Source organism: Pseudomonas sp. GM79, from assembly GCF_000282495.1.
Classification (GTDB): domain Bacteria; phylum Pseudomonadota; class Gammaproteobacteria; order Pseudomonadales; family Pseudomonadaceae; genus Aquipseudomonas.
Genome location: NZ_AKJE01000025.1, coordinates 113,826 through 210,499 on the forward strand (window position 1 = coordinate 113,826; position 96,674 = coordinate 210,499).

The 96,674-nt window shown below is 59.4% G+C and carries 92 protein-coding genes, 2 tRNA genes and 1 pseudogene (1 of these 95 only partly in view); 52 read left to right on the forward strand and 43 right to left on the reverse strand.

The window, feature by feature from the left end; genetic code table 11:
* The 3 genes in view from PMI36_RS23885 to PMI36_RS23875 are tightly spaced (each overlapping or abutting the next) and all read left to right on the forward strand, a layout consistent with a single transcriptional unit that may run on beyond the window.
* Positions 1-361, forward strand: partial view of a GNAT family N-acetyltransferase gene (locus tag PMI36_RS23885; protein WP_177319480.1) — the 3' portion only. It extends 53 nt beyond the left edge of the window; the window shows 361 of its 414 coding nt (coding positions 54-414); the start codon falls outside the window, past its left edge; it ends in the stop codon at positions 359-361.
* Positions 358-1,074: an AzlC family ABC transporter permease gene (locus PMI36_RS23880; RefSeq protein WP_008068738.1), complete on the forward strand. Its 717-nt coding sequence runs from the start codon at positions 358-360 to the stop codon at positions 1,072-1,074. The genes PMI36_RS23885 and PMI36_RS23880 overlap by 4 nt, the downstream gene beginning before the upstream one ends.
* Positions 1,053-1,370 (forward strand): AzlD domain-containing protein, encoded by a 318-nt coding sequence (locus PMI36_RS23875; protein ID WP_008068739.1) that lies wholly within the window; start codon positions 1,053-1,055, stop codon positions 1,368-1,370. Before PMI36_RS23880 ends, PMI36_RS23875 begins: the two co-directional genes overlap by 22 nt.
* Here PMI36_RS23875 and PMI36_RS23870 read toward each other — a convergent pair.
* Entirely contained in the window at positions 1,287-2,213 is a 927-nt protein-coding gene (locus tag PMI36_RS23870) for a LysR family transcriptional regulator (RefSeq protein ID WP_008068740.1), read from the reverse strand. The two genes, PMI36_RS23875 and PMI36_RS23870, sit on opposite strands and share 84 nt — an antisense overlap.
* A gap of 692 nt (positions 2,214-2,905) precedes the next feature.
* On the opposite strand from PMI36_RS23870, the gene PMI36_RS23865 reads away from it, so the two are divergent.
* The 6 genes from PMI36_RS23865 to PMI36_RS0129385 all read left to right on the forward strand — a co-directional run bounded on the left by PMI36_RS23865 (position 2,906) and on the right by PMI36_RS0129385 (position 6,386).
* Complete coding sequence (locus PMI36_RS23865) at positions 2,906-3,127, forward strand: tautomerase family protein (RefSeq protein ID WP_007897514.1); 222 nt, start codon at positions 2,906-2,908, stop codon at positions 3,125-3,127.
* Complete coding sequence (locus PMI36_RS23860) at positions 3,124-3,780, forward strand: DsbA family oxidoreductase (RefSeq protein WP_008068741.1); 657 nt, start codon at positions 3,124-3,126, stop codon at positions 3,778-3,780. Before PMI36_RS23865 ends, PMI36_RS23860 begins: the two co-directional genes overlap by 4 nt.
* Before the next feature lie 42 nt (positions 3,781-3,822).
* A complete protein-coding gene (locus PMI36_RS23855) occupies positions 3,823-4,533 on the forward strand; it encodes an SDR family NAD(P)-dependent oxidoreductase (RefSeq protein WP_008068742.1) in 711 nt (236 codons plus the stop codon).
* Positions 4,534-4,666: 133 nt separating this feature from the next.
* Positions 4,667-5,416 (forward strand): hydroxypyruvate isomerase family protein, encoded by a 750-nt coding sequence (locus PMI36_RS23850; RefSeq protein WP_008068743.1) that lies wholly within the window; start codon positions 4,667-4,669, stop codon positions 5,414-5,416.
* Positions 5,417-5,665: 249 nt separating this feature from the next.
* Complete coding sequence (locus PMI36_RS23845) at positions 5,666-6,064, forward strand: carboxymuconolactone decarboxylase family protein (RefSeq protein WP_007939479.1); 399 nt, start codon at positions 5,666-5,668, stop codon at positions 6,062-6,064.
* Positions 6,030-6,386 (forward strand): hypothetical protein, encoded by a 357-nt coding sequence (locus PMI36_RS0129385; RefSeq protein WP_008068744.1) that lies wholly within the window; start codon positions 6,030-6,032, stop codon positions 6,384-6,386. The genes PMI36_RS23845 and PMI36_RS0129385 overlap by 35 nt, the downstream gene beginning before the upstream one ends.
* Positions 6,387-6,677: 291 nt before the next feature.
* Here the strand turns inward: PMI36_RS0129385 and PMI36_RS23840 are convergent.
* From PMI36_RS23840 to PMI36_RS23810, 7 genes are all read right to left on the reverse strand, one after another.
* Positions 6,678-6,753: transfer RNA gene (locus PMI36_RS23840), tRNA-Thr, on the reverse strand.
* 78 nt (positions 6,754-6,831) lie between these two features.
* Positions 6,832-7,656: an FkbM family methyltransferase gene (locus tag PMI36_RS23835; protein ID WP_008068745.1), complete on the reverse strand. Its 825-nt coding sequence runs from the start codon at positions 7,654-7,656 to the stop codon at positions 6,832-6,834.
* Between the two features lie 343 nt (positions 7,657-7,999).
* Positions 8,000-9,229 carry a methyltransferase gene (locus PMI36_RS23830; protein WP_008068746.1) on the reverse strand — a complete coding sequence of 410 codons (1,230 nt, stop codon included), beginning with the start codon at positions 9,227-9,229 and terminating at the stop codon, positions 8,000-8,002.
* On the reverse strand, positions 9,210-9,899 hold the full coding sequence (locus PMI36_RS23825) for an ABC transporter permease (protein ID WP_008068747.1): 690 nt from the start codon (positions 9,897-9,899) through the stop codon (positions 9,210-9,212). Before PMI36_RS23825 ends, PMI36_RS23830 begins: the two co-directional genes overlap by 20 nt.
* A complete protein-coding gene (locus PMI36_RS23820; protein WP_008068748.1) occupies positions 9,896-10,591 on the reverse strand; it encodes an ABC transporter permease in 696 nt (231 codons plus the stop codon). The genes PMI36_RS23825 and PMI36_RS23820 overlap by 4 nt, the downstream gene beginning before the upstream one ends.
* A gap of 78 nt (positions 10,592-10,669) precedes the next feature.
* Entirely contained in the window at positions 10,670-11,416 is a 747-nt protein-coding gene (locus PMI36_RS23815; protein ID WP_008068761.1) for an ABC transporter substrate-binding protein, read from the reverse strand.
* A 13-nt stretch (positions 11,417-11,429) separates the two neighbouring features.
* Positions 11,430-12,203, reverse strand: a complete 774-nt coding sequence (locus tag PMI36_RS23810; RefSeq protein WP_008068763.1) for an ABC transporter ATP-binding protein — start codon at positions 12,201-12,203, stop codon at positions 11,430-11,432.
* 552 nt (positions 12,204-12,755) lie between these two features.
* Between PMI36_RS23810 and gabP the strand changes: the two genes are divergently transcribed.
* Positions 12,756-14,150, forward strand: a complete 1,395-nt coding sequence (gene gabP / locus PMI36_RS23805) for a GABA permease (protein WP_008068764.1) — start codon at positions 12,756-12,758, stop codon at positions 14,148-14,150.
* A 70-nt stretch (positions 14,151-14,220) separates the two neighbouring features.
* Here gabP and PMI36_RS23800 read toward each other — a convergent pair whose 3' ends face one another.
* The 4 genes from PMI36_RS23800 to PMI36_RS23785 all read right to left on the reverse strand — a co-directional run bounded on the left by PMI36_RS23800 (position 14,221) and on the right by PMI36_RS23785 (position 17,236).
* Positions 14,221-14,673, reverse strand: a complete 453-nt coding sequence (locus PMI36_RS23800; protein ID WP_008068765.1) for a hypothetical protein — start codon at positions 14,671-14,673, stop codon at positions 14,221-14,223.
* 6 nt (positions 14,674-14,679) lie between these two features.
* Positions 14,680-15,096 carry a hypothetical protein gene (locus tag PMI36_RS23795; RefSeq protein WP_008068766.1) on the reverse strand — a complete coding sequence of 139 codons (417 nt, stop codon included), beginning with the start codon at positions 15,094-15,096 and terminating at the stop codon, positions 14,680-14,682.
* A gap of 37 nt (positions 15,097-15,133) precedes the next feature.
* Positions 15,134-16,108 (reverse strand): alpha/beta hydrolase family protein, encoded by a 975-nt coding sequence (locus PMI36_RS23790; protein ID WP_008068767.1) that lies wholly within the window; start codon positions 16,106-16,108, stop codon positions 15,134-15,136.
* Positions 16,109-16,177: 69 nt separating this feature from the next.
* Positions 16,178-17,236 (reverse strand): PDDEXK nuclease domain-containing protein, encoded by a 1,059-nt coding sequence (locus PMI36_RS23785; protein WP_008068768.1) that lies wholly within the window; start codon positions 17,234-17,236, stop codon positions 16,178-16,180.
* A gap of 262 nt (positions 17,237-17,498) precedes the next feature.
* Here PMI36_RS23785 and PMI36_RS23780 point away from each other — a divergent pair, with 262 nt between their 5' ends.
* Entirely contained in the window at positions 17,499-17,948 is a 450-nt protein-coding gene (locus PMI36_RS23780) for a hypothetical protein (protein ID WP_008068769.1), read from the forward strand.
* 84 nt (positions 17,949-18,032) lie between these two features.
* Here the strand turns inward: PMI36_RS23780 and PMI36_RS23775 are convergent.
* The 5 genes from PMI36_RS23775 to PMI36_RS23755 form a co-directional block, all read right to left on the reverse strand.
* Positions 18,033-18,108, reverse strand: a tRNA-Phe gene (locus tag PMI36_RS23775).
* A gap of 103 nt (positions 18,109-18,211) precedes the next feature.
* On the reverse strand, positions 18,212-18,484 hold the full coding sequence (locus PMI36_RS23770) for an oxidative damage protection protein (protein WP_007897448.1): 273 nt from the start codon (positions 18,482-18,484) through the stop codon (positions 18,212-18,214).
* Complete coding sequence (gene mutY, locus PMI36_RS23765; RefSeq protein WP_008068770.1) at positions 18,481-19,548, reverse strand: A/G-specific adenine glycosylase; 1,068 nt, start codon at positions 19,546-19,548, stop codon at positions 18,481-18,483. The genes PMI36_RS23770 and mutY overlap by 4 nt, the downstream gene beginning before the upstream one ends.
* Positions 19,545-21,779 (reverse strand): AsmA family protein, encoded by a 2,235-nt coding sequence (locus PMI36_RS23760; protein WP_008068771.1) that lies wholly within the window; start codon positions 21,777-21,779, stop codon positions 19,545-19,547. The genes mutY and PMI36_RS23760 overlap by 4 nt, the downstream gene beginning before the upstream one ends.
* 77 nt (positions 21,780-21,856) lie before the next feature.
* Positions 21,857-22,261, reverse strand: coding sequence for an acetyl-CoA sensor PanZ family protein (locus tag PMI36_RS23755; RefSeq protein WP_008068772.1), 405 nt, complete (start codon positions 22,259-22,261; stop codon positions 21,857-21,859).
* Positions 22,262-22,520: 259 nt separating this feature from the next.
* Between PMI36_RS23755 and PMI36_RS23750 the strand changes: the two genes are divergently transcribed.
* The 7 genes from PMI36_RS23750 (at position 22,521) to PMI36_RS23720 (ending at position 28,390) form a co-directional block, all read left to right on the forward strand.
* Positions 22,521-24,185 (forward strand): OFA family MFS transporter, encoded by a 1,665-nt coding sequence (locus PMI36_RS23750; RefSeq protein ID WP_008068773.1) that lies wholly within the window; start codon positions 22,521-22,523, stop codon positions 24,183-24,185.
* A 271-nt stretch (positions 24,186-24,456) separates the two neighbouring features.
* Positions 24,457-25,050: an imidazoleglycerol-phosphate dehydratase HisB gene (gene hisB / locus PMI36_RS23745; RefSeq protein ID WP_007939452.1), complete on the forward strand. Its 594-nt coding sequence runs from the start codon at positions 24,457-24,459 to the stop codon at positions 25,048-25,050.
* Positions 25,050-25,688: an imidazole glycerol phosphate synthase subunit HisH gene (gene hisH / locus PMI36_RS23740; protein ID WP_008068774.1), complete on the forward strand. Its 639-nt coding sequence runs from the start codon at positions 25,050-25,052 to the stop codon at positions 25,686-25,688. Before hisB ends, hisH begins: the two co-directional genes overlap by 1 nt.
* Positions 25,689-25,949, forward strand: coding sequence for a DUF2164 domain-containing protein (locus PMI36_RS23735; RefSeq protein ID WP_008068775.1), 261 nt, complete (start codon positions 25,689-25,691; stop codon positions 25,947-25,949).
* A 99-nt stretch (positions 25,950-26,048) separates the two neighbouring features.
* Entirely contained in the window at positions 26,049-26,786 is a 738-nt protein-coding gene (gene hisA / locus PMI36_RS23730; RefSeq protein WP_008068776.1) for a 1-(5-phosphoribosyl)-5-[(5-phosphoribosylamino)methylideneamino]imidazole-4-carboxamide isomerase, read from the forward strand.
* Between the two features lie 9 nt (positions 26,787-26,795).
* Complete coding sequence (hisF, locus tag PMI36_RS23725) at positions 26,796-27,566, forward strand: imidazole glycerol phosphate synthase subunit HisF (protein ID WP_007897430.1); 771 nt, start codon at positions 26,796-26,798, stop codon at positions 27,564-27,566.
* A gap of 68 nt (positions 27,567-27,634) precedes the next feature.
* Positions 27,635-28,390: a substrate-binding periplasmic protein gene (locus tag PMI36_RS23720; protein ID WP_008068777.1), complete on the forward strand. Its 756-nt coding sequence runs from the start codon at positions 27,635-27,637 to the stop codon at positions 28,388-28,390.
* 3 nt (positions 28,391-28,393) lie between these two features.
* On the opposite strand, the gene PMI36_RS23715 is transcribed toward PMI36_RS23720, so the two are convergent.
* The 5 genes from PMI36_RS23715 to gpmI all read right to left on the reverse strand — a co-directional run bounded on the left by PMI36_RS23715 (position 28,394) and on the right by gpmI (position 34,942).
* Positions 28,394-29,632, reverse strand: coding sequence for a trypsin-like serine peptidase (locus PMI36_RS23715; protein ID WP_008068778.1), 1,239 nt, complete (start codon positions 29,630-29,632; stop codon positions 28,394-28,396).
* 104 nt (positions 29,633-29,736) lie between these two features.
* Complete coding sequence (locus PMI36_RS23710) at positions 29,737-30,534, reverse strand: divergent polysaccharide deacetylase family protein (protein ID WP_008068779.1); 798 nt, start codon at positions 30,532-30,534, stop codon at positions 29,737-29,739.
* A 1-nt stretch (position 30,535) separates the two neighbouring features.
* Positions 30,536-31,855, reverse strand: coding sequence for a S41 family peptidase (locus PMI36_RS23705; protein WP_008068780.1), 1,320 nt, complete (start codon positions 31,853-31,855; stop codon positions 30,536-30,538).
* A 34-nt stretch (positions 31,856-31,889) separates the two neighbouring features.
* Positions 31,890-33,182 (reverse strand): murein hydrolase activator EnvC family protein, encoded by a 1,293-nt coding sequence (locus PMI36_RS23700; RefSeq protein WP_008068781.1) that lies wholly within the window; start codon positions 33,180-33,182, stop codon positions 31,890-31,892.
* A gap of 230 nt (positions 33,183-33,412) precedes the next feature.
* Positions 33,413-34,942, reverse strand: coding sequence for a 2,3-bisphosphoglycerate-independent phosphoglycerate mutase (gene gpmI, locus PMI36_RS23695; protein WP_008068782.1), 1,530 nt, complete (start codon positions 34,940-34,942; stop codon positions 33,413-33,415).
* Between the two features lie 154 nt (positions 34,943-35,096).
* Between gpmI and PMI36_RS23690 the strand changes: the two genes are divergently transcribed.
* The 3 genes from PMI36_RS23690 to secB are packed head-to-tail and all read left to right on the forward strand — an operon-like array spanning position 35,097 to position 36,307.
* On the forward strand, positions 35,097-35,510 hold the full coding sequence (locus PMI36_RS23690; protein ID WP_008005327.1) for a rhodanese-like domain-containing protein: 414 nt from the start codon (positions 35,097-35,099) through the stop codon (positions 35,508-35,510).
* 1 nt (position 35,511) lies between these two features.
* Positions 35,512-35,766 carry a glutaredoxin 3 gene (gene grxC / locus PMI36_RS23685; protein WP_007939440.1) on the forward strand — a complete coding sequence of 85 codons (255 nt, stop codon included), beginning with the start codon at positions 35,512-35,514 and terminating at the stop codon, positions 35,764-35,766.
* A gap of 55 nt (positions 35,767-35,821) precedes the next feature.
* Positions 35,822-36,307 (forward strand): protein-export chaperone SecB, encoded by a 486-nt coding sequence (gene secB / locus PMI36_RS23680; RefSeq protein WP_007897410.1) that lies wholly within the window; start codon positions 35,822-35,824, stop codon positions 36,305-36,307.
* Positions 36,308-36,438: 131 nt separating this feature from the next.
* Here secB and PMI36_RS23675 read toward each other — a convergent pair whose 3' ends face one another.
* Positions 36,439-36,894: a tRNA (cytidine(34)-2'-O)-methyltransferase gene (locus PMI36_RS23675; RefSeq protein ID WP_008068783.1), complete on the reverse strand. Its 456-nt coding sequence runs from the start codon at positions 36,892-36,894 to the stop codon at positions 36,439-36,441.
* Between PMI36_RS23675 and PMI36_RS23670 the strand changes: the two genes are divergently transcribed.
* The gene (locus tag PMI36_RS23670) at positions 36,893-37,333 is read left to right on the forward strand and encodes a hypothetical protein (RefSeq protein ID WP_081235249.1); all 441 of its coding nucleotides are present in this window, start codon (positions 36,893-36,895) and stop codon (positions 37,331-37,333) included. The genes PMI36_RS23675 and PMI36_RS23670 overlap by 2 nt on opposite strands.
* Positions 37,334-37,939: 606 nt before the next feature.
* Here PMI36_RS23670 and ntrC read toward each other — a convergent pair.
* From ntrC to glnA, 6 genes are all read right to left on the reverse strand, one after another.
* Positions 37,940-39,376, reverse strand: coding sequence for a nitrogen regulation protein NR(I) (ntrC, locus tag PMI36_RS23665; protein WP_007897405.1), 1,437 nt, complete (start codon positions 39,374-39,376; stop codon positions 37,940-37,942).
* Positions 39,373-40,458 carry a nitrogen regulation protein NR(II) gene (gene glnL / locus PMI36_RS23660; RefSeq protein WP_008068785.1) on the reverse strand — a complete coding sequence of 362 codons (1,086 nt, stop codon included), beginning with the start codon at positions 40,456-40,458 and terminating at the stop codon, positions 39,373-39,375. The genes ntrC and glnL overlap by 4 nt, the downstream gene beginning before the upstream one ends.
* 367 nt (positions 40,459-40,825) lie before the next feature.
* Positions 40,826-41,431 (reverse strand): DUF4124 domain-containing protein, encoded by a 606-nt coding sequence (locus PMI36_RS23655; RefSeq protein ID WP_032830127.1) that lies wholly within the window; start codon positions 41,429-41,431, stop codon positions 40,826-40,828.
* Positions 41,428-41,943, reverse strand: coding sequence for a DUF4124 domain-containing protein (locus PMI36_RS23650; protein WP_008068787.1), 516 nt, complete (start codon positions 41,941-41,943; stop codon positions 41,428-41,430). The genes PMI36_RS23655 and PMI36_RS23650 overlap by 4 nt, the downstream gene beginning before the upstream one ends.
* Before the next feature lie 101 nt (positions 41,944-42,044).
* Positions 42,045-42,593 carry a chorismate mutase gene (locus PMI36_RS23645; protein ID WP_008068788.1) on the reverse strand — a complete coding sequence of 183 codons (549 nt, stop codon included), beginning with the start codon at positions 42,591-42,593 and terminating at the stop codon, positions 42,045-42,047.
* 134 nt (positions 42,594-42,727) lie between these two features.
* Positions 42,728-44,134 (reverse strand): glutamate--ammonia ligase, encoded by a 1,407-nt coding sequence (glnA, locus tag PMI36_RS23640; protein WP_007907861.1) that lies wholly within the window; start codon positions 44,132-44,134, stop codon positions 42,728-42,730.
* 330 nt (positions 44,135-44,464) lie between these two features.
* Between glnA and thiI the strand changes: the two genes are divergently transcribed.
* Both thiI and typA read left to right on the forward strand, forming a co-directional pair.
* Positions 44,465-45,919, forward strand: coding sequence for a tRNA uracil 4-sulfurtransferase ThiI (gene thiI, locus PMI36_RS23635; RefSeq protein WP_008068789.1), 1,455 nt, complete (start codon positions 44,465-44,467; stop codon positions 45,917-45,919).
* A gap of 139 nt (positions 45,920-46,058) precedes the next feature.
* Positions 46,059-47,879, forward strand: a complete 1,821-nt coding sequence (gene typA / locus PMI36_RS23630; protein WP_008068790.1) for a translational GTPase TypA — start codon at positions 46,059-46,061, stop codon at positions 47,877-47,879.
* Between the two features lie 218 nt (positions 47,880-48,097).
* On the opposite strand, the gene PMI36_RS23625 is transcribed toward typA, so the two are convergent.
* Positions 48,098-48,535, reverse strand: a complete 438-nt coding sequence (locus PMI36_RS23625) for a YkgJ family cysteine cluster protein (protein WP_008005123.1) — start codon at positions 48,533-48,535, stop codon at positions 48,098-48,100.
* Between the two features lie 256 nt (positions 48,536-48,791).
* On the opposite strand from PMI36_RS23625, the gene PMI36_RS23620 reads away from it, so the two are divergent.
* The 5 genes from PMI36_RS23620 (at position 48,792) to PMI36_RS23600 (ending at position 58,415) form a co-directional block, all read left to right on the forward strand.
* Positions 48,792-51,242: a glycogen/starch/alpha-glucan phosphorylase gene (locus PMI36_RS23620; RefSeq protein WP_008068792.1), complete on the forward strand. Its 2,451-nt coding sequence runs from the start codon at positions 48,792-48,794 to the stop codon at positions 51,240-51,242.
* A gap of 304 nt (positions 51,243-51,546) precedes the next feature.
* Positions 51,547-55,131, forward strand: coding sequence for a DUF2339 domain-containing protein (locus PMI36_RS23615; RefSeq protein ID WP_008068795.1), 3,585 nt, complete (start codon positions 51,547-51,549; stop codon positions 55,129-55,131).
* Positions 55,128-56,495 carry a DUF3999 domain-containing protein gene (locus tag PMI36_RS23610; protein ID WP_008068797.1) on the forward strand — a complete coding sequence of 456 codons (1,368 nt, stop codon included), beginning with the start codon at positions 55,128-55,130 and terminating at the stop codon, positions 56,493-56,495. The genes PMI36_RS23615 and PMI36_RS23610 overlap by 4 nt, the downstream gene beginning before the upstream one ends.
* Before the next feature lie 303 nt (positions 56,496-56,798).
* Complete coding sequence (locus PMI36_RS23605) at positions 56,799-57,809, forward strand: class 1 fructose-bisphosphatase (RefSeq protein ID WP_008068799.1); 1,011 nt, start codon at positions 56,799-56,801, stop codon at positions 57,807-57,809.
* Positions 57,810-57,812: 3 nt separating this feature from the next.
* The gene (locus PMI36_RS23600; protein ID WP_008068801.1) at positions 57,813-58,415 is read left to right on the forward strand and encodes a DUF924 family protein; all 603 of its coding nucleotides are present in this window, start codon (positions 57,813-57,815) and stop codon (positions 58,413-58,415) included.
* A gap of 133 nt (positions 58,416-58,548) precedes the next feature.
* Here PMI36_RS23600 and PMI36_RS32365 read toward each other — a convergent pair whose 3' ends face one another.
* Both PMI36_RS32365 and PMI36_RS32370 read right to left on the reverse strand, forming a co-directional pair.
* Complete coding sequence (locus PMI36_RS32365; RefSeq protein WP_370694726.1) at positions 58,549-59,313, reverse strand: methyl-accepting chemotaxis protein; 765 nt, start codon at positions 59,311-59,313, stop codon at positions 58,549-58,551.
* A 93-nt stretch (positions 59,314-59,406) separates the two neighbouring features.
* A pseudogene (locus PMI36_RS32370) lies at positions 59,407-60,441 on the reverse strand (HAMP domain-containing protein); the annotation flags it as partial.
* 279 nt (positions 60,442-60,720) lie between these two features.
* On the opposite strand from PMI36_RS32370, the gene PMI36_RS23590 reads away from it, so the two are divergent.
* Positions 60,721-60,975, forward strand: coding sequence for a hypothetical protein (locus PMI36_RS23590; protein WP_008068804.1), 255 nt, complete (start codon positions 60,721-60,723; stop codon positions 60,973-60,975).
* A gap of 33 nt (positions 60,976-61,008) precedes the next feature.
* Complete coding sequence (locus tag PMI36_RS23585; protein WP_008068806.1) at positions 61,009-61,578, forward strand: lipocalin family protein; 570 nt, start codon at positions 61,009-61,011, stop codon at positions 61,576-61,578.
* Positions 61,579-61,696: 118 nt separating this feature from the next.
* Here PMI36_RS23585 and PMI36_RS23580 read toward each other — a convergent pair whose 3' ends face one another.
* The gene (locus PMI36_RS23580) at positions 61,697-63,061 is read right to left on the reverse strand and encodes a formimidoylglutamate deiminase (protein WP_008068807.1); all 1,365 of its coding nucleotides are present in this window, start codon (positions 63,059-63,061) and stop codon (positions 61,697-61,699) included.
* A 200-nt stretch (positions 63,062-63,261) separates the two neighbouring features.
* Here PMI36_RS23580 and hutC point away from each other — a divergent pair, with 200 nt between their 5' ends.
* From hutC to mdoH, 18 genes are all read left to right on the forward strand, one after another.
* Complete coding sequence (gene hutC, locus PMI36_RS23575; protein ID WP_231669701.1) at positions 63,262-63,930, forward strand: histidine utilization repressor; 669 nt, start codon at positions 63,262-63,264, stop codon at positions 63,928-63,930.
* A 10-nt stretch (positions 63,931-63,940) separates the two neighbouring features.
* On the forward strand, positions 63,941-64,510 hold the full coding sequence (locus tag PMI36_RS23570) for a HutD/Ves family protein (protein ID WP_008068814.1): 570 nt from the start codon (positions 63,941-63,943) through the stop codon (positions 64,508-64,510).
* A 470-nt stretch (positions 64,511-64,980) separates the two neighbouring features.
* Complete coding sequence (gene hutU / locus PMI36_RS23565; protein ID WP_008068815.1) at positions 64,981-66,663, forward strand: urocanate hydratase; 1,683 nt, start codon at positions 64,981-64,983, stop codon at positions 66,661-66,663.
* Positions 66,664-66,827: 164 nt separating this feature from the next.
* Entirely contained in the window at positions 66,828-68,300 is a 1,473-nt protein-coding gene (locus PMI36_RS23560) for a purine-cytosine permease family protein (RefSeq protein WP_008068816.1), read from the forward strand.
* Between the two features lie 68 nt (positions 68,301-68,368).
* Positions 68,369-69,337, forward strand: coding sequence for an ABC transporter substrate-binding protein (locus PMI36_RS23555; RefSeq protein WP_007907828.1), 969 nt, complete (start codon positions 68,369-68,371; stop codon positions 69,335-69,337).
* Positions 69,338-69,408: 71 nt separating this feature from the next.
* Positions 69,409-70,260, forward strand: coding sequence for an ABC transporter permease (locus tag PMI36_RS23550; RefSeq protein WP_007907826.1), 852 nt, complete (start codon positions 69,409-69,411; stop codon positions 70,258-70,260).
* The gene (locus PMI36_RS23545; protein ID WP_007907824.1) at positions 70,257-71,087 is read left to right on the forward strand and encodes a quaternary amine ABC transporter ATP-binding protein; all 831 of its coding nucleotides are present in this window, start codon (positions 70,257-70,259) and stop codon (positions 71,085-71,087) included. The genes PMI36_RS23550 and PMI36_RS23545 overlap by 4 nt, the downstream gene beginning before the upstream one ends.
* A 164-nt stretch (positions 71,088-71,251) precedes the next feature.
* Entirely contained in the window at positions 71,252-72,775 is a 1,524-nt protein-coding gene (gene hutH, locus PMI36_RS23540) for a histidine ammonia-lyase (protein WP_008068817.1), read from the forward strand.
* 116 nt (positions 72,776-72,891) lie between these two features.
* Positions 72,892-74,424 carry a histidine ammonia-lyase gene (hutH, locus tag PMI36_RS23535; RefSeq protein ID WP_008068818.1) on the forward strand — a complete coding sequence of 511 codons (1,533 nt, stop codon included), beginning with the start codon at positions 72,892-72,894 and terminating at the stop codon, positions 74,422-74,424.
* Between the two features lie 110 nt (positions 74,425-74,534).
* Positions 74,535-75,944 (forward strand): amino acid permease, encoded by a 1,410-nt coding sequence (locus PMI36_RS23530; protein WP_008068819.1) that lies wholly within the window; start codon positions 74,535-74,537, stop codon positions 75,942-75,944.
* A gap of 17 nt (positions 75,945-75,961) precedes the next feature.
* A complete protein-coding gene (hutI, locus tag PMI36_RS23525) occupies positions 75,962-77,167 on the forward strand; it encodes an imidazolonepropionase (RefSeq protein ID WP_008068820.1) in 1,206 nt (401 codons plus the stop codon).
* A 10-nt stretch (positions 77,168-77,177) separates the two neighbouring features.
* Complete coding sequence (gene hutG, locus PMI36_RS23520) at positions 77,178-77,981, forward strand: N-formylglutamate deformylase (RefSeq protein WP_008068821.1); 804 nt, start codon at positions 77,178-77,180, stop codon at positions 77,979-77,981.
* Positions 77,982-78,303: 322 nt separating this feature from the next.
* Positions 78,304-79,251: a choline ABC transporter substrate-binding protein gene (locus PMI36_RS23515; protein WP_032830136.1), complete on the forward strand. Its 948-nt coding sequence runs from the start codon at positions 78,304-78,306 to the stop codon at positions 79,249-79,251.
* A 185-nt stretch (positions 79,252-79,436) separates the two neighbouring features.
* Positions 79,437-80,366, forward strand: coding sequence for an alpha/beta hydrolase (locus PMI36_RS23510; RefSeq protein WP_008068823.1), 930 nt, complete (start codon positions 79,437-79,439; stop codon positions 80,364-80,366).
* 105 nt (positions 80,367-80,471) lie between these two features.
* Positions 80,472-81,443, forward strand: coding sequence for a prolyl aminopeptidase (gene pip / locus PMI36_RS23505; RefSeq protein ID WP_008068824.1), 972 nt, complete (start codon positions 80,472-80,474; stop codon positions 81,441-81,443).
* Positions 81,440-81,877 carry a D-aminoacyl-tRNA deacylase gene (gene dtd, locus PMI36_RS23500; RefSeq protein ID WP_008068825.1) on the forward strand — a complete coding sequence of 146 codons (438 nt, stop codon included), beginning with the start codon at positions 81,440-81,442 and terminating at the stop codon, positions 81,875-81,877. The genes pip and dtd overlap by 4 nt, the downstream gene beginning before the upstream one ends.
* Before the next feature lie 321 nt (positions 81,878-82,198).
* Positions 82,199-84,004, forward strand: coding sequence for a glucan biosynthesis protein G (locus PMI36_RS23495; RefSeq protein ID WP_008068827.1), 1,806 nt, complete (start codon positions 82,199-82,201; stop codon positions 84,002-84,004).
* On the forward strand, positions 83,997-86,567 hold the full coding sequence (mdoH, locus tag PMI36_RS23490; protein ID WP_008068829.1) for a glucans biosynthesis glucosyltransferase MdoH: 2,571 nt from the start codon (positions 83,997-83,999) through the stop codon (positions 86,565-86,567). The genes PMI36_RS23495 and mdoH overlap by 8 nt, the downstream gene beginning before the upstream one ends.
* A 142-nt stretch (positions 86,568-86,709) precedes the next feature.
* On the opposite strand, the gene PMI36_RS23485 is transcribed toward mdoH, so the two are convergent.
* The 10 genes from PMI36_RS23485 to ubiE form a co-directional block, all read right to left on the reverse strand.
* Positions 86,710-88,626, reverse strand: coding sequence for a methyl-accepting chemotaxis protein (locus PMI36_RS23485; protein WP_008068831.1), 1,917 nt, complete (start codon positions 88,624-88,626; stop codon positions 86,710-86,712).
* A 219-nt stretch (positions 88,627-88,845) separates the two neighbouring features.
* Entirely contained in the window at positions 88,846-89,553 is a 708-nt protein-coding gene (locus tag PMI36_RS23480; protein WP_008068832.1) for a 16S rRNA (uracil(1498)-N(3))-methyltransferase, read from the reverse strand.
* The gene (gene tatC, locus PMI36_RS23475; protein WP_007899282.1) at positions 89,550-90,344 is read right to left on the reverse strand and encodes a twin-arginine translocase subunit TatC; all 795 of its coding nucleotides are present in this window, start codon (positions 90,342-90,344) and stop codon (positions 89,550-89,552) included. The genes PMI36_RS23480 and tatC overlap by 4 nt, the downstream gene beginning before the upstream one ends.
* Positions 90,341-90,766, reverse strand: coding sequence for a Sec-independent protein translocase protein TatB (gene tatB / locus PMI36_RS23470; protein ID WP_008068833.1), 426 nt, complete (start codon positions 90,764-90,766; stop codon positions 90,341-90,343). Before tatB ends, tatC begins: the two co-directional genes overlap by 4 nt.
* Before the next feature lie 10 nt (positions 90,767-90,776).
* Complete coding sequence (locus PMI36_RS23465) at positions 90,777-91,055, reverse strand: twin-arginine translocase TatA/TatE family subunit (RefSeq protein ID WP_007899280.1); 279 nt, start codon at positions 91,053-91,055, stop codon at positions 90,777-90,779.
* A gap of 24 nt (positions 91,056-91,079) precedes the next feature.
* Positions 91,080-91,412 (reverse strand): phosphoribosyl-ATP diphosphatase, encoded by a 333-nt coding sequence (locus PMI36_RS23460; RefSeq protein WP_007899279.1) that lies wholly within the window; start codon positions 91,410-91,412, stop codon positions 91,080-91,082.
* Positions 91,405-91,806, reverse strand: coding sequence for a phosphoribosyl-AMP cyclohydrolase (gene hisI / locus PMI36_RS23455; protein WP_007899278.1), 402 nt, complete (start codon positions 91,804-91,806; stop codon positions 91,405-91,407). The genes PMI36_RS23460 and hisI overlap by 8 nt, the downstream gene beginning before the upstream one ends.
* A 79-nt stretch (positions 91,807-91,885) precedes the next feature.
* Positions 91,886-93,490 (reverse strand): ubiquinone biosynthesis regulatory protein kinase UbiB, encoded by a 1,605-nt coding sequence (ubiB, locus tag PMI36_RS23450; RefSeq protein ID WP_008068834.1) that lies wholly within the window; start codon positions 93,488-93,490, stop codon positions 91,886-91,888.
* Entirely contained in the window at positions 93,487-94,110 is a 624-nt protein-coding gene (locus PMI36_RS23445; RefSeq protein WP_008068835.1) for a ubiquinone biosynthesis accessory factor UbiJ, read from the reverse strand. The genes ubiB and PMI36_RS23445 overlap by 4 nt, the downstream gene beginning before the upstream one ends.
* The gene (gene ubiE / locus PMI36_RS23440; protein WP_008005057.1) at positions 94,110-94,880 is read right to left on the reverse strand and encodes a bifunctional demethylmenaquinone methyltransferase/2-methoxy-6-polyprenyl-1,4-benzoquinol methylase UbiE; all 771 of its coding nucleotides are present in this window, start codon (positions 94,878-94,880) and stop codon (positions 94,110-94,112) included. Before ubiE ends, PMI36_RS23445 begins: the two co-directional genes overlap by 1 nt.
* 155 nt (positions 94,881-95,035) lie before the next feature.
* Here ubiE and PMI36_RS23435 point away from each other — a divergent pair, with 155 nt between their 5' ends.
* The 3 genes from PMI36_RS23435 to PMI36_RS23425 all read left to right on the forward strand — a co-directional run.
* Positions 95,036-95,311, forward strand: a complete 276-nt coding sequence (locus PMI36_RS23435; RefSeq protein ID WP_007899268.1) for a polyhydroxyalkanoic acid system family protein — start codon at positions 95,036-95,038, stop codon at positions 95,309-95,311.
* A gap of 243 nt (positions 95,312-95,554) precedes the next feature.
* Entirely contained in the window at positions 95,555-95,977 is a 423-nt protein-coding gene (locus PMI36_RS23430; RefSeq protein WP_007899266.1) for a phasin family protein, read from the forward strand.
* 10 nt (positions 95,978-95,987) lie between these two features.
* A partial coding sequence (locus PMI36_RS23425) for a phasin family protein (RefSeq protein WP_008068836.1) occupies positions 95,988-96,674 on the forward strand: 687 nt, incomplete at its 3' end.

Here is a 96,674-nt window from a genome sequence, read left to right on the forward strand (position 1 = left end):
GCAATTCGAAGAAGTGTCGTTCTGTGAATGGCAGGACGCCAAATGCCTGCGCGGTGTGTTGGTGCAAAAAACCACTGCTGCGTTCCTCGCGCTCGATATCCGTGGCGAAGTAGTCGGCGCGGTGTTGGGCGGCATGCTCGGCAGCCGTGGCACCATCAATCACTTGGCGGTGAGCCCGGTGTATCGCAGCCAGGGCGTCGGTCAGCGCCTGGTGGAAGCGGCGTCGGCAGACATGAAACGGGTCGGTGTGCTGCGGATGTTCCTGTTCGTCGACGATGCTAACCTTGCCGGCAAACGTTTTTGGAGTGCCCAGGGCTTTTGCGAGCCGCGTGGCGAAACTACCTTTGAGAGGGACCTATGAATGAGACGTCCAGCAGCCAGCCGCTGATGGTCGAGCCCCAGCCCTCGCGCACGTTTGCTGAAGCCAGCCCGGTGATTGCGGGCTACTTCACAGTGTCGTTTGTGTTCGGTTTGATGGCCGTCAATGCCGGATTGCCCGTGTGGCTGCCGGTCGCGATGTGCCTGTTCGTCTATGCCGGTGCCTCGCAGTTCGCCGCCCTGGCGCTGATCTCCAGCGGCGCGTCGCTGACCACCATCATCCTCACTACGTTTCTGATCAATGCGCGGCACATGCTGATGTCGGTCTACATGGCCAAGGCCTTGCAGGCGATGGGGCTCAGTCGTCTCGAGCGCTGGTGTTATGCCGGCGGGCTGACCGATGAATCGTTCGCCTTCCACAGCGTCAAACTGGGCAAGGGCACGCCGGTCAATGTGCGTTATCTGATTGGCTTCAATCTGTATTGCCACACGTCGTGGGTACTGGGTGGTTTGCTGGGAGCAATCTGCGCGCAGTACGCGGCGCACCTGATCAAATATCAGCTCGACTATGCGCTGACCGCGATGATGCTCTACGTCCTGGTATCGCTGTGCAACACCCGCAATAAACTGATCGCCGCACTGGCCGCGGTCGCCTGCATGGGTGTCCTGAGCCTGATCGGCAGCTCACCCTTCAACGTATTTATCGCCACATTCGTGGGCTGCGGGGTGGGTGTATGCCTGACCAAACGTTCCTGATTCTGGTCGTCGTGCTAATGATGGCCGTGACGTTCCTGCCGCGTGCGTTGCCGCTGCAAGTGAACACCGACCATTGGCCGCCCTTCGTCGCCAGGGCGCTGGAATACCTGCCGGTGGCGATCGTCGCTGCAATCAGCCTTACGCCGCTGTTGATCAAGGATCAGCAGGTGCAGCTCGATCGCCCGGAATTCTATGCAGCGATTCCGACGTTGTTATGTGCGTATTTCAGCAAAAACCTCTTTCTCAGTGTGGCGGTTGGGACGGCTGCGTACATTGCGCTCGGGTCGTTCATGTAGCGACAGAGCGACCACGTCGTTCAAGGCCTGACCTGACAACTCGGGATTATTGACCGCCAACCGCACTTCGAGGGAGTCCTCGAAACCCGGGAAAATGGTCAGGCCGTTACGCAGCGCCGCTTCACGGGAAACCATGCCAAGGCCGTCCATTTGTGTGATCAACGACAGGGTCAGGGTCTCGCTGCAGGAATAGATCATTCGCTTGCCTGACTCGTAATGACCAAGGCCGGCGTCGAGAAAGCGCAAGAAGCTGTGGGAATACGGACAATCATCGGCAGGACGAACCTGAAACTTATTGCCGAGCAGCATCAGCGGATCGTTTTCCTGACCGCAATGGGCACCGACCACCTGCACCTGTACATGGGGCAGGGCAATGCTGGGTAACCCCGGTTGTTGCGGGCCGATCAGCACGGCCAGGTCGAAATCCTCATTCTTCAACTTGCTGAGGTTTTCCATCGACTCGGCGTAGCTGAATTCCAGTTGATAATCAGGAAACACCTCAATGAGGCGCCCGATCATTCGCCGGTTGAAGTCGGCCGAGAGCGTGGTGTTAAGTGCAACCTTGAGCGTGCGTTGCCCAGGCACTTTGAGCGCGGCGACTTTTTCTTCCAGTAGCCGCGTGGCGACCAACACTTTGTCCATGTAGGGCGTGAGCTCCGTGCCCTGCGTTGTCAGAGTCAGCCCCTTGTTGGAGCGACGAAACAACCGAAAACCGAACTGCTCTTCAACCTTGTTCAACTGCGCGGCCAATGCCTGCACGGTCAAACAGGAATGCTCTGCCGCTGCCGACAATGAGCCGGTCTGCACAATGCGCATGAGGTTACGTAAGGTTCTGCTATCCATTTGGGTAATGCCCTCTAAAGTGGGCTGGCTATTGTTGTGTACCTGGCCGCCGGGTGGGCGTCGGTCGCGTGCTGGCTATGATCCTGCACCTGAGCATGCTTGTCCCGAGTTTAGTAGCGAAATGATTCCGCGTCCGATGGTTTGAGGCTTACAGAGGATCGGGGTTTTGGTGGCGGGTAGGTGATCAGGGTCAAAGAAAAGGCCCGGATGGAGAGGTGTGGGCGTTTTTTGGAAGCAGCTAAACCTTTTTCCAGGGCAAAAAAAAAGCAGCCTGATCAGGCTGCTTTGATGAATAGGTGCTTGATATTGTGCTCCCTCAAGCAGGGGAGGAGAGGTTTACCCGAGCGCTGATTTTCAGGTCATCAACGGGGCTCCTACATCGACTATCGCCACCTGAAGGCAGTCGGTTTCGCGCTCTCGATTAAATTTTCTTCCCGTGTGACGCGGGTGTCAACGGGTGTATTTGACCGTGTGTCGGCGTCTTTCCGGGCCGGTTTTTTCTTGGTCGGCATACCGCCTCGCAATGACGGTGAAGACTTTCGCAGCGAAAGAAAAGGTTCAGGGGCATAAACTCGTTACACCACGTCACTAATGATGTTCCCGTCCCCACCTTTATCCCCCTGACCCCACCTCATACAGTCCTCTCCAACGCCTCCCCATCATTCCGATGAGAAGGTCACTGGAGATTCATCATGCCTTTCGTAAGCGTACGCATTACCCGCGATGGCGTTACCTCAGAGCAGAAAGCTCAGGTGATTGCCGAAATCACTGAAACCCTGGAACGCGTCCTCAACAAACGCCCGGACCTGACCCACATCGTGATCGAAGAAGTCGACACCGATAACTGGGGCTATGCCGGGATCACCACTACCCAGTACCGAAAACAACTGGCTGAGGCGCAGGGCCAGTCATGACTACGTCCGTCGCCATCGATTTTGTCTCCGATGTGGTGTGTCCGTGGTGCGCCTTGGGCGCGACGGCGCTGGAGCGAGCGATCGAGAACGTGGCCGGCGAAGTCTCGGTCCAGCTGACTTACAAGCCCTTCGAGTTGAACCCGGACATGCCGGCGGGAGGCGAGAACGCGATCGAGCACTTGATGCGCAAGTACGGGCGCAGCGCCGATGAAGTTGCCGCTGGCAAAGCGATGCAGATCGCTCGCGGTGAGGCCATTGGCTTGCGCTTCGATCTGGAGAAACGCAGCCATTTCTACAACACATTCGATGCTCACCGGCTGTTGTTGTGGGCGTTGCAGAAAGGGCGACAGGTCGAACTCAAGAAAGCCTTGCTGCGCGCCTATTTCAGCGACGGCCAGAACCCGAGTGATCACCAGACGCTGGTTCGTCTGGCGGCGGAAGTGGGGCTGGATACAACGGCTGCGCGTGAGGTGCTGGCATCCGGAGCGTTTGCCAAGGAAGTGCGTGAGCTTGAGGCGTTTTATCGCGAGCGCGGCATTAATTCGGTCCCGGCCATGGTGCTTAACGGGCGTCACCTGGTGTCCGGTTCGCAGTCGGTTGAGTACTACGAACAGATGCTGAGGCAAATGGCGCAAACACCTGCCGAAGCCTGATTGATCACTTTTCAAACCATCATTTATCAGTTGAGGTTCATCATGAGCAATTCGAAAAAAGTCATCGTCATTACAGGCGCCTCCCAAGGTCTCGGCGCAGGTATGGTCAAGGCGTTTCGTGAACTCGATTACCGGGTGGTCGCCACTTCGCGTTCGATCCAGCCGTCCACCGACCCGGACATTCACACCGTGGCAGGCGACATCGGCGACCCGGCGGTCGCCCAGCGCGTCATCCGTGAAGCGATCGAACGTTTCGGCCGTATCGATACCCTGGTCAACAACGCCGGGATCTTCGTCGCCAAGCCGTTTACTGCCTACACCCACGAAGACTACGCCGCAGTCTTGTCGGTGAACCTGAATGGTTTCTTCTACATCACCCAACTCGCCATCACCGAGATGGAAAAACAAGGCAGCGGTCACGTCGTCAACATCACCACCAGCCTGGTGGATCACGCTATAGACGGTGTGCCGTCAGTACTGGCGTCGTTGACCAAAGGTGGCTTGAATGCGGCGACCAAATCCCTGGCCATCGAGTACGCCAAGCGTGGGATTCGGGTGAACGCGGTCAGCCCCGGCATCATCAAGACGCCGATGCATGGCGAAGAAACCCATGAAGCGCTGGGGAGTTTGCATCCGGTTGGGCGCATGGGGGAGATCAGCGACATTGCTCAGGCTGTGGTGTATCTGGACAGCGCCAACTTTGTCACCGGGGAGATTCTGCATGTTGATGGCGGGCAGAGTGCGGGTCACTGAGACCTGATTTACACCCCAGAAGCAACAAAGCCCTCGCATTGCTGCGAGGGCTTTGTTTTGATGCAGTGCTGGAGCAGCGAAGGATGCTCCAGGCTGATGATTTCATTTCTTCCCAAGGATGGATATTTACCCAATGCTCAAGTTCAACGCTCATCTCGGTTTCCAATTCAATGAATTGCCTTTTCTGCAACGCATCGAAGCCGCCGCCGCAGCGGGTTTTCGGGCGGTGGAGTTCCCGTCGCCCTATGAATTCGACGCGAGCCTCCTGGCAGACCACCTGGCGCAATACAGTCTGCCGTTGATTCAGTTCGCCGCACCGGCGGGCGTTACCAAAGGCATCGCTGCCTTGCAGGGCAAGGAAGAAGAGTTTCGCCACGGTTTGCTCCAGGCCGCCCGCTATGCAAAGGCGCTGGCATGTTCGGATGTCCACATCATGTCTGGCGTTACGACGCAGGATGACGCAGGACCTATCTTCGGAGGCAACCTGGAGTATGCCGTCAAGTACTTCGAGGATCAGGGATTGCGGCCGCTTATCGAAGTAATTTGTACGCAAGAGATGCCGGGCTATTACATGTCTGACTTCAGCAAGGCGCAACAGGTGCTGGAGACCTTCCCGAGTGTCGGGCTGATTCTCGATCTTTACCATGCTCAGCTTTTGACCGGAGATGCGGTAGATGTTCTGGCTCGGTTTTATGACAGAACAGTCCATGTGCAAATAGCCGACTGCCCGGGGCGTCACGAACCGGGAACAGGGAACATCAACTTCGCAGTTTTGTTCGCCGCGCTGGAGCAGCGTGGCTACACAGGATGGATCGGGTGTGAATACCGTCCTTCCGGTTCCACTGTTGCGAGCCTTGACTGGATTAAACAGCTAAGTGCTTAGCGCTTGCGATGCGGACGGGATTCGCATTTCACATACGAGCGTTCAGAGCTAATCCACCAAGTTCTATAACTTCAGGTACTTAGTGGTACGTCATTGCGCCCAAAAAAACTAAATCCATCCTGTTGTTTCTACGATGTTTAAGAATTCATTGCTGGAGTCGTGCTGCTGCCGGCTCTGGCATGGCCGCCAGCGAACTAAACTAGTTGTATCTCTGTAGCAGATGTCTCTCCAGAGGTAAGGAGGTGTCAAATGGCTATTCGTGATACCTATCAGGAAATTGAGCAGACCCTGGGTCTGGTACCGGAGTGGATCAAGCAGATGCCGGAAGGCGGAGCGATCGGATTCTGGGGCGTGGCCCGGGACTTCTGGCTGGCGGATACCAAGATTCCAAATAAGTACAAGGAGTTGATAGGTCTGGCGGTGTCCGGGGCGACCCGTTGCAAGTATTGCGCCCTGTTTCATACCGAAGCCGCGCGCTTGTTTGGCGCGAGCGATGAGGAAATTTCCGAAGCCAGCTTTATGGGCTCGCTGACCATGATGGGCAGCACCTTTATTAACGCCCAGCAGATCGATTACGAGCAGTTCCGGCAGGAAACGCTGAGTATCGTCCGGTATGTCAAAGATCACTCGCAACCCAAAGCCGCTTAAGCCGTTGCGCGAACCTGCCCTTCGCCAGCTGACGAAGGATAAGTTGATTGCAATCACCAGCGATGGTCCCAGGACCACCGCTCGGTGGCAAGCGGCTGTGCTGCGAGCCATCAGCGAACTAATGCAATACAGCGATACCGCCCGCGAAGAAAACCAAGACCTGCGCATCCCCTTCGCCAAAGCACTCCATGACCTCTATGCCGGACAGAAGTCCGACGCCGAGTTGACGGAAATGGTGCTGCTGATGCTGGAAGTGGAAACCGCCCCCTTGCTCGGCAAAGGGCCTCACGCAGGAACGGCATCCGGGAACAACAACCTCTGAGAAGTGGAAAAGGGACAACTTTATTTTCCCAGATGGAAATCGTCGTATCCCTGGTTTGAGCAAAAAAGACCCGCACGATTTGAGCATGCTGACAACGTCAACCTAGGCTTGGCGGGTGTATTGGTGTGCATTTGAGGTAGGTGCAGTCGCTCGTCAACGTCATGCTGAAGCGAATGTGTAACGGCAGGCACGCAGGTGAATTTGGTGGGGCTATCAAGGTCGGGTGGAAGCAGATTCTCCAACCCCAGAAACAACAAAGCCCTCGCATTGCTGCGAGGGCTTTGTTTTGTATGGTGCCGGCACCAGGAGTCGAACCCGGGACCTACTGATTACAAGTCAGTTGCTCTACCAACTGAGCTATACCGGCGTGTTAGGGCGACGATTATAGCGATTGGGTTGGTTCTGTAAACCCCTGAATTCAGACTATTTTTACGCCGGCGTTCGGTCAGGCGCGAACCAGCACTTTCTTGAGCTTCTGCAGGGCACGCCAGGCTCGGCTGTTTTGCATCGCCCGCAGCTGCGCTTCGGCGTGTTCGGCGCGTTGCAGGGCGGCGGCGAGGTGGTTTTCGGCGTCAGTGACGGGGTGGCTGAAGTTGTGGCCGCGGCAGAACTGGAATTCGTCCAGGTTGCATGGCGGAATGTCGAAGGCGGGTTTGAGGGCCAGGTGTTCTTCGGCGAGGTAGTAGGTGTTGATGCCGTCGAACAGGATGGGCTGGTAGCCGGCGCCGGTGACGAGGTTTTCCCAGGTCTGGTCGCGTTCCCATGGGGTTTCGATGAGGATGATCCATGGACGCCATCGGGTGAAGTCCATGCCGCGCAGGACGGTTTCTTCGTGGCCTTCGACGTCGATTTTCAGGAAGTGGATCGTGCGGTTCCCGGCGTGTTGTTCACAGATGGAGGCCAGGGTGCGGGATTTGACGGTTTGGCTGCGCACGTCCATGCCGGCATCTTTGTGTTGCTGGGCCAGGGCCGGGTCGAGGGTCGACAGGCCGGTGCCGGCGATGCCGTAGAAGGTCAGGTCGTCGGCGCTTTCGCCGGCCACGCATTGCAGGTTGATGTCGTTGGGGCGTTGTTCGCACAGGGCGTCGTAATAATTTGGCATGGGTTCGACGTTGATGCCGGTCCAGCCGCGGTCATAAAAGGCCTTGGTGACGGAGTCCTGGGTGGGGTGGTTGGCCCCGATGTCGATGTAAAAGCCATTTTCGACGTATTTGAGGGCGCGCCACAGGCGGATGTCTTCGAAATTCTGGGCGTAAGAAATGAACGTCACGGTCGCATCCTGTCGGTCAGATTTTTCTTGTTCATGGCCGCACTGTCGGCGTCCTTGTATGCGTGTATAGCAAGGGACGTTGCAAGGCGCAATTTTGCGCTATGGATGTCCGGTGTTCGGCGGTTATGTCGTTTTGATTAAATGCTTATGCACAATGGAGCAGGGGCGATGGCCTGTTCATTACGATTTTGTGAACTCGTTCTCATTTGTCTGCAAATGCCTGTTTTACCGGTTTTTTATAATGGTGAACAAAAAATGACCAGCAGTGTTTAAGGCGTAAAACGGCGCGGATATTGGATCCACGATAATTCCATCAACAGAGTTATCCACAGGCTGTGGCTATTTAAGGACGTTCTGCCAGGAGTAGGAAATTACGCGGCGTGAGTGGAGTTTTACAGAAGGTGCCGAGACGAACGGCGTAACCCTGTTCAATGAGGAAAAGTGCCCGATCAAGTACCAGCCACAGCTCCAGCGGCCGTCGGAAAAGGCCTCGTAGCAGCTCCAGATTGCGGACTTCAGCCAATCGCTGCCAACCGGCGGTTTCGAGTGTAGTCCAATCTGGGGCACCAACTGTGGATAAGTCTTTGAGTGTTGCCAGATCGCGGCAGTAATCGGCGAAAGACTTGTCCAGCCAGGCGCTGGGCAGGGAAGGGGTTGGCAGGTATTCGTCGACGCCGCGCAGTTGCCGTTGCAGCAAGTCGAACGCCAGGCGCCGGGCCATGGAGGTGTCGCGCTGGCGTCGGACGCGAGCGCCGGCGGTGACGGTTTCGCTCATCGGCAGCGCAAGATCATCAACGGAGAGACGTAGGTCGGAGCGCTCAGCCGCGCGGGAAAGCGGCTGATAGGTGTTCGGACTGATCCGGTTGTAGCAGCACGGTGCGATGGCCAGTTGTTTGCAACCGGCGGCGCTGGCGAGCTGGATCAGTCGCACATGCAGATCACCGCAGGCGTGCAGCGCTACGGGCGTGTGTTCGGCGTTCAATAAGGAGGCTGCGCCTGGCGCGAGCACATCCTGCTCGACGTGCAACGCATGCAACTGATGACGCTGGCTGAGTGCCTGGCCGCTGGCGACCAGCGCCGGGTCGAACTCCAGGCACGTCAGTTGTTGCCCGGTTTGCAGCAGACGCCGCCCCAAATGGCCCTTGCCCGAACACCAATCCAGCCAATGCGTCGGTGCATGAGCAAACTGCAGGCGACCGGCGAACGCTTCAATCTGCTGCCATTTGCGCCCCGGCACATCCACATTCAATCGATGACTTGCCGCTTCAAGTGTACGAGCTGGTAATTCACCCACCGTGCTCAGGTCAGCAGACATCGCGGCCAATGAGGCAAATGGCTCCGGCGCATCAAGCAAACAAGGTTGGTTATGACTGCTTTCCGCATCCTCCAGTGACCGTCCGCGTAGCCAAAGCGCCAACTCCGGGTAGGACGCTTCCCAAGACAGCTGCAGGTGGGTAAACGGTCGAGGTTTCCATAGCGCTTGATGCTCGATCAGGAAAGCATCCAGCGCGGTGAAACGGGCGAGAAGGGCCTCGCCCGTCAGCACGCAGGAATCAACGCCCTTGGCAGGCATCGACGCGCAGCCAGCGCTCCAGCAGCTTGAAGCCGCGAACCAGCACGTAAGCCATCAGCAGATAGAACATGCCCGCGGCGAAGAAAATCTCCACTGGCAGGTAGGTGCGGGCAATGATGGTGCGAGCCATGCCGGTCAATTCCAGCAAGGTCACGGTGCTGGCCAGGGCGCTGGCCTTGAGCATCAGGATCACTTCGTTGCTGTAGGCCGGCAGGCCGATGCGCGCCGCACGCGGCAGCATGATGTAGAACAGGGCTTTGGTCCGGGACATGCCCAGCGCCCGCGCCGCTTCAATCTCGCCCGGTGGAATGGCCTGGATCGCGCCGCGCAGGATCTCGGCGATGTAGGCCGCGGTGTGCAGGGTCATGGTCGCGGTGGCGCACCAGAACGGACTGCGCAGGTAGGGCCACATCGAGCTGTTACGCACCGCGTCGAACTGCGCCAGGCCGTAGTAGACCAGGAACAGCTGAACCAGCAGCGGTGTACCACGGAAAAAGAAGATGTAGCCGTAGGGGAATGCCCGCACGTACCAGAGTCGTGACGAGCGAGCGATGCCCAGCGGAATCGCCAGCAGCAACCCGGCGATCACGGCGATGGCCACCAGCTCCAGGGTCAGCGTCGCGCCCTGAGCCAGTTTTGGCAGCCACTTGATGATGACTTCCCAGTTCATTGGGTGCTCCTGGCGAAGCCGCGAGCGGCACGTCGTTCCATAAAGTGCATGCCGGTCATGGCCAGAATGGTCAGACCCAGATACATGAAGGCGGCCACCATATAAAAGGTGAACGGTTGCTTGGATATCGTCACGCCGATTTGTGTGTGACGCATGATTTCTTCCAGGCCGATGACGGAAACCAGCGCAGTGTCTTTCATCAGGATCATGAACAGGTTGCCCAGGCCGGGAAGGGCGATTCGCCACATCTGCGGCATGATCAGTCGGGTAAAGATGCGAAATTTCGACAGGCCCAAGGCCACGCCGGCTTCACGGTGACCCTTGGGGATCGCCAGAATCGCACCGCGAAACACTTCCGTGGCGTAGGCGCCGAAGCACAGTCCCAGCGCAATCACGCCGGCGGCGAAGGCATTGAGTTCGAGGTCGGGGTTGCCGAAGAACTCGCCCAAGGCACGCATCAAGTTGACTGTGCCGAAGTAGATCAACAGCACCCAGAGCAATTCCGGGATGCCGCGAACCAGCGTGGAATAAGTGCCGCCAAGCCATTGCAGCGGCTTGTACGGGGAAGTCTTGGCCAAGGCGCCGAGCAGACCGAGCACCAGCCCCAGGCACAAGGCCGAGAGTGCCAGTTTCACAGTCATCAGCGCACCAGCGGCGAGCGCCGGGCCGAATCCGTAGAGGTCGATAATCATGGATTTCTATTCAAATCGCGGCAGGCAATGCGAAGGACCGGCACCGTCAGAGAACGGCGCCGGCCAGGCAGCTCAGAATCAGTAGATGCTGAACGGGAAGTACTTGTCGTTGATCTTTTTATAGGTGCCGTCAGCGACGATTTCTTTCAGCGCAGCGTCCAGCTTCTCGCGGATCGGGTCGTTCTTGCGCACAGCGATACCGATCTTGTCGCTTTCTTCCACCGGGTCGCCCTTGAATTCGTAAGCACGGCCGGCGTCGCTTTTCAGCCACTCGTAGTTGACGTATTTGTCGGCCAGGATGGCGTCCAGACGACCCGAAGTCAGGTCCAGGTAGGCGTTTTCCTGGGTGTCGTAGAGTTTGATTTCGACGCCTTCCATGTTGTCTTCCAGCCAGGTGCCGGCCAGGGTCGCGCGTTGAGCGCCGATAACCTTGCCTTGCAACGAAGCCTTGTCGGTCTTGAAGTCGACGTTTTTCGGTGCGATGAACTGCAGCTTGTTGGAGTAGTACGGGGCGGTGAAGTCCACTGCTTGCTTACGCTCGTCAGTGATCGACATCGAGGAGATCAGGAAGTCGAACTTCTTGGCGTTCAGCGCCGGGATGATGCCGTCCCAGTCGGACGTAACCACGGTGCACTCGACTTTCATCTTGGCGCACAGGGCATCGCCGATATCTTTGTCGAAGCCGACGACATTGCCACTGGCATCTTTGTTGTTGAACGGCGGGTAGGCCGCTTCGATGCCCATCTTCAAGGTCTCGGCGGCGACACCGGCACTGAAGGCCAGGGTGACGGCAGCGGCCAGGAAGATTTTTTTGTAGTTCTGCATGCGAGTAGCTCCGTTAGCGGTTGCTGGACATGAATTGTTTGCAGCGCGCCGAAAGCGGGTTTTCGAACACCTGCTGTGGCGATCCTTGTTCTTCGACCAGGCCTTGGTGGAGGAACACCACTTCGCTGGACACCTGACGGGCAAAGCTCATTTCGTGGGTCACGAGCAGCATGGTGCGGCCTTCTTCGGCCAATGCGCGGATGACATTAAGTACTTCCTGGACCATTTCCGGGTCAAGGGCGGAGGTGGGTTCGTCGAACAGAATGACCTTGGGCTGCATCGCCAGGGTGCGGGCGATGGCCGCGCGTTGCTGCTGGCCGCCGGAGAGTTGCGCCGGGTAGGCGTGACGCTTGTCAGCGATGCCGACCTTGGCCAGCAAGGCTTCGGCGACTTCAATGGCTTCGGCCTTACTTTGGCCGAGTACGCGGCGTGGGGCTTCGATGATGTTGTCGAGCACGCTCATGTGCGGCCAGAGATTAAAGTTTTGAAATACAAAACCGATCTCGCTGCGCAGGCGATTGATCTGCTTGCCGTCGGCAGCGACCAATTCGCCGTTCTTGGCGGCTTTGAGCTTGAGTTCTTCGCCGGCTACCAGGATCTGGCCCTGATGCGGGTTTTCCAGCAGGTTGATGCAGCGCAGGAACGTGGACTTGCCGGAACCGGAGGAACCCAGGATCGAGATCACATCACCGTCGCGGGCGGTCAGCGAGATGCCTTTGAGCACCTCAAGCTGTCCGTAGCGTTTGTGCAAGTTGCGGATTTCAAGCGCGGGCGTGGCCTCAGCCATGTGCGTTCCTCATAGTGTTTTGCGCTCCTGCTATTGGCGGCCTTCCTGGCGAGGCGGCCAAGCTAGCATAGCGTTCGAATGGCAGCCAACAGCGCTACGGACGGTAAACGGGTGGCATGTGGCAGGTTGTCGCATCGGCACAGCAGACTGTCGCCCCATCAACAACCGAACAGCCGTTTGAACACGCTTGGACGTGGCTGTCGCGTAAAAAAAGGCGCGATGTTGCCAGCTTTGGCGGGGTGTTGGAAGCGCTAACCGGACAAACGTTCCTGATCTGCACTTTTATTGTGCGCACCTGTATTTCTTGATGTGTTTTTGGTGCGCAGATTCGTTACTGAAGTGGGTGGCAGGGTAACGCTCTGGCGAAATGCCATTAATCTCAATGACTTGCGATAACTGCTCGATCTGCGTGCAGGCCCCGTGTAACGGGCGAGTGAAACATTTTGGCGCACTTATTGCGTGCAGAATAAGAAACGCCCTGTTGGATTCTTTTTACGAGAAGGAATGTCAGACCGGGCCGACGTCATCGCTTTACTTGCAAAGGTAGTTTTAATGAGCAGTAGCCAAAGCTCCTCCAATGGTCTCGAACAGGGGCTAAAACCGCGTCATGTGACCATGCTGTCGATCGCCGGAGTAATCGGCGCCGGCCTGTTCGTCGGCTCCGGCCACGCCATTGCCGCTGCCGGCCCGGCTGTGCTGTTGGCTTATGCGGCCGCCGGTGCCCTAGTGGTTCTGGTCATGCGAATGCTCGGCGAGATGGCCGTTGCATCGCCAGACACGGGGTCCTTCTCGACATACGCCGATCGCGCGATCGGTCACTGGGCCGGTTTCACCATCGGCTGGCTCTACTGGTGGTTCTGGGTTCTGGTCATCCCGCTGGAGGCTAACGCTGCCGCGACCATTCTGCATGCCTGGTTCCCGAACGTGGCGATCTGGGCCTTCACCTTGGTTATCACCTTGCTGCTGACGGCGACCAACCTGTTCAGCGTGAAGAACTACGGAGAATTCGAGTTCTGGTTCGCCCTGGTCAAAGTCGTAGCGATCATCGGCTTTATCGGTCTTGGCATTCTGGCAATCTTCGGCTTCCTGCCGACCAGCCAGGTCAGCGGCGTGTCGCATTTGTTTGACACTCAAGGCTTCCTGCCAAACGGCATGGGCGCGGTGCTGGGTGCCATCCTGACCACTATGTTTTCCTTCATGGGCACTGAGATCGTGACCATTGCGGCCGCGGAATCGAAGAACCCTGGCCAGCAGATTTCCAAGGCTACCAACTCGGTGATCTGGCGGATTGGCTTGTTCTACCTCGTCTCCATCTTCATCGTTGTGGCCTTGGTGCCATGGAATGACCCGATTCTGGCCAGTGTCGGTTCCTACCAGACCGTGCTGGAGCGCATGGGTATCCCGAATGCCAAGCTGATCGTCGATATTGTGGTTCTGGTTGCGGTAACCAGCTGCCTGAACTCGGCGCTCTACACTGCTTCGCGCATGATGTTCTCGTTGGGCAAACGCGGCGATGCGCCGGCCGTTTCCCAGCGCACCAACAGCAGCGGCACACCTTACTGGGCTGTGATGCTGTCGACCGCTGCTGCGTTTCTTGCAGTGTTCGCTAACTACGTGGCCCCGGCCGCTGTATTCGAATTCCTGCTGGCCAGCTCGGGCGCCATCGCGTTGCTGGTGTACCTGGTGATCGCGTTTTCGCAACTGCGTATGCGCAAACAGCGTATGGCTCGCGGTGAAAAAATCGCCTTCAGCATGTGGCTGTTCCCGGGCCTGACCTACGCAGTGATCGTATTCATTGTCGCGGCGCTGACCATCATGCTGTTCCAGGAAGCCCATCGCGTGGAGATTCTCGCGACCGGTTTGCTGAGCCTTTTGGTAGTGGCTGCCGGGTTGTTTGTGGCTCGCCGTCGCAAGCTGGAGCGGCGTGGAGCGGTGGTGTTGAATTGATTCGCACTGCGTAACGCAAAACGGCCGCTGTCAGTGATGACAAGCGGCCGTTTTTACTTGCGGGGAGGCGTTACTCCGCCTTTTCGACCGGCAGGTCCAGCGACTGGCGATAACTGTCCAGCGCATCGCCAAAGTCGGTGATGAATTGCGGGTCGGTCAGCCAGGCCTGGGCGGCATCGCGGTCCATGCCATCAGCCCACATGCGGTAGTCGATCAGCATGTCGGCGGCCAAGTGCGTGGCGGCCATGGCTTCGTTGTCGGCGTTTTCCATGTCCAGCAGTTCTGGATGATCGCTGATGATTTCGGCGAGGTTCGACAGCAGGGTCAGCAGCATGTCGTTGCGGCTGGTGGCTTCTGCATCGCGCATTTTGCTGAACATCGCCAGGGTGTATTCCGGGATCGGCTCACCGATGTCGCCCAGATCATCGTCCAGCGCGGCGGGTTTTCTGCCGTGGATATTGATTTGCTTGGCTTTGATCTTGGCGCGTTTGGCGCGTTTCTGTTGCTTGTTCAGGGATGCCATGGGAACTCAGTCTGGTTTCTGTTGGGTTTGGGCTGCGATAGCGTCGGACGCCGCCACGTAGTCAGCCTGGAAGGCCGCAGATTCGATCCACGCCAGGGCGCCGGCTTCGTCGGTCTCGGTGGACCATTGGCGGTATTCGATCAGTGCCGCGAGGATGAAGTCCATTGCGCCTTCTTCGCCTTCCTGCTCGTACACCAGTTCCAGCAGCGGGTCTTCGAGGAAGGCTGCGCACATCGCTCGCTGACTGATTTTTTCGGCGTCGATCATTTTCTTGAACAGTTCGGTCAGGTCCACCGATTCGAAGTCGATGCGATCGTCGTTCGGGTCCAGCTCGACCGGCGCAGCGGCCCGCTGGGTGCGGTTCTGCTTGGCCTTGGCTTTGGCGCGGGAGGCGCGTTTGTTCTGCTTGTTGGCGGAGGCCATGGGCGTCGTTCCGTAATTCGTTGAGGGGGCGCATCCATCAACTGCGTGGCACTCGCCGCCCGGGTGTATCGGGGGCCAGCTCGCCGGTTCGCAGCCAGGACAATGCAATGGGCCATAGTGTGGCTTGGTATGCGCTACGAAAAAAGGCGAAATGTCCGACTTCTTCTTCGCCGATATCTTCAGGGGTGATTCGCAGGTGGGTGTTTGTACTGCCAGTGAAGTAGCCGAGCAGGCGTTCGATGGCCGCAATGGTGCCATAGGGATCGTCGCTGAGGCTGATCGCCAGGGTTTGGGCGGTGACATTGGCGAAGGGGAGCTGACCGTTTTTGGTGTGGATGACACGACCGCTGGGGCGTTTCTCGTATCGGGCGGTGGGCATGCTCCAGTCGCGGACTACACCGGCCGGGGTGTCTTCGAGCCAGCCGAGGCGTTTGCCGGGAAAATAGCCATAAAGCAGGGTCATCAATGGCATCGTCACATGCCACTTCCCAAACATTCGCCAGCGATGGGCAGGGGCATAGTCGCGCCAGTAAGCGAACTGCGCACCCACTGTCACCAGGCGTCGGATCACATGCCCCGAGGCGCCCAACCCTGCCGCACAGCCACCGAAGCTGTGGCCGACGACATCGATGGGTTGCTGTGGAAATTCGCGTTGCGCTCTTTGCAGCATTGCCTCGAAATCCAGCGCGCCCCAGTCGGACCAAGAAGCCTCAAGCCCCTTCAGCGACGCAGGGCGCGACTCGCCGATGCCGCGGTAGTCATAGGTGATCACGTCGAAGCCGTTGGCGAACAGGTAATCGGCAAAGCGCGAGTAGTGTCGGCAACGGACTGAAGTAGCGGCGTTGATGATCACCACTGGACGGGTTGGGACTTGATTCGCATGCCGCCAGGTGAAGCCGCCAAGGATGAAGCCGTCGGCGGCGGGTTCCTTGAAAGAGTCACCAGGTGTGCCGGTGGGTAACGGCAATTCAAGTTGCGTCGGGGCCAGTGAGGGCATGTCCTGCAAATTCATCGGCTTTGAACCTTTGCGGTTAGCCAACCACCATAGTCTTCACGCCGTTTATGAACAATCCACTCGTGCTTATCGGGACCTCTGCTTGAGTAACCGCTCCTCAAGCACCGCCCATTCCCGATCCAGTTCTGTGCGAAGTTCCTCCTCGCTCGGCAGCACCAGTCTGTAGGTACTGGCGAACAGTTGTTCATTGCCTTGCAGCACTGAATAGCGCACCACCGATTCATCTTTTTGCGCGCAGAGAATAAGGCCGACGGTGGGGCCATCCTCCTGTCCGCGCTTGAGGTCGTCGTACATGCGCACGTACATGTCCATCTGGCCGACATCCTGGTGGGTCAGTACGCCGCGCTTGATGTCGAAGATGACGAAGCACTTGAGCAGGTAGTTGTAGAACACCAGGTCGATGTAGAAGTCTTTGCTCTCGGTACTGATGCGTTGCTGGCGAGCGATGAAGGCGAAGCCTTTGCCCAGTTCGAGCAGGAAGCCCTGGAGTTGATTGATCAAGGCTTGTTCAAGTTCGCTTTCCTGGATCAAGCCCGCATTGGGCAGGCCGAGAAACTCCAGTAGCACGGGGTCCCGGAGGAATTCCCGAGGGCTGGCGTTCATTTGTTGGATGTTGGTGTCGGCTTCCTGTTTGACGGCGGACCGGTCGCGACTCGCCAGCAGGCGTTCGTAATAGAGGGTATTGATCTGGCGCTCGAGGGCGCGACTTGACCAGTTCTGCAGAGCAGATTCGTTCATGTACCAGTGGCGAGCGTTGTCGTTGTCGACTCGTAGCAGTCTGCGGTAGTGGGTCCAGCTCAATTCGTGACGCAGTGCGTCACGAATTGGGAATGCTTGATAGAACTGGCGCATGTAGCGAAGGTTGGAAGCGTCGAAGCCTTTCCCAAACTCCGACGTCAGTACTTTCGCCAGCGTCGATAGCAGTTGCTTGCCATAAACCGCCCGTCGAGCGCCTTCCTGCTCGAACTCCACAATATGTCGTCCGATTTGCCAACAGGTTTGCACCTGAACGGTATCGACCGCTCGCAGCACCTTCTGACGCGCTTCACGGATCAACTCGCCAAGATTGCCGAGCAGTGAAGTGATCTGTGGATCTTGAGTGTTACCAGGTTTGAGGGAGTTCATGAGATTTTCCGCGGCTGAAGGAAACGAGCGGAAGAGGATGGCAAGAGAGTGATAGTCCGCGATGCCGGGCGTTGCTGGTAAATCGGAAGGAAAGGCGAATTTGCATTGCAGGACCGGGCCGACGGAACCCCATGCATGAGGAGCACATCACGTAGTCCGATTCGCAGTGAGCCCAAGTGCTAATCGATCTAAAACTTGAACATTCGGTAACAAATCTAAAAAGAGTAACGATTGGGTTCTGAGTAACCCGGGAGTCGCCATCATGAAGAACGTCCATTCATTCATGCTGCCCATCGCCGCCGTCGGCGTACTGATGTTTCCAGTCGTGCTTAACGCCGCCAGTCTTGAACCGATCGATCCCTCAGGCGTGCAAGTCCAGCAGCAACAGCAAAACGGGATTACCTACCTGTCCGGCGGTATCGGAGAGGATGAGGCTAAAGCTATCCAGCAAACGCAGGGCTACAACCTGCACATGACCTTCTCCACCGGACCGAAGGACGAATATGTTCCAGATGTGAATCTGGTCATTCAGAAAAACCCGGGGCAGCCTGTGCTGACACTGAGTGAGGCCGGCCCGCTGGTTTACGTACAGCTGCCACCTGGCAAGTACACCGTCGTCGCGACACGCAATGGTGAGGAGCGGCGTGATACGGCGGAGGTAGGAAGCGGCGCTGCTCGCAATTTGGTCTTCCACTGGGGGACTGAAAACTAGCCGAAGAGAGACGCTCGCACGATGCCTGATCAAATCGCGGGCATAAAAAAACCCTGAATCTTGCGATTCAGGGTTTTCGGTATTTGGTGCCCAGAGACGGAATCGAACCGCCGACACGGGGATTTTCAATCCCCTGCTCTACCGACTGAGCTATCTGGGCAACGGGGCGCATTAAACTGGTTTTTCAGGGGGTCGTCAAGAAAGTTTTCAAAAAAATTTTAATTATTACCGTCGCTTACGATCCACCCCCCGAAAAAGCGGGGTTATTCAGCCGGCGGAACGTAGCCTTCGGCCTTGGCGTATTCCTCGCCGGAAAAGAACTTGTCCATCTCGCCTTGAAGATATTTGCGATCTTCGGCGTTCATCATGTTCAGGCGCTTTTCGTTGATCAGCAGGGTCTGGTGTTTCTGCCAGTCGGCCCACGCCTTGGCCGAGACGTGGTCAAAAATGTCCTGGCCTTTTGCGCCTGGGAACGGGGCGCGCTCCAGGGCGGGCAATTCTTCTTTGTACTTGCGGCACATGATGGTGCGGGTCATGACGACTCTCCTGCGTTCAATACGACGGCCGCGCGTTCGAGCAAGGTTTTGACCGGGGCGGCAAGGCCCAGGCGCGGCGGGGTGGCGAGGTTATACCAGAGCCAGTCGGCCTCGGCCACGTGATGGCTGGCCTCCTGGACCTGAACCAGCCAGGGTTCGATGGATAACTGAAAGTGGCTGAAGGTGTGCACCAGGCTCGGCAGTGCCTGTTGGCGGCCCAGTTCCAGCGAGTGCTGCGAAGCCAGATGTTGCAGGTCGTCGAGGTCGTCGAGTTCCGGCAAGCTCCAGAGACCGCCCCACAGGCCCGTGGAAGGGCGACGGTAAAGCAGAATCGCCCCTTCGCCGTTGGCGAGCATCGGCATCAGTGTGCGCTTCTGTGGCACGGCTTTGCGCGGCTTGGGGATCGGGTAGCGGGTTTCCAGGCCAAGCATGTGCGCCTCGCAGCCCTTTTCCAGCGGGCAGAGCAGGCAGCTCGGTTTGCTGCGGGTGCAGAGCGTGGCGCCCAGGTCCATCATCGCCTGGGTGTAGGCGTTGACCCGATCATATGGCGTAAAGCGCTCAGCGTTGGCCCACAGCTGTTTGGCAACCTTGGGCTCGCCCGGATAACCCTCTTGCGCGGTAAAACGCGCCAGCACCCGTTTGACGTTGCCATCGAGGATCGGCGCCCGCAGGCCCATGCTCAGGCTGGCAATTGCGCCGGCCGTGGACAGGCCGATACCCGGCAGATCTGTGAGCTTTTCCACATCACGGGGAAACTCGCCACCATATTTGGCAACGACAATCTTCGCGGTCTTCTGCAAATTGCGCGCGCGGGTGTAATAACCGAGGCCGGTCCACAGGTGCAGCACTTCGTCTTCCGGCGCGGCGGCCAGGGCTTCGACCGTCGGCAGCGAGGCCATGAAACGGTCGAAGTAGTTCAGCACAGTGCTGACCTGGGTTTGCTGCAACATGATTTCCGAGACCCACACCCGGTAAGGGGTGATGCCCTGCTGCCAAGGCAAATCGTGGCGGCCGTGGCGGTCGTACCAATCCAGTACCGCCGTTGAAAACTGCTCGGCTCTCATCGCTTGAACAGCCCCTTGAGCGCGTCTTTCAACTCCGGGCTGACTTTATCGCCAAGCTTCTCGTCGATTTTTTCGCTGATCCGCTCGCCAGCCAGTTTGCTTGCGACTTGTCCCATGCGTTCGTTGTCGAGACGGCAAGCCTTGGCACCCAGTTCCAGCGGACCACGGCAGCGCAGTGGCCACTCGATGCCGACGAAGCGCTCGCTGACCTGGCAGGCCGGGTCCGGCATATCGCTCTTGTCGCCTTCGACGATCACGCCGACGCGGTAATCCATGCCCAGCACCCGCAGGTCGATGTCGCCGTTACCGTTGACGGTCATGCCCGGGATGCGCACTTTCAGGTCCTGGTTACTGGCCACGCCGTTGCGGAAGGTCAGGTTGCCCTTGAGCTCTTCGAACGGTGTGTCCTTGCCTCGTGGCTCGCCGGTGAGGGTTTTGCGATTCAGGGTGGCGATGCCTTTGCACAGTTGCTGCTCAAGATTGGCATTGAGCAGTACGCCATTGTTGATAACGAAACTGGCATTGCCGTTGAGGTTATCGATCAGCACGCTCTGGCTATTGCCGCTGCTGGTCAGCGCGCTATCGAGCGTAACCAGGCCTTGAACCGGGGGATTTTTCCCCTGGCTTTCGAGGATTTTTTCTACAGGCACTTTGCTGATGCGCGTCTGCATGTTCAGCGCCGGCACTTGCTGGCGCACGTCCAGGGTACCTTTGGCTTCGAAGTTGCCGTCGTACAGGTCGCCGCGCAGGTTCTCCAGCGTCAGCAGGCCGCCAAGGCCTGTGGCCTTGAGGGCAGCATTCTGAATCGGCAGTTTGTCGAGGGTCAGCTGGCCGAAGGTCAGGTCGGCGTTCACGTCGAGTTTGCTCAGACGCTCCACCGGCAACAGACGCTCGGTACTCCACGGGCCTTTGGTCGGCGAGGGTGGCAGCGGTGAGCTGCCTGCGCCGGCCATGGCCTCGTTCTCGGTGTTGGCTACTTCGGCCTGACGCACCTGCTTCGCGCTGTCGGCTTCGGCGGATTTTGGCGGCAAGTAACGATCGACGTTGAAGGTGTCAGCCTTCAGGTTCAGTCGCAGCGATTGCTTGGCGAAGTCCTCGACAGCGATGCGGCCGCTGAAAGTGCTGTCGTCGAGTTTCAGGTTGAGGTTGTCGAGGGACAAACTGGTCGGCGTGCCGGCAACCTGGCTGGCCAGCTCGACTTTGCTCAGGCTGCCTTCAGCCATCGCCGGGAGTTTCTGGCCGATGCTGTCGACGAATTTCGCCAGATCGAACTGGGCAATCGACAGGCCACCGCTGATTTGCGGGGTCTTGTCGAGGTCGTTGGCCTTCAGTTCACCCAAGGCGCGCAGCTGGTTGGCGGAGATTTTGATGCCGGTCCATTCGGCGACGTTGGCGGCCTTATCCAGCAGCAACTGACCCTGAGCGGCGAAGGTCATGGTCTTGCCTTGCAGTGGATCGCCAGCGACTTCACCAGAGAGTTTCATGTCTTCGAATTTGTAGCGCTGCAGCGCTCGCTCGAAACGCAACTCGCCGGCCAGCTCAGTCCGCACCCGCAGAACCGGTTGGTTGGTACCGAGGAACGCGGTGAGTTTGACCGGGATGTTGGTCGAGTCATGAACCGGGCCTGTGCTCAGCTGGATGCTTTCGGCGCTGAACTGCTTGCCGGTTCTCTCGTCGCTGTATTCAACGCGGGCGTTGTTGACGGTCAGGCTGTCGATGTCCAGGCGGATCGGCTGGGCCGGTTTTTCTGCCTGAGCGGTAGTCGCTGGCGCAGGTTCGCCGGTGGCGGCGGGCGGCTTGGCCGAGGTACTCGGGGTGGCAGGCGCCGGGGCCTTGCCGATGTCTTCCCAATTGCCGTGGCCATCCTTGTCGCGATTCAGGCGCAGGTTCAGGCCTTCGACGCGCACATCGCTCATCTGCACTTCGCGGCGCAGCAGCGGAATCACGCGGACTGACAGGCCGAGCATCTGCAAGTCGGCGAACGGTTCGGTAGGCTTGGCCAGGGTCGCAACACTGGCTTCGTGCAATTCCAGGCCCAGCCAGGGAAACAGGCTCCAGCCGATATCGCCATTGAGCGTCAGCTCGATGTGGGCCTTGTCGCGGGCAATCTGGCGAATCTCGTCTTTATAGTCGTTGGGATCGAAGAGGTGGGTCAGGGCAAAGCCCAGCGCCACAATGATCAGCAACAGCCCGAGAAGTACCAGACCCAGGATTTTGCCGAACGCTTTCATGGGCGAGTCCTTGTATTAGTCGAATTCGAAATTTAGCCGGGGAGTATAGCGCTCCGAAGTGGCTGACCGGTCAGCGATCACGTCGGGAGCTCATCCAGCGGCACCTTCAGCTTAGCCGCCAGCGCTTGAGCTTCGAGGTGCCCGGCGGGCGCCAACAGCCGCAATGTCGCGCCCGATTGCGACGCCATTTTCTGCGCCTCGCTCACCAGGCGTTCTGCAACCCCACGACGACGAGTGATTTTTCGTACGCATAAATGGGACAAATGCCAGACGTCCTGGTGCTGTTGCAAACGTGCCGCACCCAACAGCCGATCATTGAAGCGGCCAGCGATCAGCGAGCCGTCCAGCAGGCAGCCTTCGATCAGCTGCAAATCCCCGGCGAATGGGGCAAACAGCCACTCCGGTGCGTCGCGGTAGATCTTCTGCAGATCTTGCTGATCCTGGTAAGTGGCTTGGTTCAGCGGCTCGACAATGATCGGCATGGCGCTTCCTTTGAAAAGTTAATCCGCGTGAAAATATATTTTTTTGCGGTTGTACGAGAACAGACGACATACAAAAAGGTGATATCAGTTTGGTTTTTCTGTCACCTGCAAATGGTAACCTCTGCCCGTTCGTCCGTCCCTTCTGCGACGTGATGTCGCACCCGAATGGAGCTTCACCTAAAAAAAGTCATGCCTGCGTGCATTAAGGCTGGGGGTGAAGAACGGCTGGCGAACCATACTAATAATTGGGGGAAACACCATGACTACGAGCATCACGGCGGACGGCATCAAAGCCGACCAGCCCGCGTTCCTGTCCAAGGAGCGCATCATCGCCAGGCCCGGTTTCAACCGTTGGCTGGTACCACCGGCCGCTCTGGCCATCCACCTGTGCATCGGCATGGCCTATGGCTTTTCGGTGTTCTGGTTGCCGTTGTCCAAAGCCCTGGGCGTCACCAAGGCCGTGACTTGCGCGCCGGACATGAGCTTCATCGCACAGGTCTTTTCGTCTCAATGCGACTGGCCGATCTCGATGCTCGGCTGGATCTACACCCTGTTCTTCATCTTCCTTGGCTGCTCGGCAGCGATCTGGGGCGGCTGGCTGGAACACGCAGGTCCTCGCAAGGCCGGTGTGGTGTCGGCACTGTGCTGGTGTGGCGGTCTGCTGATTTCAGCGCTGGGGGTCTATACCCACCAGATCTGGCTGATGTGGATTGGCTCCGGGGTCATTGGCGGTATTGGCCTGGGCCTGGGTTACATCTCGCCGGTCTCGACCCTGATCAAGTGGTTCCCGGACAAGCGTGGCATGGCAACAGGCATGGCGATCATGGGCTTCGGCGGAGGCGCGATGGTGGGTGCTCCACTGGCTGCAGCGCTGATGGGGCACTTCGCTTCGCCAACCAGCGTGGGCGTATGGCAGAGCTTCCTGGTAATGGCCGCGATCTACTTCGTGTTCATGATCGGTGGCGCGCTGTCCTACCGCGTTCCGCCAACCGGCTGGAAGCCTGAAGGCTGGACTGCTCCGGCAAAAAAAGCCTCGAACGCGATGATCACTCACCGTCACGTGCACGTGAATGTGGCGTGGAAGACCCCGCAATTCCGTCTGGTGTGGCTGGTGTTGTGCCTGAACGTTTCTGCGGGTATCGGCATCCTCGGCATGGCTTCGCCGCTGTTGCAGGAAGTTTTCGCCGGTAAATTGCTCGGCACCGATCAGACGTTTGGTCAGCTGGATGCCGGGCAACTGGCCTCGATCGCAGCGATTGCGGCCGGTTTCACCGGTTTGCTGAGCCTGTTCAACATTGGTGGCCGGTTCTTCTGGGCTTCGTTCTCGGATTACCTGGGTCGCAAGAACACCTACTTTGTATTCTTCGCCCTGGGTTTCGCGCTGTACGCGCTGATCCCGAACCTCGGTCACCTGGGCAACGTCGCGCTGTTCGTGGCGGCGTTCTGCATCATCCTGTCGATGTACGGCGGTGGTTTTGCGACGGTGCCGGCGTATCTGGCTGACCTGTTCGGTACGCAAATGGTCGGTGCGATCCACGGTCGTTTGCTGACGGCGTGGGCGGCGGCGGGTGTGTTGGGGCCGGTGTTGGTGAACTACCTGCGTGAATATCAGCTGAGCATCGGCGTGGAACGCGCTGCGGCATACGACATCACCCTGTACATCCTCGCGGGCCTGTTGGTGCTGGGTTTCATCTGCAACTTGCTGGTGCGTCCGGTGGCCGACAAGTACTTCATGACCGAGGCCGAACTGGCCGCCGAACAAGCGCTGGGCCACGACAAAGGTGCTGACGCCAGCACCGTGCTGGAGTGGAAAGCGGATGCGGGTACCAAGCCTTTGGCGGTGGCTGCGTGGCTGGTGGTAGGTATTCCATTGGCGTGGGGTGTGTGGGTGACGCTGCAGAAAACTGCGGTGTTGTTCCACTAACGCAAAACCCCTGTGGGAGCGGGCTTGCTCGCGAAGAGGGCGTGTCAGTCGACATCAATGTTGCCTGACACACCGCTTTCGCGAGCAAGCCCGCTCCCACATTTGCTCTCCGTGGACACAGATTTTGTGTTTGGCGGCTTGTACTGACATGTCTATCCCCGACGGCAGGGGAGTCAGTCCGTCAGTGATATCACCTCTCGTGTTTCTGTTTAGCGCCCGCGACCCTATAATGGCTGCCTTTTTCGCCCCAATGATTTTTGCGGAGCTGGTGATGGCCGAACGTATGGCGTCTGTCGAGCGCGACACTCTGGAAACCCAGATCAAAGCCTCGATCAACCTGGATGGCACCGGAAAGGCCCGATTTGATATCGGTGTACCTTTTCTTGAGCACATGCTGGACCAGATCGCCCGTCACGGGCTGATCGACCTGGATATTGTCAGCAAGGGCGACCTGCATATCGACGACCACCACACGGTGGAAGACGTCGGTATCACCCTGGGTCAAGCCTTCACCAAAGCCATCGGCGACAAGAAAGGCATTCGTCGCTACGGCCACGCCTACGTGCCGCTCGATGAAGCGCTGTCGCGTGTGGTGATCGACTTCTCCGGCCGTCCTGGCCTGCAGATGCATGTTCCTTATACCCGCGCGACCGTCGGCGGTTTCGACGTTGACCTGTTCCAGGAATTTTTCCAGGGCTTCGTCAACCACGCCAACGTCACCCTGCACATCGACAATCTGCGTGGGCACAACACCCACCACCAGATCGAAACCGTGTTCAAGGCTTTCGGCCGCGCCCTGCGCATGGCTGTGGAGCTGGATGACCGCATGGCCGGTCAAATGCCGTCGACCAAAGGCGTTCTGTAATGCAGACGGTCGCGGTTATCGATTACGGCATGGGCAACCTGCACTCGGTGGCCAAGGCCCTCGAGCACGTCGGTGCCGGCAAGGTGCTGATCACCAGCGATGCCGATGTGATTCGCGAAGCCGATCGCGTGGTATTTCCCGGCGTCGGTGCGATTCGCGATTGCATGGCGGAGATCCGTCGCCTGGGCTTCGACTCGCTGGTGCGTGAAGTCAGCCAGGACCGTCCGTTCCTCGGCATCTGCGTGGGCATGCAAGCCTTGCTCGACAGCAGCGAAGAGAACAACGGCGTGGACTGCATTGGCCTGTTCCCGGGTCAGGTGAAGTTTTTCGGCAAGGATTTGCACGAAGACGGCGAACACTTGAAAGTGCCGCACATGGGCTGGAACGAAGTGAAACAGACGGTAGAACACCCGCTGTGGCACAACATTCCGGACCTGGCGCGTTTCTACTTCGTGCACAGCTACTACATCGCTGCCGGCAATGCGCGGCAGGTGGTGGGTAGCGGTCACTACGGGGTCGATTTCGCCGCTGCGCTGGCCGACGGCTCGCGTTTCGCCGTGCAGTTCCACCCGGAGAAAAGCCATACCCATGGCCTGCAATTGCTGCAGAACTTCGCTGCGTGGGATGGTCGCTGGTAAATGGCCGTCAAGAAGGGCAAGCCGCCGATCCTGAGCCTCACTCCCGAGCAGGAGAACGAGGCCAATCACAAGATCAAACGCTTCATGGAGGATCGCTTCGAGCTGGACCTGGGGTCGTTCGAAGCGGCTGAAATCCTTGAGCTGTTTACCCGCGAAATTGCTCCGCACTATTACAACAGGGCGATTTTCGATGTGCAGACGCACCTCAAAGAGAGGTTCGAAAGCATCGAAAGCGACCTGTGGGCGCTCGAGAAAGAATAGGGGCAGCTTCAAGCCGCAAGCTTCAAGCTGCAAGAATTGGTACACCGCTCGCTTGCAGCTTGTAGCTTGCAGCTTGCCGCTCTTTGACGAAGGAAAAGCATGCTAATTATTCCCGCTATCGATCTTAAAGACGGTGCCTGTGTTCGTCTGCGCCAGGGCCGCATGGAAGATTCCACGGTGTTCTCCGATGACCCGGTGAGCATGGCTGCCAAGTGGGTGGAAGGCGGTTGCCGCCGTCTGCATCTGGTCGACCTGAACGGTGCTTTCGAAGGCCAGCCGGTCAACGGCGAAGTAGTCACCGCCATCGCCAAGCGCTACCCGAACCTGCCGATTCAGATCGGCGGCGGTATCCGCTCCCTGGAAACCATTGAACACTACGTGAAAGCGGGCGTGAGCTACGTGATCATCGGCACCAAAGCCGTGAAAGATCCGGCTTTCGTTGCTGAAGCCTGCCGCGCGTTTCCGGGCAAAGTGATCGTCGGTCTGGATGCCAAAGACGGTTTCGTCGCCACTGACGGCTGGGCTGAAATCAGCACCATTCAGGTGATCGACCTGGCCAGGCAATTCGAGGCCGACGGCGTGTCCGCGATCGTTTATACCGACATCGCCAAAGACGGCATGATGCAGGGCTGCAACGTTTCGTACACCGCCGCTTTGGCCGCGGCGACGAAGATTCCGGTGATCGCTTCCGGCGGTATCCACAATCTGGGTGACATCAAGTCGCTGCTCGACGCCAAGGCGCCAGGCATCATCGGCGCCATCACCGGCCGGGCGATTTACGAAGGCACCCTCAATGTCGCTGAAGCGCAAGCTTTCTGCGATTCGTACAAAGGCTGAGGACTCACCATGGCGCTGGCCAAACGCATCATCCCTTGCCTGGACGTGGATAACGGCCGGGTGGTCAAGGGCGTCAAGTTCGAGAATATTCGCGACGCCGGCGACCCGGTGGAAATCGCCCGTCGTTACGACGAGCAAGGTGCCGACGAGATTACCTTTCTCGACATCACCGCCAGCGTCGACGGTCGCGACACCACGCTGCATACCGTCGAACGCATGGCCAGCCAGGTGTTCATCCCGCTGACCGTCGGCGGCGGCGTGCGTACCGTGCAGGACATCCGTAACTTGCTCAATGCCGGTGCGGACAAGGTTTCGATCAACACCGCAGCAGTGTTCAACCCGGAATTCGTCGGCGAAGCAGCTCAGCATTTCGGCTCGCAGTGCATCGTCGTCGCCATCGACGCGAAGAAAGTGTCCGGTCCGGGCGAAACCCCGCGCTGGGAAATCTTCACCCATGGCGGTCGCAAGCCAACCGGCCTCGACGCCGTTGAGTGGGCGAAGAAGATGGAAGGCTTGGGGGCCGGCGAAATCCTGCTGACCAGCATGGACCAGGACGGCATGAAAAACGGCTTTGACCTGGGTGTCACCCGCGCCATCAGTGATGCGCTGGGGATTCCGGTGATCGCGTCCGGCGGTGTTGGCAACTTGCAGCACTTGGCCGACGGCATCCTCGAAGGCCACGCCAGCGCGGTGCTGGCGGCGAGTATTTTCCACTTCGGCGAATACACCGTGCAGGAAGCCAAGGCTTACATGGCTCATCGCGGCATCGTGATGCGTTAAACAGGCCAGTGGACAGTATGGCGGGCTCAAGGCACTCTTGGGCACGCCATGGATTCCGGTAGCCCGACATGCTTAAACGTCTTCTTCTTGTCCTCGCCAGCGCTTCCCTGTTGTTCATCAACGGAGTTCACGCCGAAGAAAATCCCGGCACCGGTCTGGTGTTGCTGACGGAAAACTTCCCGCCGTACAACATGGCGAAGAACGGCAAGAATTTCGCTCAGGACGAGAATATCAATGGCATCGCCGTGGATATCGTCCGCGAGATGTTCAAACGCGCCGACATTACCTACAGCCTGACACTGCGTTTCCCTTGGGAGCGAATCTACAAACTCGCCTTGGAAAAACCTGGTTATGGCGTGTTCGTGATGGCACGGTTGCCGGACCGCGAGAAACTCTTCAAGTGGGTCGGCCCTATCGGCCCGGACGACTGGATCATGCTGGCCAAGGCCGATAGCAAGATCACCCTCGAGTCGCTGGAGCAGGCACGCAAATACAGGATCGGCGCCTACAAGGGCGATGCGATTGCCGAGACACTGGCCAAGCAAGGATTGAAACCGATTGTTGTGCTGCGCGATCAGGATAATGCAAAAAAACTGGTCAACGGCCAGATTGATCTGTGGGCCACTGGTGACCCGGCAGGCCGCTACCTGGCGCGCCAGGAAGGCGTGAACGGGCTCAAGACCGTGCTGCGCTTCAACAGCGCCGAGCTCTACCTGGCGCTGAACAAAGACGTGCCGGACGAAACTGTCGCCAAGCTGCAAGCCGCGCTGGATCAACTGCGCAAGGAAGGCATTGTTGACGACATCATGGGGCGCTATCTGTAGCAATTACCTCGATGGGGTCTGAAGCGCAGCGTCCGGCGTCGCGCTCAAGTACATGGCACTTGTAAACACGTTATTCAATGTCGCCCTTGTCAGCTGCTGTTCCCGTGAGGCGACACCGATAATACAGAGCGCATATGCGCCGCTTTGTGGCCCGATTTCAGTATTGATGTAAGCATTTCCAGCGCTGATGGCGGCGCTATAGTTGCGTGGCGCCTGACAATCCCGAGCGTTATGGACCGTTTTGTAGCGGTAGAAGGGCGCCTCGAGGGAGAACCTGAAGTCCCACGTAGGCAATACGATCTGCTCATCCGCATTTTGCGTTCTATAAACGTATGACTTGAGCTTCCAGGGCTCCATGACAGTCAATTCGACCGGCTCCAACGAACACTCCGCCCCATCGCGGGTAAAGACACCATCAATAAAGCACTTGTGCAGGAAGTTGGCCGAGTAGCTGTAGTTGAAACGGGCGGCCTTGCAAGACGTCGAGTGCTCACAATCGGGCGGCGCTGGGGTATTGCGCGAGATCACGACTTTACTGACGATGCCGGTGATTTCATTGGTGCGGCGGTTCAGCATCGGGCTGCCGGAGCTGCCAGCGTGAAGATCGCAGCTGTTTTTCATGGCCAAAGGGAAAACCCCAGGGTGATCGATAAACGTTCCGGCGGTTTGTTCAGCACAGGCGCTCAATCGAAGCCCCTGTTCGGTAAAGCCGCCCGGCGCGCCAACGTTAAGCGCATCCTGACTTTCGTAGGTTTGATGGGAGGCCAGCTTGAGCGGGTTGATCCCGGCCTGTATCAGCGACGCCAATGTTGCGTCTACCTCCAGTACTGCAAGATCGGTCCCGACCAGACTGCTCCATCGGGCAGTTCGGATGGCGTATTGGCGCTTACGCTGTGGTACGTCATGAAAGTAGCGGAAGGTGACGCTGGCTTTCAAAGGCAGATTGGTCCGCGCCGAACCGTACTCAAAGAATACGCAATGACCGCTGGTGAGCAGGTAAGCAGGGCCGGTGGCTCGGCCTTGCCGGTTTCGCGTATCCAGTAGAACGGCGCTGCAAGTCTCGCCCGAGTGGAGACTGAGTCGCCCCACGCCGCTCCAGATTTCATAAAAATGTTTGCTGTTTTGCAGTGCCCTTGACGGTGAGTCGTTGACAGCACCTTCGCCCAGGTCGCGGGCCTGCACGGCGGAAATAGCCAGCAGGCCAATCAGGCCGGTGAAGCAAAACAAGCTGAGATATTTCATGTCCATTCCTTGGTGATGAAATTCGGGGTGAGCGCTATCGTGGCACGCGTCTGTGTGTCGACAGGTATAAATAGTTATCGCGAAATGGAGTGGGCGGCGAGCAATTACCGGGCGGTCGGGAGGCGGTACTGGCCATCCTTGCCATGTGCCGCCGTCGCGCGATTGCCGCGCACGCTGATCATTTGTTGGATATCGATCCAGTCAATGCCCTGAGCCTTGAGCTTGGGCAATTCACGTTCAAGCACCGCCAATGTCTGCGGATACGGATGCCCGATCATCACCGCAGAACCCTGCTTGCGCGCCAGGCTGATAGCCGTTTGTAGCTGAGTGAAAATCGCGGCTTCAGTGGGCTCGTCATCGAGGAACACATCCCGCGAAACGCTCGCCAAACCGATTTTCTGCGCCTCGGCGGCGGCCACGGTTTGTGCACTGGTGCGGCTGTCGACGAAGAACTTGTGTCGACGCTGCAAGTCGGCCATCAGCCAGGCCATGGCCGGTTGCTGGGCGGTCATGCGGCTGCCCATGTGGTTGTTGATACCAGCGGTATACGGCACAGCCTTGAACGCCGCGTTCAAGCGCTTCTCGAGCTCTTCGATGGGCAACTCGGGATGCCAGGCGAACGGCCCGGTGGCCGGGGCCATGGGCATGTGCAGGATGACGGTCTTGCCGGCGCGATGGGCTTCGCGGGCGAACTCGGTGGCGTGGGGGGTGTCGGGCATGATCGCCGCAGTGACCGGGCCGGGCAGCGCCAGCACGCGGCGATCCTGAAGCAGGTTCTGCCCCAGGTCATCGATGATCAGGCTCAGATAAGCCTTCGCCGGTGTGGCCGCCGTCGTGGCAGGCGCCGCGGGAGCGACACCCGCCAGACAGCACAGCAGGCCGAGGAGCAACCGCAGGCGCATCTCAGCGGCCGGAGGTGATGCTCAGTCCTTTGAGCAGGCTCAGGGCCTGGGCCAATTGGTAATCGTCATCCTGCGGCATAGCCTTGGCTTTGCCACCGGAACCGGTCGGTTTATCGGCGCCGCCGTTGCCATTGCCCAAGTGTCCTTGCAGATCGGCTTCCTTGAAGTATTCGCCGTCCTGCTCGTTGGTGATCTTGGCCCTGCGCACTTCGATGTCCGGGACGATGCCCTGAGCCTGGATCGAGCGGCCGTTCGGCGTGTAGTACAGCGCCGTGGTGATTTTCAGTGCGCGCTCGTTGTTCAGCGGCAACACGGTCTGCACCGAGCCTTTGCCGAAACTGGTGGTGCCCATGACCACGGCGCGTTTCTGATCCTGCAGGGCGCCGGCGACAATTTCCGAGGCCGAGGCGCTGCCGCCGTTGATCAGCACGACCATTGGCACGGCTTCGCTTTCGTCCTTGCCGGTGGCAGAGAAGCGCAATTCGGAGTTGGCGATACGGCCCTTGGTGTAGACGATCAGGCCTTTGGTGATGAAGTGGTCGACCACTTCCACCGCCGATTGCAGTACGCCGCCCGGGTTGTTACGCAGGTCGAGGACGATGCCGCTGAGCTTCTTGCCGTTGTCCTTGCGCAGCTTGGCCAGGGCCTTGGAGACCTCTTCGCCGGTCTTGACCTGGAACTGGGTGATACGGATGTAGCCGTAGCCGGACTCCAGCAGCTGGCTCTTCACGCTCTTCACTTGAATGATGGCGCGGACCAGGGTCACGTCGAACGGCGCACCGCCGTCGCGTACCAGGGTCAGTGTGATCTTCTGGCCGATCTTGCCGCGCATCTTGTCGATGGCTTCGGTCATGCTTTGGCCGCGAGTCGGCTGGCCGTTGATCTTTACGATGAAATCGCCGGCCTGAATGCCCGCCTTGGAGGCCGGGGTGTCATCGATAGGCGAAACCACTTTGATGAAACCGTCTTCGGCGCCGACTTCGATGCCCAGGCCGCCGAATTCGCCGCTGGTGCTTTCCTGCAATTCAGCGAAGTCTTCAGGGCCCAGGTACGCGGAGTGCGGGTCGAGGTTGCTGAGCATGCCTTTGATGGCGTTTTCCAGCAGGGTCTTGTCGTCCACCGGTTCCACATAGGCGGCCTTGATCCGGTCCATGACTTCGGCAAAAGTGCGCAACTCGTCCAGCGGCAATGGCGCCTTGGTGGTCGCAGCAGTGCCTGCAGGTGCTACCACCGGGGCAGGCTCGGCGGCAAACGCCAACGGCGTGCCGATCACCAGGGCAATCGTCAGGGCCAGCGAGGTAAGGCGGGACAAATACAGCATGTCGAACGAACTCCTAATGTAGGTGACTCAACGCCTATCCTTGCGCGCGACACCATTGCGCCGGATCACTCGGGTGACCCTGCTGACGAATAGCGAAATACAGTGCTGGTGTGTCCTGTCCGCCACTGTTACCGACAGTGGAGATGGACTCACCGGCTTTTACCACGTCACCCGCAGACTTGAGCAGCGTCTGGTTGTGACCGTAAAGACTCAAAAAACCGTTGCCGTGGTCGAGGATCACCAGCAACCCGGCGCCTCGTAACCAATCGGCAAACACCACGCGGCCGCCGTGAACGGCATGCACCTGGCTGCCGGCGGAGGCGCTGATCATTACGCCGTCCCATTTGGTACGGGCATCGTCGCCACGGCTTTCACCGAAGCGCGCCAGCAGTCGACCATCAACCGGCCATGGAAGTTTGCCGCGGGTGGAAGCAAAGGGGCCGCCAAAGGTTTCGCCTGAACTTGAAACCAGTGCGCCGGGTGTCGATTTAACGGTTTTGCGTGGGGCGTCAGTGGCCTCTGCTTCAGCCTGAGCCTCACGTAAACGCTTTTTTTCGGCTTCCTGCTGGGCGATCAGCGCTTTTTGCCGCGCCTCTTCTGCCTCTCGGGCCTGACGGGCCAGGGTTTCTTCAATGGTTTTAAGGACTTTAGACAGGTCTGCCTGATCCTGCTCGCGCGCCGCCAGTTTCTGATCGCGGGCCTTCACGTCGTCGCTGAGTTTGGCCAGGACTTGCTGGCGCTCCTTGCGGACCTTGTCGAGTTCGTCGCGCTGGCTGTCGAGGCTGCTTTTCTGCACCAGTAATTGCGCCTGCTGCATGGCGATGTCTTTTTCGACATTGGCCAGTTGGCGCAGGGTTTCGTTGAAATTCTTCAGCTGCTCCAGGCGGGCCTGGCTCAGATAGTCGTAATAGGTGAGGGTGCGAGCGAATTTTTCCGGGTTCTGCTGGTTGAGCAGCAGCTTGAGGTATTCCTGACGCCCATTCTGATAGGCCGCGCGGGCCTGGATGGCGATCAGTCGTTGCTGTTCAATGCGCGCGCTCTGGAGTTTTTTTTTCTCAGCATCGAGTCGCTGCAGCTCGGATTCGCTTTTCTTCAGCTCTTTTTGCAGGGCTTCGACCTGCTTCTCGAGCTTGCCCATCTCGGTTTCGGTGCCCTTGAGGTCTTTCTGCACCCCGGATTTTTCTTCCTGGAGTTTACCCAGCAATTTTTTCAGCTCGGCAATGTCCTGACGCGTGGCGTCCAACTGTTGTTGGGTTTGCGTGCGCTCGTCGGCAAAGGCCGGTTGAAGCAGGCAAGTCAGGGCAAGGGCTATCAGGACGCGAAGCATAGAGGCGGGCGACACCAGGGAAAGGGACGGCCTAGTATGCCCGCCAAGCGCAGCAAAAAAAATGCCCAATTGGGGTTGTGTGATAACTGGACAGAAAAACACTGAAAACCAATGTGGGAGCGGGCTTGCTCGCGAATGCGGTGTGTCAGGCAACGTTGATGTTGACTGACACGCCGCATTCGCGAGCAAGCCCGCTCCCACAGGGTTTTGGCGGTGTTTGATAGGGCGGATTACACCAGAATCGAAGTCCCGGTCATTTCCACAGGTTTTTCAAGCCCCATCAACATCAGCATGGTCGGCGCCACATCCGCCAGCACGCCGCCATCACGCACCTTGAGATCACGCTTGCCAACATAGATGAACGGCACCGGCTCGGTGGTGTGGGCCGTGTGCGCCTGGCCGGTGGTTTCGTCGGACATTTGCTCAACGTTGCCATGGTCGGCGGTAATCAGGGCTTCGCCGCCGACTTTCTCCAGCGCATCGACGATGCGGCCGACGCACAGGTCCAGGCACTCGACCGCTTTGACTGCCGCGTCGAATACACCGCTATGGCCGACCATGTCGCCGTTGGCGTAGTTGACCACGATCACGTCATAACGCTGGTTTTCAATGGCATCGACGATGCGGTCGGTGACTTCCGGGGCACTCATCTCGGGCTGCAAGTCATAGGTGGCGACTTTCGGCGACGGGATCAGGATGCGTTCTTCGCCGGGGAATGGTTCTTCGCGACCGCCAGAGAAGAAGAAAGTCACGTGGGCGTACTTCTCGGTTTCGGCGATACGCAGTTGCGTCTTGCCATTTTTCGCCAGGTAATCGCCCAGCACGTTGTCCAGGCTGCTCGCGGCGAAGGCCGATGGCGCGGGGATGCTGGCGGCGTATTGGGTCAGCATGACGAAACCGGCAAGTGCAGGCTGGCGAGCGCGATCGAATTCCTTGAAATCGTCTTCGACGAACACGCGGGTCAGCTCGCGAGCGCGGTCGGCGCGGAAGTTCATGAAGATCACGGCGTCGCCGTCCTCGACCTTCACCGGCTCACCGATGCTGGTGGCTTTGACGAATTCGTCGCTTTCGCCACGCTCGTAAGCGGCTTGCAGGCCTTCCTGTGCGGTGGCGGCGTTGAATTCGCTGGCGCCATCGACAATCAGGTTGTAGGCCTGGGACACGCGGTCCCAGCGGTTGTCGCGGTCCATGGCGTAGTAACGGCCGATGATGCTGGCGATCCGGCCTTTGCCGAGGGCTTCGAAGGTTGCGTCCAGCAACTCGATCGACGACTGGGCGCTTTTCGGTGGCGTATCACGGCCATCAAGGAAGGCGTGCAGGTATATTTTTTCGGCGCCGCGCTTGTAGGCCAGTTCAGCCATGGCGACCAGGTGATCCTGGTGGCTGTGAACGCCGCCATCGGACAGCAGACCCATGAAGTGCACGGCTTTGCCGGCAGCAACGGCTTTATCCACTGCGGCGCAGATGGTCGGGTTCTCGAAGAACTCGCCGTCGCGGATCGCTTTGGTCACGCGCGTGAAGTCCTGGTACACCACGCGGCCGGCGCCAAGGTTCATGTGGCCGACTTCGGAGTTGCCCATCTGGCCGTCCGGCAAGCCGACGTCCATGCCACTGCCCGAGATCAGGCCGTTCGGTACGGTAGCCCACAGGCGGTCCAGTACGGGCTTCTTCGCTGCAAAGATGGCGTTGGATTCAGGGCTCTCGCTGTGACCGAAGCCGTCGAGAATAATCAGGACCAAAGGTTTAGGCGTGGTAGTCATGGATTCCACTCGTGGCTGAGTTATAAAGAGGGCGATGGAAAAGGGAGTGGCAGTTTAAAGCGAAGTTCCGGCGCCGTCACCGCCGGACGGGGTTTGGCCCACCATAGTGGCTGTGTATACTGGCCGACATTTTAACGCCCTGGAACCTCCTTCGATGGTTGCTCACCTGATTGAATTTGCCACTAACCACTATTTGCTTGTCGGTATCTTCGTCGTACTGCTGGCGTTGCTGATCGCTTATCAGATGCAAGGCGGCGGCCGCAGCCTGAGCACCGGTGAACTGACCGGGCTGGTCAACAAAGATGCTGGCGTGGTAATCGACATTCGTCCGACCAAGGATTTCACCGCCGGTCACATTGTTGGCGCGTTGAACATTCCTCACGACAAACTGACCGCTCGCGTCGGCGAACTGGAAAAGCACAAGGCCAAGACCATTATCCTGGTCGACGCCATGGGCCAGACTGCCGGCACTCATGCCCGCGAACTGATGAAAGCCGGCTTCACCGCCGCCAAGCTGTCCGGCGGTATTTCCAGCTGGAAAGCCGACAATCTGCCGCTGGTGAAGTGATATGAACAACGTCGTCGTCTATTCCAGCGATTACTGCCCTTATTGCTCGCGAGCCAAGTACCTGCTCGAGAACAAAGGCGTAGCCTTCGAAGAGATCAAGGTCGATGGCAAGCCGCAGGTGCGTGCCGCGATGGCTCAGAAGGCCGGACGTACGTCCGTGCCACAGATCTGGATCGGCAGCACCCACGTTGGCGGCTGTGATGATTTGTTTGCCCTGGAGCGCGCCGGCAAGCTCGACGCCATGCTCAAGGCCTGACTGCCTTACTTGAAATAGCCAACCCTATAAGACCCGAGATCAGAAAGGATCTGAGATGACTGACCAACAGAACACTGCAGCTAGCGAAGAAGAAACCGCACCGCAATTCTCCTTGCAGCGCATCTACGTACGCGACTTGTCCTTCGAAGCCCCGAAAAGCCCGGCGATCTTTCGCCAGCAGTGGGAGCCGAGTGTCGGTCTGGATCTGAACACCCGTCAGAAGGCTCTGGAAGGCGACTTCCACGAAGTCGTGCTGACTCTGTCGGTCACCGTGAAAAACGGTGAGGAAGTGGCGTTCATCGCTGAAGTGCAACAGGCCGGGATCTTCCTGATCAAGAACCTGGATGATGCTTCGATGAGCCACACGCTCGGTGCGTTCTGCCCGAACATCCTGTTCCCGTACGCTCGCGAAACCCTGGACAGCCTGGTGACCCGTGGTTCGTTCCCGGCCCTGATGCTGGCCCCGGTGAACTTCGACGCGCTGTACGCACAAGAACTGCAACGTATGCAGGCGGCTGGCGAGACTCCAACCGTTCAATAAGCGGTCTGTGCGTCAAAGCAAGTCCAATGTGGGAGCGGGCTTGCTCGCGAAAGCGGTGTAACAATCAACGAAGATGTTGAATGTTATGGCCCCTTCGCGAGCAAGCCCGCTCCCACATTTGTTATGCGGGGTTATTTGAACCCCAGCTGACGCCAGCCTTCGTAAACGGCGACGGCCACGGTGTTGGACAGGTTCAGGCTGCGACAGCCTTCGCGCATCGGCAAACGCAAGCGTTGTTCGCTGGGCAGGGCATCGAGCACTTCGGCCGGCAAGCCGCGGCTTTCCGGGCCGAAGAGGAAGGCGTCACCCTCGGCGAAGCTGGCGTCGTGAAATGGCCGCGAGCCCTTGGTGGTAAAGGCGAACAGCCGGGGATGGCCGAGGCTTTCCAGACAGCTGGCAAGGTCTGCGTGGCGTTGCAGGGTGGCATACTCATGGTAATCGAGGCCGGCCCGGCGCAGACGCTTGTCGTCCATCTCGAAGCCCAGCGGTTCGATCAAATGCAGGTGGCAGCCACTGTTGGCGCACAGCCTGATAACGTTGCCGGTATTCGGCGGAATTTCTGGTTGGAAAAGGATGACGTGAAACATGCACGGCTCCGAAGGTAAAGATGACGGGCATTCTACGCCGCCAAAGGACCCTCGTTCGAAACTATTCCCTCGGGTGATGGCTTCGTTGGCGATTGTCGGGGTGATGGTGGGCCTGATGATCGGTCGCCTGACCGCGCCCGACCCCAGCGTTTTGCAGCAGGTCGAGGTGACGAACGATGGACTGGTGGTGTGGTTCAACAACGAACCCAAAACCCACGGCGAGCTGGTCGACGGCAGCGTGGCGCTGTTATTCGAGGCTGAAGGCCGTGCACAGAAAGGTCAGCTCAAGCTCAACGGCAAGGACGTGAACTGGCGAACGCGTTTGAGTGATGGGGGACTGTTGCTGACGGTGGTGGCGGCCCGGCCGCTGCAGGGCGAGTGGGCCGGTAGCGAGGTCGATGACCGCTGGCGGCTGGAGATCCATCTCCGAGAGCAATAAAAGAGGGAATCCCCGGCCTGCCTGTACCAAGGTTCCCAAAACGGGAGGGCTCGCGCATTGCAGCGTGAGCCCGGTGTAAAGAGGGAATCCCCGGCCTGCCTGTACCAAGGACCCCAAAACGGGATGGGCTCGTCGCAATTGCGGTATGAGCCCGGTGTAAAGAGGGGAATCCCCGGCCTGCCTGTACCAAGGTCCCCGAAACTGGGTAGTGAATCGAATCACTGATTGGACTATTGCAGGGGGCGTGCCAGTTTTTAACAAGTTGCAACAGAAAGCCGCTGAGCAGCGCTGAAAGCCCCGTAATTCGGGGCTTTTATGTTTTTGCGATATGGTTTTTCTTGCAGGTGGAGGCGGGGTTTTGGATCGATTGTCGTGCTCGATTGCGGTTCACGGTGCATTGCCGCGGTGCATTGAATTCTAAATGTGGGAGCGGGCTTGCTCGCGAAAGCGGTGTGTCATTCAGCATCAATGTTGAATGTGATGGCCTCTTCGCGAGCAAGCCCGCTCCCACATGGGTTTGATGTCAGCCACAAAAGATGGCTTGGCACAAAACCCGTAGGAGCGAGGCTTGCCCGCGAATGGATCCAGAGAACGACGAAAGCCTAACTAGCCCTCATCCCCCTCATCATCATCCCCGCCATCTACCTTCATCCCCAATTCCTTGATCTTGCGCGTCAGGGTATTGCGGCCCCAACCCAGCAACACGGCGGCATCGCGGCGGCGGCCGGCGGTGTGTTTGAGGGCGGTTTCGATCATGATCCGCTCGAAGGCTGGCACGGCACTGTCCAGAAGACTCGACTGACCGCGAGCCAACGCCTGATCAGCCCACTGACGCAGTGCTTGCTCCCAGTTAGTCACCGGCGCTGAGTCCTGCGGCAGGCTCAGCAGCTCTGGCGGCAGATCGCTGATGTGCACTTCGCGACCCGAAGCCATTACCGTGATCCAGCGACAGGTGTTCTCCAGCTGACGCACGTTGCCCGGCCACGGCAGGTTCTTCAGGTATTCCTCGGTTTCGCTTTTCAGCAACTTCGGTTCCACCGCCAGTTCTTGCGCGGCGCGGCTGAGGAAGTGCTTGGCCAGGGTCGGGATGTCTTCGCGACGGTCCGACAGCCTTGGAATGTGGATGCGGATCACGTTGAGGCGGTGGAACAAGTCCTCACGAAATTTTCCGGCGTGCACCAGGGTTTCCAGATTCTGGTGAGTCGCGGCGATGATTCGCACATCGACCTTCACCGGCACATGACCGCCGACACGGTAGAACTCGCCGTCCGCCAATACCCGCAGCAAGCGCGTCTGAGTGTCCGCCGGCATGTCGCCGATTTCATCGAGGAACAGTGTGCCACCGTCAGCCTGTTCAAAGCGCCCGCGACGCAAGTTTGCCGCGCCGGTAAAGGCGCCTTTTTCATGGCCGAACAGTTCGGACTCCATCAGATCCTTGGGGATCGCCGCCATGTTCAGCGCAATGAACGGCGAGGCCGCCCGTGGGCTGTGACGGTGCAGCGCGTGTGCCACCAACTCTTTACCGGTACCCGATTCGCCATTGATCAGCACGGTGATGTTGGAGTGGCTCAAGCGCCCGATGGCGCGAAACACTTCCTGCATCGCCGGTGCTTCGCCGATGATTTCTGGCGTACGGGTCAGGGCGACCGGGACTTCCAGGCCTTGCTGTTCCTGAGCGTGCTGGTTGGCGCGCTTGACCAGTGACACCGCTTCGTCGACATCGAATGGCTTGGGCAGATACTCGAAAGCGCCACCCTGATAGGACGCGACAGCGCTGTCCAGGTCGGAGTGCGCGGTCATGATGATGACCGGCAGTCGGGGGTGCTGTTCGCGAATCCGTGCCAGAAGGTCCAGGCCGCTGGCACCCGGCATGCGGATGTCGGAGATGATCACGTCCGGCTGCTGGCGCGCCAGGCGGCTCATCACGCCGTCGGCGCTGTCGAAGCTTTGCGTGGTCATGCCTTCCTGCTGCAAGGCTTTTTCCAGGACCCAACGGATAGAACGGTCGTCATCGACGATCCACACGGTTTCACTACGGCTCATGTCGATGTGGCTCCTTGTTCCAGTGGCAGAAAGATCGAGAACGTGGTGTGGCCTGGATGGCTTTCACATTCGATCAGGCCCTGGTGCTGGCTGATGATGTTCTGGGTAATGGCCAGGCCCAGCCCGGTACCGTCCGGACGGCCGCTGACCATGGGGAAGAAAATGGTTTCCTGCAGCTCGGCGGGGATCCCCGGGCCGTTGTCGATGATTTCGATCTTGGTCACCAGGCGGTGGCGCACGTGGCCGATGGTGAACTGGCGCATGGCGCGGGTACGCAAGCTGATACGGCCGAGGCGCAGCTCGTTCTGGCTGCTGATGGCCTGCATCGCGTTGCGCACAATGTTCAGGACGGCCTGAATCATCTGTTCGCGATCAATCAACACATCCGGAATGCTTGGGTCGTAGTCGCGCACCAAAGTGATGCAGCCCTGACTCTCTGCCTCCACCAACTGACCTACGCGTTCCAGCACTTCATGGACATTGCACATGGCCAGTGACGGCAATTTGTTGGAGCCGAGCATGCGATCCACCAGATTGCGCAGGCGATCGGCTTCTTCAATGATGACGTTGGTGTAGTCGCGCAGGCTTTCTTCCGGCAATTCACGGGCGAGCAACTGAGCCGCGCCACGAATCCCGCCGAGCGGATTTTTGATTTCATGGGCGAGGCCGCGTACCAGCATCTTGCTGGTCTCCTGCTTCGACAGCTGCGCCTCTTCCTTGGTGATCCGCAACAAGCGATCACGCGGGTGAACCTCCAGCAACAGCAGCGTATTGCCATTGCTCAGGATCGGTGTCACGGCGTAGTCGACGGTCAGGGTCTGGCCGGTGAGGGCGGTGAGCATCGCTTCGCGCTTGGTGAACGGGTGCGCCTGCTGGACTGCCTGGCGCAGGGAGTTCAGCGCCTCAGTGGATTCGGTGAACAACTCGCTGATGAACTGCCCATGGCTACGCTGGCCGCTGATGGCCAGCAGCATCTCCGCCGCCGGGTTCATGTACTCAAGGCGCAGTTCGGCGTCGAGCAGAATGGTTGCGGTGGTCAGGTTGTCGAGTAGCAAGCGGTGTAGTGCGTCGCTAATGGTCATCAGGACCTCTTTTGGAGCGGAGCGCGCGCAAGAAACAAGCGCCGATACGAGGAAAATGCAAAAACCAAACCAAGGCTCCGAAAAGAAGCGTTTAGAGCCTGAAACAGGCGTTTGACGCTCATTTGCGTGGCGTTCTGCCAGCTTTTGCGAGTACTTTCGAACCAAAATGGGTTGGGGTGTGAGTACTGTGCACTCTATTGCACCAATATAGTGCGCAAACCTGAACGAAGTAAAAGAAGCGTCAACGGAACCTGTGGGAGCGGGCTTGCTCGCGAAAGCGGTATGTCAGGTGACATCAATGTTGGCTGTGCCGCCGTCTTCGCGAGCAAGCCCGCTCCCACATGGGGTTGCGCTTAACTGACTGGCATCAGCGCCAGAAGAAGCTTTTTTCTTCTTCGGGTTTGTCTTTGAGGGGGCATTCCGGCCGTTGGCCGTAGTCGGTAAGGACGCAGGGTTTGACCTGACGTTTCTGCGCGAGGGAAGTGCGCTGCATGTGGAAGGGTTGATTGGCCGTGCGTTCGACGGTACGGCCCTGTTCGTCGAGGATTTCCACTGACAGGTTGTGGCTGCCGCGGTCGATGTTGCTCAGGGCGAACACCGGGCTCGGGCCGGGCTCGGCGGTGGGTTGGCCATCCAGCAGCAGGCGATAGCGATGGCCCTGTTGCAGGCCTGGTTCGCTGGTAACGCTGACGATCAATTCCCCGGCAGTGCTACGGATCGTGGCATCCGGGTCCGGCACCAGCACACGAAGCATGTCGTAATGAAACAGTGGTTTGGCTTTCGTGGCCGCCACTGGCGCGGCGCCGCTCGGGTTGGCCGACATCCGATTGCTGGTCGCCAGTGGTACACGCTTGGCATTGCGGGTGCCCGGCTGATCGGTGAAGACCCGATTGCCCTGGGCATCGATGTAGGTGAAAACCTCGGCCATTGCCGGCAGGCTGATCAGGCAGGCGACCAACAGCCAGCACCTCAAGGCTTATGCACCCGTTGTACGGTGAAGGTCACGGTGGGGCTCTGCTGCACCACGTTTTGCCCATCGATCACCTGAACCGCGAGGCGGTGTTCGCCACGGTCGATGTTCACCAGTTGCAGAATCGGCACGTTGCTCGGTTGGCCGTAGGGTTGATCGTCCAGTAACAGCCTCAATCGATGAGAGCCTTGCAGGCGTGGTTGGATCAATACGCTAACCGTGAACGTGCCATTGTTGGCGCGCAAGGCTTCTTCGGTGGGCAGACCGGTCAGCTCCAGCACCTGATAGGCGCTGCCGGGCTGTTCGCGGCTACTGGATTGCGCAGGTGCTACAGGCTCGCCCGGAGGTTGACGCACGACGCTGTTGAGCGGTGGCAGCTCCACGGGCTGAGCCTTTACACCATCGGGCGGTTGATTGCTGTAGGCGGTGTTGCCGTTGGCATCGGTGTACTTGTAGATCTGCGCGGCGGCGGGCAGGGCGATCAGCACAAGCAGGCATAACAACAATGAGCGCATTGCAGGCTTCCATTGGCCGTTGGGCAAGTGTCCGGCCCTGTTCCATTCATGGCGACTAAGCGCTGAGCATAGAGCACTTCAGCGCACATCGGCAGGTCGGCTCAGTGGCTGGCGCTGCACAACTCAGCGGTGGCGCGTACCTGGGCAAGCCCGCGCAGTGGCGCTTGGGCACCGCTTTTATTGGCCTTGGCCAGCCAAGCCGGGCACTGCGGGTCGTTGCGATAAGGGCTGAAATCGGCCAGTTGTTGCAGCAGGCGTTTTTGTAACCGGTCAAGTTGCGGGCGGATCTGCCCGACGAGATCGGGGCGAGGATCGTTGGGGGCCTTGCCTTGGGCATGCCAGTCAGACAAATGCGCGTATTGCACCAGTTTGTTGGCCTCGATCTGCGCAGAAAAGAACTGTTCGACGGCTTCGTTGCTCAATTTATAGGCTGGTGCGAGGGCGACGGCGCCGGCAATGACTTCGCGCTCGCGCTGCCGGTCTTCGACCGGTTTGCCGCTGTCCCATTTGCTCAGCGCGACCTGATCGGCAATCGCCAGGCGTTCTTCGATGGTGCCAAGCAACGGGGCGAGGGCGGCAGGTGCCGGGCTGGCAAAAGCGCTGTTGGCCAGCAGGGCGGTGAGCAGGGCAAGGCATGGACGTAGGCGCATGGGGCATCTCGGCTTTATCGGATGAAAGCCATGATGCACGCAACCGGGCATCCGATGACAGACGGTCGCCCATAAAAAAGGCCTCCCGAAGGAGGCCTCTCTTTTGTCACGCCGCGTAGCGCGGCGCTACCGGATCAGCAGCTGTAGTACAGCTCATATTCCAGTGGGTGTACGAAGGTACGAACCTTGATTTCTTCTTCGCTTTTCAGGGCGATGTAAGCGTCGATGAAGTCGTCGCTGAAAACGCCGCCTTTGGTCAGGAACGCACGACCTTTGTCCAGCTCTTCCAGGGCTTCTTTCAGGCTGCCGCAAACTTGTGGGATCTCTTTCGCCTCTTCAGGCGGCAGGTCGTACAGGTTTTTGTCAGCTGCGTCGCCTGGGTGGATCTTGTTCTGGATGCCGTCCAGGCCAGCCATCAACAGTGCAGCGAAGCCCAGGTACGGGTTAGCTGCCGGATCCGGGAAGCGAGCTTCGATACGGCGAGCGCGAGGGCTGGACACGTAAGGAATACGGATCGAAGCCGAACGGTTGCGAGCCGAGTAAGCCAGCATCACTGGCGCTTCGAAACCTGGGACCAGACGCTTGTAGGAGTTGGTCGACGGGTTGGTGAAGCCGTTCAGAGCCTTACCGTGCTTGATGATGCCGCCGATGAAGTACAGAGCGGTATCGGACAGGCCGGCATAGCCTTCGCCAGCGAAGGTGTTCTTGCCATCTTTGGCGATGGACAGGTGAACGTGCATACCCGAACCGTTGTCGCCGTACAGAGGCTTAGGCATGAAGGTCGCGGTGCGGCCGTATGCGTCAGCAACGTTGTGTACGCAGTACTTCAGGGTTTGAACTTCGTCAGCCTTGGCAACCAGGGTGTTGAACTTCACGCCGATTTCGTTCTGGCCGGCAGTCGCCACTTCGTGGTGGTGAACTTCGATGACCAGGCCCATTTCTTCCATGGCGTTGCACATGGAGGTACGGATTTCGTGGTCGTGGTCGAACGGTGGAACAGGGAAGTAGCCGCCTTTGACGCCTGGACGGTGGCCTTTGTTGCCGCCTTCCACGTCCTGGTCGGACATCCACGAACCTTGTTCGGAGAAGATTTTGAACATCGAACCGGAGATGTCGGACTTGAACTTCACTTCGTCGAAGATGAAGAATTCAGGCTCTGGACCCACGAATACGGTGTCGCCGATACCGGTCGACTTCAGATATTCCTCGGCACGCTTGGCGATCGCACGTGGGTCACGGTCGTAGCCTTGCATGGTCGAAGGCTCGATCACGTCGCAAACCAGGATCAGGGTCGGCTCTTCGGTGAACGGGTCGAGAACGGCAGTGCTGTCGTCCGGCATCAGGATCATGTCGGAAGCTTCGATGCCTTTCCAGCCAGCGATGGAGGAACCGTCGAACATTTTGCCTTCTTCGAAGAAAGCTTCATCCAGCCCATCGCGAGCCGGCATGGTCACGTGGTGCTGAGTGCCTTTTGTGTCCGTGAAGCGCAGATCAATCCACTTGACGTCATGATCTTTGATGAGTTGAACCGACTTCGACATAGTGTCCTCCGGGTGGCTTCGGGCTTAGTAGTGGATGCCCTTAGAATGTGGGTGATGCCGGCGCGAATACTCTGCCAAGGCAACCTGCCTCACAAGGGAGCAAATTGCATGCCAGTGCCCCACCATGGGTTTTTTGCCCCAATATCACGCTTATAAAGGTGCAATGCCTCGAAAAGCGCCAAACCTCGCCCTGTAATGTAGCGTCGAATTCCATAAATGACCTGTTTCGGTGCGCTCAAAACCTTCTGCACATTAACTGGTTAAACCTTGAGCAATTTCCGCTATAATCCGCGCCCCCCTTTTTCGGCTGGCCCAGCGCGCGCTGTTTTCATGAAACTAATCGTAAAAGTCTTCCCCGAGATCACCATCAAGAGCCGCCCGGTACGGATGCGTTTCATCCGCCAGTTGGCTAAAAACATCCGTACCGTGCTCCGCGACCTGGACCCGGCTGTGGTGGTGAACGGTGTGTGGGACAATCTCGAGCTGGAAACCCGCGTCAGCGAGCCGAAAGCCCTGAAGGAGATGACCGAGCGCCTGAGCTGCATGCCGGGCATCGCGCATTTCCTGCAGGTCGATGAATACCCGTTGGGCGACTTCGACGACATCGTCGCCAAGTGCAAGCAGCATTTCGGTGACGCCCTGGCCGGGAAGATCTTTTCGGTGCGCTGCAAGCGTGCCGGCAAGCACGAATTCAGCTCCATGGACGTCGAGAAATACGTCGGCAGCCAACTGCGTCGTCAGTGCGGCGCCGCCGGAATCTCGCTCAAACAGCCTGAAATCGAAGTTCGCATCGAAATTCGCGACAAACGGTTGTTCGTGATCCACAGCCAACACAACAGCATCGGCGGTTATCCGCTGGGTGCCCTGGAACAGACGCTTGTACTGATGTCCGGTGGCTTCGATTCCACCGTCGCCGCCTACCAGATCATGCGCCGCGGGCTGATGGCCCACTTCTGCTTCTTCAATCTGGGCGGACGAGCCCATGAATTGGGCGTCATGGAAGTCGCGCACTTCATCTGGAAGAAGTACGGCAGCTCCCAACGCGTGTTATTTGTCAGTGTGCCGTTCGAGGAAGTACTGGGAGAAATTCTCGGGAAAGTCGATAACAGTCATATGGGTGTAGTTTTGAAGCGTATGATGTTGCGCGCTGCTTCCCGTATTGCCGATCGGCTGGAGATCGAAGCGCTGGTCACCGGCGAAGCGATTTCCCAGGTGTCGAGCCAGACGTTGCCGAACCTGTCCGTGATCGACTGCGTGACCGACAAGCTGGTCTTGCGCCCGCTGATCGCCAGTCACAAGCAGGACATCATCGACCTGGCCAACGAAATCGGTACTGCCGATTTCGCCAAGCACATGCCGGAATACTGCGGGGTCATCTCGGTGAACCCAAAGACCCACGCCAAGCGTCCACGCGTGGAGCATGAAGAGAAAGAATTCGACATGGCGGTACTCGAGCGTGCGCTCGAGAACGCCAAACTGGTGCCGATCGATCGCGTAATCGACGAATTGGGCCAGGATTTGCAGATCGAAGAAGTCAGCGAAGCACTGGCGGGCCAGATCATCATCGATATCCGTCACCCGGATGCCGCTGAAGACGAGCCGCTGGAACTCGCTGGCATTGAGGTACAAGCGATGCCGTTTTATGCACTGAACGCTCGTTTCAAGGAACTGGACCCTACTCGCCAGTACCTGCTGTATTGCGACAAAGGCGTGATGAGTCGCCTGCATGCCCACCATTTGCTCAGTGAGGGGCATGCCAATGTGCGCGTTTATCGACCGAGCTAAGTGCCCGGGGCTGTTTGCCTGTGGCCTGCGTCACCGGCCCCCCGACGCCGCCGTCAAGCTGTAACGGCTTTGCCGGACTCTACTGTAAATCGCTGCCAAGACTTGTCAGCACACCGAATCCTCTGATCGAGATACACAAGTGATCGAAAATCTACGCAACATCGCCATCATTGCTCACGTTGACCATGGTAAAACCACCCTGGTAGACAAACTCTTGCGTCAATCCGGCACCCTGGAGCGCAACGAGCTCAACGACGAGCGCGTGATGGACTCCAACGACCAGGAAAAAGAGCGCGGTATTACCATTCTGGCGAAAAACACCGCCATCAACTGGAACGGCTACCACATCAACATCGTGGACACCCCGGGCCACGCCGACTTCGGCGGCGAAGTTGAACGCGTAATGTCGATGGTTGACTCCGTTCTGCTGCTGGTTGACGCTCAAGACGGCCCTATGCCGCAAACCCGTTTCGTGACCAAGAAGGCTTTCGAAGCCGGCCTGCGTCCAATCGTGGTGATCAACAAGGTTGACCGTCCAGGCGCGCGTCCGGACTGGGTTCTGGACCAGATCTTCGACCTGTTCGACAACCTCGGTGCTACCGAAGAACAGCTGGACTTCAAAGTCGTCTACGCCTCGGCCCTGAACGGCATTGCCGGTCTGGAACACACCGACATGGCTGAAGACATGACTCCGCTGTACCAGTCGATCGTCGACAACGTACCTGCGCCGAAAGTCGACCGTGACGGTCCGTTCCAGATGCAAATCTCCGCTCTGGACTACAACAGCTTCCTGGGTGTTATCGGCGTTGGCCGTATCGCTCGTGGTCGCGTCAAGCCGAACACCCCGGTTGTCGCTATCGGTGCCGACGGCAAGAAGCGTAACGGTCGTATCCTGAAGCTGATGGGTCACCACGGTCTGCACCGTGTAGACGTTGAAGAAGCTGCTGCAGGCGACATCGTGTGCATCAGCGGTATGGACTCGCTGTTCATCTCCGACACCCTGTGCCACCCGGACACCGTTGAAGCGATGAAGCCGTTGACTGTCGACGAGCCAACCGTTTCCATGACCTTCCAGGTAAACGACTCGCCTTTCTGCGGTAAAGAAGGCAAGTTCGTGACTTCCCGTAACATCAAGGAACGTCTGGACAAAGAGCTGCTGTACAACGTTGCACTGCGCGTTGAAGAAGGCGACTCGGCTGACAAGTTCAAGGTTTCCGGCCGTGGCGAACTGCACCTCTCGGTACTGATCGAAACCATGCGTCGCGAAGGCTTCGAAATGGCTGTAGGCCGTCCGGAAGTGATCATCCGTCTGGTTGACGGCGTGAAGCACGAACCGTTCGAAAACGTCACCATCGACCTGCCGGAAGAATCCCAGGGCAAGGTGATGGAAGAGATGGGCCTGCGTAAGGGCGACCTGACCAACATGGTGCCGGATGGCAAGGGCCGTGTACGTCTGGAATACAACATCCCTGCTCGTGGTCTGATCGGTTTCCGTAACCAGTTCCTGACCCTGACCAACGGTGCTGGCATCCTGACCTCGATCTTCGACCGTTACGACGTGATGAAGTCCGGCGACATGTCCGGCCGTCAGAACGGCGTTCTGGTTTCGGTTGAAACCGGCAAGGCACTGACCTACTCCCTGGAAACCCTGCAGGCGCGTGGCAAGCTGTTCGTCGAACACGGCCAGGAAATCTACAACGGTCAGATCGTTGGTCTGAACAGCCGTGACAACGACCTGGGCGTCAACCCTACCAAGGGCAAGAAGCTCGACAACATGCGTGCTTCGGGTAAAGACGAAACCATCGCTCTGGTTCCACCTGTTCGCTTCACCCTGGAACAGGCTCTGGAATTCATCCAGGACGACGAGCTGTGCGAAGTGACTCCTAAGTCCATTCGTCTTCGCAAGAAGATTCTGGACGAAAGCGAGCGTACCCGCGCTGCCAAGAAAGCCAAGGCGTAATTAGCCCCGGCTGAACGAAAACGCCCCCGACCGCAAGGTCGGGGGCGTTTTTGTTTGTCTGGGTTTTTTGCGGTGTTTGTGAGGGCCTCTTCGCGAGCAAGCCCGCTCCCACAGGGGATTTGTTCTTTACAGATGATCTGTGTTCAACGCCAATCCCCTGTGGGAGCGGGCTTGCTCGCGAAAGCGGTCTGTCTATCGCTGAAGAACTCAACGATTGTTTAAAACTTGTCCAGCGTCCGCGGATTGTTCTCGCGCACCACTTCTTTTGGCTTGTACGCGCAATACCCCGGCCGCGGTCCGATCTTCGGGTGATTGCGGCAGGTATCCGGGCGCTTATCATAAATAGTGCACAAACGGCTCTTGCGATCCAGGTACAGGCAATCGTTGTTGCTCATGCGCTGAAGGGTGAAGATCTCGGACTTCTGGTTATAGCGCTCGACGATACCTTCCTTCTGCAAACGCTTGGCGATGTTCTTCGGCGGATCGCCACGCTCGAATTCGTCGACGATACCGATACGGATCAGATCCTTGATCTTGACCTCGACCGGCAAGGTGCAGCAGCTGGACACGCAGGAACCGCACATCGGGGCAGAGTATTTTGCCCAGGTATCGAGGCGATCGATCTCCGCGGCGGCGATCAGGTTGGGCTTCATCATCGGTTGTTACCAGCGTGTGCATCAGGGCGCGCGATCATACCGGGACTGGTGGATTTTTGAACAACCTTTCGCCAGATTTTTTCGCTTGGCGCAAAATAATCCCTGTGTCCGGCACGGCCCCTGCATTGTTTCTGGCACGCGACAACGTAATGTCGACCTATCTCGCACTAACAGGAAAAACTGCCGAACCAGAGTCTCAATGGTCTGTCAGACCGACTAGGCTCAGACAACTTCACGCTCGCTCGAGGTCTTATCGATGACTCAAGAACCACTTGTTCGCGAAGCAGAGGTGGCCGCATTCCGCGACGCCGTCTTGACCAAGCTTACCTACGCGGTGGGCAAAGACCCTGATCACGCCTTCGACCACGACTGGTTCGAAGCCATCGCCCTGGCGGCGCGCGATCACATGGTCGAGCACTGGATGGACCACACCCGGCAGATCTACCGCAAAGGCCAGAAACGGGTCTATTACCTCTCCCTTGAATTCCTGATCGGCCGCTTGCTCTATGACAGCCTGAGCAATCTCGGCCTGCTCGATGTGGCCCGCGAGGCCATGACCGAACTTGGCGTCGACATCGAACGCATCCGTCTGCTGGAGCCCGATGCGGCACTGGGCAATGGAGGCCTCGGGCGTCTGGCGGCGTGCTTCATGGAAAGCATGTCGACCCTGGGCATCGCCGGCCATGGTTATGGCATTCGTTACGAACACGGTTTGTTCCGTCAGGCCATCGTCGACGGCTGGCAGCAGGAGCAGACCGAACACTGGCTGGATTTCGGCAACCCATGGGAGTTCGAACGGCCGGAGGTCGCCTACCCGATCGGCTTCGGCGGCAGTGTCGAAACCGTGACCGATGAGAACGGCAAATCCAGGCAAGTCTGGTCCCCGGCGGAAACCGTGCGGGCCATTGCCTATGACACCCCGGTGGTCGGTTGGCGCGGCGCGAGTGTCAACACGCTACGACTGTGGCGTGCCCGGGCCATGGAAGAGTTGCACCTGGAACGCTTCAATGCGGGCGACCACCTGGGCGCGGTAGCAGAAGTGGCCCGGGCTGAAAGTATCTCCCGCGTGCTCTACCCGGCGGACAGCACCGAGGCCGGCCAGGAGCTGCGTCTGCGTCAGGAATACTTCTTCGTCGCCGCGTCCCTGCAGGATTTGCTGCGCCGCCATCGCAACATGCACACCTCGGTGCTGACCCTGGGTGATCACGCGGCCATTCAACTCAACGACACTCACCCCTCGATTGCCGTGGCCGAGTTGATGCGTCAGTTGGTCGACGTTTATGACGTGGCGTGGGATGCGGCGTGGCAGGTCACCGTCGACACGCTGTCGTACACCAACCACACGTTGTTGCCGGAAGCGCTGGAAACCTGGCCGGTCGGTTTGATGGAACGGATGCTGCCACGGCACATGCAGATCATTTACTTGATCAACGCCCAGCACATCGACTCATTGCGGGCCAAGGGCGTTCACGATTTCGACGTATTGCGTGCGGTGTCGCTGATCGAGGAGGACAACGGTCGTCGCGTGCGCATGGGTAACCTGGCATTCCTTGGTTCCCACAGTGTCAACGGCGTGTCCGGCCTGCACACGCAGCTGATGCGCAGCACAGTGTTTTCCGAGTTGCATAAACTCTATCCGGAGCGGATCAACAACAAGACCAACGGCATTACCTTCCGCCGCTGGCTCTACCAGGCGAACCCCGAGCTGACTTCGATGATGGTCGACGCCCTCGGCCCGGATCTGCTGGATAACCCCGAAGAAAGCCTGATAGGGCTGGAACCGTTTGCCGAGAAGACTGCATTCCGCAAACAGTTCGCCGAACAGCGGCTGCACAGTAAGAAAGCTCTGGCGTACCTGATTCATGAACGGCTGGGGGTTGCGATCAACCCGGCGGCGATGTTCGACGTGCAGGTCAAGCGGATCCACGAATACAAACGTCAGTTGCTCAACCTGCTGCACACCGTTGCGCTGTATCAGGCGATTCGTGCCGAACCGGAAATAGACTGGGTGCCGCGGGTGAAAATCTTCGCCGGCAAGGCGGCGGCCAGTTATCACCAGGCCAAATTGATCATCAAACTGACCAACGACATCGCCCGGGTGGTCAACAACGACCCGACCGTGCGTGGTTTGCTCAAAGTGGTGTTCTTGCCCAACTACAACGTCAGCCTAGCCGAAAGCATCATTCCAGCGGCGGATTTGTCGGAACAGATTTCCACCGCAGGCTTCGAGGCCTCTGGCACCAGCAACATGAAGTTCGGCCTCAACGGCGCGCTGACCATCGGCACCCTGGACGGGGCCAACGTGGAGATGAGCGAGCGCATTGGTGTCGAACACATGTTCATCTTCGGCCTCAGCGCCGAGCAAGTGGAAGCGCGCAAGCTCAACCATGAGTTCAACGCGGCACCGGACATTGCTGCCTCCCATCGACTCAACGATGTGTTGCAAGCGATTCGCGGAGGGGTGTTCTCGCCAGACGATCCGTCCCGCTACACCACCCTGATTGATTCGCTGGTGGACTATGACCGCTTCCTGGTCTGCGCCGATTTCGATTCTTACTGGAACGCTCAGATGCGGGTCGAGGCTCATTGGCACGACTCCAAAGAATGGTGGCGCTCGGCGGTATTGAGCAGCGCGCGGATGGGCTGGTTCTCGTCCGACCGGACCATTCGCGAGTACGCCACGGATATCTGGAAGGCACTGGAGTAACTTTCTGCAACAAATGTGCGCAAGGCCCAACGTCCGTTGGGCCTGATCGATATACTAAGCACCAACTTGACCCTTGTGGGAGCGGGCTTGCTCGCGAAAGTGGACCGACATTCAACATCGATGTCGAATGTCAGGCCCTCTTCGCGAGCAAGTCGGATCGCCGCACCGCCGCTCCCACATTGGATTTGTGGTGCAGATGCAATCTGCTCTCACACTGGACTCCGGGTATCTGCTCACTAGACTGAGCGTTGACGCTGTATCGCCCGGATTTGCCCCACCGCGGGGCTGCTTAGGGATATCGACCATGCAATGGATGTTCATGCTGATTGGGCTGCTGCTGGGCTGGCTACTCGACGAGTCGTTCAGCGATGCGCTGTTGGGCGCTCTGCTCGGGCTGGGTATTGGCCAGGCCATCCGCATCGGCCGCTTGAGTACTCAAGGCGCCGAGCAGCGACGCTTGCTCGATCAGGCGCAGGTTGCGCTGCATGCGGTCGAGCAGCGACTGGCATTGCTGGAAGTGTCGGGCGTCAAAACACCTGAAGCCAGTCAACCTGCGGCTAGCGAGCCGGTTCCATCCCCTGAAATTATTCTCGAGCAAGCCCCTGTCGCATCCCCGGAGCTGATCTGGGAGCTGCCGCCTGAACTCGAACCCATCACAGCGGCCGCGGCCGAAGCCAGTCGTCCGCAGACAGATGCCTGGAAACCCGAACCGGTTGCCCGCGAACCACAACAACCGGCGGCGCCTCGCGGTCCGAACTTCATCGAGCGCGCCATCAGCGGCGCGCGCAACTGGTTGTTCGGCGGTAATACCGTGTTGCGAGTTGGCGTGGTGCTGTTGTTCCTCGGCCTGGCCTTCCTGTTGCGCTATGCCACCGAAGGCATGGTGGTGCCGGTCGAGTTGCGTTATGCCGGTGTCGCGGCGGCGGCCTTGGGCTTGCTCGCGCTGGGCTGGTTGCTGCGTCTGCGCAACAGCAATTACGCGTTGATGCTGCAAGGCACCGGGATCGCGGTGTTGTACCTGACCGTATTTGCCGCGATGCGTCTGCATCCGTTGCTCGACCCCACGGCTGCACTGGGGCTGCTGGTGGTGGTGACGGTGTTCTCGGCGATTCTCGCCATTACCCAAAACGCCTTGGGCCTGGCTGCCGCTGCTGCCCTGGGTGGTTTCGCCGCGCCGATCCTGACCTCCACCGGCGCCGGCAACCATGTCGCGCTGTTCAGCTACTTCGCCTTGCTCAATGCCGGCATCCTCGCCATCGCGTGGTTCAAGGCCTGGCGGCTGCTTAACCTGATCGGTTTTGTCGGCACCTTCGGCATCGGGTTGGCCTGGGGCCTGCGCTCCTACAAGCCTGAACTGCTGTGGAGCACCGAGCCATTCCTGATCCTGTTTTTCCTGATGTACCTGGCCATCGGCCTGTTGTTCGCCCGGCGCAAACTGCTGGAAATGAGCGATGCGCCCGAGGACGACAGCCGCGATGCACTGCTGCACTGGTCGGCGCGCAAGGGCGATTACGTTGACGGCACGATGCTGTTCGCCCCTCCGCTGGTGGGCTTCGGTTTGCAGTTCGCGCTGGTGGAGCATCTGGAATTTGCCGCCGCCTTCAGCGCCTTGGCACTGGGCATGATTTACATGGGGCTGGCACGGTTGCTGATGGGCGGTCGAGCGCTGTTGTTGGCGGAAACCTGTCTGGCACTTGGTGTGATCTTCGCCAGCCTGGCAATTCCGCTGGGGCTCGACGCGCGTTGGACCGCGGCCGCCTGGGCGGTGGAAGGCGCGGGGATTTTCTGGCTCGGCCTGCGTCAACAACGACCGCTGGCGCGAGCCTTTGCCTTGCTGCTGCAGCTGGGCTCGGCACTGGCCTTTCTCAGTGAGCTGCGGACCGGTGAGAGCAGCCTGCTCGATGGCGCACCGCTGGGAGCGTTGATGCTCGGTGTGGCGCTGCTGTTCAGCTTCTACCAATTACGCAAAGCGTTGCCCGAGCAGGCGTCGCAGTGGGAGCGCCAAGCGCTACCGGTGCTGGCCTGTCTGGGGTTGACGTTCCTCTATCTGCTGGCGCCGCTGTTCTTCTTCACTCATGGCACGGCGATCAGTTGGGCGCTGGCCGGGTTGGCGACGCTGCTCGTCGGCCTGCGCCTGCAATCGCGAACCTTCCTGTTCACCGCGTTCGCCGTGCAACTGCTCGGTGGTGCGTTGTTCCTGTTGCGGCTGCAAGGGGCGGGTGGTGAGTCGGCTGCGGTGTTCAGCGCCGGTTGGAGCGGTTTGCTCAGCGCGTCCCTGATCGGGCTGGCATTGATCGCCGGGATGTTGCTGGCGGCCCGCGACGAAATGGTGCGCAAGGACGTGCGCTTGCTGCGCGGTTTGTCAGTGGTGTTGCTGGCCGGCCTGGTGCTGATCAACCTCGCGGTATTGTTCGTGTTGCCGTGGCAAACCGCGAGTGCGGTGTGGGCCGCCAGTGGTTTGTTCATCATCTGGTTGAGCCTGTACCTGAAGCAGCGCGTGAGTTTTGTCTTTGGTCTGCTGTTGCAGGTGATCGGCGGCGCGGCGTTCCTGTTCGCCGGGCCAGACCTGCTCGGCCCGCTGCTCAGCGAAGGGTTGCGACCGCTGGCGCATAGCGGTTTCTGGACGCCGCTGGTGCTGGGGCTGGCCGCCTTCGTCGGGGCCTGGCGTTTGCAGCTCGGCAATCATGCCTCGGCCTTCGATGGGTTGAGCCTGCAGCGCTTGTCCGAAGTGTTGCTGGTGTGGGGCGCGGGTTGGTGGGCGCTGGCGTGGGTCAGCGAAGTGCTGCGCTTTGCGCCGTCGAACCTGCAAGCCACTTTGTTGCTGGCCGTCGCCGCCGTGAGTGTCGCGCTGTGGACGGTATTGGCGCTGCGCCTGAAGTGGTCGTCGCTGGGCTGGCTCTGCACCTTGCTGATTCCCGCTGCCGGTATGGTGCTGCTCGCGGCCTGGCATTCGCGTTATCACCCGGCCGCCAACGTCGGCTGGCTGGTTTGGGTTGCGGTGTTCGTCGTGCATTTCATCTCCCTGCGGCGTCTGGCGCCGACGTTGCCCGCAACAGCCCTGAGCGCCGCCCATGTGCTCGGCTGCTGGTTGTTGATCGGCGTGTTGGCCCTGGAGCTGCGTTACGGTCTGCTGCTGTTGTCGGAGCAGTACAACGCCTGGCGCTGGTTGGGCTGGGCGATTCTGCCGAGCCTGTATCTGGTGCTGATAGCTGCACCGCGTGCATGGCCATGGCCGGTGTCGGCTTATCCCCGTGAGTACCGGGTCTATGCCGCTGCGCCGTTGGCACTGTTGATGCTCGGCTGGTTCTGGTTGGCGAACATCGCCAGTGACGGCACCGCCGAGCCGCTGCCCTATGTGCCACTGATTAACCCGCTGGAGCTGGGTCTGTTGTTTGCCCTGTTCGGCGTTTACGTCTGGTCTCGCAGTGCCGTGACGCAACTGGCGATTCGCAAGGAGTACGCCGATAACGCCACGCAAGTGATCGCCGGGGTTTCGCTGTTCGTCTTCTTCACTGCGCTGGTGATGCGCGCGGCTCACCATTGGGGTGGCGTGCCGTACGCGCTGGATCTGCTGCTTGGGTCGATGTTGGTGCAGGCCGGCCTGTCCATCGTCTGGACCCTGATGGCGCTGAGTCTGATGATCGGTGGGCATCTGCGTCATCGCCGCGAAGTCTGGCTGATCGGCGCGGCGCTGATCGCGCTGGTGGTCGCCAAGCTGTTCTTCGTTGAATTGAGTAACCGTGGCGGGCTCGCGCGGATCGTGTCGTTTATCGGCGTTGGCGTGTTGCTGTTGGTGGTGGGCTATTTCGCTCCATTGCCACCCAAGCGTGCCGAGGCTGTGCCGGATGTTGAAAAACCGGCCCCTGAAACCGAAGGAGTGTCGTCTTGAGTCAGAAGCTGAACCTGGGCTGGTGGGGTGCTGTTGTACTGGGCGTGACACTGTCGGCCGGCGCGCAGGAAAAACCGGCGGACTTTGCCGCGCAGGTGCCGCTGTCGGTGAGTGGCGAAGGCCCGTGGTATCGCCTGGAATTACCCTTGGGCGTGCAATTGAAGGCGCGACAAACCGATCTCAGCGATCTACGCGTGTTCAACGCCGCCGGTGAGCCTCAGGCTTATGCGCTGGCCCGGGAACCCGCGCAGACCCGCGAAAACCGTATGCTTCACGACGTGAAGTGGTTCCCGTTGTACAACTCGGCGGATGCCACCGAACGCGCGCCGAGTGTGCGCGTGCAATCGAACACCAACGGCACGTTGATCGAAGTGCAGCCGTCCAGCCAGTTGGAGGCGGGCGAAGAAGAGCTGCGCGGCTGGCTACTCGATGCCAGCCGCATCAAGGCGCCGTTACAGCAATTGATCCTCGATTGGACCAGCGATCGCGACGGCTTCCAGCGTTTCAGCATTGAAGCCAGCGACGATTTGCAGCATTGGCAGTCGTGGGGCGAAGGGCAGGTGGCCCGCCTGACGTTTGCCGACGAACGGGTTGAACAACATGAGGTCGGCCTGCCGGGGCAATCAGCGCGCTATCTGCGTTTGCTGTGGAGCTCACCGCAATCGGCGCCAGCGCTGACTTCGGCGCAACTGGAAAGCACCAACCCTCGCACCTTGCCGCTGCCGTTGGTCTGGTCGCAACCGTTGGCTGGCACCCGCGTGAAGGCCGGTGAGTACATCTGGCAATTGCCGATGGGGTTGAATGTCCAGCGCTTGCAGATCGAGCTGAATCAGCCCAACAGCCTGGCGCCGGTGACGTTGTCGGGTCGCCGGGAAACCAGCCTGCCGTGGCAAACGCTGACCAGCGGTTTGCTCTACCGCTTGACCCAGAATGGCCAGGACGTGGTGCAGAACGAATTGCAGCTGCCGGGCCAGACCGTGCAGCAATTGAAGCTGACGGTGGATGAGCGCGGCGGTGGCCTGGGCGCCGAAGCGCCGACCGTGCGGTTTGCCGTGCGCTCCACGCAACTGGTGTTCCTGGCGCGCGGTGCCGGGCCTTATACGCTGGCGTTGGGGAGTGCGACGGTGAAGGCGGCGAGCTTGCCGTTGTCGACGCTGATTCCCGATTACAGCGCTGCGAAGCTGGCGGCGTTGGGCAAGGCGACCGTGGAGGGTGGGGTTGTGGTGACTCCGGCGGCGACCGTGCCTGCGGTGGCGGACACGAACTGGAAGAAGTTCGGGCTGTGGGCGGTGCTGTTGCTCAGTGTGCTGTTTCTGGGGGCCATGGCGTTCAGCTTGCTGCGCAAGCCTGCTGCTAAGTCCTGAGGATGGCTGGTGCTATGCGCCATTCGCGAGCAAGCCCGCTCCCACACTGGATCTCGGTCGTACACAAATGTTGTGCACGCTGAAGATCTACTGTGGGAGCGGGCTTGCCCGCGAAAGCGGTCTATCAGCCACAAAAAAACCTCAATCTGCCACTGATCCACAAGCCACATCGACCCCATTTCGAACTACGCTCAACCCCGCACATGAACTCTATTGGGTGTATCACGTCTGATAGGAGGAAATGCGCCCCGACTCGCGTTAAACTGCGCGGGTTTTTAGCCCCCCATTCCACCGGAGCCTTCCATGTCCCGCGTTACCTTGAGTCGCTATTTGATTGAGCAGACCCGTAGCAACAACACTCCTGCCGATCTGCGCTTCCTGATCGAAGTGGTGGCGCGTGCCTGCAAGGAAATCAACCACGCCGTCTCCAAAGGCGCCCTGGGTGGCGTCCTGGGCAGCATGGGCACTGAAAACGTCCAGGGCGAAGTGCAGAAGAAACTCGACGTGATCTCCAACGAAATCCTGCTCGAAGCCAACGAGTGGGGCGGTCACCTGGCCGGCATGGCGTCCGAAGAAATGGACAATGCCTACCAGATCCCGGGCAAATACCCGAAAGGCGCGTACCTGCTGGTATTTGACCCACTGGACGGTTCGTCGAACATCGACATCAACGCGCCGGTCGGCACCATCTTCTCGGTACTGCGTTGCCCGAACGAATACCTGAGCCAGAACGAGCCCTTGAATGAAAAGGCTTTCCTGCAGCCAGGTACCCAGCAAGTGGCCGCCGGTTATGCCATCTATGGTCCGCAGACCATGTTGATCCTGACCCTGGGCGACGGTGTGAAAGGCTTCACCCTGGACCGCGAAATGGGCAGCTTCGTGCTGACCCATGAAGACATCAAGATCCCGGAGTCCACTCAGGAGTTCGCGATCAACGCGTCCAACCAGCGGCACTGGGAAGCTCCGGTACAACGCTACGTCAGCGAATTGCTGGCTGGCGAAGAAGGCCCGTTGAAAAAGAACTACAACATGCGCTGGGTCGCGGCGATGGTCGCGGACGTACACCGCATCCTGAACCGCGGCGGTCTGTTCATGTACCCACGCGACAGCCGCGAGCCGTCGAAGCCGGGCAAACTGCGCCTGATGTACGAAGCCAACCCAATGTCGTTCCTGGTGGAACAAGCCGGTGGCGCATCCACTGACGGCCACCAGCGCATCCTCGACATCCAGCCGGAAGGCCTGCACCAGCGTGTTGCGGTGTTCCTCGGTTCGAAAGAAGAAGTTGCCCGCGTCACGGCTTACCACAAGGAATAAACCATGACTGCGCCCTGGCAGCCGTTACTCGAATGGTGGTTTGGATCTTTCGAATCACCCAACGAAATAGCGGCTGACAAGGGCAAGTTATGGTTCGGCAAGCGCGACAGCCAGGACCTCGAAGCGCGCACGCGTTTCGGGGACCTGGTCGAGCAGGCACTGGCCGGCGGTTTGACCGAATGGGTGCAACACCCTGAAGGTTGGCTGGCCTTGGTGCTGCTACTCGATCAACTTCCGCGAATGATCTTTCGCGATACCCCCAAATCCTTTTCAGGCGATCTCAGGGCTCAGGCACTGGTAGCGCAAGGCATTGCTGCGGATTTTGATCGGCAACTGCGGCCGATCCAGCGGGTGTTTATCTATCTGGTGTTTGAGCACTGCGAAAACCTGGCGGTGCAGAACGAAGCGGTTTCGCGGTTTCTTGATCTGGTTGAACAGCAACCGGAGGCGGATCGGGCGGTGTTTGCCGACAACCTGGATTATGCCGAGCGGCATCAGAAGATCATTGCGCGATTTGGACGGTTTCCCCATCGCAATGCGGTGTTGGGGCGTGAGTCTACGGCTGAGGAAGTTGAGTTTCTTTCGAAGCCTGGGTCTCGGTTTTAGATTTTCGTTGCAGATGATGCCGCCTTCGCGAGCAAGCCCGCTCCCACATTGAGTTTTCAGCGAACACAGATTTTGTGTACGACCGAGATCAAATGTGGGAGCGGGCTTGCTCGCGAAGAGGCCCGCAAAAGCACTAGATCCTGAAACTGCCCACCAACTGCTTCAACCGCGCCGCCTGCTGCTCAAGGTCAGCGCACGCACGCAACGTCGACTGCAAGTTCTCCACACCTTCCTGGTTCAGCGTGTTGATCTCGGTGATGTCGACGTTGATCGACTCCACCACAGCGGTCTGCTCCTCAGTCGCGGTCGCCACGGACTGGTTCATCCCGTCGATCTCACCGATGCGCTGCGTCACGCTGCCCAGGCGCTCACCGGCCTGGTTGGCGATGCCGACGCTGCTTTCGCTCTGGCGCTGGCTGTCGGTCATGGTGCTGACCGCTTCCCGGGCGCCGACTTGCAGTTCTTCGATCATCTTCTGCACTTGCTGCGCCGAATCCTGAGTGCGGTGGGCGAGGTTGCGCACCTCATCTGCGACCACGGCAAAACCACGGCCGGCTTCACCGGCACGGGCTGCTTCGATGGCTGCGTTGAGCGCCAGCAGGTTGGTTTGCTGCGAGATGCTGGTGATCACTTCCAGAATCTGACCGATGTTCACCGTGTTGCTGTTCAGGGTTTCGATGTTGCCGCAGGAATCGCTGATCTTCGCCGACAGCTGCTGCATGGCGGCGATGGTTTTATCCACCACTTGCTGACCGTCTTCGGCCAAGGCACGGGCGTCGCTCGAGTGTTGCGAGGCGAGGGCGGCGTTCTGGGCGATTTCCTGGGCAGCGGCACCCAATTCGTTGATGGCTGCCGCCACGCTGCTGGTGCGTGAGGCTTGCTGATCGGAGTTGAACATCGACGAGTTGGAGGCCGCGACGACTCGCAAGGCGACTTCGTTGACCTGGCCGGTGGCCGAGGACACTTCGCGGATCGAGGTATGAATACGTTCCACAAAACGGTTGAACGAAGTGCCCAGCGCACCGAACTCATCCTGGCCGTGAATGGTCAGGCGTTTGGTCAGGTCGCCTTCGCCTTCGGCGATGTCATGCATGGCGCGGCCCATGGTCAGCAGCGGTTGCATCAGCACGCGGATCAACATGCTCAGTAGCGCGATGATGATCACCACGGCGATGATCATGGCGATGATCGCCGAGGTGCGGAATTCGCTGAGCATCGAGAACGCAGTGTCTTTGTCCAGCACCAGCGCCACGTACCAGTCTGCAGACGGCACGCCGTTGACGTGAGTGAAGGAGATGAACTGGGTTTTGCCGTCCAGTTCGACTTCCTTCAGGCCCGGGCTGATTTTCGGCGCCCCGTTGGGGTACGCGTCAGCCAGGTTCTTGAGCACTAGTTTGCTGTCCGGGTGGATCAGGATCTTGCCGTCGGCGCTGACGATAAACGCATGGCCATGACCGCCGAAGTTCAGCGAGTTGATGATCGCGCTGACGCTGGACAGATCAATGTCTGCACCGGCGACGCCAATCATTTGATTCTGGTGCTTCACCGGCGTGGCAACGGTAATCACCAGTTTGCCCGACGATGCCGCAATGTAGGGTTCGGTGACGATGGTCTGTTGCGCGTTGTTGGCCGCCTTGTACCAGCCACGAGCGCGCGGGTCATAGTCCGCAGCGCGATTGCCGGCCGGGACCGAGAACATCACGCCATCGGTGCCGCCGAAGTAGCTCAGCTGGAAGTTGCTGGTATAGGCCGGCAGATCGATGGCGCGCTTGAGATTGGCCAGGGCGCTGCCGTCCACGGCGATTTGCTGGGACAGCGATTGCAGCAATTGAATGCGGCTTTCCAGCCAGGTCTGAATGTTGCTGGTGGTCAGGCTGCCGAGTTCCTGCATCGAGGACTCGGTATTGCTGCGCAGAGTCTGCCGCTGGCGGTAATCGTTGAACAGGATGAAACAGACGAATGCAACGGCCACCACAAGGGCGGCGGCCAACAGGATTTTGTGGCTGAACTTCATGTTTCTGGTCATTAAATGAGCTACCGCGAAGGGCTGGTCAACAAGGGGTGTCAATTTGCCACAGTGGAAGGCTTTACACTGCTTCTATGTCGACTGGCCGGCGCCAAAGATTAGGCGGCCTGCAGGAAAACCGACGAAATACTCAACGGCGCGAAAAAGTGGCTGATTTATCGTAAAGGGCAGACGGATGGCCGAACAAATAGCCGCAGGGTCAGGGAACCAGACAAGGGTTTTCTCTTCTAAGCTTCAGCTTGGCAGCCATGCCATTCCCTACGCCCCAGGAGTTACACCATGTCGCTGCGATCTATCGCCTTGCTCTCGTTCTGCGTGTTGTTGGCAGCGTGCGGCAAGATCAATCAGGAAAATTATTCGAAGCTGTCGACCGGCATGCCCAAGGCCGAGGTTGAAACCTTGCTGGGCAAACCTGCCGATTGCTCCGGCGCACTCGGCATGTCCAGTTGCACCTGGGGTGACAAAAACAGCTTTATCAGCGTGCAGTATGCCGGTGACAAAGTGCTGATGTTTTCTGGCCAAGGCCTGAAGTAAACCGGGGCTATTCGCCCACGGGAGAAAAAAATAATGAAGCGGTTACTGATCGTACTTTTTGCCGGCCTGGTATTGGCCGGCTGCGCCACTTCTGGCGTAGATCCGTTGGCACCCAAGACTGTCAACACGGTCAACCTCAAGCGCTACCAGGGAACCTGGTACGAACTGGCGCGTCTGCCGGTGTATTTTCAGCGCAACTGCGCACAATCCGAGGCCCATTACAGTCTCAAGCCTGAAGGTGACATGGCGGTGCTGAACCGCTGCCTGACGTCGGACTGGCAATGGGAAGAGGCCAAAGGCACGGCTTATCCACAGGTACCCGGCAAGGCCGACAAGCTGTGGGTCGAGTTCGATACCTGGTTCTCGCGACTGATCCCGGGTGTGGCGAAGGGAGAGTACTGGGTGTTGTACGTCAGCGATGATTACAAGACCGCGATTGTCGGCGACCCGAGCCGCCGTCACCTCTGGCTGCTGTCGCGCACCCCGACGGTCAATGGTGTCGTGCGCGAAGAACTGCTGAGCAAGGCGCGTCAGCAGGGTTATGACACGACGCGACTGATCTGGCGCGCATCGGATAGCAAGATGGCCAAGACTTCGAACTAACTGTTACCGGCGATCTAATGTGGGAGCGGGCTTGCTCGCGAAAGCGGTCTGTCAGTCAACAATTGTGTTGAAGGTGACGACCCTTTCGCGAGCAAGCCCGCTCCCACATTTTTTTGTGTCAGCCCAAGAGATCGCGCAGCACCTGGGTAAACGCCCGATTACTCTCTTCTTCCCCGGCATGGCGCCCGTCACGCACAACCCACTGGCCGTTGACCAGCACATCCCGCACCTGACGGTCACCTCCGGCAAACAGCCAACGATTGAGAATCCCGTCGCCACTGGCCGTCGCCAGGTACGGATCGTTACCGTCCAGCACCAACCAATCCGCACGCTTGCCGACTTCCAAGGCGCCAATCGGTTGCCCCAGCGCCTGGGCACCGCCATCCAGCGCGGCATCGTAGAGTGTGCGGCCGACCATCGGCTGATCCGCGCCATACAAACGATTCCGCCGCTGATCGCGCAGACGCTGGCCGTATTCCAGCCAGCGCAATTCTTCCACCACGCTCAAGGACACATGGCTATCGGAACCGATGCCCATGCGCCCACCCTGCGCCAGGAAGTCTACTGCCGGAAAAATCCCGTCGCCGAGGTTGGCTTCGGTGGTCAGGCATAGACCCGCGATGGCGCGGCTCTTGGCCATGAGCGTGACTTCTTCCGGGTTGGCGTGGGTCGCGTGGACCAGGCACCAGCGCTGATCGACGTCGGTGTTTTCGTACAGCCATTGCAACGGACGGCGACCGCTCCAGCTCAGGCAGTCATCGACTTCCTTCTGCTGTTCGGCGATGTGAATGTGTACCGGGCACTGCTTGTCGCTGGCCGCCAGCACTTCGCTGATCTGCTGCGGTGTGACCGCGCGCAACGAGTGGAAACACAAACCCAATGCCTGCGCCGGCTGCTGCGTCAGGATCGGCTGCAAGCGCGACTGGAGTTTCAGGTAGTTTTCGGTGCTGTTGATAAAGCGGCGCTGACCTTCGTTCGGGGCCTGGCCACCAAAACCGGAGTGGCTATAGAGCACCGGCAGCAGGGTCAGCCCGATACCGGCGGAGCTGGCGGCCTGGCTGATGCGCAACGCCAGTTCGGCCGGGTCTGCGTACGGTTGGCCGCTCGTATCGTGGTGTACATAATGAAATTCCGCGACCGAGGTGTAACCGGCCTTGAGCATTTCGATGTACAGCTGACGGGCGATCACGCCGAGTTGGTCCGGGCTGATTTTTCCGACGAGCCGGTACATCAAATCGCGCCAGGTCCAGAAACTGTCATTCGGATTGCCCGCCACTTCCGCCAGCCCGGCCATGGCGCGCTGGAAGGCGTGGGAGTGCAAATTCGGCATTCCCGGCAGTAGCGGACCGCTCAGCCGTTCGGCGTCATCTGCGTGAGAATCGGCCTGGATATGGGTCAGCACGCCATCGGCGCTGACCTCAAGACGTACATTGTTGGCCCATCCACTAGGCAGCAGCGCGCGTTCGGCAAAGAAGGCGGACATGGTTCAGCACCCCATCGTGTGTTATTTGTATATACATATACAGACGTTTGCCTGCTCGGTAAACTCCGGCAAGCTAGTAGCCCTCAACAAATGAACAAGGATTAACCGTGCCAACTCCGTCTGCCACATTGCCGCCGAATGCCAATCTGAGCGCCAATCTGGGCGACAGTCCGGCGCCCTTGTACGCCCGCGTCAAACAGATGATCACCCAGCAGATCGACAGTGGAAACTGGCCGCCGCACTACCGCGTCCCGTCGGAAAGCGAGTTGGTCAATCAGCTGGGTTTCAGCCGCATGACCATCAACCGCGCCCTGCGCGAGATGACCGCCGACGGCTTGCTGGTGCGCATGCAGGGTGTCGGTACGTTCGTCGCCGAGCCGAAAAGTCAGTCTGCTTTGTTTGAAGTGCACAACATCGCCGACGAGATCGCCTCCCGCGGTCATCGCCACACCTGCAAGGTGATCACCCTCGAAGAAGAGGCCGCCGGTTCCGAGCGGGCCGTGGCCCTGGACATGCGCGAAGGCCAGAAAGTTTTCCACTCGCTGATCGTGCATTTCGAAAACGATATTCCGGTGCAAATCGAAGACCGTTTCGTCAACGCGTTGGTGGCGCCGGACTACCTCAAGCAAGACTTCACCCTGCAAACCCCTTATGCCTATCTGAATCAGGTTGCGCCGCTGACCGAAGGCGAGCACGTGGTCGAAGCGATTCTCGCCGAGCCGTCCGAATGCAAGTTGCTGCAAATTGAAAAGGGCGAGCCTTGCCTGTTGATTCGTCGCCGCACCTGGTCTGGTCGTCAGCCTGTGACCGCCGCCCGTTTGATCCACCCCGGTTCCCGTCATCGTCTGGAAGGACGGTTCCATAAATAAAGAGCCCGAAATGAGCCAGTTGAAAGTTTTACACGCGGCCGATTACCCGCGTATGCCGTGGAAAAACGGCGGCGGCAGCACTGAAGAAATCACCCGTGATGGAGGTGCTGGCCTTGAGGGTTTCGGCTGGCGTCTGTCGATTGCCGATATTGGTGAGTCGGGCGGGTTTTCAACCTTTGCCGGCTATGAGCGGGTGATCACCGTGCTGCAAGGCGAGGGCATGAGCTTGCGCGTCGACGGCCAGGACACGCGGCCGTTGTTACCGCTGGACCCGTTTGCTTTCAGTGGCGAGAGTCATGTGTCCTGCACATTGCTCGGCGGGCCGATTCGCGACTTCAACCTGATTTATGCGCCGGACCGTTACAGCGCGCGGTTGCAATGGCTGGAGGGCGAACAGCAGTTTTTCAGCTCGGCCGGCACCGTGTTGGTGTTCAGCGTGTCTGAACAGCTTGAAGTGACGGTGGGTAACAACGCCTCTCAGCTAGGGCGCCATGATTGTCTGCAGCTGGACGGTAACGTTGGCCTGCTGGATATCTCCAGCAATGGCCCATGCTGTGTGATCGAGCTGATCGCGCGCTGATCCAAAATCCTTAAAAGATCGCAGCCTTCGGCAGCTCCTACATTTGATCGTGTTCGCCGCAAATTTTGTGGATGGCATGAACGTGTAGGAGCTGCCGAAGGCTGCGATCTTTTGCTTTTCAGCGTTTCCCATCGCGCACCACTTTGTTACCGAACGCCCCAGCGTGGCGCAAAACCCCGCTCAAGTAACAGCTGTCCTTCCCCCGCGAAAACTCCCCAAAAAAAATTTCATCCTCCTCAAAACCCTTGATCTACAGCCTTTCCAGCCCTTTCAAAACTTTTCTTGAATGCTCATCCAGCAAGTTGGCCGCTTGATTGCATATGCTTGTATGTACAAGTAAAGACGTATGCGTATGAGTCGATCGAGACTCCTCGCAACGTCCACTGATTCGCTTGTGGCGCTTTGACGCGCACAGGCAGGCTTGCCCACCGCCAGGGTTGGTTTGGATTGATTGATGAGGAGTCTTTTTCGTGACTGACAATAAGCCCACTAAGTACCGTAACGTCGAAATCCGCGCTGCCCGCGGTAACAAGCTGACCGCCAAGAGCTGGCTGACTGAAGCGCCGCTGCGCATGCTGATGAACAACCTCGACCCGGAAGTCGCCGAGAACCCTAAAGAACTGGTGGTTTACGGTGGCATCGGTCGTGCGGCACGTAATTGGGAATGCTACGACAAGATCGTCGAAAGCCTGACCAACCTGAACGACGACGAGACCCTGCTGGTGCAATCCGGCAAGCCGGTCGGCGTGTTCAAGACCCACAGCAACGCCCCACGCGTGCTGATCGCCAACTCCAACCTGGTGCCACACTGGGCGAACTGGGAACACTTCAACGAGCTGGACGCCAAAGGCCTGGCCATGTACGGCCAGATGACCGCCGGCAGCTGGATCTACATCGGCAGCCAGGGCATCGTTCAGGGCACCTACGAAACCTTCGTCGAAGCCGGTCGCCAACACTATAACGATGACCTCAAAGGTCGTTGGGTCCTGACCGCAGGCCTCGGCGGTATGGGCGGCGCTCAGCCATTGGCTGCAACCCTGGCCGGCGCTTGCTCGCTGAACATCGAATGCCAACAGGTCAGCATCGACTTCCGCTTGAACAGCCGTTATGTCGATGAGCAAGCCACCGACCTCGACGACGCCCTGGCCCGCATCGCCAAATACACCAAGGAAGGCAAAGCGATTTCCATCGCTCTGCTGGGCAACGCGGCTGAAATCCTGCCGGAACTGGTCAAGCGCGGCGTGCGCCCAGACATGGTCACCGACCAGACCAGCGCCCACGACCCACTCAACGGTTACCTGCCAGCCGGCTGGACCTGGGAAGAGTACCGCGCTCGCGCCAAGACCGAGCCAGCCGCTGTCGTCAAAGCCGCCAAGCAGTCCATGGCCGTGCACGTTAAAGCGATGCTCGACTTCCAGAAAATGGGTATTCCGACCTTCGACTACGGCAACAACATCCGTCAGATGGCGCAAGAAGAAGGCGTTGAAAACGCGTTCGACTTCCCAGGTTTCGTACCGGCTTACATCCGTCCGCTGTTCTGCCGCGGTATCGGTCCGTTCCGTTGGGCTGCACTGTCGGGCGATCCGCAAGACATCTACAAAACCGACGCCAAAGTAAAAGAACTGATCCCGGACGACGCCCACCTGCACAACTGGCTGGACATGGCGCGCGAGCGCATCAGCTTCCAGGGTCTGCCGGCACGTATCTGCTGGGTTGGCCTGGGTCTGCGCGCCAAACTCGGTCTGGCCTTCAACGAAATGGTTCGCAGCGGTGAGTTGTCGGCGCCGATCGTGATTGGTCGCGATCACCTGGACTCCGGCTCGGTATCCAGCCCGAACCGCGAAACCGAATCGATGCAGGACGGTTCCGACGCCGTGTCCGACTGGCCACTGCTCAACGCTCTGCTCAACACCGCGAGCGGTGCGACCTGGGTTTCCCTGCATCACGGCGGCGGCGTCGGCATGGGCTTCTCCCAGCACTCGGGCATGGTGATTGTCTGCGACGGTACTGACGAAGCTGCCGAGCGTATCGCTCGCGTGCTGCATAACGACCCGGCTACCGGCGTCATGCGTCACGCCGATGCGGGTTACCAGATCGCAATCGACTGTGCCAAGGAACAAGGCCTGAACCTGCCGATGATCACCGGCAAATAACGCAATACCTGTGGGAGCGGGCTTGCTCGCGAAGAGGCCGGCACATTCAACATCTGTGCTGGCTGACCCACCGCTTTCGCGAGCAAGCCCGCTCCCACATGAAAGCGGTTCCCACACAAATCGGTTTCACGGCAATTCCCATAACAATCCACAGAGGTTGAATCATGGCTGTTAACAGCGATCGTGCAGGCAGTAAACCGTTGATCGAGAAACGTTCGATCGACTACATCCCGGAAGCGGAGAGACACGGTCGTCTGTTGAGCCAGTTCACCCTGTGGATGGGGGCCAACCTGCAAATCACCGCAATTGTCACCGGGGCCCTGGCCGTGGTGCTGGGCGGTGATGTGTTCTGGTCGTTGATCGGTTTGTTGGTCGGTCAACTGCTCGGCGGTGGCGTAATGGCGCTGCATGCGGCGCAAGGGCCCAAGCTTGGCCTGCCGCAGATGATCTCCAGCCGGGTACAGTTCGGCGTGTATGGCGCGGCCATCCCGATCGTGCTGGTGTGCCTGATGTACCTGGGCTTCACCGCAACGGGCACCGTGCTTTCCGGCCAGGCGCTGGGCCAGTTGTTTGGCGTCAGCGACAGCGTCGGGATCCTCATCTTCGCCAGTGTCATCGTGCTGGTCACGGTGCTCGGTTATCGGGTGATTCATTTCATCGGCCGTGTCGCCAGTGTCATTGGCGTGATTGCCTTCGTTTACCTGTTCAGTCGCCTGATGAGCCAGACTGACGTTGGCGCACTCCTGCAGATCCGCCACTTCAGCTGGACCAGCTTCTTGCTCGCGGTATCGCTCGCGGCATCCTGGCAGATCGCCTTCGGCCCCTACGTGGCTGACTATTCACGCTATCTGCCGAGCAGCACGTCTTCGGTGAAAACCTTTTTCGCCGCCGGCGCGGGTTCGGTCATTGGCGCACAGGTGGCGATGATCCTCGGTGTGTTTGCCGCCGCCATGGCCAACGGACAATTCGCCGGCCACGAAGTGGCCTACATCGTTGGTTTGAGCGGCAGCGGTGCCACCGCTGCGCTGCTGTACTTCAGCATCGCGTTCGGCAAGGTCACCATTTCAACGCTGAACTCCTACGGCAGCTTCATGTGCATTGCGACCATCATCAGCGGTTTCCGTGGAGACCTGCGGGTAACGCGCTTGCAGCGTCTGGTCTTCGTGCTGGTCATCGTCGGCACTGCGACCCTGATCGCGTTACTCGGTCAGCACTCATTCCTCGGTGCGTTCAAGTCCTTCATCCTGTTTTTGCTGGCTTTTTTCACACCATGGAGCGCGATCAACCTGGTGGACTACTACTGCATCACTCGCGAGCGCTATGACGTGCCGGCGCTGGGCGATCCGAACGGTCGCTACGGCCGTTGGAACCCTCTCGGTATCAGCGTCTATGTCTTCGGTGTGCTGGTGCAATTGCCGTTCATCGCTACCAAGTTCTATACCGGTCCGCTGGTGGACGCTCTGGGTGGTGTGGATATTTCCTGGATCATCGGTCTGGTGCTTCCCGCAGCCCTGTATTACGTGTGCGCGAAAAAATGGCACAGCGCAGTACCCGATCAACTGATCCTGCCGGTCGAGCAGGACAGCGTTGTACAACCTAAAACAAGCGGGGCCGGTCGCGCTGCGGCGCAGGCCTGATTGGACGTGGACAGGGCTGGATGCCTCTTGACTGCCGTAAGCCAACTCATGATTAGGAGCGTCAAACAATGAAATCGAACAAGACCCTGCTGACCACATTGCTTTCCATGGGCCTGCTGGCCAGTGCTGGCGCCACCCAGGCGGCTGGCTGGTGCGAATCGGGCAAACCGGTGAAATTCGCCGGCCTGAACTGGGAAAGCGGCATGCTGCTGACCGACGTGATGCAAATCGTGTTGGAGAAAGGCTACGACTGCAAGACTGACAGCCTGCCAGGCAACTCCATCACCATGGAAAACGCCCTGAGCAGCAACGACATTCAAGTGTTTGCCGAAGAGTGGGTCGGTCGTAGCGAAGTCTGGAACAAGGCCGAGAAGGCCGGCAAGGTTATCGGTGTCGGCGCTCCGGTCGTTGGCGCGATCGAAGGCTGGTACGTGCCGCGTTACGTGATCGAAGGCGATGCCAAGCGCAAGCTGGAGCCAAAAGCCCCGGACCTGAAAGCGATCGCCGATCTGGGCAAATACGCTGCCGTGTTCAAGGATCAGGAAGAGCCATCCAAGGGCCGTTTCTACAACTGCCCGGCCGGCTGGACCTGTGAGCTGGACAACAGCGAAATGCTCAAAAGCTATGGTCTGGAAAGCACCTACACCAACTTCCGCCCAGGCACTGGCCCGGCGCTGGATGCGGCGGTGCTGTCGAGCTACAAGCGTGGCGAGCCGATCCTGTTTTACTACTGGTCGCCAACCCCGCTGATGGGCCAGGTGGACCTGGTCAAACTCGACGAGAAACCAGGCGTGGACAAGAGCGTGACCATCAAGGTCGGCCTGTCCAAGACCTTCCACGAGCAAGCCCCGGAACTGGTGGCCGTGCTGGAAAAGGTCAACCTGCCGATCGACCTGCTGAATCAGAACCTCGGGCGCATGGCCAAAGAGCGGATCGAATCGCCAAAACTGGCCAAGATCTTCTTGAAGGAACATCCTGAAGTCTGGCACGCGTGGGTGAGCGAAGACGCAGCCAAAAAGATCGACGCGGCCTTGTAGGTCGAGTGTCTCCGACTGTCGGCAACGGCAGTCGGATGCTTGATCGCAACCCCTTGATTGAGAGTCTTTTTATGTTTCCCGAAAGCTTTACCTTTTCCATCGCCGACTGGGTCAACAGTTGGGTCGATACGCTGGTCACCAACTACGGCGATGTGTTCCGCAGCATCTCCGACACCCTGCTGTGGGCCATCGTCAATCTCGAAGGGCTGCTGCGTGCGGCGCCCTGGTGGCTGATGCTGGCGATCGTGGCGGGCGTTGCCTGGCACGCGACCCGCAAAGTCGTGACCACGTCGGTCATCGTCGGTCTGCTGTTTCTGGTGGGTGCGGTCGGCCTCTGGGACAAGCTGATGCAGACCCTGGCGCTGATGATGGTAGCGACGGTCATCTCGGTGCTGATCGGCATTCCGCTGGGCATCCTCTCGGCGCGCAGCAATCGCCTGCGTTCGGTGCTGATGCCGCTGCTGGACATCATGCAGACCATGCCGAGTTTCGTGTACCTGATCCCGGTGCTGATGCTGTTCGGCCTGGGCAAGGTCCCGGCGATTTTCGCCACGGTTATCTACGCCGCGCCGCCGCTGATCCGCCTGACCGATCTGGGTATTCGCCAGGTCGACGGTGAAGTGATGGAAGCGATCAACGCCTTCGGCGCCAATCGCTGGCAGCAACTGTTTGGCGTGCAACTGCCGCTGGCCCTGCCGAGCATCATGGCCGGGATCAACCAGACCACCATGATGGCCCTGTCGATGGTGGTAATCGCCTCGATGATCGGTGCCCGTGGCTTGGGTGAAGATGTGTTGGTGGGGATTCAGACCCTCAACGTCGGACGTGGCCTTGAAGCCGGTCTGGCGATCGTGATTCTGGCAGTGGTCATCGACCGCATTACTCAGGCGTATGGTCGGCCACGGCATGAGGTGAGCAAATGAGCAACGAAGCCATCAGCAAGATTGAAGTCAAAAACGTCTTCAAGATTTTCGGCAACCGTTCCAAAGACGCGCTGGAAATGATTCGCCAGAAAAAGACCAAGGACCAGGTCTTGGCCGAAACCGGTTGTGTGGTCGGCGTGAACGACCTGTCGCTGAGCATCGGCACCGGCGAGATCTTCGTGATCATGGGCTTGTCGGGTTCCGGCAAGTCGACCCTGGTGCGCCACTTCAATCGCCTGATCGACCCTACCAGCGGCGCGATCCTGGTGGACGGCGTGGACATCCTGCAATACGACATGGAAGCCCTGCGCGAATTTCGTCGGCACAAGATCAGCATGGTGTTCCAGAGCTTCGGCCTGCTGCCGCACAAGACCGTGCTGGATAACGTCGCCTATGGCTTGAAAGTGCGTGGCGAGAGCAAGCAGATGTGCGCCGAGCGCGCGCTGCACTGGATCAACACCGTGGGCCTGAAGGGCTACGAAAACAAATACCCGCATCAGCTTTCCGGCGGTATGCGCCAGCGTGTGGGCCTGGCTCGCGCCTTGGCGGCGGACACCGACATCATCTTGATGGATGAAGCCTTCAGCGCCCTCGACCCGCTGATCCGCGCGGAAATGCAGGACCAGTTGCTGGAGCTGCAAAAGACCCTGCACAAGACCATCGTCTTCATCACCCACGACCTCGACGAGGCCGTGCGCATCGGCAACCGCATCGCGATCCTCAAGGATGGCCGCCTGATTCAGGTCGGCACGCCACGAGAGATCCTGCATTCGCCGGCGGATGAGTATGTCGACCGGTTCGTACAGCGGCGGGCTGCGGTGGTTTAAATGGATTTGCGGTGATCGGGCGGGCCCCTTCGCGAGCAAGCCCGCTCCCACATTAGATCGGTGCCGATTTTGGGTACACCAGAAGTCCACTGTGGGAGCGGGCTTGCTCGCGAAGGCGTCAGTGAAGCTGCATCAATATTCAGGTTGTACGCACGAGGTTGAAGATGTCCCAGGCTGAAAAAATCGTTATCGCCGACGCCCCGTTGCGCTGGCAGGATGTGGTCGCTGTCGCCCGTCACGGCGCGCAGCTCGAGCTGTCGCCCCAGATCTGGGCGCGGATCGAGAACGCCCAGGCGATCGTCCAGCGCATCGTCGCCAGCGGCGAGCGTGCCTACGGCGTCAACACCGGCCTGGGCGCCTTGTGCAACGTCTCGCTCAAAGGCGAACAACTCAGCCAACTGTCGCGCAACACCTTGCTCAGTCACGCCTGTGGCGTCGGCGCGCCATTGGCCGACGAACAGACCCGCGCAATCATCTGCGCCGCTATTCGCAACTATAGCCATGGCAAATCCGGCATTCATCGCCGGGTGGTCGAAGCCTTGTTGGCACTGCTCAATCGCGGCATCACCCCGCAAGTGCCATCCCAGGGCTCGGTGGGCTACCTGACCCACATGGCCCACATCAGCATTGCGCTGTTGGGTGTCGGCAATGTCAGCTATCGCGGGCAGATCGTTTCCGCGCAGCAGGCCTTCAGCGAGGAAGGTCTGCAACCGGTTCAGCTCGGCGCCAAAGATGGTTTGTGCCTGGTCAACGGCACGCCGTGCATGACCGGTCTCAGCTGTCTGGCAATTGCCGACGCGACGCGTCTGGTGCAGTGGGCCGATGTAATCGGTGCCATGAGCTTCGAAGCCCAGCGTGGCCAGATTGCCGCGTTCGACGCCGAGATCATCGCGCTCAAGCCTCACCCGGGCATGCAGCAAGTCGGCATCAACCTGCGGGCGCTGCTCGATGGCAGTGAAGTGATTGCCAGCAGCAAGGGCATTCGCACTCAAGATGCGTTGAGCATCCGTTCGATCCCGCAAGTCCACGGCGCCGCTCGCGATCAACTTGAACACGCGAAACAGCAGATCGAAACCGAGCTCAACTCTGTCACCGACAACCCGATGCTGCTGGGCACGCCGGACAACTTCCGGGTGATGTCCCAGGCCAACCCGCACGGTCAGTCAGTGGCATTGGCCGCAGATTTGCTGGCGATCGCCATGGCCGAAATCGGCTCCATCGCCGAGCGTCGGCTGGACCGCTTGATCAACCCCCACGTCAGCGGTCTGCCGGCGTTTCTGGTGGCCAATCCCGGGGTGAATTCCGGGATGATGATCGTCCAGTACGTTGCCGCGTCCCTGTGTGCGGAAAATCGCCAGTTGGCGCAACCGGCGGTGCTCGACAACTACGTTACTTCGGGCTTGCAGGAAGACCACTTGAGCATGGGCACCAATGCGGCGCTGAAGCTACATCGCGCGTTGGAAAACTGCACGCAGATCCTCGCCATCGAGTACTTGCTGGCGGCTCAGGCGTTTGAATTTCTCAAGGAACAGCGCTTCGGCGCAGGCACCGATACAGCCTGGCGTCTGCTGCGTGAACGAGTCCCGGCCTACGACCAGGACCGCTGGCTGGCACCGGACATTGCTGCCGCTGCCGGTGTTTTGAAAGACCCGATTTTGCTGCACAAGGCTTTACCGAACCTGAACTGATTTCTACAAATACCAGCGTGCCAAGGCGCGGCTCCCCAAAAGCGAGACGCGACGGACAACGGACATCTCCGGAGCGTCTGGTGAGTTAACAACAAACTCTCAAAAGGAGCATAAAAATGACTGCGCTTAATTTGATTCCCGGCCAACTGAGCCTTGCCCAACTGCGTGATGTTTATCAGCAACCGGTCAAAATCACCCTCGACAACAGTGCCTCGGCCCAGATCGAAGCCAGCGTTGCCTGCGTGGAACAGATCCTCGCCGAGAACCGCACCGCTTATGGCATCAACACCGGTTTCGGCCTGCTGGCCTCGACCCGTATCGCCAGCGAAGACCTGGAAAACCTCCAGCGCTCGCTCGTTTTGTCCCACGCCGCCGGTGTCGGCGAGCCGATCAGCGACGCGCTGGTTCGACTGGTCATGGTGCTCAAGGTTAACAGCCTGAGCCGTGGCTTCTCGGGTATCCGTCGCGTGGTGATCGATGCACTGATCGCCCTGATCAATGCCGAGGTTTACCCGCACATTCCATTGAAAGGTTCGGTCGGTGCATCCGGTGACCTGGCGCCCTTGGCGCACATGTCGCTGGTGCTGCTGGGCGAAGGCAAGGCGCGCTACAAAGGCGAGTGGATGGAAGCCACCGAAGCGCTGAAAGTCGCCGGTCTGGCCCCGTTGACGCTGGCGGCCAAAGAAGGTCTGGCACTGCTCAACGGTACTCAGGTGTCCACCGCTTATGCATTGCGCGGTCTGTTCGAAGGCGAAGACCTGTTCGCCGGTGCCCTGGCCATTGGTGGCATGACGGTTGAAGCGGTATTGGGTTCGCGCTCGCCGTTCGATGCACGCATCCACGCCGCTCGCGGCCAGAAAGGTCAGATCGACGCCGCTGCCGCTTACCGCGATCTGCTGGGCGAGCGCAGCGAAGTGTCCGACTCGCACCAGAACTGCGAAAAGGTCCAGGACCCGTACTCCCTGCGCTGCCAGCCGCAAGTCATGGGTGCTTGCCTGACCCAGTTCCGTCAGGCTGCCGAAGTGTTGGCCATCGAAGCCAACGCCGTTTCCGACAACCCGTTGGTGTTCGCCGCTGAAGGCGATGTGATCTCCGGTGGTAACTTCCACGCCGAACCAGTGGCCATGGCTGCCGACAACATGGCCCTGGCCATCGCCGAAATCGGTTCCCTGAGCGAACGCCGTATTTCGCTGATGATGGACAAGCACATGTCGCAACTGCCGCCGTTCCTGGTGGCCAATGGCGGCGTGAACTCCGGTTTCATGATCGCCCAGGTGACCGCGGCGGCATTGGCCAGCGAGAACAAGGCGCTGTCTCATCCGCACTCGGTGGACAGTCTGCCAACGTCGGCCAACCAGGAAGACCATGTGTCGATGGCCCCGGCTGCCGGCAAGCGTCTGTGGGAAATGGCGGAAAACACGCGTGGTGTTCTGGCAGTGGAGTGGCTGGCGGCGGCTCAAGGCCTCGACCTGCGTGAAGGTCTGAAGACCTCGACGAAACTGGAAAAGGCTCGTGCCATTCTGCGTGCCGAAGTGCCGTTCTATGAGAAGGATCGGTTCTTTGCGCCGGACATCAATGCTGCTAGCGAGCTTCTGGCGACTCGTTGCCTGAACGAGCTGGTTTCGGCGAAGTTGTTGCCTAGCCTGTAATGGCCTCTTCGCGAGCAAGCCCGCTCCCACATTGGATTGCGCTGAACCTGTGGGAGCGAGCCTGCTCACGATTCGATTTTGCGTCGGATAAGAATAATTAAGGACGAGAAATGCAACAGCCAGCAAAGGGTTTGAAACGCGGGCTCTCTGCCCGACATATTCGCTTCATGGCACTGGGGTCGGCGATCGGCACCGGGCTGTTCTACGGTTCTGCCTCGGCCATTCAAATGGCCGGGCCTGCGGTATTGCTTGCTTACCTGATCGGTGGCGCCGCGGTGTTCATGGTCATGCGCGCCCTCGGTGAGATGGCGGTGCACAACCCGGTGGCCGGTTCATTCGGCCAGTACGCCAGCACCTATCTAGGACCGATGGCGGGCTTCATCCTCGGTTGGACCTACGCATTTGAAATGGTCATCGTCGGTATGGCCGACGTCACCGCATTCGGAATTTACATGGGCTTCTGGTTTCCGGAAGTCGATCGCTGGATCTGGGTTCTGGGCATCGTTTCGGTGGTCGGCGGCTTGAACCTGTGCAACGTCAAAGTCTTTGGCGAAATGGAGTTCTGGCTGTCGCTGCTCAAGGTCGCGGCCATCGTCGCGATGATCCTCGGTGGCTTCGGCATCATGCTGTTCGGCATCAGCACGGCCCCCGGTGCCCAGGCGACCGACATCAGCAATCTCTGGAGCCATGGCGGCTTCATGCCCAACGGCGTGGGTGGCCTGATCGCTTCGTTCGCCGTGGTGATGTTTGCGTTTGGCGGCATTGAAATCATCGGCGTAACGGCTGGTGAGGCCAAAGACCCACAGCGCGTGCTGCCCCGGGCGATCAATGCCGTACCGTTGCGTATTTTGTTGTTCTACGTGCTGACGATGCTGGTGCTGATGTCGATCTTCCCGTGGCAGCAGATCGGCAGCCAAGGCAGCCCGTTCGTGCAGATTTTCGACAACCTGGGTATCAGCTCGGCGGCGACCATCCTCAATATCGTGGTGATCTCGGCGGCGGTGTCGGCCATCAACAGTGACATATTCGGCGCGGGTCGCATGATGTATGGCCTGGCTCAGCAAGGGCACGCCCCCAAAGGCTTTGCCCGCTTGTCGCGCAATGGTGTGCCGTGGCTGACAGTGGTGGTGATGAGTAGCGCGCTGCTGCTGGGCGTGTTGCTGAACTACCTGATTCCGGAAAACGTCTTTCTGTTAATCGCCTCCGTTGCGACCTTTGCCACGGTGTGGGTCTGGCTGATGATTCTGTTCACCCAGGTGGCGATGCGTCGCTCCATGAGCGCCGAGCAGGTCGAACAACTGAAGTTCCCGGTGCCGTTCTGGCCCTACGCGCCAATGGCGGCGATTGCTTTCATGCTGTTCATTTTCGGCGTGCTGGGCTATTTCCCGGATACCCAGGCGGCGCTGATCGTCGGCGTGGTCTGGATCGTGTTGCTGGTGCTGGCCTACCTGACCTGGGTGAAACCGGCGGCAGGTCAGGCCGCATTGGTGGCGCGGGACCCTGATTTTTCTCATCGATAACCTAACGGAGGCCACGGATGAAAACTCTCTGGCAACACTGCCACGTCGCAACCATGGCGCAAGGCGCCTACTCGATCATCGAGGATGCGGCCATCGTGACGTCCGGTGCGCACATTGAGTGGATTGGTCCGCGCGGCGAACTGCCGCCGGGCGAATACCCGGCGGTCAATGACCTGAACGGGGCTTGGGTGACACCGGGCCTGATCGACTGCCACACCCATACGGTGTTCGGCGGCAACCGCAGCGGCGAGTTCGAGCAGCGTCTGCAAGGCGTCAGCTACGCGGAAATTGCAGCGGCCGGCGGCGGTATCGCCAGCACCGTGCGCGCCACCCGAGCTGCCAGCGAAGACGAGTTGTTCGCCAGCGCCGCCAAGCGTCTGAAAAGCCTGATGCGCGATGGCGTCACCAGCATCGAAATCAAGTCCGGTTATGGCCTGGACCTGGCCAACGAACGCAAGATGCTTCGGGTCGTTCGTCGTCTCGGCGCCGAACTGCCAGTCAGCGTGCGCAGCACCTGCCTGGCGGCCCACGCCTTGCCGCCGGAATACACAGACCGCGCCGATGCCTACATCGATCACATCTGCACTGAAATGCTCCCGGCCCTGGCTGCCGAAGGGCTGGTGGATGCAGTGGACGCTTTCTGTGAATACCTGGGGTTTTCGCCGGAGCAGGTCGAACGGGTTTTCGTCGCCGCGCAGAACCTCGGTTTGCCGGTGAAGCTGCATGCCGAGCAATTGTCGTCGCTGCACGGTTCGAGCCTGGCGGCGCGTTATCACGCCCTGTCCGCCGATCATCTGGAGTTCATGACCGAAGATGACGCCATTGCCATGGCCAAATCCGGCACCGTCGCGGTATTGCTGCCCGGTGCGTTTTACTTCCTGCGCGAAACCCAATTGCCGCCGATGGAAGCCCTGCGCAAACACGGCGTCAAAATCGCCATCGCCAGCGACCTCAACCCGGGCACTTCGCCGGCGCTGTCGTTGCGCTTGATGCTGAACATGGCCTGCACCTGCTTCCGCATGACCCCGGAGGAGGCCCTGGCTGGCGCGACGATTCATGCCGCCACCGCGCTGGGCATGGCCGAGACTCACGGTTCGCTGGAAGCCGGCAAAGTCGCAGACTTCGTCGCCTGGCAGATTGATCGACCAGCCGACCTGTCGTACTGGCTGGGCGGCGACCTGGAAAAGCGCGTCGTGCGTCACGGCGTCGAAACAAGCGTTTAGGAGAGCAGTTGTGGATAAGGTTCTGAACTTCAAACAAGGCCGCGTGCCGCTGCTGATCAGCATGCCCCACGCCGGCCTGCGCCTGACCCCGGTGGTCGAAGCCGGGTTGATTCCCGACGCGAAAAGCCTGCCGGACACCGACTGGCACATCCCCAGGCTTTACGAATTCGCCGCCGAGCTGGGCGCCAGCACGCTGGCCGCCGAGTACTCGCGATTTGTCATCGACCTGAACCGACCGTCCGATGACAAGCCGTTATATGTCGGCGCCACCACTGGTCTATATCCGGCGACGCTGTTCGATGGCATTCCATTGTTCCGTGAGGGCATGGAGCCGTCGGCTGCAGAGCGGGCGACTTATCTGGAACACATCTGGACGCCGTACCATCGCACCTTGCAGGAAGAGCTGGCGCGACTGAAAGCCGAATTCGGCTATGCGCTGCTGTTCGATGCGCACTCGATCCGCTCGATCATCCCGCACCTGTTCGACGGCAAGCTGCCGGACTTCAACCTCGGCACCTTCAACGGCGCCAGTTGCGATCCACAACTGGCCAGCCAACTGGAAGCCATCTGCGCACGGCATGGCGATTACAGCCATGTGCTGAATGGTCGCTTCAAGGGCGGGCACATCACCCGGCACTACGGTAACCCGGCCGAGAACATCCATGCCGTGCAACTTGAGTTGGGCCAGTGCACGTACATGGAAGAGTTCGAGCCGTTCCGTTATCGCCCGGACCTGGCGGCGCCGACGCAGGTGGTGCTCAGGGAATTGCTGCAAGGGTTGTTGGCGTGGGGCGAAAAGCACTACAGCGCATAACCCTGTGGCGAGCGGGCTTTTGTGGCGAGGGAGCTTGCTCCCGCTCGGCGGCGAAGCCGTCGTAAACCCGGCTGGTCGGGCGTACCTGATAAAACTCGGTTGAATGGTTTGGGGGCTGCTTCGCAACCCAGCGGGAGCAAGCTCCCTCGCCACAGATTGGTGTTCGCCTTGATAACGCATCAGGACAGTCGCCACCGTGCAAATCTCGGTCGCTACAGTTCGCTTTCAGCCTCTCGACGCTGCGTAATGTTCTGGGCACGGTGCACGAAGACACCGGTCCCTGACAATAATCTGCCGCGCGAGAAAGCTCCCTATGACAAGCATCAAAGGTTTGTTCACCCGCTGTCTCTCAATCCTCTGTGGCACTACTCTTCTGAGCGCCAGCGTTTTCGCCAACGACCCCGCTTCCTGCAAGACCGTACGCATGGGCGTGGTCAACTGGACCGACGTCATCGCCACCAGTGGCATGGCTGACGTATTGCTCAACGGCCTCGGCTACGAAAGCAAACAAACCAGTGCCGTGCAGCAAATCATCTTCGCCGGCATCCGCGACAAACGCCTCGATATCTTCCTCGGTTACTGGAAACCGGCGATGGATAAAAACATCGCCCCGTTCGTGGCTGCCAATCAAGTGAAGGTCATGGACAAAGCGAGCCTGGCTGACGCCCAGGCGACGCTTGCTGTTCCTGACTACGTTGCCGCGGCAGGCTTGAAAACCTTCAGTGATATCGCGAAATTCAAAGACCGGCTCGGCGGCAAGATCTACGGCATCGAGCCGGGTAGCGGCGCGAACACCACGATCAAAACCATGATCGAGACCAATCACTTTGGCTTGAAGGACTTCAAACTGATCGAGTCCGGTGAGGCCGGCATGCTTGCCGCCGTTCAGCGGGCGGTCAATCGCAAGGAGTTCGTGGTGTTCGTCGGCTGGACCCCGCATCCGATGAACATCAACATGAATGTCACCTACCTGACCGGCAGCGAAGACGTCTACGGTCCGAACGAGGGAGCGGCGACCGTTTCCACCGTGACCGCGCCGGACTATGCCGAGCGCTGCCCGAACGTGAACCGCCTGCTGGAAAACCTGACCTTTACCGCGGCTCAGGAAAGTCAGTTGATGGTGCCGATCATGGAACGCAAGACACCGCAGGATGTTGCCAAACAGTGGCTGCGTGATCATCCCGAAGATCTTCAGCGCTGGCTGGCAGGTGTCAGCAGTGTTGATGGCAAGGAGGGTGTGGCAACCGTTCAGGCCAGTTTGAAGAACTGACTGGTCGAGCGGGATCACTGTGGCGAGGGGGGCGCAGAACCTGTGGGAGCGTGGCTTGCCCGCGAAGAACGATGACGCGTAATACCTGAAAAAACGCGGTGCATTCTTCGCGGGCAAGCCACGCTCCCACAGGATTTGCGTCGTTCAAATTTTTTGACTTCCTCTATTTGGCTGGCTGCAGGCTCATGGCTCCTTATCCACTCTCTGAACAGATGGTGGCTTTCGTCGAGAAAACCCTCAGCTTCAACAGCGCCGACAGCAGCCTCACCGGTTTGCGTCAGGCTTACAGCGAGATGTGTCGGGCGTTTTCCCCGCCGCATCCTGCGGGGCTTGAGGTGGTCGACTTTCAATTGGCAGGCGTAGCCGTGCGCTCCTGGCAACCACCGCTCACGCCGCCGACCAACGGTTGGCCGTGCATTGTGTACTTGCACGGCGGTGGTTGGGTGGTGGGGGATCTGGACTCCCACGCCTTCATCTGTGCCGAACTGGCGTCGGTGCTCGGCGTGCTGGTGATCGCCGTCGATTATCGGTTGGCGCCGGAGCATCCGTTTCCAGCGGCGTTCGATGACTGCCTGGGTGCCTGGCGCGCGCTGCGTACAGGACCGTTTCGGCTCGACCCTGCACGCACCCTGGTGGTGGGCGACAGCGCTGGCGGCAACCTTGCCGCCGCGTTGTGCCTCGCTTTACGCGATGCCGACGAGCCTATGCCGTGCGCGCAAGTTCTGATCTATCCGGGGCTGGGCGGCGATCACCGATTACCGTCGCGCAGCGAGTGCACCGATGCGCCATTGCTCAGCAGCAGCGACCTGGATTGTTATCACGCGTTGTATTTGGGCGGTAGTCGACAACCGGGTGCCTATGCGATGCCCTTGCTCGCCGACGATTTCAGCGGTCTGCCACCGGCGTTGATCGCCGTGGCGCAGTTCGACCCGCTGCGCGATGACGGCGTGCTTTACGCCGAGCGACTCAACGCAGCTGGCGTGGGCGCAACGCTTTATTACGGGGAAGGACTGGTTCACGGCTGTTTGCGGGCGCGGGGGCAGGTCGCCGAGGTCGACCGGCTCTATGAAACCCTGCTCGGCTATTTGGCTGAGACGACGGCTGACAAACTCTGACGCTGCAAGGGGCATGCTCATTGACGTAATTCGGGTTTATGATGCCGGACGGCAGAATAATAGAAGTCCCCCCAGGGATGACCTCGACCCCTTACGGAGCGCGCAATGCAGACTTTGTACCCGCAGATCAAACCCCACGCCCGGCACGATCTGGCCGTCGATAAAACCCACACGCTGTATGTCGACGAAAGCGGTTCGCCGGAAGGTTTGCCGGTGGTGTTCATCCACGGCGGCCCCGGCGCCGGGTGTGATGCCCAGAGCCGCCGGTATTTTGATCCGAACCTGTATCGCATTGTCACCTTCGACCAGCGTGGTTGCGGTCGCTCCACGCCCCACGCCAGCCTGGAAAACAATACCACCTGGGATCTGGTCGCCGACCTGGAGCGGATTCGCAAGCACCTGGGCATCGACAAATGGGTGCTGTTCGGCGGCTCCTGGGGTTCGACCCTGGCCCTGGCCTACGCACAAACCCACCCGGAACGCGTGCACGGTTTGATTCTGCGCGGGATTTTTCTCTGCCGTCCCCAGGAAATCGAGTGGTTCTACCAGTGTGGCGCCAGTCGTTTGTTTCCCGATTACTGGCAGGACTACATCGCGCCGATCCCGCAGGACGAACGCCATGACTTACTGTCGGCGTTCCACAAACGCCTGGTCGGCAACGATCAGATCGCCCAGATGCACGCGGCCAAGGCCTGGTCCATGTGGGAAGGGCGCACCGCGACCCTGCGGCCGAATCCGCTGGTGGTCGACCGCTTCTCCGAGCCTCAGCGTGCGTTGTCCATCGCCCGTATCGAGTGCCACTACTTCACCAACAATGCTTTCCTCGAGCCGAACCAGTTGATTCGCGACATGGCCAAGATCGCCCACCTGCCCGGCGTCATCGTCCATGGTCGCTACGACGTGATCTGTCCGTTGGACAACGCCTGGGAACTGCATCAGGCCTGGCCGAACAGCGAATTGCAGGTGATTCGCGACGCCGGCCATGCGGCGTCCGAAACAGGTATTACTGATGCCTTGGTACGCGCCGCCGATCTGATGGCCCGTCGTATGCTCGACTTGTCGCCTGACGAAGCATGAAGGGCCTGCTACAACGCGTGCGTGGCGCGCGAGTCGAGGTTGCGGGAGAGGTGGTTGGCGCGATAGATCAGGGGTTGCTGGTGCTGGTGGCGGTCGAGCCCGACGATACGCGGGCCAGCGCCGACAAACTTCTGCATAAACTGCTTAACTATCGAGTATTCAGTGACGCCGAGGGCAAGATGAATCTGTCCCTGGCGGACGTAGGCGGCGGGTTGCTGCTGGTCTCGCAGTTCACCTTGGCCGCCGACACCAAAAACGGGTTGCGCCCAAGTTTTTCGACTGCGGCTCCTCCAGGTTTGGGTGAGGAGCTGTTCGACTATCTAACAGGTAAAGCGAAACAGATGCATGGCACTGTGGCATCAGGTAGATTCGGCGCGGATATGCAGGTGCATCTGGTCAATGATGGCCCGGTAACCTTCCTGTTACAGACGTGAAAGCGCTTAAAACATCTTTTTAAGGGCATTTCGACTGAAAACAGAGGTTTTTCCCGATAAATACTTGGTTCCACCTGATGCGTTGTAACGCGGCCTGCTAGATAATCGCGCGCTACGGGGATCAGCGTTCGTTGGTCCGTTTTGACTTAGGTAGAGACTTGTCCGAGACCTGTTGGGGAATCATTTTGCCCCATAGGAGTCGGAACAATGCTCGCCAACTTGGCAAGAGTCGTTCGCAGGGTCGGTTTTTTTCCACCGCACACCGTGCTGGCACTTTAACTGGCCGTTGGTTTTTTGATCTGTTTTCGGCGAGGGTTGCTCGTGATTGTTAGTCCCTGTAATGCACCAAAATTGTCTGCCAAACGGTTTCGAAGCGCTCTGGTAGCAGGCTCTGCACTGCTCTGCCTGTTCAGCGCCGGTCAACTTTGGGCATTCAATCTGGATGACGTATCGGTCAAGGCAAAAGAGCTGGCCGGGCAAAAATACGAAGCCCCGCGCAGTAACCTGCCGAATGAATTTCGCGAGATGAAATTCGCGGACTATCAAAAAATCCGGTTCCTCACGGAAAAAGCCGAATGGGCGAACCAGAAAACCCCTTTCAAGCTGTCGTTCTATCACCAGGGCATGCACTTCGATACGCCGGTGAAAATCAACGAAATCACGGCCAACACCGTCGAAGAGATCAAATACGACCCAAGTCGTTTCGATTTCGGCGACGTGAAGTTCGATCCTAAAGCCACCGAACAGCTGGGCTATGCCGGTTTCCGTGTGCTGTACCCGATCAACAAGGCCGACAAGCAAGACGAAATCATGACCATGCTTGGCGCGAGCTACTTCCGCGTCATCGGCAAAGGGCAAACCTACGGGCTCTCCGCTCGCGGCATGGCCATTGATACCGCGTTGCCATCCGGCGAAGAGTTCCCGCGCTTCACCGAGTTCTGGATTCAACAGCCCAAACCGGGCGACAAGCACCTGGTGATCTTTGCCCTGCTGGATTCGCCGCGTGCCACCGGTGCCTATCGCCTGACCGTACGTCCAGGCAGCGACACGGTCGTCGACGTCAAGGCCAAGATGTTCCTGCGTGACAAAGTCACCAAGCTCGGCGTTGCGCCGTTGACCAGCATGTTCCTGTTCGGCGCCAACCAGCCGTCGAAAGTGCTGAACTACCGTCGCGAGCTGCACGATTCCAGCGGCCTGTCGATCCATGCCGGCAATGGCGAATGGATCTGGCGCCCACTGAACAATCCGAAACACCTGGCGGTGAGCAACTTCTCGATCGAGAACCCGCGCGGTTTCGGCTTGCTGCAACGTGGCCGTGACTTCAGTCACTACGAAGACCTCGATGACCGCTACGACAAGCGCCCAAGTGCCTGGATCGAACCGAAAGGCGATTGGGGCAAAGGCTCCGTCGATCTGGTAGAGATTCCTACGGCCGACGAAACCAACGACAATATTGTCGCTTTCTGGAGTCCGGAAAAACTGCCTGAGCCTGGCCAGTCCCTGGACGTTGCCTACCGCATGCACTGGACTCTCGACGAAGCCTCCCTGCATTCGCCGGACAGCGCCTGGGTTCAACAGACCTTGCGTTCCACAGGTGACGTCAAGCAGTCGAACCTGATTCGTCAACCGGACGGCAGCGTAGCCTATCTGGTGGATTTCCAAGGCCCGTCCCTGCAAGTCCTGCCGGAAGATGCTGAAGTGCGCAGCCAGGTGAGCGTTGGCGACAACGCAGAACTGGTCGAGAACAGCGTCCGTTACAACCCTGAAACCAAGGGCTGGCGCCTGACTTTGCGGATGAAGATCAAGGATCCGAGCAAGGCCACCGAAATGCGCGCTGCGCTGGTCAAGACCATCACGCCTGCCGAGGCACTCAAGACCGCGGCACCAGCGTCCAGTTCTTCCGTTGCCAAGGCCGACAAGATCGCCGCCCGCCAGCAAGAGAAGAAGGACAAGGAAGCCAAGCAGGCTGAAGCACAAGCCCAGCAAGTCAAGGACACCAAGGACAAGGACAACAAAGACGCCAAGCAGCCTGTTGCTGCCGAAGCGGCCCCAGCCACAACGGAATCGGCACCGACTGAACAAGTCCTGACCGAGACCTGGAGCTATCAGTTGCCCGCCGATGAGTAATTCACAAGTACAGCCACAATCGCTTGCCGAGTACCTGGCGCATTTGCCGATGAGCGACGAGCAGCGCGCGGAACTCGCGGGCTGCAAGTCTTTCAGTGAACTGCACGAACGTCTGTCGTCCTCGACGTTCGACGCGCCGACCGAGGCTGCTCAAGCCTCGGTTGGCCGGCGCCTGACCCTGAACTCCGCGGAAGAACTGGCGGATGCGGAAATGCTGGTGCTCGACGCCAGTGGTCGGGTTTGCCTGAAGGCAACCCCACCGATCCGTCGGACCAAAGTCGTGCCCGAGCCGTGGCGCACCAACATTCTGGTGCGTGGCTGGCGTCGGCTGACCGGTCGCACCAATCCGCCGGCGCCGCCGAAAGATGAGAACGTGCTGCCGGCGGCTCGCTGGCGCACCGTCGGTTCGATCCGCCGCTACATTCTTCTGGTGCTGATGCTCGGTCAGACGATCGTCGCCGGCTGGTACATGAAAGGCATCATGCCGTACCAGGGCTGGTCGTTCGTCGATCTTGAAGAAGTCCTGCATCAACCTCTGACCCAAACCGCCACGCAAGTGCTGCCATATGCCTTGCAAACCAGCATTCTGATTATGTTCGGGATTCTGTTCTGCTGGGTCTCGGCCGGTTTCTGGACTGCGCTGATGGGCTTCCTCGAGTTGATCACCGGCCGTGACAAGTACCGCATTTCCGGCGCCAGCGCCGGCAATGAGCCGATCGCCAAGGACGCACGCACCGCACTGGTGATGCCGATCTGCAACGAAGACGTGCCGCGGGTGTTCGCCGGTTTGCGGGCGACCTTCGAATCGGTGGCGGCCTCGGGTAACCTGGATCGCTTCGACTTTTTCGTACTCAGCGACAGTAACGACGCCGATATCTGCGTTGCCGAGCAGCAGGCCTGGCTGGACGTCTGCCGTGAAGCCAAGGGCTTTGGCAAGATCTTCTATCGCCGCCGCCGTCGCCGCGTAAAGCGTAAAAGCGGCAACCTCGACGACTTCTGCCGTCGTTGGGGTGGTGACTACAAGTACATGGTCGTACTCGACGCCGACAGCGTGATGAGCGGCGAATGCCTGAGCAGTCTGGTGCGCCTGATGGAAGCCACGCCGGACGCCGGGATCATCCAGACCGCGCCGCGTGCGTCGGGCATGGACACCCTTTATGCGCGTATGCAGCAGTTCGCCACGCGTGTGTATGGTCCGTTGTTCACCGCCGGTCTGCACTTCTGGCAGTTGGGCGAATCCCACTATTGGGGTCACAACGCGATCATCCGCATGAAGCCGTTCATCGAGCACTGCGCCCTGGCGCCGTTGCCCGGTAAAGGCGCGTTTGCCGGTGCGATTCTGTCCCACGACTTCGTCGAAGCTGCGCTGATGCGCCGTGCCGGCTGGGGCGTGTGGATTGCCTACGACTTGCCAGGCAGCTATGAAGAACTGCCGCCGAACCTGCTGGACGAACTCAAGCGTGACCGTCGCTGGTGCCACGGTAACCTGATGAACTTCCGGCTGTTCCTGGTAAAAGGCATGCACCCGGTGCACCGTGCGGTGTTCCTGACCGGCGTGATGTCGTACCTGTCTGCGCCGTTGTGGTTCTTGTTCCTGGTGTTGTCGACGGCCTTGCTGGCGGTCAACACGTTGATGGAGCCGCAGTACTTCCTGGAACCGCGTCAGCTCTATCCACTGTGGCCACAATGGCAGCCGGACAAGGCAATTGCGCTGTTCTCGACGACCATCGTGCTGCTGTTCCTGCCGAAGTTGCTGAGCATCATCCTGATCTGGACCAAAGGCGCGAAAGAGTTTGGTGGCAAGTTCAAGGTGACGCTGTCGATGCTGCTGGAGATGTTGTTTTCCATGCTGCTGGCGCCGGTGCGGATGATCTTCCACACCCGTTTCGTACTCGCCGCGTTCCTCGGCTGGGCCGCGACCTGGAACTCGCCGCAACGTGACGATGACTCCACGCCGTGGAGCGAAGCGGTCAAGCGCCACGGCCCGCAAACCTTGCTGGGCTTCTTCTGGGCCCTGTTGGTGATCTGGCTGAACCCGAGCTTCTTGTGGTGGCTGGTGCCGATCGTCGGTTCGCTGATGTTGTCGATCCCGGTATCGGTGATCTCCAGTCGCGTCGGCCTGGGCCTGAAGTCCCGTGACGAAAGCCTGTTCCTGATTCCTGAGGAATATGCCCCGCCACAGGAATTGCTGGCGACCGATCAGTACACCCACGAAAACCGTTGGCATGCACTGAACGACGGCTTCGTCCGGTCAGTGGTCGATCCTCAGCAGAACGCTTTGGCGTGTGCGTTGGCGACGTCTCGTCACCGTCAGGCCGAGCCGATCGAATGGTTGCGCATCGAGCGGGTTCGCCATGCGATGAAGGTCGGGCCAGCCGGGCTGACCAACAACGAGCGCGTGGCCCTGCTGAGTGATCCGGTGGCACTGGGTCGCTTGCATGAGCAAGTCTGGAACGAAGGCCACGCCGAGTGGCTGCAAGCCTGGCGCACATCGGTGGATGCCGATCCCCATGCGCCGCTGTTGCCGCTCAAGCCTGTGAGCGTTCAGCCTCAGCCGGCATAACGAAAACCCCGCGAAAGCGGGGTTTTTTTGGGCTGATGATCTGACTGAGCACAACTTTGTGTTCGGCGCGGATCCTGTGGGAGCGGGCTTGCCCGCGATTGCATCACCCCGGTTTCAAGCGAGCCGGGATACCCGCATCAGCTCAAACCTTGAACCGCCCCACCAGCATCTGCAAATGCGTCCCCAGCCGCGCCAGCTCGACGCTGGAGGCCGCGGTCTCTTCACTGGCTGCCGAGGTCTGCTCGGACACATCACGCACGTTCAGCACGCTGCGGTTGATCTCTTCAGCCACCGCGCTCTGTTGCTCGGCAGCGGCGGCGATCTGCTGGTTCATTGACTGGATCGCCGACACGGTGCGGGTGATGCTTTCCAGCGAGCCACCGGCGCGGCGGGTCAGTTCGACGCTGCTGTCGGTCAGGCTGCGGCTGTTGTCCATGATGGTCGCGACCTGCTGAGTGCCGGTTTGCAGGCCGACGATCAGCTCTTCGATTTCTTCGGTGGACTTCTGTGTGCGCTGGGCCAGGCTGCGGACTTCGTCGGCGACCACCGCAAAACCGCGCCCGGCTTCACCGGCGCGGGCGGCTTCGATGGCGGCGTTGAGCGCCAGCAGGTTGGTTTGCTGGGCCACGGACTTGATCACATCGAGCACGCTGCCGATCTTGTCGCTTTCGCGTTTCAGATCGCCCATGGCGGCGGTGGAGTTGCCGACTTCGACGGCCAGGCGCTCGATCTGGGCGATGGCTTCGCCGACCACTCTGTCACCCTCGCGGGCTTGTTGGTCGGCGGCGACGGCAGCTTCGGACGCTTCCTCGGCATTGCGCGCGACTTCTTGCACCGTGGCGGTCATTTCGTGCATGGCGGTGGCCACCTGATCGGTCTCGACCTTCTGGCTGTTGACCCCGGCGCTGGTTTGTTCGGTAACGGCGGACAGCTCTTCAGCGGCGCTGGCGATCTGGGTCACGCCGTCGCTGATGCCTCCGATCAGTTCTCGCAGGCCCAGGGTCATGCTTTGCATGGCGCGCTGCAGCTGACCCAGTTCGTCCTGACGTTCGGAAATCAGGTTGTGAGTCAGGTCGCCCGCGGCGACACGCTCAGCCACTTTGAGGGTCTGGCTCAGAGGGATGACGATCTGGCGAGTGATGGCCCAAGCCGCGAATAAACCAAAGGCTGACGCCAGGACGGTGGCCAACAGCAGCATGTTTTTGGCATGTGCCGCATCGGTGTCACGTACGACGGTTTGCGAGGCGGTGAGTTTTTTGCTGGTGTCGAACAGAATGTCGCCTTGCGCGCTCATACGCTTGAAGGCTGCAGCGCTGGCGACTTGGGAGTCGCGGAACTGGCTGACAGCCGCGCGATAGGCTTTGAGCGAGTCGGTCGCCTGTTGCAGGTTGGCGATGTGTTGTTCCGGCAGTTGAGACGGCAGGCTTTCGAGGTTTTTCAGAGCATTGCCGATGGCGTCCAGCGCTGGCTGCTCGGCTTCGGGCTTGCCGCTATAGGTGTAGCCGCGTACCTGGAAACGCGCTTGCTGGATCAGTTTGCTCAGGTCGATCACGCTGTTGAACTGGGCGACACTGTCGCCTTGCAGCAGGGATTTTTCGACTTCAGCGACCCGGGCCACAGCATTATCGGCAGTGGCGCCCAATTTGCTGCGAGCATCTTCGCGGGTGGCGGTAGCCTGAGTCATATCAGCGAAGGCGCGTTTGTACTCGCTGACGGCGGCAAGTTGTTGATCGACCATTGCCACGTCGGCAGGCTGTTCGACCAGCGTACGGGCGGTTTTCAGGCCGGTATCGAGTTGACCGATCAGCTCGTTGACGGCGCCCGGGCCTTGTTCGCCACGGCGCATGTCGTAATCCAGACGGGCGAGACGCAGGTCTTTGGTCAGCTCATTGAGGCTGGAAATAAACCCTAGCGTATCGCCACGGCTGATCACACCGCTCAGGCCGGTCCAGCCGGTAAAGGTGATCAACAAGGTCAGAAGCAGCACCAGACCGAAGCCAACACCCAGTTTGCGATTGACGCTTACATTTCCCAGTTTCTCGGCTAGCCATCGGTACATGCTGCTACTCCCTCGGACCATTAATTGGTTTTATGGAGACTGTATCGGCCGGCTGGCAGGGATCTGTAGGGGAGTAAACACCTGTGGCGAGGGAGCTTGCTCCCGCTTGGGCGCGAAGCGGCCGGCGCTTTTTACCAGCAAGACCGCATTCACCGGTTTTACGACTGCTTCGCAGCCGAGCGGGAGCAAGCTCCCTCGCCACAAGTAGGGTGTTTGACGTTAGAACAGGCGCGAAAGCAGCGCGGTGACGGCGGTTTCGACCCGCAGGATGCGGTCGCCGAGTTGCACCGGTTGCAGGCCGGCCTTGGCCAGCAGGTCGATTTCGTAGGGAATCCAGCCGCCTTCGGGGCCGATGGCCAGGGTCACGGGTTCGTTCAGGCCACGAGGGCAGGGTGGGTAGTTACCGGGATGACCGACCAGGCCGAGGGTGCCTTCGGTAATGGGCGGCAGACGGTCTTCGACAAAGGGCTTGAAGCGTTTCTCGATGACGATTTCCGGCAGCACGCTGTCGCGGGCTTGTTCAAGACCCAGGATCAATTGCTCGCGAATCGCCTCGGGTTCCAGGAACGGGGTTTGCCAGAAGCTCTTCTCGACGCGATAGCTGTTCACCAGCACGATGCGCGGCACGCCCATGGCGGCCACGGTCTGAAACACTCGACGGAGCATTTTCGGTCGTGGCAAAGCCAGCACCAAAGTCAGTGGCAGCTTGGCCGGTGGCGGCTGGTCGAGGGTGACGCGCAACTCGGCTTCATCGGCGTCCAGGCGCAGCAACTCGGCCGAGCCCATCAAACCGCCGATACGCCCGACCCGCAGGCTGTCGCCAACCACCGAGCGATGGACTTCCTGCATGTGGGTCAACCGGCGATCGCGCAGGATCGCCCGGTCGGCCGCAATGAAGTCGGCCTCTTCCAGGAGCAGCAGGTTCACGCTTGGGTCGCTGGCGGCTGGTCGTTGTGATCGTCAGCCGGCTGGTCGTCCGGATGCTCGCCACGCTTGCTGATCAGGCTGCCGAACAGGATGCCGATTTCGAACAGCAACCACATCGGTACAGCCAACAGCGTCTGCGAGAAGATGTCCGGTGGCGTCAGGATCATGCCGACCACGAAGCAGCCGATGATCACGTACGGGCGGATTTTCTTCAGGTAGGCGACGTTGACCACGCCGATCCACACCAGCAGCACCACAGCTACCGGAATCTCGAACGCCACGCCGAAGGCGAAGAACAGCGTCATGACGAAATCAAGGTAGCTGGTGATGTCGGTCATCATTTCCACGCCGGCCGGGGTGGCGGCGGCGAAGAACTTGAAGATCAGCGGGAACACCAGGAAATAGGCGAAGGCCATGCCGGTGTAGAACAGCAGAATGCTGGACACCAGCAACGGCACCGCGATGCGCTTCTCATGCTTGTACAGGCCCGGCGCGATAAAGCCCCAGATCTGGTGCAGGATCACCGGGATCGCCAGGAACAGCGAGACCATCATGGTCAGTTTCAGCGGCGTCAGGAACGGCGACGACACGTCGGTGGCGATCATCGTCGCGCCGGCCGGCAGGTACTGGCGCAGCGGCGTGGAGACGAAGGTGTAGATCTGCTGGGTGAAGGCGAACAGCCCGGCAAAAATGATGAACACCGCCACGACACAACGCAGCAGGCGAGTGCGCAACTCGGTGAGGTGCGAAACCAGCGGCATGTGCTGGTCGTTTTCGGGAAGATCGCTCATGAGGCTCGCGGCGGCAAAGTGGTGTCGTGAGGCGCCGGCGTTGTCGGCGCGGCGGCAGGAGCAACAGGTTCTACTGGAGTAGCAGGTTCAGCGGTTGCAACCACCGGCATAACCTCAGCCGCAGGCGCATGAATCGTCTGCGTCGCCACAGGTTCCACCGGCGTCGGCTCCTGTTGAGTCGGCGTGAAGATCTTCCGCGCCTCCTGCTCCAGGGACAGAATGTGCTCGTTGTGCAGTTGCCGGCGAATCTCGTCGGCACCGATTTCACGTTCAACTTCCTGTTTGATCGCGTTGAAGCTGCGCTTCAGCCGCCCGACCCACAGGCCGGCGGTGCGCGCAGCACCCGGCAGACGCTCGGGGCCCAGCACCAGCAAGGCGACGAGGCCGACGAGCAGCAGTTCAGAGAAGCTGATACCAAACATTAGTCTGTGCTCACACGTCTTTGCGGATCGGCTCTTCGACTTTTTGCGCCTGCACATCAATGGTGTGCGGCGGGTTCACGGACTGTGTGGTCTGTGGCTGAACAGGTGGAACCGGTTGGGCCGGGGTCGCTGTCGGGTCGGCCGGTTTTTCGTCGTCGTTCATGGCTTTACGAAAGCCCTTGATCGACTCGCCCACGTCAGTGCCGAGGTTTTTCAGCTTCTTGGTGCCGAACACCAGCACCACGACAACCAGGATGACGACCCAGTGTTTCCAGTCAAAAATGCCCATGTTGCGTTCCTCTCCAATAGTTGTTCAGGCGGACGGGCGAGAGGCTTTCTCGGCGTGTCCGGACAGACCGAAGCGACGGTCCAGTTCATCGAGCACAGCCTGTGGATGCTGCCCCAGCTGGGCGAGCATGACCATGCTGTGGAACCACAAATCGGCGGTCTCGTAGATCACATCGCTGCAGTCACCGCTGATGGCGGCATCCTTGGCGGCAATGATGGTTTCGACCGACTCTTCGCCGACTTTTTCCAGAATCTTGTTCAAGCCCTTGTGGTACAGGCTGGCGACATACGAGCTGTCGGCGGCGGCGCCTTTGCGCTCTTCCAGCACCTGGGCCAGACGGGTCAACGTGTCACTCATGGGTATGTCCTGCCGAGTAGATAGCGTGCGGGTCTTTCAGAACCGGGTCGACGGTTTTCCAGTCGCCGTTCTCGAAGACGCGGTAGAAGCAGCTCTGACGGCCGGTATGGCAGGCGATGTCGCCGATCTGCTCAACCATCAGGATGATCACGTCAGCGTCACAGTCCAGGCGCATCTCATGCAGGGTTTGCACGTGACCGGACTCTTCGCCCTTGCGCCACAGCTTGCCACGGGAACGTGACCAGTAAATGGCACGGTTCTCGGCAGCGGTCAATTCCAGTGCTTCGCGGTTCATCCAGGCCATCATCAGGACGCGTCCGGTCTTGTGATCCTGGGCAATCGCCGGCACCAGGCCATCGGCGTCCCACTTGATCTCGTCCAGCCAGTTTTTCATCTTCGACTCCGACAGCGGGCTCTACTTCAATAGCTGAACCCAGGCGTTCAAACAGTGTGCCAGCCGATCATCCAACTGGCTATCGGCGAACGACCAGATACAAGCCGACCGCCACCATGATTCCGGCGGGCCAGTGCCCCAGTTCGTTCAACGGGCCTCCGGCGGCGAGTATCGTGCCACCCGCCAGGTGAGCGGTGCCGAGCAACCGCAGGAACCAGTCGTCCTTGCGCTTGTGCCAAGGGGGCGGCGGGTCGTTGGCATGGGGCTGGGACATGCGCTCGAGCAGGTCGCGGGCCATGTTGGCCAGGTGCGGGATCTGCTCGAACTGGCTCTGCACGTTGCCGATCAAGGCTTTGGGGCTGACGCGCTCGCGCATCCAGCGTTCGAGGAACGGCTGGGCGGTGTTCCACAGATCGAGGTCCGGGTACAGCTGACGGCCCAGGCCTTCGATGTTCAACAGGGTTTTTTGCAGCAATACCAACTGCGGCTGCACTTCCATGTTGAAACGTCGAGCGGTCTGGAACAGGCGCATCAGCACCTGGCCGAAGGAAATATCTTTTAACGGTTTTTCGAAGATCGGCTCGCACACGGTACGGATCGCTGCTTCGAATTCGTTGAGTTTGGTTTCCGCCGGCACCCAGCCCGAATCGATGTGCAACTGCGCGACACGCCGGTAATCACGCTTGAAGAACGCGAACAGGTTGCGCGCCAGATAGTCCTGGTCTTCCGGGGTCAGGCTGCCGACGATGCCGCAGTCGATTGCGATGTATTGCGGGCTCCACGGTTGCACGGTGCTGACGAAGATGTTGCCGGGGTGCATGTCGGCATGGAAGAAGCTGTCGCGGAACACTTGGGTGAAGAAGATCTCCACGCCACGCTCGGCGAGCATTTTCATGTCGGTGCGCTGGTCGGCCAGAGTCGCGAGGTCGGTGACCTGAATCCCGTAGATGCGCTCCATCACCAGCACCTTCGGCCGGCACCAGTCCCAATAGACTTGCGGCACATACAGCAGTGGCGAGCCGTCGAAGTTGCGCTTCAACTGGCTGGCGTTAGCCGCCTCGCGCAGCAGGTCGAGTTCGTCGTAGATGGTTTTTTCGTAGTCGCTGACCACGTCCACCGGGTGCAGCAGGCGAGCGTCGGCCGAGAGTTTTTCCGCGGCGCGGGCGAGGATGAACAGCCACGCCAGGTCCTGCGCAATGATCGGTTTCAGGCCCGGGCGGATCACCTTGACCACCACTTCTTCACCGGTTTTCAGCTGCGCGGCATGCACTTGCGCCACCGAAGCCGAGGCCAGCGGTTCGACGTCGAAACGGCTGAAGACTTCACTGATTTTTTTGCCAAGCTGCTCTTCGATCAGCCTGACCGACACCTGCGAATCGAACGGCGGCACCCGGTCTTGCAACTTCATCAGTTCATCGGCGATGTCTTCGGGCAGCAGGTCGCGGCGTGTGGACAGGATTTGACCGAACTTGATGAAAATCGGCCCCAGGTCCTGCAACGCCAGGCGCAGTCGCGCGCCACGGCTCAGGTCCAGCGTCTTGCGCGGAAACCAGCGCCACGGCAAGGCATAGCGCAGCGCCAGCAGAAACCAGGGCAATGGCAGGGCGAACAGCAGGTCATCGAGGCGGTAGCGAATCACAACGCGCTGGATGCGCAACAAACGGCGGACGGCAAGCAGCTTCATGCGTTATCGCTTGGGTCGAGGGATCGGGAAAGGCGCTCGAAACGCGCCTCGAGACGTTCCAGATCGAGCTTGATCTGGTCCAGTTCATTAAAACGGGCGTCAGCTTCGCGCTGACCGACGAGGGCGCGCGATTCTTCGGCCAGGTATTCGCCCAGGTTCTGGTTCAGGCTGGCGAACCCTTGTTGATACCAGCGTGCGCGACTACGCAGGTGACCGCCGAGCAGTTGCGTGGCCACAGGTCCCAGCCAGCGCGAGAGTTCGTACTCCCAGTCCAGCTCAAGGTCCTGAAGGATCGCCGCCAGTTCCAGCAGCACGCCGCTGTCGCCATCGAGTTCGACTTCTGGTGCATGCAGAATCGAAGTCTTGTCCGTGCTCGTTGCCAGTTTCAGCAGGCTTGAGGCCGGTGCGCGCAAGGTGCAGTCGGCGCCGGTTTCCCACTGGGAGGCGAGCATCAGGCCTTCATCGCTGGGCAGGATGAGCACTTGCAGCGCCGGGCTGCGGCAGTCGACGGCAATCACCTTGCCACTCAAATGCGCCAGCCGCGGCAGGGCCGTGCTGTCGAGACGCAGCACCCGGTTCAGGCCGAGTTCAACGCTGGCGAGCAGGCCGGCCAGCAACATCAGGGCTTGATGCCACGGTGCAGGGCGACGATGCCTGCGGTCATGTTGTGATAGGTCACGCGGTCGAAACCGGCCTCGACCATCATCGACTTCAGGGTTTCCTGATTCGGGTGCATGCGGATCGATTCGGCCAGGTAGCGATAGCTTTCCGAATCATTGGTGATCAACTTGCCCATCAACGGCATGAAGGCGAACGAGTAGGCGTCGTAGGCTTTGGACATCAGCGCGTTGGTCGGTTTGGAGAATTCCAGCACCAGCAAACGGCCGCCCGGTTTCAGCACGCGCAACATCGAGCGCAGGGCGTCTTCTTTGTGCGTTACGTTGCGCAGGCCGAAAGCGATGGTTACGCAATCGAAATGGTTGTCCGGGAACGGCAGCTTTTCAGCATCGGCCTGGACGAATTCGACGTTGCCGGACACACCCAGATCCAGCAGGCGGTCACGACCGACCTTGAGCATGGATTCGTTGATGTCGGCCAACACTACCTGACCCGTCGGTCCCACAAGATGCGAGAACTTGCGGGTCAGGTCGCCCGTGCCGCCGGCGATGTCCAGCACGCGGTTACCGGTGCGCACGCCCGACAGCTCGATCGCGAAACGCTTCCACAGACGGTGCATGCCGCCCGACAGGAGGTCGTTCATCAGGTCATACTTGGCGGCTACCGAGTGGAAAACCTCAGCGACTTTTTCCGCTTTCTGGCTTTCCGGAACGTTTTTGAAGCCGAAGTGAGTGGTGGGTTCGGCATCGCTGCCTTTGCGCTGATCAGTCATATCGCTGTCACCAAAAGAGAATGCGGGACATTCTAATCCCGGTGGCCTGCTTTGTCTTGGCAAGGCTGAAGGTAAGATAGGCAACTACCGGGACGTTTTGACGCATGCAGGGTCAAGATGTCTTGAGCAAGTCACAATAAAGCAGGAGTCATTCGATGGCCCGTATTAGTGTTGAGCGTGCCCACGGCCTGGGTAAGGAAGCGGCCCGCGAGAAGGCCGACAAGTTGGCGCAGAAACTGTCCGAACAATATGGCCTGGAGCCGCAGTGGTCCGGTGACACCCTGAATCTCAGGCGCTCGGGTGTAAAAGGGGCGGTGTATGTGGGTGAGGACTCGATCAAGGTCGATGTCGAACTGGGCCTGTTGATGTCTGCCATGAGCGGCACCATCAAATCGGAAATCGAAAGGGCTCTGGATAAAGCGTTGGCATAATCCGGTCGTTGTATGGAACACGATTAATGTGGGAGCGGGCTTGCTCGCGAATGCGGTGTGTCAGTCGACATCAATGCTGAATGACACACCGCATTCGCGAGCAAGCCCGCTCCCACATTTGTTCTGCGGCTACAGGTTTTGTGTCACTTGTTAGGGTGCCGTTTCTAATTATTCTCACTACTTTGTGCCTGAGCCCGACTCTCTGCGGGCAGTTCCTCGACCCTTCTGCGCGTGAGGTGCACCATGGCCAAAGTTATTTTGAAGAAAAAAGTCGACGTTGAGACTAACGCCCTGGGCGACGTCAAATCGTATGCCCGCAAGATCTGGCTCGCTGGCCTGGGTGCTTACACCAAGGTCGGCCAAGAGGGTAGCGAGTACGTTCAAGAGCTGATCAAGGCTGGTCAAGCTGTTGAAAAGAAAGGCAAAAAAGTAGTCACTGAAAAACTTGAAGCGGCCAATGCCGAGATCGATGAAGCCAAGAGTGAAGTGAGCACTTTCAAAGGCAAAGTCGAACTTCAACTCGACAAAGTCGAAAGGGCTTTCGATACACGTATCGCAAGTGCCTTGAATCGTATCGGCATTCCGTCTAAACATGACGTTGAGACACTCTCTGCTAAGCTCGATGAGCTGACGGCATTGCTCGAACGTGTCGCGCGTAAATCTTAAGGAGAACGGGATGGCTGGTAAAAAGAATACTGAAAAAGAAGGCAGCTCGTGGATCGGGAAGGTCGAAGACTACTCCCGCAAGATCTGGCTGGCTGGTTTAGGCGTGTACTCGAAGATCGACACTGACGGCAGCAAGCTCTTCGATACATTGGTTAAGGACGGCGAGAAAGCCGAGAAGCTCACCAAGAGCGCTGTCGGCAAGAAAGTTGATGCCGCCAAGGACTCCGCTTCGTCGGCCAAGTCGCGCATCAGCGGTGTGAAAGATCGTGCACTGGGCAAATGGGATGAGCTGGAAGGGGCTTTCGACAAGCGCCTGAACAGCGCCATTTCGCGCCTGGGTGTACCGAGCCGCAATGAGGTCAAGGCACTGCACAGCAAGGTCGATACTCTGACCAAGCAAATCGAAAAACTCACCGGTGCCAAGGTTGCGCCTGTTGCGGCGAAAACCGCGGCGGCCAAACCAGCAGCCAAAAGCGTAGCCAAACCATTGGCCAAGGCTGCCGCTAAACCGGCAACCAAAACTGCCGCGGCGAAACCTGCAGCTAAAGCGGCCGCCAAACCAGCCGCTAAACCTGCAGTTAAAACCGCAGCAGCCAAACCCGCCGCGGCGAAAAAGCCAGCAGCCAAGAAGCCTGCAGTGAAAAAACCGGCCGCCCCGAAAGCGGCTGCACCGAAACCAGTAGTGGCTGGCGCCAAG

Coding starts and splice junctions, on each gene's coding strand:
- PMI36_RS23760 (WP_008068771.1), bottom strand. CDS start 21,779: ATGAAAGCGTTCGGCAAAATCCTGGGTCTGGTACTTCTCGGGCTGTTG.
- grxC (WP_007939440.1), top strand. CDS start 35,512: ATGAACAACGTCGTCGTCTATTCCAGCGATTACTGCCCTTATTGCTCG.
- PMI36_RS23605 (WP_008068799.1), top strand. CDS start 56,799: ATGTCCCGCGTTACCTTGAGTCGCTATTTGATTGAGCAGACCCGTAGC.
- PMI36_RS23585 (WP_008068806.1), top strand. CDS start 61,009: ATGAAGCGGTTACTGATCGTACTTTTTGCCGGCCTGGTATTGGCCGGC.
- PMI36_RS23645 (WP_008068788.1), bottom strand. CDS start 42,593: ATGCGCCTACGTCCATGCCTTGCCCTGCTCACCGCCCTGCTGGCCAAC.
- PMI36_RS23720 (WP_008068777.1), top strand. CDS start 27,635: ATGCTTAAACGTCTTCTTCTTGTCCTCGCCAGCGCTTCCCTGTTGTTC.
- PMI36_RS23705 (WP_008068780.1), bottom strand. CDS start 31,855: ATGCTGTATTTGTCCCGCCTTACCTCGCTGGCCCTGACGATTGCCCTG.
- PMI36_RS23615 (WP_008068795.1), top strand. CDS start 51,547: ATGCAATGGATGTTCATGCTGATTGGGCTGCTGCTGGGCTGGCTACTC.
- secB (WP_007897410.1), top strand. CDS start 35,822: ATGACTGACCAACAGAACACTGCAGCTAGCGAAGAAGAAACCGCACCG.
- hutH (WP_008068818.1), top strand. CDS start 72,892: ATGACTGCGCTTAATTTGATTCCCGGCCAACTGAGCCTTGCCCAACTG.
- PMI36_RS23570 (WP_008068814.1), top strand. CDS start 63,941: ATGAGCCAGTTGAAAGTTTTACACGCGGCCGATTACCCGCGTATGCCG.
- glnA (WP_007907861.1), bottom strand. CDS start 44,134: ATGTCGAAGTCGGTTCAACTCATCAAAGATCATGACGTCAAGTGGATT.
- PMI36_RS23690 (WP_008005327.1), top strand. CDS start 35,097: ATGGTTGCTCACCTGATTGAATTTGCCACTAACCACTATTTGCTTGTC.
- hisB (WP_007939452.1), top strand. CDS start 24,457: ATGGCCGAACGTATGGCGTCTGTCGAGCGCGACACTCTGGAAACCCAG.
- mutY (WP_008068770.1), bottom strand. CDS start 19,548: ATGAGAGCCGAGCAGTTTTCAACGGCGGTACTGGATTGGTACGACCGC.
- hutC (WP_231669701.1), top strand. CDS start 63,262: ATGATCACCCAGCAGATCGACAGTGGAAACTGGCCGCCGCACTACCGC.
- hisI (WP_007899278.1), bottom strand. CDS start 91,806: ATGAAAAACTGGCTGGACGAGATCAAGTGGGACGCCGATGGCCTGGTG.
- hisA (WP_008068776.1), top strand. CDS start 26,049: ATGCTAATTATTCCCGCTATCGATCTTAAAGACGGTGCCTGTGTTCGT.
- PMI36_RS23650 (WP_008068787.1), bottom strand. CDS start 41,943: ATGCGCTCATTGTTGTTATGCCTGCTTGTGCTGATCGCCCTGCCCGCC.
- PMI36_RS23750 (WP_008068773.1), top strand. CDS start 22,521: ATGACTACGAGCATCACGGCGGACGGCATCAAAGCCGACCAGCCCGCG.
- PMI36_RS23830 (WP_008068746.1), bottom strand. CDS start 9,229: ATGCCTGCCAAGGGCGTTGATTCCTGCGTGCTGACGGGCGAGGCCCTT.
- PMI36_RS23875 (WP_008068739.1), top strand. CDS start 1,053: ATGCCTGACCAAACGTTCCTGATTCTGGTCGTCGTGCTAATGATGGCC.
- dtd (WP_008068825.1), top strand. CDS start 81,440: ATGAAGGGCCTGCTACAACGCGTGCGTGGCGCGCGAGTCGAGGTTGCG.
- PMI36_RS23460 (WP_007899279.1), bottom strand. CDS start 91,412: ATGAGTGACACGTTGACCCGTCTGGCCCAGGTGCTGGAAGAGCGCAAA.
- thiI (WP_008068789.1), top strand. CDS start 44,465: ATGAAACTAATCGTAAAAGTCTTCCCCGAGATCACCATCAAGAGCCGC.
- PMI36_RS23435 (WP_007899268.1), top strand. CDS start 95,036: ATGGCCCGTATTAGTGTTGAGCGTGCCCACGGCCTGGGTAAGGAAGCG.
- PMI36_RS23880 (WP_008068738.1), top strand. CDS start 358: ATGAATGAGACGTCCAGCAGCCAGCCGCTGATGGTCGAGCCCCAGCCC.
- PMI36_RS23700 (WP_008068781.1), bottom strand. CDS start 33,182: ATGCTTCGCGTCCTGATAGCCCTTGCCCTGACTTGCCTGCTTCAACCG.
- ubiB (WP_008068834.1), bottom strand. CDS start 93,490: ATGAAGCTGCTTGCCGTCCGCCGTTTGTTGCGCATCCAGCGCGTTGTG.
- PMI36_RS23560 (WP_008068816.1), top strand. CDS start 66,828: ATGGCTGTTAACAGCGATCGTGCAGGCAGTAAACCGTTGATCGAGAAA.
- PMI36_RS23465 (WP_007899280.1), bottom strand. CDS start 91,055: ATGGGCATTTTTGACTGGAAACACTGGGTCGTCATCCTGGTTGTCGTG.
- PMI36_RS23715 (WP_008068778.1), bottom strand. CDS start 29,632: ATGAAATATCTCAGCTTGTTTTGCTTCACCGGCCTGATTGGCCTGCTG.
- ubiE (WP_008005057.1), bottom strand. CDS start 94,880: ATGACTGATCAGCGCAAAGGCAGCGATGCCGAACCCACCACTCACTTC.
- glnL (WP_008068785.1), bottom strand. CDS start 40,458: ATGACCATTAGCGACGCACTACACCGCTTGCTACTCGACAACCTGACC.
- PMI36_RS23810 (WP_008068763.1), bottom strand. CDS start 12,203: ATGGCTGAGGCCACGCCCGCGCTTGAAATCCGCAACTTGCACAAACGC.
- PMI36_RS23675 (WP_008068783.1), bottom strand. CDS start 36,894: ATGTTTCACGTCATCCTTTTCCAACCAGAAATTCCGCCGAATACCGGC.
- hisH (WP_008068774.1), top strand. CDS start 25,050: ATGCAGACGGTCGCGGTTATCGATTACGGCATGGGCAACCTGCACTCG.
- PMI36_RS0129385 (WP_008068744.1), top strand. CDS start 6,030: ATGTCAAAGATCACTCGCAACCCAAAGCCGCTTAAGCCGTTGCGCGAA.
- PMI36_RS23485 (WP_008068831.1), bottom strand. CDS start 88,626: ATGTACCGATGGCTAGCCGAGAAACTGGGAAATGTAAGCGTCAATCGC.
- gpmI (WP_008068782.1), bottom strand. CDS start 34,942: ATGACTACCACGCCTAAACCTTTGGTCCTGATTATTCTCGACGGCTTC.
- PMI36_RS23780 (WP_008068769.1), top strand. CDS start 17,499: ATGAAGAACGTCCATTCATTCATGCTGCCCATCGCCGCCGTCGGCGTA.
- PMI36_RS23800 (WP_008068765.1), bottom strand. CDS start 14,673: ATGGCATCCCTGAACAAGCAACAGAAACGCGCCAAACGCGCCAAGATC.
- PMI36_RS32365 (WP_370694726.1), bottom strand. CDS start 59,313: ATGTTCAACTCCGATCAGCAAGCCTCACGCACCAGCAGCGTGGCGGCA.
- PMI36_RS23430 (WP_007899266.1), top strand. CDS start 95,555: ATGGCCAAAGTTATTTTGAAGAAAAAAGTCGACGTTGAGACTAACGCC.
- PMI36_RS23550 (WP_007907826.1), top strand. CDS start 69,409: ATGTTTCCCGAAAGCTTTACCTTTTCCATCGCCGACTGGGTCAACAGT.
- PMI36_RS23790 (WP_008068767.1), bottom strand. CDS start 16,108: ATGAATTTGCAGGACATGCCCTCACTGGCCCCGACGCAACTTGAATTG.
- PMI36_RS23815 (WP_008068761.1), bottom strand. CDS start 11,416: ATGCAGAACTACAAAAAAATCTTCCTGGCCGCTGCCGTCACCCTGGCC.
- PMI36_RS23795 (WP_008068766.1), bottom strand. CDS start 15,096: ATGGCCTCCGCCAACAAGCAGAACAAACGCGCCTCCCGCGCCAAAGCC.
- gabP (WP_008068764.1), top strand. CDS start 12,756: ATGAGCAGTAGCCAAAGCTCCTCCAATGGTCTCGAACAGGGGCTAAAA.
- PMI36_RS23860 (WP_008068741.1), top strand. CDS start 3,124: ATGACTACGTCCGTCGCCATCGATTTTGTCTCCGATGTGGTGTGTCCG.
- PMI36_RS23755 (WP_008068772.1), bottom strand. CDS start 22,261: ATGCCGATCATTGTCGAGCCGCTGAACCAAGCCACTTACCAGGATCAG.
- PMI36_RS23545 (WP_007907824.1), top strand. CDS start 70,257: ATGAGCAACGAAGCCATCAGCAAGATTGAAGTCAAAAACGTCTTCAAG.
- PMI36_RS23820 (WP_008068748.1), bottom strand. CDS start 10,591: ATGATTATCGACCTCTACGGATTCGGCCCGGCGCTCGCCGCTGGTGCG.
- PMI36_RS23590 (WP_008068804.1), top strand. CDS start 60,721: ATGTCGCTGCGATCTATCGCCTTGCTCTCGTTCTGCGTGTTGTTGGCA.
- PMI36_RS23825 (WP_008068747.1), bottom strand. CDS start 9,899: ATGAACTGGGAAGTCATCATCAAGTGGCTGCCAAAACTGGCTCAGGGC.
- tatC (WP_007899282.1), bottom strand. CDS start 90,344: ATGAGCGATCTTCCCGAAAACGACCAGCACATGCCGCTGGTTTCGCAC.
- PMI36_RS23620 (WP_008068792.1), top strand. CDS start 48,792: ATGACTCAAGAACCACTTGTTCGCGAAGCAGAGGTGGCCGCATTCCGC.
- PMI36_RS23870 (WP_008068740.1), bottom strand. CDS start 2,213: ATGGATAGCAGAACCTTACGTAACCTCATGCGCATTGTGCAGACCGGC.
- PMI36_RS23445 (WP_008068835.1), bottom strand. CDS start 94,110: ATGTTGCTGGCCGGCCTGCTCGCCAGCGTTGAACTCGGCCTGAACCGG.
- mdoH (WP_008068829.1), top strand. CDS start 83,997: ATGAGTAATTCACAAGTACAGCCACAATCGCTTGCCGAGTACCTGGCG.
- tatB (WP_008068833.1), bottom strand. CDS start 90,766: ATGTTTGGTATCAGCTTCTCTGAACTGCTGCTCGTCGGCCTCGTCGCC.
- PMI36_RS23510 (WP_008068823.1), top strand. CDS start 79,437: ATGGCTCCTTATCCACTCTCTGAACAGATGGTGGCTTTCGTCGAGAAA.
- PMI36_RS23625 (WP_008005123.1), bottom strand. CDS start 48,535: ATGATGAAGCCCAACCTGATCGCCGCCGCGGAGATCGATCGCCTCGAT.
- hutI (WP_008068820.1), top strand. CDS start 75,962: ATGAAAACTCTCTGGCAACACTGCCACGTCGCAACCATGGCGCAAGGC.
- ntrC (WP_007897405.1), bottom strand. CDS start 39,376: ATGAGCCGTAGTGAAACCGTGTGGATCGTCGATGACGACCGTTCTATC.
- hutH (WP_008068817.1), top strand. CDS start 71,252: ATGTCCCAGGCTGAAAAAATCGTTATCGCCGACGCCCCGTTGCGCTGG.
- pip (WP_008068824.1), top strand. CDS start 80,472: ATGCAGACTTTGTACCCGCAGATCAAACCCCACGCCCGGCACGATCTG.
- PMI36_RS23855 (WP_008068742.1), top strand. CDS start 3,823: ATGAGCAATTCGAAAAAAGTCATCGTCATTACAGGCGCCTCCCAAGGT.
- PMI36_RS23865 (WP_007897514.1), top strand. CDS start 2,906: ATGCCTTTCGTAAGCGTACGCATTACCCGCGATGGCGTTACCTCAGAG.
- PMI36_RS23670 (WP_081235249.1), top strand. CDS start 36,893: ATGCACGGCTCCGAAGGTAAAGATGACGGGCATTCTACGCCGCCAAAG.
- hisF (WP_007897430.1), top strand. CDS start 26,796: ATGGCGCTGGCCAAACGCATCATCCCTTGCCTGGACGTGGATAACGGC.
- PMI36_RS23555 (WP_007907828.1), top strand. CDS start 68,369: ATGAAATCGAACAAGACCCTGCTGACCACATTGCTTTCCATGGGCCTG.
- PMI36_RS23845 (WP_007939479.1), top strand. CDS start 5,666: ATGGCTATTCGTGATACCTATCAGGAAATTGAGCAGACCCTGGGTCTG.
- PMI36_RS23770 (WP_007897448.1), bottom strand. CDS start 18,484: ATGACCCGCACCATCATGTGCCGCAAGTACAAAGAAGAATTGCCCGCC.
- PMI36_RS23530 (WP_008068819.1), top strand. CDS start 74,535: ATGCAACAGCCAGCAAAGGGTTTGAAACGCGGGCTCTCTGCCCGACAT.
- PMI36_RS23850 (WP_008068743.1), top strand. CDS start 4,667: ATGCTCAAGTTCAACGCTCATCTCGGTTTCCAATTCAATGAATTGCCT.
- PMI36_RS23710 (WP_008068779.1), bottom strand. CDS start 30,534: ATGCGCCTGCGGTTGCTCCTCGGCCTGCTGTGCTGTCTGGCGGGTGTC.
- PMI36_RS23785 (WP_008068768.1), bottom strand. CDS start 17,236: ATGAACTCCCTCAAACCTGGTAACACTCAAGATCCACAGATCACTTCA.
- PMI36_RS23580 (WP_008068807.1), bottom strand. CDS start 63,061: ATGTCCGCCTTCTTTGCCGAACGCGCGCTGCTGCCTAGTGGATGGGCC.
- PMI36_RS23600 (WP_008068801.1), top strand. CDS start 57,813: ATGACTGCGCCCTGGCAGCCGTTACTCGAATGGTGGTTTGGATCTTTC.
- PMI36_RS23735 (WP_008068775.1), top strand. CDS start 25,689: ATGGCCGTCAAGAAGGGCAAGCCGCCGATCCTGAGCCTCACTCCCGAG.